Origin of the sequence: Streptomyces sp. NPDC060031 (assembly GCF_042736805.1) — a bacterium.
In the GTDB taxonomy this organism is placed as follows: Bacteria; Actinomycetota; Actinomycetes; order Streptomycetales; family Streptomycetaceae; genus Streptomyces.
Map to the genome: position 1 here is coordinate 1 of NZ_JBHWVM010000014.1, position 112,293 is coordinate 112,293.

Consider the following 112,293-nt stretch of genomic DNA (forward strand, 5'->3'; position numbering starts at 1 on the left):
CGGTCCAGATGGTCCAGGCGGGCCAGCCGGTAGCGGGTGAGGACGCGGTGCACGGTCGAGGGCGCCAGGCCCAGGAGGTGGGCGATGCGGGCCGGTCCCCAGCGGCGTGAGAGGCGGACTTTGATGATCCTGCGTTCGGTGCGGTTCGGGGTCCGGCGCGGGCTGCGGTGCGGGCGGGACGAGTGGTCGCTCATACCGGCCTCACCCCGCTCCCGGTAGCGGTCGGCCCACCGCTGGGCCGTGGTCGGGGACACCTGGAAGCGTTCGGCGGCCCGCCGCAGCGGCCAGCCGTCCTCGACCACGCAGCGGGCCAGGCGCAGCCGTCCGGTCTCGGTCAGGGGTGCATTACGGTGGGGCATGAGGGCCTTTCGGTCGGTGTAGACGTCGCAATCCACACCGAACCCGGAAGGCCCTCACCCGTTCAAGACTCCTCAGCCGAGACCTCGATCACCCGTCCACAACCTCCCGGGGCAATACAGCTAGACCGGCGAGGGCGAGGGCTCCGATGTTTCACGTGAAACAGGGAGGGATGTTTCACGTGAAACAGTGCCGTCCGGGCGGCTTTGGGCGAGGGCGAAGCCGCGGTTGGTCTCGGTCTGTCGGCGATAGGCCTCGGGGAGTTCGGGCAGGGACAGGAGCTGGTCGCAGGCCCGCAGCGAGGTGTCCATGTCGCCTACCCAGTACGCGGTGATGGAGTGCTCGAAGAGCAACCCCCACTGGTACACCCAGGGCTGGACGAAGAGGAGGTCATCCGGTGCCGATCGATCGAGGACGGCCCCGGTGATCGCGTGCGCGGTGTGGTTGCGGCCCAACACTCGCAACCGGGAAGCCAGTTCGTAGCAGGCCTCCAAGCGGCTGGGCCGGAACTCCCAGGCGCGCGACAGCGCGTCCATGGCGGCCGGCCAGTCGCCCGAGTCGCCGTGCAGCACGCCTACTTGGAGCAGGGCGTAGTACACCTCCTCTTCCCAGCCGCCCATGGCCGCGCGGTGTTCGTAGAGCCGGATCGCGCCCGCGGTGTCACCCATGTCGCGCAGTGTCTGGGCGAGGTAGAAGACGGTACGGGCGTTCGACGGGTCGCGCTGGAACTCGGCGCTGAGCAGGCGGGCGTCGCGCTCGAACTTGTCGTGCCGGGAGCCGCCGTCGGCGTAGTCCTCGATGACGAGCGCGTCGAGGTTCTCCTGCACGCCCGGACGCTGGTCGTTCTCGTCACGGCGGTCGCAGGTGAGGTACTCATGGGTGACGCCCTCGTATCGCCAGGGGAGGTCGGCGCGCACCAGCCGCTTGATCCGGTACTCGGTGGAGCCCTCGTGGCGCAGCATGTACGAGTCCGAGGTGAGCGGGGGCAGCGGGCCGGTGCGGCGCAGGACGAGGTCGGCGTCGAGGAGCAGCAGGTAGTCGGCCTTCCCGCGGGCGTGGCTGATGTTGAGGCTCCGGTTGTGCCCGAAGTCGGTCCACGGCTCCTCGTGGAGCTCGCCGGGGATCCCGCGCAGGGCGTTGCGGATCAGGTCTTGGGTGCCGTCGGTGGAACCGGTGTCGGAGATGACCCAGGTGTCGATGAGGTCCCGTACGGATTCGAGACAGCGCTCGATCACGGCGGACTCGTTCTTCACGATCATGCAGAGGCAAATGGAGGGCTTCACGGCCGCCGACCCTAGGCAGGAGCCGGGCCCGGGCGGGGGCGGCACGCCGGTGCCCCGCCCCGGGTGGATGTGTCGCACGCGCCCATGTGGCGGTGCGGGGTTCCGCCGATCCGCTGACCTATGGGCGAGCCAGTGCGTTTATCGGGACACAGCTGATCAGGATGACCCGCGGAGTCCGGCTTTCAGTCCGGACTTCGGAGAACCATTCGATCCCGGTTTGTGCGAGGAGCGGTAAATGAGTTCTGAAGACAGGTCCCGACTGCTGGGTCCGTTGCCCCGACGGGCCCGCTGGCTGGCCGGAGGCACGGTCGCCTCCGTGGCGCTGGTGCTGGCGACCATCGCGGCCCCCGCCGTCGCGACTGCGACGGCCGGAGCCCCCGGAGCCGGGGACCGCTGCCAGGCGTCGCGTCACGACGACGATGACGACCCGGACAAGGCGCGGGCGCAGGTCGGCAATCCGCCGCGCGAGAAGTGCAAGGAGGGCCCGAGGGGGCCCCGGGGCCGCACGGGTGCGACCGGCGCCACGGGCCCGACGGGTCCGACGGGTGCCACGGGCACCGGCCTGACGGGTCCGACGGGCCCGACGGGTCCGGGCACCGGCGTGACGGGCCCGACGGGTCCGACGGGTGCCGCGGGCATCGACGGTCTGACGGGTCCGACCGGGCCGACCGGAGCCACGGGCACCGGCCTGACGGGCCCGACGGGTCCGACCGGCGCCACGGGTACTCAGGGCGCCAGCGGCCAGTGCTTCGACGTGGATGCCATCAGGCCTGCCGCCGCCCGTGAGGTCAAGGCGGTGCTCTCCGACACCATCACCTACGCGGGCATCCGCGACCTGACGGGGCCGGGGGCGCCCACTCCGTGGCGCTGGTACGACCTGACCGACACCGGGGACACCTACCCCACGGACGCCTGCGCCGTCTCGGTCTCCTCCCAGGGCAACCTCGTCAACGTCGAGGTGCTGACCACTGCGGGCGAGATCTACGAGACCCAGTGCACCATCAACCCCGGCACTCCGGACAGCCTCACCTGCAACGAGGTGTGGACCGCGGCGGCCCCCCAGCCCGCCGCGGGTGCCAATGGTCTGGCCCGGTTCACCAACAAGAAGCTGACCAAGGAGGACATGAACCTGCGGCCGCACGAGATCAACTAGCGTGCTGACGCCCACCGTCACTCCGGCTCGTGATCCGGGCCGCCGAAGTCCGGGCTCGTGAAGTCCGGAGACGTGTAACCGGGACGGGGGCCCTGCGCAGGGGCCCCCGGGCTGGTGAAGTCGGGCCGGGTGTATCCCAGGTTGGGGATGCGCCCGGCTTCCGGCGTACGGGGGGTCGGATACGCCCCACCAGAGGTCGGATCGGCCAGCGCATCGCGCAGGAACGGCATGATGCCGCGCTCCAGCAGCGCGTGGCGCCAGGCCTCCCGGGCCCGCGAGACCTCGTCGGGAATCGCCTCGGTCTCGTCCGCCGCCACCTCCGTCGAGCTGTTGCGGACCGCCGTCACCAGCAGCCCGATCACCGCGAAGAGCAGCGCGGCCACGGTGAGGCCGCCGAAGAGCCAACCCGCCGTCAGCATGGTGTCGGCGAAGGCCGGCTCGGGCTCGATCATCTTCAGGATGTAGCCCACCAGCAGGAAGATCAGCATGGCGGTGCCCGCCAGGACCGGCGCGAGGACCGCGACCACGGCGCTGACGCCCGCGCCCCCGCCGGTGCCCTGACCGGCGTACTCGTCGCCCGCCGGGGTCGGGCCGGACAAGGCCTCGCCGCGCCGTTCCCCCCGTATCTTCACGTAGTGGTCGTACTCGCCGGCCGCGGCCGCGGTCAGCAGGGCGCTGGCCGCCATGGCCATGGTGCGCAGCTGTTCGGCGTTCAGCCGTTCGCCGAGGGTGGCGAGCTCGGGCCGTTCGTCCGCTGTGCGCAGCGCCTCGTCGAGGAGCCGATCGAACTCCGGTCGGTCTTCGGTCAGCAGGTGCGGAGCGCTGGTCATGTGCATCCCCCGATGCTCCGTACAAGCCGGTTTGCCCGCGTAGACCCGGGCACCGGCACAAACGGAGGAGAGCCTGCTACGGATAGAGCGATGGTAGAGCGCCCACGCCACACGTTGACAGGGGCTTTCCGGAAATACCCCGCTCGGGGAATCCTCAGTCGTTCAACGGAAGTTGCACCACGAGCAGCTTGCCGGCCATGGTCACTCCACCGTCCATCGCGATGGCCAGGCCTTCCGCGTAGACGTGCGGGCCGTCGACGGCCTCGGGGCCGCGGGACTCGTCGCCGTCCTCCGCGCCCACCTCACCCAGCAGGTACGGGATGGGGCTGTGGCCGTGCACGACGCGGCTGCCGCCGTAGGTGCCGAGCAGTTCGCGTACGGCCTGAGGGCCGGTCTCCTCGTCGCGGAAGGCGAACCGCTTGGTGAACTTGCGGAAGAGGTCCCAGGTGATGTCGGCGTCGTTGCGGTTGAGCAGCTCGTGGATGGTGTCGTTGACGTCCTCGATGGAGTCGCCGTAGTCGAGGTACGCGGTCGTGTCGGAGTGGAGGAGCAGGTGGTCCTCCTCCAGGACGGCCGCGTCCAGCCGTGACATCCACTGCAGGTGGACGTCCTGCAGGCGCTCCATGTCGGTGCGCTGGCCGCCGTTGAGGAGCCAGGCGGCCTGGAAGGTGGCGGTGCCGGCGCCCGAGTTGACGGGTGTGTCGCCGAACCGCTTGGCGCCGATGAGCAGGAGTTCGTGGTTGCCCATGAGGGCCTTGCAGTAGCCGCCGGCGGCCGCGGCCTCGGCCGACAGCCGCATGACCAGGTCGATGACGCCGATGCCGTCGGGGCCGCGGTCGGTGAAGTCCCCGAGGAACCAGAGCCGGGCGTTGCCCGCGGACCAGCGGCGCTCGGCGTCGATGAGGCCCTGGGCGTGCAGCTCGGTGACGAGCTCGTCCAGGTAGCCGTGGACGTCGCCGACCACGTAGAGCGGCCCGGGGCCCGCGGTGGAGTTCTCTTGGGGGACGTACTGGACCTGGACGGTGTCCCCGGGGCCGCCGCGCCCGATGATCGGCAGGTCGCGCTGCGTCGGGGTGTAGCCCTCGGGGTCGTCCTCCTCGGGCGCCTGGCTCATGGCGAGCACGGGTACGCGTACGGGAGGCGCCGCGGCCGCGGGTACGGCCCCGTAGCCGGACTGGGCGGGCACCGGCGGCACGCGCTCGCCGTAGTACGCGGGGTACTCGCCGTACACGGGGGTTTCGCCGGAAACCCCGGCGGATACGGCGTACGGGGCGGGTTCGGTGACCGGAACCCGGAAGTCCCGCAGCGTCTCCGTCCGCATCGCGGGTCCCTGACCGGCCCCCTGAGTCATCGACCCCTCCACCACCGTCGCGCTGCCGTACACCTGCGGACCCTCCTGACCTCCGGGGCGGAGGGTCCGTGATGTCGTGCGCCCATCATAGGAATGCAGCTCGCGCTCTGTGACGCACCAGGGGTGGTGAATCCTGGCCGGCGCTGTTCCTTCCTACCGCTTTCTCCCGATATGGGCGTTGCTGAAATCCTGGGCGGGGCCGACGGCCCCGCCCAGGGGGCGGTGTGGCGGTCAGTCCTTCGCCGGCGAGCGGGGCGGGCTGACGGTCGTACGGGGCTGCCTGCGCTGCGAGGACGTACGGACGATGAGCTCGGTCGGGACCACCTGTTCGACGGGACGACCGGTGTCGACTCCCTCGATGGCGTCGATGAGCAGCTGGACCACGGCGGTGCCGATGCGGCGCGGTTTGAGGGAAAGGGTGGTGATGGGCGGTTCGGTGTTGGCGTACACGGTGGACTCGCTGCAGCAGACGAGCAGCAGGTCCTCGGGGACGCGCAGGCCGTAGCGCCGGGCGGCCGCGAGGAGGTCGGTGCCGTTGGGGTCGAAGAGCCCGTAGACGGCGTCGGGCCGGTCGGGTCGGGCGAGCAGCCGATCGGCGGCGACGGCGCCCGCGCACGGGTCGTGGGCGGGGTAGGACTCGTAGACGGGGTCCTGGCCCACGCGCTCGCACCAGCTGAGGTAGGCGGTGGTGGAGAGCCGGGTGTAGGTGTCGGTGGTGGTCCCGGTCAGCAGCCCGATCCGGCGGGCGCCGGCCGCGGCGAGGTGGTCGAGCAGGTTGAGTACGGCGGCCTCGTGGTCGTTGTCGACCCAGGCGGTGACGGGGAGGGAGCCGGCCGGGCGGCCGTCGGAGACCACGGGAAGGCCTTGGCGGACCAGTTCGGTGACGACCGGATCGTGGTCGGAGGGGTCGATGACGACGGTGCCGTCGAGGGCCACGTTGGACCAGACGTCGTGTCGGGAGGTGGCTGGGAGGATGACGAGGGCGTACCCGCGGGCGAGCGCCGCGGAGGTGGCGGCCCTGGCCATCTCGGCGAAGTACGCGAATTCGGTGAAGGTGAAAGGTTCATCCCCGTACGTCGTCACGGTCAGGCCGATGAGGCCCGACTTGCCGGTACGGAGGGTGCGGGCCGCGGCGGACGGGCGGTAGCCCAGCCGATCGGCGACCTCGCGAACGTGGCGGCGGGTGGCGTCCGGCAGCCGCCCCTTGCCATTGAGCGCGTCGGAGACGGTCGTGATCGAGACGCCCGCCGCAGCGGCCACGTCCCTGATGCCGGCCCGGCCCTGTCGGCCGGCGGCCCGCCGGGTGGTCTCGGTCCGGCTCACCTGATGCTTCCCTGCTGCTGTCATGGCGAGCCGATAGTAGGGCTCGGTGGGGTGGGTGGTCCGGATGCATATGCAGTCATTGACAGGCACGTTTCTGCATGGTTCGCCACCCCCAATGACCTTGGAAATGAAGCCTTTTAGTCGCCGGGAGTGAGCGGGGAGCTTGTCGGCGGGTCCGGGCATGCCAAAACGGTGCGGTCTCGGGCCGGTCTCAACTCACCTGCACGAGGGACGCGCGCCACGGCGCAGGCCACCGGCGCACGCATATATGCGTGCGCTCCCCCCATATTCCAGGCGCTCCCATTCTCGGGAGGGCGGAATCCTCATAAGGTGAGAAGCATTGAGGCGACGGCGACGTCGTACGGGATGGTCGAGGAGGACTTGTAGTGAGCGAGAAGAGCCCGAAGCTGCGCGCCGCACTGGACGGCATCCGCACGTACAAGCCGGGGAAGCCCGCGGCTGCGGGCGGGGCCGCCGCGTACAAGTTGTCCTCGAATGAGAACCCGTACCCGCCGCTCCCGGGGGTGCTGGAGAGCGTGGTCGCCGCGGCCGGGAACTTCAACCGCTACCCCGACATGGCGTGCACCGGCCTGGTGGCGGAGCTCGCCGACCGCTTCGGCGTGCCGGTCGAGCACATCTCCACCGGCACCGGTTCGGTGGGCGTGGCCCAGTCGCTGATCCAGGCGACGGCCGGCCCTGGCGACGAGGTCATGTACGCCTGGCGGTCCTTTGAGGCTTATCCGATCATCACGCAGATTTCGGGTGCGACGCCCGTCGAGGTCCCGCTCACGGCGGGCGACGTGCACGACCTGGACGCCATGGCCGCCGCGATCACGGACCGGACCCGGCTGATCTTCGTCTGCAATCCCAACAACCCCACCGGCACCGTCCTGCGCCGGGCCGAGCTGGAGCGGTTCCTGGACCGGGTGCCGTCGGACGTGCTCGTGGTGCTGGACGAGGCGTACCGCGAGTTCATCCGCGACACCGAGGTTCCGGACGGCATCGAGCTCTACCGCAGCCGCCCGAACGTCGCCGTGCTGCGTACCTTCTCCAAGGCGTACGGGCTGGCCGGCCTGCGCGTCGGCTTCGCGGTGGCGCACGAGCCGGTGGCTTCGGCGCTGCGCAAGACGGCGGTGCCCTTCGGCGTCAGCCAGCTCGCCCAGGACGCGGCGGTCGCCTCGCTGCGTGCCGAGGACGAGCTGATGGGCCGGGTCGGCGCGCTGGTGGGGGAGCGCGAGCGGGTGTACACGACGCTGCTGGCCCAGGGGTGGACGGTGGTCCCCGAGACGCAGGCGAACTTCGTGTGGATGCGGCTGGGGGAGCGGACCGCGGAGTTCGCGCAGGCCTGCGAGAAGGCCGGTGTGGTGGTCCGGCCCTTCGCGGGCGAGGGCCTGCGGGTCACGATCGGTGAGTCCGAGGCGAACGACGTCTTCCTGCACACGGCAGGGGCGTTCTTCAAGGAGCTGTAGCACCGCTCCGGTAGAGCTGTAGTGCTGCTCCGGTGGGACGGCGTGCCGCGTGCGGTTACGCCAGTTCCACGCGGACGGGGTCGCCGTCGAACGAGCCGAGCACATTGCACGGGCTCGCCAGGCGGCTCTCGCCGCCGCGCGAGATCGGCGTCGGGCCGTAGGGCAGCGCGAGTGCGTCGCCCTCGGTCCAGAACGCGACGGTGCCCGGCTCGACCACCTGGAGGGCGTCCGGCTCCAGTGCCACGCAGATGCCGGTGTCGAAGTAGACCTCTTCGCCCCAGGTGTGGGCGGAGGCCGAGATCGGAAGCGCCTCGGTCAGGGCCTTGGCGGTCGGGGTCTCGTCGAGGGTTGCGGTGAGCTGGCCCGAGGGCCAGGAGATTCGTATCTGCATGCCCCGAATTCAACAATCTGTTGAAAATATTGGCTAGGGGGACCCCCCTCGAACCTCCCGAAGGCGGTAGGACATAATGCTTGTGAATGTGAACGCGTTCACAAGCGTGTCCTGCTTCGCCCCGTCTTGAGTGGGACACAACAGGCAGACTGCCGCATTGACCACGGCGACCAGAAGGAGACCGACGACGTGGACGTAGCGTTGGCGCCAGAGACACTGGCGCGATGGCAGTTCGGCATTACGACCGTCTACCACTTCCTTTTCGTCCCCTTGACGATCTCGCTCGCCGCGCTCACGGCCGGCCTGCAGACCGCGTGGGTGCGCACCGAGAACGAGAAGTACCTCAGGGCCACGAAGTTCTGGGGCAAGCTTTTCTTGATCAATATCGCGATGGGTGTCGTCACCGGCATCGTCCAGGAGTTCCAGTTCGGCATGAACTGGTCCGACTACTCGCGGTTCGTCGGTGACATCTTCGGGGCGCCGCTGGCCTTCGAGGCGCTGATCGCCTTCTTCTTCGAGTCGACCTTCATCGGGCTGTGGATCTTCGGCTGGGACAAACTGCCGAAGAAGATCCACCTGGCCTGCATCTGGATGGTCTCGATCGGCACCATCCTCTCCTCGTACTTCATCCTCGCGGCCAATTCCTGGATGCAGCACCCGGTCGGCTACCGGATCAACGAGGAGCGGGGCCGGGCCGAGCTCACCGACTTCTGGCTGGTGCTCACCCAGGACACCGCGCTGATGCAGTTCTTCCACACCATGACGGCGGCCTTCCTGGTCGGCGGCGCGTTCATGGTCGGTATCGCCGCCTACCACCTGGCGCGCAAGAAGCACGTCCCCGTGATGCGAACCTCGCTGCGCCTCGGCCTGGTCGTCATGATCATCGCCGGTATGGGCACGGCGCTCAGCGGGGACCTGCTCGGCAAGGTGATGTTCAAGCAGCAGCCCATGAAGATGGCGGCCGCGGAAGCGCTGTGGGACGGCGAGGCGCCCGCGCCCTTCTCGATCTTCGCCTACGGAGACGTGGACAAGGGCCACAACAAGGTCGCGATAGAGGTCCCCGGCCTGCTGTCCTTCCTGGCCAACAATGACTTCACCTCCTTCGTCCCCGGCATCAACGACATCAACGAGGCCGAGCAGCAGAAGTACGGCCCCGGCGACTACCGGCCCAACATCGCCGTCGCCTACTGGAGCTTCCGCTGGATGATCGGCTTCGGCATGGCCTCCGTCGCCGTCGGAGCACTGGGTCTGTGGCTGACCCGCAAGCGGTTCATGCTGCCACCGGGGCTACGGACCGGGGAGGACGAGGTCCCGCATCTGGTGCTCTTCAAGAAGGCCCTGAGCCCGAAGTTCGCCAACCTGTACTGGATCGTCGCGCTCTGGACGATGGGCTTCCCGCTCATCGCCAACTCCTGGGGCTGGATCTTCACCGAGATGGGCCGCCAGCCGTGGGTGGTCTACGGGGTCCTGCGCACCAGGGACGCGGTTTCGCCCGGCGTCTCCCAGGGCGAGGTGCTCACCTCGATGATCGGCTTCACGCTCCTCTACGCCGTACTCGCGGTCATCGAGGTCAGGCTGCTCGTGAAGTACGTCAAGGCCGGCCCGCCCGAGCTCACGGAGGACGACCTCAACCCGCCCACCAAGATCGGCGGGGACGACAAGAACCCCGACCGGCCGATGGCCTTCTCGTACTGAGGCGAAGGAGACCACACCATGCAACTCCATGACGTCTGGTTCGTGCTCATCGCCGTCCTGTGGACCGGCTACTTCTTCCTGGAGGGCTTCGACTTCGGAGTCGGCGTACTGACCAAGCTGCTCGCCCGGGGCCGCACCGAGAAGCGGGTGCTGATCAACACGATCGGGCCCGTGTGGGACGGCAACGAGGTCTGGCTGCTTTCAGCGGCCGGTGCGACCTTCGCCGCCTTCCCCGAGTGGTACGCCACCCTCTTCTCAGGGTTCTACCTGCCGCTGCTGCTCATCCTGGTCTGCCTGATCATCCGGGGCGTCGCCTTCGAGTACCGGCACAAGCGGCCCGAGGACAAGTGGCAGACCAACTGGGAACACGCCATCTTCTGGACCTCGCTGATCCCCGCGTTCATGTGGGGCGTGGCCTTCGCCAACATCGTGCGCGGCGTGAAGATCGACGAGCACAAGGAGTACGTCGGCACCGTCCTCGACCTGATCAACGTCTACTCGGTCCTCGGCGGTCTGGTCACCCTCAGCCTGTTCACCTTCCACGGCGCGGTCTTCACCTCGCTCAAGACGGTCGGTGACATCCGGCACCGGTCGCGGAAGCTCGCGGCCCGGCTGGGCGTCGTCACCGCCGTCCTGGCGCTCGTCTTCCTGATCTGGACCCAGGCCTCCCGAGGCGACGGCAAGAGCCTGATCGCGATGGCCGTCGCGGTGCTGGCGCTGGCCGGGGCGCTCGGCTTCAATCTGGCGGGCCGCGAGGGCTGGTCGTTCGCACTGTCCGGGGTCGCCATCGCGGCGACCGTCGCGATGCTCTTCCTGACGCTCTTCCCGAACGTCATGCCGTCCTCGCTGAACGATGCCTGGAACCTCACGGTCACCAACGCCTCGTCCAGCCCGTACACCCTGAAGATCATGACCTGGCTCGCGGTGGTGGTCACCCCGCTCATCCTGCTCTACCAGGGCTGGACGTACTGGGTGTTCCGCAAGCGGATCGGGACGCAGCACATCGCCGATGCGCACTGACGCCTCCTGACCCTCCTGTCTGACCCTTTCTTGGGGGATGTTTCACGTGAAACCGATCGACCCGCGCCTGCTTCGGTACGCCCGCTCCACCCGCCTCTTCCTGGGGGCGGTGGTGGCCCTGGGCCTTGCCGGGGCGGGGCTGGTCGTCGGTCAGGCGGTGCTCATCGCCGAGATCGTGGTCGGTGCCTTCGAGCAGGACCTGGACGGGGCGGCGCTCCGGACGCCGCTGCTGCTGCTCGCGGCGGTGGCTCTGGGGCGCGGCCTCGTCGCCTGGCTGACGGAGCTGGCCGCGCACCGGGCCAGCGCGGCCGTCAAGTCGGAGCTCCGAGGCCGGCTGCTGGAACGGGCAGCGGACCTCGGGCCCGGATGGCTGAGCGGGCAGCGGACCGGGTCGCTGGTGGCGCTGGCCACCCGGGGGGTGGACGCGCTCGACGACTACTTCTCCCGCTACCTGCCCCAGCTGGGGCTCGCGGTGGTCGTACCGGTGGCGGTCCTGGCCCGGATCGTCACCGAGGACTGGGTGTCGGCGGCCATCATCGTGGTCACCCTGCCGCTGATCCCCCTGTTCATGGCGCTGATCGGGATGGCCACCCAGTCCCGCATGGACCGCCAGTGGCGCCTCCTGTCGCGGCTGTCGGGCCACTTCCTCGACGTGGTCGCCGGACTGCCGACGCTCAAGGTGTTCGGGCGGGCCAAGGCCCAGGCGGAGTCGATCCGCAAGATCACCGATGACTACCGGCGGGCGACGATGCGGACGCTGCGCATCGCCTTCCTGTCGTCTTTCGCCCTGGAGCTGCTGGCAACCCTGTCGGTCGCGCTGGTGGCCGTGACCATCGGAATGCGGCTGGTCCACGGGGACTTGGACCTGTACACCGGTCTCGTCATCCTGATCCTGGCGCCGGAGGCCTACCTGCCGCTGCGGCAGGTAGGCGCTCAGTACCACGCGGCGGCGGAGGGGCTGTCCGCCGCCGAGGAGATCTTCGAGGTCTTGGAGACCCCCGTCCCGCAGGCGCACGGCACGGTCACCGTGCCGGAGGCCGGAGCGGGCCTGCGCATCGAGCTGGACGGGGTGGCCGTGCGTTACCCGCGTCGCGACGAGGACTCGCCCGCTCCGGTCTCGCTCGTCGTGGAACCCGGAGAGTGCGTCGCCCTCACCGGGCCGAGCGGGGCGGGAAAATCCACGCTGCTCCAGGTGCTGCTGGGGTTCGTCACGCCGACGGCGGGCCGGGTGCGGGTCGGTGGAGTGGACCTGGCCGAGCTGTCGCCGGAGCAGTGGCGGGAGCGGATCGCCTGGGTGCCTCAGCGGCCTCACCTGTTCGCGGGCACGATCGCGGAGAACGTACGGCTGGCGCGGCCGGACGCCTCCATGGACGCGGTGGCCGCGGCCCTGCGGGACGCCGGGGCACGGGAGTTTGTGGACGCGCTGCCGCGGGGCGCCGACACCCTGCTGGGCGAGGGCGGGTCGGGCCTGTCCGCCGGACAGCGCCAACGCCTCGCGCTGGCACGGGCCTTCCTCGCGGACCGGCCGGTGCTCCTGCTGGACGAGCCGACGGCCGCACTCGACGGGGAGACCGAAGCCGCGGTGGTGGAGGCGGTACGCCGGCTCGCGGTGGGCCGGACCGTACTGCTGGTGGTGCACCGGCCGGCGCTCCTGGCCGTCGCTGACCGGGTGGTCCCGGTGGGAGCGGGCCCGGAAGGGGCCGGACGGGCGGAGGCGTCGCCCGTACCGGACCCGCGGCACGGCTCCGTGGCGGGCGCGCCCCGGTCCCCCGTGGTGAGGGATCCCGGCGAGTGGATCCTGGGGGCCGCGCGCGAGCAGGCCGAGAGGGCCGCCGGACGCGACTCGGGCGGGGCCGACCCGCTCGGCCGGGTCAGGGCTGTTGCCCGGGCCTGGCAGGGGCGGTTCAGGCTGGGGCTGTTGTTCGGGGCGCTCGCCGTCGGGTGCAGTGTCGGACTTATGGCCGTCTCCGGTTGGCTGATCTCGCGGGCCTCGGAGCAGCCGCCCGTGCTCTACCTGATGGTGGCCGTCACCGCGACGCGGGCGTTCGGCCTGGGCCGGGCCGTCTTCCGGTACGCGGAGCGGCTGGTGTCGCACGATGCGGTGCTGCGGATGCTCGCCGACCTGCGGGTCTCCGTGTACCGGCGGCTGGAGCGCATCGCCCCGGCCGGGCTGCGCGAGCAGCGGCGCGGGGATCTGCTGACCCGCCTGGTGGCCGACGCGGACGCCCTGCAGGACTACTGGCTGCGCTGGCTGCTGCCGGTCGGCACCGCGGTGCTCGTCGGAGCCGGATCGGTAGCTTTCACCGCCTGGCTGCTGCCCGAAGCCGGGGCCGCGCTCGCCCTGGGACTGCTCGTTGCCGGAGTCGTGGTGCCGCTCGTCAGCGGGGTCTGCGCACGGCGCGCGGAGCGGCGGCTCGCTCCCGCCCGGGGCGAGCTCGCCACCCGAGTGGCCGATCTGCTCACCGGGACCGCTGAACTGACCGTCGCCGGTGCGCTCGGCGGGCGCAAGGACGCCGCCCGGGAGAGCGACCGGACGCTGACCGCGATCGCCGCCCGCGGGGCAGCCGCCACCGGGCTCGGCAGCGGGCTGTCGGCCCTGGTGTGCGGGCTCACCGTGGTGGCCGCGGCCGCCGTAGCCGCCGACGCGGTGCACGACGGGCGGCTGTCCGGGGTGGCCATGGCCGTCGCCGTGCTGACCCCGCTCGCCGCCTTTGAGGCCGTCAACGGGCTTCCGCTGGCCGTCCAGTACCGACAGCGGGTGCGCCGCAGCGCCGAGCGGGTCTACGAGGTCATCGACGCACCGGTGCCGGTCATCGAGCCGGACCGCCCGCGCGAGGCGCCCGTTTCGCCGTTCCCGCTGAAACTGACCGGGCTCGCCACCCGCCACCACGGTCAGGAGCGCGACGCGCTGCGCGGGCTGGACCTGACCCTGGAGGCCGGCCGCCGGATCGCGGTCGTCGGCCCCTCGGGCGCCGGCAAGACCACGCTGGCTCAGGTCCTGCTGAGGTTCCTGGACCCGCACGAAGGCTCGTACACCCTCGGCGGGATCGACGCGCGCACGCTCGACGGCGACGCCGTACGCCGCTTCGTGGGGCTGTGCGCCCAGGACGCGCACATCTTCGACAGCTCGGTCCGGGAGAACCTGCGCCTCGCCCGCACCGGGGCGAGTGAGGAGGAACTGCGCGAGGCGCTCGCGGCCGCCCGGCTGCTGGACTGGGCCGACGCCCTCCCGGACGGCCTGGACACCCTGGTCGGCGAGCACGGGGAGCGGATCTCCGGCGGTCAGCGCCAACGGCTGGCCCTGGCCCGGGCGCTGCTCGCGGACTTCCCGGTCCTCGTCCTGGACGAGCCGGCCGAGCACCTGGACCTGGCGACCGCGGACGCCTTGACGGCGGACCTGCTGGCCGCGACCGAGGGCCGGACCACCGTGCTGATCACGCACCGGCTGGCAGGCCTGGAGGCGGTCGACGAGGTACTCGTGCTGGATGGCGGAGAGGTCGTACAGCACGGGCCGTACGCGGAGCTGGCCTCCGTCGAGGGCCCGCTGCGGCGGCTGCTGGAGCGGGAGAGGGCGGCGGACGGCACCCTGGCCGAGATTCACAGGGCTCGACTTTCCTCAACAAATAGGACTAACTAGTCTCAAGGGCATGTCAGCGCAGGAGTCGCACGCGTCGCAGGGGTCGCCGGAGTCGCCGGGTTCGGCACCGGACGTACCGGATGTGCCGGATGCCCAGGACCCGCTGGAGGCCGCCACCGCGGCCACCAGAAGTCTGCAGGGACTGTCCACCGAGCTCACCGCCCGAGTGCCGCAACTGCTGGAGGCGATGCGCTCGGTCGGCACCGGTCTCGAGCTGCACTCCACCTTGGACCGCATCTGCGAGACCGCGGCCGAGCTCGCGGACGCCCGCTATGCGGCGATCGGCGTCGTGGACACCGAGGGCCGCGGGCTTTCGGACTTCGTCACGCACGGGATCACCGAAGAGGCGGCCCGGAGGATCGGGCACCGCCCGGACGGGAAGCGGGGCCTGCTCGGCGCGCTGATCTCGCACCCCGACACCGTCCACCTCGCCGATCTGACGAAGGATCCGCGCTCGGCCGGCTTCCCGGCGCACCACCCGCCCATGCGTACGTTCCTCGGCGTTCCGATCCGCGTCCAGGGGGAGATCTTCGGCAATCTGTACCTCGCCGAGAAGAACGGCGGCCGCGAGTTCAACGACTACGACGTCCACATGGTCCGGGTGCTGGCCACCGAGGCCGGCATCGCCATCGGCAACGCCCGCCTCTACGAGGCCGCCACCCAGCGCGAACGGTGGATCGACGGCTCGGTGGCCGTCACCACCGCCCTGCTCTCGGGCGGGGATGCGGACGATGCCCTCGCAGTCGTCGCCGAACAGGCCCGCCACCTCGCCGATTCGGCCGCCGGGATCGTCATGCTGCCCGCCGAGGAGGGCGGGATGGAGATCGTCGCCGTCTCCGCCGACAACGCGGCCACCTCGCTCGGGGTGGTGATTCCCGCCGAGAGCCCGGTGGTGGCCAAGCTGCTGGAGGGCGAAGCGGTCTTCGTGGACGACGCCTCCGGCGATCCGCGCATGATCAGCCGGCTGACCAGCCAGTACGGGGCCTGCATGATGCTCCCGCTGCACAGCGGAGGGAGGGTGCTGGGCGCGCTGGTCACGCCCCGGGCGCGGGGCGAGCGGCCCTTCAGCGAGGCGGAGCGGACCCTGGCCACGCAGTTCGCCTCTCAGGCGGCGCTCGCGCTGATGATGGCCGAGGCGCAGCGCGACCGGGAGCGGCTGGCCGTCTTCGAGGACCGCGACCGGATCGCCCGCGACCTGCACGACCTGGTCATCCAGCGGCTGTTCGCCACCGGGATGATGCTGGAGGGCGCCCAGCGCCGGTCCATCGTCCCGGAGGTCCGCGACGGGGTCGGCAAGGCCGTCGATGAGCTGGACGTGACGATCCAGGAGATCCGCACCGCGATCTTCGCACTCCAACAGGGACCGGCGGAGGCCCCCTCGGGGCTGCGCACCCGGGTACTGCGAGAGATCAACATGGCCGCCGTGCCCCTGGGCTTCAAGCCCGCGCACCGCTTCCTCGGCCCGATCGACGCGGTCGTCGGCGAACTGGTGGGCAAGAACCTCATCGCCGCTCTGCGCGAGGCCCTGTCGAACACCTTCCGGCACGCGGACGCGTCGCGGATCGAGGTGGTCCTCGACTCCACCATCACGCTGGCCGATGGACGGCCCGGGGTGCGGCTGGAGGTTTCCGACGACGGGGTGGGCATCCCCGAGGGCGGGCGGCGCAGCGGGCTGCGCAATCTGCGCCGACGGGCCGAGTCGCTGGGCGGCGCCAGCTCCTACGGCCCGGGCCTCGGCGAGGACGGCGGCGGGACCACCCTGGTCTGGGAGGCTCCGCTCTAGAGGCTCTGCTCCATGCGCCGAGCTCCAGGGGCCCGCTCGCTCCAGGCGTGTCCGGCCCGCTACAGCTCGGACTCCGCGCGGGCGGCGTGGTCCGCCAGGATCTGCTCGATGACGACGGCGACCCCGTCCTCGTTGTTGGCGACGGTCCGGCCGGACGCGGCCGCGATGACGTCCGGGTGGGCATTGGCCATCGCGTACGAGGTCCCTGCCCAGACCAGCATTTCGATGTCGTTCGGCATGTCCCCGAAGGCGACCACCTCCGCGGGGGAGATGCCGCGCTCGTCGCAACACAGCGCCAGGGTGCTGGCCTTGGACACGTCCAGCCCGCTGATCTCCAGCAGGGCGGTGGGGCTGGACCGGGTGATCGAGGCGTACGCGCCCGCAGCGGAGCGGGCCAGGGTCAGGAACTCGTCCGGGGCCAGCTCGGCGTGGTGCGCGAGTAGCTTGAGCACGGGGGCGCAGTCCTCGTCCGTGTCCTCGCCGAGAAGCTTCTCGGCGGTGGCGACATTCGCGCCGGGGTCCTGGAAGAAGGGCGGGTAGGCCGGCTCGTAGTTGATCCCGGTGGTCAGCTCGACCGCGAAGGAAGTGCCGGGGGCAGCCGCCCGCAGGGCCTCCGCCACCTTGAGCGCGGTGCTCCGGGGCAGGGCCCTGACCTCAACGAACTTTGGGCCTGCGTGGAGATCGACCACAGCGGCACCGTTCGCGCAGATCGCCAGGCCGTGGCCATGGACATGGTCGCTGACCACGCCCATCCAGCGGGCCGGACGGCCGGTGACGAAGAAGACCTCGATGCCGGCCGCCTCGGCGGCGGCGAGCGCGTCGATCGTGCGCTGCGAGACGGATTTGTCGTCGCGCAGCAGGGTGCCGTCAAGATCGGTGGCGATGAGCCGGGGCGTGGGGGTTGGCCCGTCCGGGCACTGAGGAGCCGAGGTCACGGCTCCATCTTCACCCATCGGACTCGGCCGCCGGGCCACTGGCGCTCGCGCTCCCCGGCCCGTGGTCATGTTTCACGTGAAACAAGTGACCGCCCGGCCATGTTTCACGTGAAACACTCGATTGCATGAGTCTGCGTCTGAGCACTGTGATCCTTCCCGTACGCGCGTGGCACGAGGGAGGTCGCGACCAATGGCTGCGGGCCGAGCGGCTCGGGTTCCACACCGCCTACACATACGACCACCTGTCTTGGCGGACCTTCCGTGACGGTCCGTGGTTCGGTGCGGTGCCCACCCTGACCGCCGCGGCCGCCGTCACCGAGCGGCTGCGTCTGGGCACTCTCGTCACCTCGCCGAACTTCCGGCACCCGGTGACCCTCGCCAAGGACCTCATCAGCCTGGACGACATCTCCGGCGGACGCGTGACTCTCGGCATCGGCGCGGGCGGCAACGGCTTCGACGCGACGGCCCTGGGCCAGGAGCCGTGGACCCCGCGTGAGCGCGCCGACCGCTTCGCCGAGTTCGTTCCGCTGCTGGACCGGCTGCTGACCGAGGGTGCGGTAACCCAGCAGGGCACCTTCTACTCCGCCGACGAGGCCCGCAACATCCCCGGCTGCGTGCAGCGCCCGCGCCTGCCCTTCGCGGTCGCCGCGAACGGGCCGCGCGGTCTCAAGCTCGCCGCCGCGCACGGCCAGGCCTGGGTGACCACCGGTGACCCGAAGCTGTTCGAGGAGGGTACGCCCGAGCAGTCGCTGGAGGCCCTGCGCGGCCAGCTCGCCAAGCTCGACAAGGCGTTCGCGGAGATCGGGCGGGCGTCCGAGCCCATGGAGAAGATCCTCCTCACCGGCTTCACGCCGGAGCGCAACACGATGCTGGAGTCCGTGGACGCGTTCGTCGACTTCGCCGGCCGCCACCGCGAGCTCGGCTTCACCGAGCTGGTGATCCACGCGCCCATCCCGGACTCCGACTTCGCCGCCGACGAGCGGGTCTTCGAGCAGATCGCCACCGAGGCACTCGCGCAGTTGGGCTGAGTCCCCGCCCACTCCGACTCCGACTCCGAGTCCGGATCCGGCTCGGAGTCCCACCCCGGCCCCGCCATCGCTGGACAGCGGGGCCGGCGCAGGTGGCTCAGGCCATCAGGCTCTTCGTGATCCGCTCCGCGTTCGGCAGCAGCCACTCCGGCGTCGCCGCGCCCTCGGGCAGCGCCCGGAGCTCGTCGGCCAGCGCGGACATCCGGGCGGCGCCCACTTCCGGACGGCCCAGCTCCCGCTCGGTCCAGGCGGCGTAGCTCAGGCACTGGAACCGGTCCTGCAGATGGTCAGCGCCCAGTTCCCCGTAGACCCCGGCCGCCCGGTCCCACAGGCGGACCTCCTCCAGCCGTAGCGCCTCGATCTGCGCTTCGTCCAGGAGCACGAGGCCGTCCGAGCCGGTGCGGTTCTCGCCGTCCTCGTCCTCGTCCTCGTCGTCCTCGTCCTCCTGGGCGCTGACCCGCCGGTCGAGCACCTGAGCCAGCTGGTGCCAGGTCTGGGCGAGTTCGGACCGCAGCTCCGGGGCCCCGGAATCCGTGGCCAGCGCGGCCTCCAGTATTGCCACCGCCTCGTCCATCCGGCTCCGCGCCTGCTCCACACCCGCGTCGGTGAGCGCCTCGCGCAGGCCCAGCCAGGCCAGCGAGCGCAGGATCCGTGCCTCCGCGACGGGTACCCCGCCCGTCTCCCGGTGCAGCTCCAGGGCACGCTCGTACGCGGCGACGGCCTCCGGCGCCAGGCCTGCCGCCGAGAGCTGGTCGGCGGCCGCCTGGGCGAGCGAGGCGTGCGGACGCTGGTCCTCCCAGCCCTTGGCCACCTCGGCCGCCAGCAGGTACTGCTCGGCCGCCGGCCGCGGTTCCCTCAGCTCGCGCAGCAGATCGCCCAGGAACTCCCGGGTGGATACGGCCTGTCCCTCGCCGTGCTCCAGCAGGTCCGGCAGGGTCGACTGGAGCACCTCCGCCGCGTCTGCGGGGCGGTCTTCCCGTGCGTAGGCCCGGGCCAGCAGAAGCCGGGCCTGGGCCCCGCCGTCGGCGGTGAGGCCGGCCTGGTCGAACCAGTGCGCCCCGGTCAGGGCGTGCGCGGCCGCCTCCCCCGCCGTCTCCCCCGCCGCATCGGGGCGCCGCAGCAGGATGTCGGCCAGGGTGAGCCGTACGACGCCCTGCGTCTCGGCGTCGGTCACCTCCTCGGCGTGCTCCAACGCGGAGCGCGCCGCAGCCTCGGCCTCTTCGGCGCGGCCCAGCGAGATCAGCACGCCGGCCCGAAGGACCAGCGGGTCGACGGCCTCCCACGGCCGGCCCGCCGAGACCGACCGGGCGGCAGCCGCGGACAGCAGCGTCACGGCCCCGTCGGGATCGCCCTGAGACAGGGCCAGGCGGCCCAGCGTCTCCTCGGCCTCCGCGACCACGTCCGGCAGCGTCTCCTCGTAGGCCGCGACGAAAGCGGTGAGCTCGGCGGCGAGCTCACCGTGCCCGTCGCCACGCCCAGCGGCGTCGCCGTGGCTGTGCTGCCCGACACCGTGGCCGGCCCCGCCCTCGTGGGCAGCCTGGACCGAGCGCAGGTACGACTCCACGCGGATCGTGGTCAGTTCGGCGAGTGCGATCCGTCGGCCGCGCAGCGGCTCGGTCGGCTCCAAGGCCTCCGCGGACCGCAGGGCCGTCGTGAGGAGCGCCCGGATCTCCCCCGGCGCACCGGCGGCCTGTGCGGCCGCGGTCGCCAGCCGCAGCTCGGCCAGGACCGCCCGCTCCGCCCGATCCAGCGCGCGGTACCGGTCCCGGACCTCCGCCAGCAGTCCGGCCGCGTCGGCGGCCCCGCTCCGGGCGGCGGACAGTGCCCGGTGGTCCGCCACGTCCGCCAGCAGCAGGGGCTCCGCCTCCTGTCCGTCCAGTCCCGCGGCGACCTCGGCCCACAGCGCGTCCGCGGCCGGATGCCCCTGGTCGCGGGCCTGCCGGGCCCGCTCCACCAGGTCGGCGAAGCCGGTGGCCGACGCGGCGCCCGCCACGGGGACCGGAGCCGGGGCGGGCGCCGGGATCCCGGTCGGCCGGGGCAGCGCCGAGCTGCGCACCCCGAGCGGCAGTGCGTCGAGCAGCGGAGCCTGCTCGACGCGGGTGAGGAGCTTGCCGGACGTACGGGTGGTGCCGTTGCGCGCGTCGAAGCGCCGGGCGATGCGCAGGGCTTCGGCGTGCAGGATCCCGTACAGCTCGTCGACCGTCCGAGGGGCCCCCTCGTACGGTACGGAGAGGTCCGCGCCGTGCCCGAGCAGGCTCAGCCGGCGCAGCAGGACCAGGACGCCGCCGTAGAACTCCATCTGGGACTCGACGTCCGGGAGGGGACCCAGGAGGGCGGTGTGCTCGGCGAGGATCTCCAGGCCGCGGGGTTCGTTGCCGGTCAGGGCGCAGAACTCGATGTGCTCGCCGATGGAGCGCAGGAGGCTCTCCGTGCCGCGCGTCATGCGGTAGCCGCGCAGGTGGTGGGCGCGGGCCTCGTCGGCGCGCCCGAGGCGGACGAGGGGGAGCAGCGAGCGGGCGAGCACCCTGTGCGGTTCCTCGCGGCAGGTCTGCCGGCCCGCGAGGACCGGCTCCCAGATCTCGATCGCCTTCGCGTCCTCGCCCTTGCTCGTCCAGAACCAGCCCTGGGTGTGGGTCTCGCAGGCGTGGCAGTCGCTCATCCGGTCGCGCTCGGCGGCCCGCCAGCGGTTGATGGCCCGCTCGGCCCGCTCGTCGTCACCGATGGCGTTCGCGAGGTAGAACTCGGCCTGGCGGACGGCGCGCTCGCTGTATCCGGCGAGCCGGTAGCGCCGTTCCATGTCGTCGAGCCAGCCGGTGACGGACGCGAGGGGGATCTCGGGGGACTCGACGATCCGGCCGGACACCCACTTGAACCGCCAGAACAGGGAGGAGGCGTCCCCGTCGCCGAAGGCGCCCGGATCGCGGTCGTACTCCTGGAGCAGCCGGGCGAACGGGATCACCATCCGGGTCCGCTCGGCGCTGTACTCGTAGGCGTCGATCTGGGTGATCAGCGCGCGGCGGAACACCTCCCGGTCACCGCAGACCTCGGCGGCCGCGGTCAGCGCCTCGGCCTGCGCGTTGCGTGCGGCGCCGTAGGGCAGCCCGCGGTTCTCGTACAGCGCCTGCCGGATCTCTTCGGCCGTCATGGTGCTCACTGGTCGTCCTTCCGGGAGTCGGCGGAGTGGGTCGCCCATTCCAGGAGCCCGAGGAAGGCGCGGTTGAGCAGGGTGGAGTCGGCGGGGCGCAGCGGCCGCTGGGACATCAGCAGGGCCTGGCCGTAGAGCGATTCGACGGCGGTGCCGGTCAGCGCGGCGTCGGGGAGGGCGGCGATCCGGCGGATCAGCGGGTTGTTGTGGTTCAGGACGAGCCGGGCGCGCGGAGCGGAGCCGCGCAGCGCGCCGAGGATGCCGCTCCACAGGGAGTCGGCGCTGTCCAGGGCGGCGGTCCGGTCGCGTTCCTGCCGGGCCTGGCGGTCGTCGAGGTAGAGCGCGGGGACGGACACGGGCTGGAAGGCGCGCAGCGCCACGTCGCAGCCCTGGGCCTCCAGACGGGTGCGTGCGGTGGACAGGAAGGAGGCGAGAGCCAGTTCGGCGGCGGCCGGGACCGGGTCGAGGCGCTCGGTGACGGCTCCGGCGTCCAGTTCGGCGACCTTGAGCTCGGGCCGTACGGCGGGCAGCAGGGCCAGCAGGTCCGCGTCGTAGGTGTAGCCGGCGTTGATGACGCCGAGGCCGTGGGCCGCGGCGATCGGGGCGATCTGGCGGAACTCTTCGACGGTGCGGGTGAAGTGGATCTCGGGGTGGGCGGCCGCGAACTCCTCCAGGCTCATCGAGCCGTCACTGGTCTCGAACGGCAGCCACGGCAGCATGAGGCCGAACAGCTCCGCGTCGTGCCGGGCCAGGGACTTCACGCCGAGGTGGTGGACGCTCAGGAACGCGGCCAGACGCTCCGGTTCGCTCGCCGCGAGCTCGGCGAGCCAGGCCCGGACACGCGCTCCGAGGGCCTCGCGCACGGCGGCCAGGGTCTCGTCGTCGTACAGGTTCTCGCGGGAGGCGGTGGGGCGCAGCGTGTCGGTGTCGAGGACGGCGCGGACGAAGAAGGCCCAGTCCGGCAGCAGGTTGTCGGCCTTGTCGGTGAGCAGCATCCCCTTGAGGTGGACGCGGTGGCCGGCCCGGTGGGCGGGGCTGGTCGGCTCGGGCAGGACGTACGCGACTCCGCGCACTCCGGCGACGGGCAGGTCGAGGTCGATGCTGTCGAGCGGGGAGAAGCCGAAGAGCTGGTCGCAGTGCCCGGCGAGTGCGACGCGGCGGGCCGCGGGCGTGGGGAAGGGCCGGTCCCACACGGGGGGCCGGTCGGTGATCCGGCGCGGCTCGCCGCCGGAGCCGTCGTCGAAGGTGATGTCGTACGAGAGCAGGGAGCCGTAGTCGCGGGCGAGCTGCTCGACCTTGGCGGGCTCGGCCCACTCCTCGGCGCCCGGGCGGGCTTGGAGGGTGACGGTGGTGCCGGGCTCCGTGCGGGCCTCGGGGGGCAGTTCGCGGACGGTGTAGGAGCCGTCGTCCGTGGCCAGCCATTCGACGGGCGCGGCCTCGGGGTCGCGGGCGGAGCGGGTGACGACGCGGATCTGGCGGGCCACGACGAAGCAGGCGAGCAGGCCGATGCCGAACTGGCCGAGGAATTCCTGGCGCGTGGTCTCCAGGCCGTGCTCGCCGCCGCGCTTGGAGCTGCGGCCGATGGTGGCGAGGAGGGAGTGGGCCTCGGCGGCGGTCAGGCCGATGCCGCTGTCCTCGATGGTCACGGTCCCGGAGGTGGCCGACAGCCGGATGTGTACCCGGGCCTCGGGGTCGAGGGCGTGGCGGGCGGTGACGGCGTCGACGGCGTTCTGCAGGAGCTCGCGGACGTAGACGCGCGGGCTGGAGTACAGGTGGTGGGAGAGCAGGTCGACCAGGCCGCGCAGATCGACCTGGAAGGTGTTGGCCGTTGCCTCGGGTGTGGACGTCATGAGGCGTCACCTCGTTTGTTCGCGTGGGTGGTTCGGCGATCGCGAGGTCCCCCCTCACGTATCCCGGAGTGGGGATCAGAGTAGGGCGATGATCCGACAATCCCTGAGGGAATTCCTGTGCCTTGTGCCGTGCACCTTGTTCTCGTCAGGGTTCTTGTCAGGGTTCTCGTCAGGGGAAACGCAGGAATCGCGGCGGTACCGCGTCCGCCAGCCACACCCCGTTGGCGCTGACCCAAAAGACGTGTCCGGCGGCGCGCATCGCCCCCGCGTCCACGCTGATCACGATCGGCCGCCCGCGCCGGGCGCCGACTCGGGTGGCGGTCTCCCGGTCGGGGGACAGGTGTACGTGGTGGCGGGCCATCGGACGCAGGCCCTCGGCGCGGATCGCGTCCAGGGCGGCGGCCGTCGTGCCGTGGTAGAGGTACGCGGGCGGCTCGGCCTCCGGCAGGTCCAGGTCCACCGCGACGGTGTGCCCCTGGCTGGCCCGGATCCGGGTGCCCCGTACGGCGAACCGCTGCTTGTCGTTGGCGGCCACGACGTGGTCGAGCTCGGCGCGGCTGAAGGGGAATCCGTGGGCCGCGGCCGCGCTCAGCAGCTCGTCGATCTCCACCCAGCCCTGTGGGTCGAGCACCAGTCCGATGCGATCCGGCTGGTGCCGCAGGTGTTTCGAGACGTATTTCGACACCTTCACGGTGCGTCTGTCATCCATGTGCCCAGCGTGCCCGGTCCGTAGGGCTTCCGGCAGGGATTTTCCGGGGGGCTACAGGGGGCTACAGGGGGCGCCAAGGGTCGACAGGGGGCGGACACCCGCGGTGGACGCCCTCTATCGCGTTTCCGAGATACGGAATACATTTTCCGCTGTCGCTTCTTTCAGGGGGAAAGCCATGACATCCCACGCGTCTCTGCCACGCCGCGCGGCCGTCGAGCTCATCGGCACCGCCGGCCTGCTCGTGGTGGTGATCGGATCCGGGATAAAAGCGGCCGAGGTGAGCCGCGACACGGGCGTCGCCCTCCTCGCCAACTCGCTCGTCACCGCCCTGGGTCTCGGGCTGATCATCACCCTCTTCGGGCCTCTCTCCGGTGCCCACCTCAACCCGGTGGTCACCCTCACCGCCTGGTGGGGCCGGTGCACCGGCGGCGAAGGCCTCGCGGGCCGGGACGCCCTCGTCTACGCCGCCGCGCAGACCGCCGGGGCCATCGGCGGGGCGGTCCTCGCGGAAACCATGTTCGGCCGTACCCCGGGCACCTTCTCCACCCAGGTCCGCGACGGGGGCCACCTGCTCGTCGGCGAGGTGGTCGCGACCGCCGGACTCGTCCTCGTCATCCAGGGCCTCGGCCGCATCGGGCGTCCGAAGCTCATCCCGTCGGCGGTCGCCGCGTACATCGCCGCCGCGATCTGGTTCACGTCCTCCGGCTCCTTCGCCAACCCGGCCGGCACCATCGGACGCGCCTTCAGTGACTCCTTCACGGGCATCGCCCCGGAGTCGCTGCCCGGTTTCGTCGCCGCGCAGCTGCTCGGCGGGGTCCTGGGCCTGGCCCTGGCGGCCTTGGTCTACGGCCGCGCCCAGCGGGCGGTGACCGTCGTCGCCCCCGGCGTGGGCAGCCTGGAACAGGTGGCTGAAAAACACCCCACCGACCCGGCTTACGAGGCCGTCGTCTGAGCTTCCGGGCCGAGTTCCCCACAGATCCACGGGAGTTGTCCACAGTCGTCCACAGCCCTTTGGGCCGGTTTCGGCGACAAAAGCGGGATCCGCCCTGTGGACTACTGATCGACTGCTACCGGCCGCCGCCGCGGCGTGCCAGATCGTTCATCGTCCGGGCCTGCAGTTCCCGCTCCGTCGCGGCCCGGACGAACTCCGCCACGTGGTCCGCGCCCACCAGGTCCTGCACCGCCCGTACTGTCTCGGCCGGCAGCGCCACCGGAGCGGGTCCCGTCGGCTGCGGGGAGGCGGCCGCCCCCAAGTGCCGCTGCAGGTGCCGGGTCGCGAACAGCCGCATCGCCCGCGCCAGCTCCGCGTCCACCGTCTGCTGAGCCAGCGGCCGCAGCCTGCGCACCATCGTCGCCGCCTCGGCCGCGTCCGCGTCGGTGGGCGGCACCGGCCCGAGGTAGCGGGCGAAGACGTGCTCGGTGGTGAACTCCAGGAAGCGCGAGGCGATGTGCTCCACCTGTCCGCGCAGCTCCCGCAGGTGACCGGTGATCGCCGACAACGGAACCCCGGCCGCGTACAGCTCGGCGGCCACCGCCAGCTCCTGCGGCGACGGCACCAGGAACTGGTCGGGGCGGCCCGGGATCCGCTCCAGGACCCCCAGCTCGCACGCCTGGTCCACGGCGGCGTCGTCGGGCTCGCCGCCGAACCGGGAGTTCAGCTCGTCCCGGCTGATCCGGGCCGCCTCCTCGTCGGTCCACGGCCCGTGCACCTCGGCGACCAGCCCCAGGACCCCGCCCAGCCCCCGCCCCGCGTCCCAGGCCTCCAGCAACTCCTTGATGGAGGCCAGGGTGTAGCCGCGGTCCAGCAGGTCGGCGATCTGGCGCAGCCGCGCCAGATGCGTGTCCCGGTAGACATTGGACCGGCCCCGCCGCTCAGGCTTGGGCAGCAGACCACGGTCCTGGTACGCCCGGATCGTGCGTACGGTCGCACCGCTGTGGTGCGCCAGATCCTCGATCCGGTACTCGGCTACTGCCTGATCGGACAATCCCGGCTCCCTACGACATGGCGGCTCGGCCGACCGCGCCCGCGGCGGCCCGGGCGGCAGGTGAAGCCGCAAGGTACTCGACCGCCCTGCGCAGCGAGCCCTCCTGCGAGGGATGGTACGACCGCCGCAAGTAGCGGGGTATGGCCGTGCCGAGCTCTCTCCACGTCGGCAGCAGTCCCCTGGCCACGGCCCGGTTGTGCGAGCGCAGCGAATAGCGCAGCCGCCCGCGCAGTCGCGGATCGTGACGCATGAGGTACGAGGCCCCCCACACCCACAGCCAGCCGAGCACCGGGGCGACCACGACCATGCCCTCCACGCGCCGGGCGTACCGGGGCAGCCCGGCTCCCCCGCAGTGCTGGTACATGTCGAAGGCGACGGAGCGGTGCTCCACCTCCTCCGCCCCGTGCCAGCGCAGCAGGTCCAGCATGATCTCGTCCGCGCCGGCCCGGTCGAGCGCCTCCGCACGCAGCACCCAGTCCCCGAGGACGGCCGTGAACTGCTCGATCGCGGCGATCAGCGAGAGCCGGAAGCGCAGCCACTCCTGCGCGGTGACCGGCGCCCCGAAGGGCGGGCTCTCCCCCAGCAGCTTCTCGAAGAGGAAGTCCACGTGCCTCGTGTACGCCTCGGTCGGCAGGTCCTGCTCCGCGAGGTGGTCCAGTACGTACGCGTGCTGCACGCTGTGCGTGGCCTCTTGGCCCATGAACCCCTTCACGTCCCGCCGCAGCCCCGGGTCGGTGACCAGCGGCAGGGCCTCCTTGAAGACCTTCACGAACCACCGCTCGCCGGCGGGCAGCAGCAGGTGCAGCACATTGATGACGTGGGTGGCGGTGGGCTCGTCCGGTATCCAGTGCAGGGGCGTGGTCTTCCAGTCGAAGGCCACCCGGCGCGGGCTGATCGCGTACGAGGCCCCCTGCGGCCCCGACGCAGGCTCCTGACCGGCCCGGCTCACAGCCGGGGCTCCAGCTTCGCGAAGGCCCGCAGCGTGCGCGGGGCGAAGCGGGACATCCACAGGGCGCCCTTGGACTCGGGGGTCACCGGCACCACGGCCTCATTGCGCACGACGGCCCTCAGGATCGCGTCGGCGACCTTCTCCGGCGGGAAGTTGCGCAGCCCGTAGAGCCGCGAGGAGCGCTCCTGGCGGCGCTTCTCCTCGGCCGCGTCCACCCCGGCGAACCGGGAGGTGGCGGTGATGTTGGTGTTGACGATGCCCGGGCAGATCGCCGAGACCCCGATCGACTTCGAGGCGAGCTCGGCCCGCAGGCACTCGCTCAGCATCAGCACCGCCGCCTTGGAAGTGCTGTACGCGGGCAGGGACTTGGACGGCAGATAGGCCGCGGCGGACGCGGTGTTGACGATGTGTCCGCCCTGGCCGCGATCGGCCATCTGCGCACCGAAGATCCGGCAGCCGTGGATCACGCCCCACAGGTTCACGTCGAGGACCTTCTTCCAGTCCTCGGAGCTGGTCTCCAGGAACGGGCCCGACAGGCCGATCCCCGCGTTGTTGACCAGCACGTCCACGATCCCGTGCTCGGCCGCGACCTTCGCCGCGAGCTCCTCCATCGCCTGCTCGTCGCTCACGTCCACGCACTCGCCCCAGGCCTCGGGGGCGCCGACGAGGCGGGCCATGTCGGCCGTGCGCACCGCACCCTCGGCGTCCCGGTCCACGCACACCACGCGGGCCCCGGCCTCGGCGAACGCGAAGGCGGTGGCCCGGCCGATGCCGCTGGCCGCGCCGGTGACCAGGACCAGCTGGCCGCCGAACCGGTCGGCGTACTTCCCCGGAGCCTTGAGTTCCGGCGCCCGCGTGGCCGGCTCCTCCCGCGCGGTGACGAACTCGGTGATCCACGCGGCCAGCTGGTCGGGCCGGGTCCGGGGCACCCAGTGCTTGGCCGGCAGGGTGCGGCGTACCAGGTCCGGGGCCCACACGTCGAGGTCGTCGTAGAGCCGCTCGGAGAGGAAGGCGTCCCCGGTCGGGGTGATCAGCTGGACCGGTACGTGCGCGTACGCGTCGGCGCGCGGCCGGCGCAGGCGCGGCCGGATGTTGTCCCGGTAGAGCCAGGCGCCGTGCGCCGCGTCCGAGGGCAGCGAGTCCGTCGGGTAGGAGCCGGCCGGAACCTTCTCGATCCGCTGGAGGATCCCCGGCCACCGCTTGCCCAGCGGCCCGCGCCAGGCGAGCTCGGGCAGCACGGGCGTGTGGAGCATGTACACGTACCAGGACTTGGCGCCCTGGCCGAGCAACTGCGCGGCCCGGCGCGGGGTCGGCCGCGCAATCCGCTTCTTGATCCAGTGCCCGAAGTGGTCGAGGGAAGGCCCCGACATGGAGGTGAAGGACGCGATCCGGCCCTCGGTGCGGCCGACCGTCGCGAACTCCCAGCCCTGTACGGAGCCCCAGTCGTGGCCGACCAGATGTACCGGCCGGTCCGGGCTGACCGCGTCCGCCACCGCCAGGAAGTCGTCGGTCAGCTTCTCCAGGGTGAAACCTCCGCGCAGCGGCTGCGGGGCCGTGGAACGGCCGTGGCCGCGCACGTCGTAGAGCACCACGTGGAAGTGCGCGGCCAGCCGCTCGGCGACCTCCGACCAGACCTCCTTGCTGTCGGGGTAGCCGTGCACCAGCACCACGGTCGGCCGGTCCGCCTCGCCGAGCTCGACGACGCACAGCTCGACCCCGCCGCTGCTCACCCGGCGCTCGCGCGCCCCCGCGATTCCCGTCCCGCTCATGCCGTCTGCTCCTCAGCCCAGCGCCGCACGTGCGGCAGATCGTCGTCCAGCCAGAACGCGCTCTCCTCGGGGTCCCGGGAGTCGGTGACGACCAGGATCTCCTCGAACTTCGCGCCGGTGCCCCGGAAGCCCAGGTGCGGTTCCACCGCCCACAGGCCGGGCTGCGGGGGGTGGTCGGAGAAGCGGTACGGACTCCACAGCGGGGACCAGCCCTCGCGGTGCCCGTGCAGGGCGTCGGCGGCCAGCCCCTTCAGGGCCTGCGTGCCGAATCCGAACGCCGTCGGAGACCAGCGCCGCTCCTTGACCCGGTCTATCTTGTGCGCGATCACCCCGAAGGGGTAGGCGCGGTGCCGGTTCGCGTACCCCTGGCGGGTCATGAGCCGCTCGACGTCCTCGTAGATGTCGCGCAGCGAGCGCCGCTCGCGCACCTGCTCCAGGATCAGCTCGCGGTGCGCCTTGAGGTCGGCGAGCAGCCGGTCGTGCACCGGATCGAGGCCGAGGCAGCCCGAGTACCCGATGTCGGCGGTGTAGCCCTTGTAGACCGGTGCCATGTCGAGGATGAACGGCATCCCCGGCTCCAGCGCGCGGTTCGTCGGGAAGAACTGCAGGGGGATCTTGAAGTTCACGAAGGCGGTGCGGTCCCCGAACCACGCGAACGGCATGTGGAACCAGTCGCGGACCCCGCGCTCGCGCAGCCATTCGCGCTGCATCCGCGCGGCCTCGCGCTCGGTCACCCCCGGCCGCAGCTGACCCGCGACGGCCTCCGCGCACGCGTAGGAGAGGCGCTGTACTTCCTTGAAGCCGCTCAGTTCGGCGGAGAGTCGCGCGGTGCGTTGCTTGGTGTCCCCAGCCATACCAGCCCGTCCATCCCTACTAGCCGTACGCGCCCGTAACTTGACACTGATGAATGTGACAATGACCGGAGATCACGTCAAGGCCCGTGCACAGACCTGTGGACAAACTTCTCCGCGTCAGCCTTTCGTCAGGGTGTGTAGTCCTGAAGGCGTAGACCGGATCCGGCTCCAGGTCTGACGATCCGCTCCTCGAGCGCCACTAACGTCGGACTCGTGACTGTCATCGCGACCGAAAGCCTGAGCAAGCGGTACCCCCGAGTGACCGCCCTCGACCGGCTCTCCCTGGACATCGGGCCCGGCGTAACCGGCCTCGTGGGTGCCAACGGAGCCGGTAAGTCCACGCTGATCAAGATTCTGCTAGGGCTGTCCCCCGCCACCGAGGGCACCGCCGCCGTGCTCGGACTCGACGTCGCCACGCACGGCAGCGCCATCCGTGAGCGCGTCGGCTACATGCCCGAACACGACTGCCTGCCGCCCGACGTCTCGGCCACCGAGTTCGTCGTGCACATGGCGCGCATGTCCGGGCTCCCGCCGACCGCCGCCCGTGAGCGGACCGCCGACACCCTGCGCCACGTGGGGCTGTACGAGGAGCGGTACCGCCCCATCGGCGGCTATTCCACCGGCATGAAGCAGCGCGTCAAGCTCGCCCAGGCGCTCGTCCACGACCCCCAGCTGGTGCTGCTCGACGAGCCCACCAACGGCCTGGACCCGGTCGGCCGAGACGAGATGCTGGGTCTGATCCGCCGCATCCACACGGACTTCGGCATCTCGGTGCTGGTCACCTCCCACCTGCTCGGCGAGTTGGAGCGGACCTGCGACCACGTCGTGGTCGTCGACGGCGGCAAGCTGCTGCGCTCCAGCTCCACCAGCGACTTCACCCAGACCACCGCGACCCTCGCGGTCGAGGTCACCGACTCCGACACCCACCCGGACGGCACCTCCGCCCTGCGCAAGGCGCTCACCGAGGCGGGCATCACCCTGCACGCCGGCGAGGAGCAGGGCCTGCCCGGGGCCGGCCACATCCTCCTCGTCGAGGCCACCGGCGAGCAGACGTACGACACCGTCCGCGACACCGTCGCCGACCTGGGTCTCGGCCTGGTCCGCATGGAGCAGCGCCGCCACCACATCGCGGAGGTCTTCCGCGACAACGACCAGTCCGTCCAGCGGAAGGGAGCCGGTTCCGATGGCGCCTGACACCTCGACCCAGATCCACAACATCGGGTACCGGTCCTACGACGGCCTGCGGCTGGGCCGCGCCTACGCCCGCAAGTCGCTGTTCTCGCAGTCCCTGCGCGGGGCCTACGGACTCGGCCGCTCCGCCAAGTCCAAGGTGCTGCCGATGATCCTCTTCGCGGTGATGTGCGTTCCCGCGCTGATCCTCGTCGCGGTGGCCATCGCGGTACCCACCTACAGTGACCTGCCGATCAAGTACACGACGTACGCCCTGACCACCCAGGTGATCATCGGCCTCTTCCTCGCGTCCCAGGCGCCCCAGTCGGTCTCCCGGGACCTGCGCTTCAAGACGGTGCCGCTCTACTTCTCGCGGCCCATCGAGCGCGTCGACTACGTCGTGGCGAAGTTCGCGGCGATGGCATCGGCCCTCTTCATCCTCACCGCCACCCCGCTGCTGATCATGTACATCGGCGCGCTGCTGGCGAAGTTCGACTTCGGTGACCAGACCAAGGGATTCGGGCAGGGACTGGTGTCGGTACTTCTGCTGTCGCTGCTCTTCTCCGGCCTCGGCCTGGTCATGGCGGCGCTCACCCCGCGCCGCGGCTTCGGCGTCGCCGCGATCATCGCCGTGCTGCTGATCCCCTACGGCGCCGTCACCGCCGTCCAGGGCATCGCCTACAACACCGGGTCCACCGGCGCGATCGACTGGATGGGCCTGTTCTCCCCGATCACCCTGATCGACGGCTTCCAGACCGCCCTCCTCGGCGCGACCTCCGCCTTCCCCGGCGGCACGGGCCCCTCGGCCGCCACCGGTGTGGTCTACCTGCTCGTCATCCTCGGCCTCATCGCCGGCTCCTACGCCGCCCTGATGGCCCGCTACCGGAAGGCCGGGCTGTGACCATCATCGACATCGACCACGCCTCGCGCTGGTTCGGCAACGTCGTCGCCGTCAACGACGTCACCATGCGCATCGGACCCGGCGTCACCGGGCTCCTCGGCCCCAACGGCGCAGGCAAGTCCACACTCATCAACATGATGGGTGGCTTCCTCGCCCCCTCCACCGGCACCGTCACCCTCGACGGGACGCAGATCTGGCGCAACGAGCAGGTCTACAAGCAGATCGGCGTCGTGCCCGAGCGCGAGGCCATGTACGACTTCCTCACCGGCCGGGAGTTCGTCGTCGCCAACGCCGAACTCCACGGCCTCGACGACGCGGCCGCCCAGCGGGCCCTGGCCACCGTCGAGATGGAGTACGCCCAGGACCGCAAGATCTCGACGTACTCCAAGGGCATGCGCCAGCGCGTGAAGATGGCCTCCGCCCTCGTCCACGACCCGTCCGTGCTCCTGCTCGACGAGCCCTTCAACGGCATGGACCCGCGCCAGCGCATGCAGCTCATGGAGCTGCTGCGGCGCATGGGCGACGAGGGCCGCACCGTCCTGTTCTCCTCCCACATCCTGGAGGAGGTCGAGCAGCTGGCCTCCCACATCGAGGTGGTCGTCGCCGGCCGGCACGCGGCCTCCGGCGACTACCGCAAGATCCGCCGCCTGATGACGGACCGCCCGCACCGCTACCTGGTCCGCTCCTCCGACGACCGGGCACTCGCCGCGGCCCTGATCGCCGACCCGTCCACGGCCGGCATCGAAGTCGACCTGAAGGAAGGCGTCCTGCGGATCCAGGCCGTCGATTTCGGGCGCTTCACCGAGCTGCTGCCGCGGGTCGCCCGCGCGCAGGGCATCCGGCTGCTGACGGTCTCGCCTTCCGACGAGTCCCTCGAGTCGGTCTTCTCCTACCTCGTCGCGGCCTGAAGGAGCTGGCAACCATGTACAACCCCACCGTCGCCCGGCTCACCTACCGGGCCCTGCTCGGCCGCCGCCGCGCGTTGATCCTCTGCGCGCTGCCCGTCCTGCTGATCGTCATCTCCGTCGCCGTCCGCGCCTTCACCGGCCTGGACGACAAGGTCGCGGCCGACCTCCTCGGCGGCTTCGCCCTCGCCACCATGGTCCCGTTGATCGGCGTGATCGCCGGTACCGGAGCCATCGGCCCGGAGATCGACGACGGCTCGATCGTCTACCTGCTCTCCAAGCCGGTGAAGCGCCCGACGATCATCATGACCAAGCTGATCGTCGCGATCGCCATCACGATGGCCTTCTCCGCCATCCCCACGCTGATCGCCGGCTTCATCCTCAACGGCAACGGCCAGCAGATCGCCGTGGCCTACGCCGTCGCCGCGGTCGTCGCCTCCATCGCCTACAGCGCGCTCTTCCTGCTGCTGGGCACCGTCAGCCGGCACGCCGTCGTCTTCGGTCTGGTCTACGCCCTGATCTGGGAGTCGCTCTTCGGCAGCCTCGTCAACGGCGCCAAGACCCTCAGCGTCCAGCAGTGGGCCCTCACCCTCGCGGAGAAGATCGCCGGCGAGGGGTACGTGGACGCCAGCGTCGGCCTGCCCACCGCCGTGGTCCTGCTCGTCACGGTCACCGTCGGCGCCACCGTCTACGCCGGCCAGAAGCTGCGCCGCCTCACGCTGGCGGGCGAGGAGTAGGACCCCGCCGCACCCCCTTCCCACGCCCTGCCCCGCCCGGCCCACCCGGCCAGGCGGGGCACAGTCGCGCACGTCATCATCAGTGCATGATGGAGCCCCCCGAGCCCGAGCCGTCCAGGCCCGTGCGGTCCTGGATACGGTCCACGCCCGGCACGCACATCTGGCTGCTGATCATCGCCATCACCAGCATCGTCGTCGTGATCGCACCCGACCACCTCGAAAGCGTCCTGCTCCACCGCAACAGCAGCAACATCCACGAACTCGCCAAACACCCCCTCCGGACCCTGCTCTCCAGCGCCTTCTGGATCGAGAACCCGGCCTCGCTCGCCCTCTACGCCGTGCTCTTCGAGCTCTTCCACGCCCCCGTCGAACGCTGGCTCGGCACGCTGCGCTGGCTCCTGATCGTGGCCACCGCCCACATCACGGCCACCTTGATCAGCCAGAAGATGGTCCTGATGGCCATCCAGGACCACCGCGCCCCGCGCAGCATGGTCCACGTCGTCGACATCGGAGTCAGCTACGGACTCGCCGCCGCCGTAGGCGTCCTGACCTACCGGCTCCCCGGCCCGTGGAGATGGTTCTACCTCGCCGGAGCCGTTGCCTTCTTCGGGCTCCCGCTCGTCACCGGCGGTACCTTCACCGACCTCGGCCACGCCATCTCGCTCGCCGTCGGTCTGCTCGCCTGGCCGCTCACCCGGCATCCGCACCCGCACGGGCGCCCCGCTCGTGTTTCACGTGAAACATAGCCGCGGCCACCGCGCGGAAAATCGCTGGTACGGGGATTGCGTGCGGGGCAGAGTGGGTGGTGCGGGGAGCAACAAAAGGTCCGGGGCAGCCACTTCGAGCGCGCCTTGCGGCGCGGGCTGCCCCGGACCTCTCGTACGTTTCGCGTGCTAGGCGGAGCCCAGCAGACGCTCCAGCACCACCGCGATGCCGTCCTCCTCGTTGGAGGTCGTCACCTCGTCGGCCACCGCCTTCAGCTCCGGGTGGGCATTGGCCATCGCCACCCCGTGCGCGGCCCAGCCGAACATCGGGATGTCATTGGGCATGTCGCCGAAGGCGATCGTCTCCGCCGCCTTCACTCCCAACCGGCGCGCGGCCAGCGAGAGTCCGGTCGCCTTGGTCAGCCCCAGCGGCAGGATCTCCACGATGCCGGGACCGGCCATCACGATGTCCACCAGGCTGCCCACGGTCTCCCGGGCCACCTTGACCAGAGCGTCGTCGTCCAGGGTCGGGTGCTGGATGTACAGCTTGTTCAGCGGAGCCGTCCACACCGCGGCGGTGTCGTCCAGGTATATGGCCGGAAGGCCCTCCTGCACCTGGTATCCGGGCCCGAACAGGACCTCGCCGTCCACCCCGTCCCGGCTGGCGGCCAGGGCGAGCGGGCCCACCTCGGCCTCCAGCTTCGACAGCGCCAGACCGGCGAGCTGCCGGTCCAGCGTCACCGAGGTCAGCAGCCGGTGCGCGCCCGCGTCGTAGACCTGCGCACCCTGCCCGCAGACAGCGATCCCCTTGTAGCCGAGGTCGTCGAGGACGTGCCGGGTCCAGGGCACGGCACGTCCGGTGACGATGATGTGCGCCGCACCCGCCGCGGTGGCCGCGACGAGAGCCTCACGGGTGCGTTCGGAGACGGTGTCGTCGCCACGCAGCAGCGTGCCGTCGAGATCGGTCGCGACGAGCTTGTACGGGAACGGGGCCGGGCTCACTTGGTGATCGGCTCCAGGAATTCGCGGCCGCCCAGGTACGGGCGGAGCACGGGGGGAACGCGGACGGTGCCGTCGGCCTGCTGGTGGTTCTCCAGGATGGCGACGATGGTGCGCGGGACGGCGCACAGCGTGCCGTTCAGCGTCGACAGCGGCTGGGTCTTCTTGCCGTCGCGGTAGCGGATCGACAGGCGGCGGGCCTGGAATCCGTCGCAGTTCGACGCGGAGGTCAGTTCGCGGTACTTGCCCTGGGTGGGGATCCAGGCCTCGCAGTCGAACTTGCGCGAGGCGGAGGAGCCCAGGTCACCGGTGGCGACGTCGATCACCTGGAACGGCAGCTCCAGGCTGGTCAGCCACTGCTTCTCCCAGTCCAGGAGGCGCTTGTGCTCGGCCTCGGCCTCCTCCGGCGCGACGTACGAGAACATCTCGACCTTGTCGAACTGGTGGACGCGGAAGATGCCGCGGGTGTCCTTGCCGTACGTACCGGCCTCGCGGCGGAAGCACGGCGAGAAGCCGGCGTACCGCAGCGGGAGCTTGTCCACGTCGATGATCTCGTCCATGTGGTACGCGGCGAGCGGAACCTCGGAGGTGCCGACCAGGTAATAGTCGTCCTTCTCCAGGTGGTACACGTTCTCCGCGGCCTGGCCGAGGAAGCCGGTGCCCTCCATGGCGCGCGGGCGGACCAGCGCCGGGGTCAGCATCGGGATGAATCCGGCCTCGGTGGCCTGCGCGATCGCCGCGTTGACCAGCGCCAGCTCCAGCAGCGCGCCCACACCGGTGAGGTAGTAGAAGCGCGAGCCCGACACCTTGGCGCCGCGCTCGACGTCGATGGCGCCGAGCGACTCGCCGAGCTCCAAGTGGTCCTTGGGCTCGAAGCCCTCGGCGCCGAAGTCGCGGATGGTGCCGTGCGTCTCCAGGACGGTGAAGTCCTCCTCGCCGCCGACGGGCACGTCCTCGTGAACGATGTTGCCCAGCTGGAGCAGGAGCTGCTTGGCAGCCTCGTCGGCTTCGTTCTGCTCGGCCTCGGCGGCCTTGACGTCCTGCTTGAGCTGGTCGGCCTTCTTCAGCAGCTCGGCCCGCTCCTCCGGAGAGGCCTTCGGGATCAGCTTGCCGAGCGTCTTCTGCTCATTGCGCAGTTCGTCGAAGCGCATGCCGGAGGACCTGCGGCGCTCGTCGGCGGAGAGCAGCGCGTCGACGAGGCCGACGTCCTCTCCACGGGCGCGCTGCGAGGCGCGGACACGGTCAGGGTCATCACGGAGCAGCCGGAGGTCAATCACTCCTCCAGGCTACCGGGCGGGGCTTCCTGGGATCACACCGATATCACGCTGCGTGCCACTATGTCCCAATTGCGGCAAATCGAAAACGTCTCGCAGACGGCTGGGGGCTGCCGTTCCGGGAAGGCCGATAAAAGCGGCCCCATTCCCCGAAAAGCGGGCATGGCGTCAGGGATCGGGCACCCCCTGAGCAGGACTGGAGAGCCGGTCTTGTCCACAGGAATTCCCGGCGGGGGCATCTTATCCACAGGCTGTGCGCCGGATCTGTGGACACGGAAATAGATCCATCCCGCCCAGGGGGCGGCCAGGGTCAATCAGCGTTCAAACCACCCTCACACACTCATTCGGGTGGGAATGACTCGCCCCAAAGAGTTGATCGGCGATACAGAGGTGACGCCGTTCACCTCCCGCTCCCCAGCGCGAAACCCGGCCCCCCGGCCGATATGTCGACCTTGTCGCGCGACTCTGTCGACTTGTCCCCAGGCGCGACCCTCGGCCTGTGGATAACTCTGTGGACAGTGGACGGATCCCTACGCGCGGCCGTCGAGGCAGCGTGTCAGCCAGTCGGAGGCGGCCGTGAAGTCGCCGTCGGAGGTGCCCGGCCGCGGCGCGCGGACGTCACCCCGGGCGACACCGGCGCGCGGGTACGAGCCGAGGAAGCGCACCTGGGGACAAGTGCGCTTCAGACCCATGAGGGCCTCGCTGACCCGGCGGTCCGAGATGTGCCCCTCGGCGTCGACGGCGAAGCAGTAGTTGCCGATGCCCTCACCCGTGGGCCGGGACTGGATCAGCATCAGGTTCACCCCGCGTACGGCGAACTCCTGGAGCAGCTCCAGCAGGGCACCGGGGTGGTCGTCGCCGAGCCACAGCACCACGGAGGTCTTGTCTGCGCCGGTCGGTGCGGCCGGCCGGGCCGGGCGCCCGACGAGCACGAAGCGGGTCTCGGCGTTCTCCGCGTCGTGGATCTCGGTCACCAGCGGGACGAGCCCGTAGGTGGCCGCGGCGAACTCGCCCGCGAAGGCGGCGTCGAACCTGCCCTCCTGCACCAGCCGGGCTCCGTCCGCGTTGGAGGCGGCCGACTCCCACACCGCGTCGGGCAGGTTCGCCCGCAGCCAGTTGCGGACCTGTGGCTGCGCGACCGGGTGCCCGGTGACGGTCTTGACGTCCGACAGCTTCGTCCCGGGCCGCACCAGCAGCGCGAACGCGATCGGGAGCAGCACCTCGCGGTAGATCATCAGCGGTTCACCGGAGGCGAGCTCGTCGAGGGTGGCGGTGACCCCGCCCTCCACCGAGTTCTCGATCGGCACCAGCGCGGCCGCGGCTTCGCCGTTGCGTACGGCGTCCAGGGCGGCCGGGACCGACACCATCGGGACGAGCTCCCGGGTCGCGGCTTCCGGGAGTGTGCGGAGGGCGGCTTCGGTGAACGTGCCCTCGGGGCCGAGATAGGTGAAGCGAGTGGCCGACATGTGATCAGCCTAATGCCGGGGTACCGGCCGCCGCGGGGCCGTTCATCCTTCGAGCAGCCGCTGCCCCACGTACTCCCCGGCGCGTGCGCCGGGCGGCACGGCGTACAGGCCGCTGGACTCGTGCCGGATGAACTCCGACAGCGCATCGCCCCGGTCGAGCTTGCGCTGGACGGGGACGAAGCCCCGCAGCGGGTCGGCCTGCCAGCAGATGAAGAGGAGCCCCGCGTCGGGGGCGCCGTCCGGGGCGATCCCGTCGTGGAAGGAGAAGGGCCGTCGGAGCATGGCGGCCCCGCCGTTCTGTGCCGGGGCCGCGATCCGGGCGTGCGCGTTGGACGGGATGACCGGCTTGCCGTCGGAGCCGATCTTGTCGAGGCCCATCGCGGTGGTCTCGCTGCCGCCGGTCAGCGGGGCGCCGGTGGCCTTGGTCCGGCCGATGACCTGCTCCTGCTGGGCAAGGGTCTGCTGCTCCCAGCTGTCGAGGAGCATGCGGATACGGCGTACGACGGCGTACGAGCCCCCGGCCATCCACGCGTGCTCGGCGGGTCCGGGGCCGGCGCCCTGCACGAAGATCCGCTTGTCGAAGTCGGGGTCGGCGGGCTTGGGATTGCCCGTGCCGTCGATCTGGCCCATCAGGTTGCGGGCGGTCATGGGGGCCGCGGTGGCGCCGGGGGACCGGTTGAAGCCGTTCATCGACCAGCGCGGGCGCGCGGCATCCCCGGCGTCCTTCTGCAGGGCCCGCAGTGCGTGGAACGCGACGAGCCCGTCGTTGGCGCCGATCTGGACCCACAGGTCGCCGTTGCTGCGCTGGGCGTCGAGCCGGTCCGAGGAGAAGTCCGGCAGCGGGTCGAGGGCCGTGGGGCGGCGGGCGGCGAGGCCGGTGCGCTCGAAGAAGGAGTGCCCGAAGCCGAAGGTGACGGTGAGGGACGAGGGCCCGGCGTCGAGGGCGATGCCGGTGTCGGAGGTGGGCGCGGTCTCTCCCGCCATGAGCCGGCGGGCGGTATCGGACCAGCGGCGCATCAGGGCGGCGGCCTCGGTGCGCCCGGCGCCCGGCGCCAGGTCGAAGGCGAGGACGTGGCCCTTGGCCTGGAGGGGGGTGGTGATGCCGGGCTGGTGGTCTGCGTGGAACGCGACCTGGGTCGCGCCGAGGGAGCCGAGGCTCCCGGCGGCGCCCGGGGTGCCCGTCCCGGATTCCGCGACGGCGGCGTGGACGAGGGCGCCGCCGGTGGCGCCGAGTGCCAGCCCGGCGGCGCCCGCGGCGCCGACGGTGCCCAGCAGACGGCGGCGGGAGATCTCGATGTCGGGGGTGCTCTCGGTCACGCTGGTCAGCCGATCTTCACGTTCTTCTGCACGGTCGTCTGGTCGATGTCGGAGGTACGGACGGTCACGTCGATCCGCCAGTCGCCAGCCAGCGGCAACTGGACGCCTGACGCACTCCAGTGCCCGGGCGCGGCGTGTTCGGGCACGACCGGCAGGGGACCGATGTCCTTGGTCGGGAGGGTGAAGGAGACCTTCACCTCGGGGAGGTCGAGGGGCTTGCCGTCGGGGGTGTCGGCCCACACGTGGAGGCTGTTGGCCCCGACGCGGCCCGGGTCGAGCTCGACCCGGACGGAGCCCTTGCCGTTCTGGCCACCCGTGTCGAAGGGCAGAGTGACCTTGATGGCCCGGTTGGGTACGGCGGTGGCGTTGGAACCCCGCCCGGCCTCCAACTCCGCGGCCCGGCCGGGTTCGGTACTGGTGAGGATGGTGGTGACGGCCAGCAGGACGACGGCCACACCCGCCTCGGCGAGGACGGAGCGGCGCAGGCCGGCGCGGTCCGGATCGGCGTCGCGCGCCTGCTTCTCGCGCGCGTTGTCCTGGGCGGCCTGCTGTCGGGCGAGCTGCGCGGCCCGCTTGGGATCGCCCCCGCCCGCACCGGTGCCGCCGACGCCGACCGGCTGTGTTTCACGTGAAACATCGCGCTGCGCGACGACCTTGGCGGTCTTGGCCGCCTTGGTCCCCTTGGCTGCCTCCACGGCGGGGGCCTCGGCGAGCCGCCCGGTCCAGGTGCGGGAGAGGTAGGCGACGGAGAGGAGTACGGCGACCAGGCCGACCTTGACGAGCAGGAGCTGCCCGTACCCCGTACCGGTGAGGGCGGACCAGGTTCCGATCTGGCGCCAGGCCTGGTAGGTCCCGGTCGCGGCGAGGACGATCACGCTGGTGAAAGCGACGGCGGAGAAGCGCCGGATGGCCTCGCGCTCGATCCCGGGGGCCTTGTGCAGGGCGACGAGCAGCGCCGTGAGTCCGCCGAGCCAGGTGGCGACGGCCAGCAGGTGAAGGATGTCGACGGGCATGGCGATACCCGGCTGGATGCCGGTGGAGGCGTGCTCGGACAGGGCCCAGGTGGCGGCGATGCCGCCCGCGACGACGGTCCCGCCGATGGCGAGGCCGAAGACGAGGTCGCTGTCGGCCTTGGTGTCCTCAGCGCTCCTGTCGGCCTGCTGCCGCCGCGCGTAGGCGCCGAACAGGACGGCGATGAAGAGCGCGGCGGCGCCGAGCAGGAGCAGCCGGGAGACGAGCGAGGCGCCGGACTTGGTCTCCAGGACGGCCTTGAGCCCGTCGAGGTCGAAGGCGTCGGCGAACTTCCCGGACCCCGTGTACGGGTTGCGCAGCATCAGCATCGCGAGGGTGGCGACGGTGAGGGTGACCCAGGCCCGTACGACCAGCCGCTGCAGCGACCGCTCGGCGGCGCCCCGGCGCCAGCACACCAGGATGAACGCCGCTCCGCCGACGAGGACGGCGAAGCCGGCGTACGCGGCGTACCGCGCGATGTCGTAGGCGATGGCGACGGGTCCGTCCCCCGCGGTCTGCGCGGGCAGGCTCACGGCGGTGGCGGAGGGGGCGCCGATGGAGAAGGTGAAGGCACCGGCGACGGGATGGCTGTCGGCGGAGACGGCCTGCCAGGCCACGGTGTAGGTGCCGTTGGGCAGGCCGGTGTGCAGGGCGGTGCCGTAGCGGATGGTGGATCCGCTGCACATGTCGCGCAGTTCGCCGGTGTCGATGCGCTTGCCCTGGGGGTCCAGGACGCGGATGGAGTCGTTACCCATGGCGACCTGCTCCGAGAAGGAGAGGGTGACCTGGGCGGGGGCCGTGGCGACCACCGCCCCGTCCTTGGGGTCGCTCGCGGTGAGTGCGGCGTGCGCCGAGGCCGGGGTGGCCACGGCGAACAGGGTTGCCAGCAGGGCTGCGAGGACCAGCGTGAGCCGCGGCAGGAGTGCCGTGGCGTGGACGCGGGCCGCGGATGGGGCGGTGGCCGTCATGGCGTGTCAGTCCCTCGGTCCGTCAGTGGGCGGTGCCGTCGGTGGATGTCGGCGTCTGGGCGTTGTACGTCCGCTCCTTGACGTCCAGCTCGACCTTCACGGGGGCGGTCTTCTCGAAGCGGAGCTCGACGGTGACCTTGTCGCCGACCTTCGGGGTGCTCTTGAGCCCCATGAACATGACGTGGCTGCCGCCGCGCTCCAGCCTCAGCTCGCCGTTGGCAGGCACGTCCATGGACTGGACCTGCTGCATCTTCTGGTCCTTGGTCTCGTGGATCTGCAGATCGTCGGAGAGCGTGCTGGTGACGCCGGTGAGCTTGTCGGCCGTCTTGGAGTCGTTCTTGATGACCATGAACGCGCCGGCCATCTTGTCGTTGACCGGCTGGGGCATGAAGGCGCCGCTGACCGAGAGCTTCGGCTTGCCGCCGGAGTCCCCGCCGTCCGAGGAACAGCCGGACATGGCGAGCGCTGCCGTCAGGGAGAGGGCGGCGGCGAGGGTGCGGGTGGTGCGGGCGTTCACGGGTTCTCTCCCTTGACGATCTTCGGCAGGTCCTTGGTGTAGTCATCGACGGTGGTGCCCTCGCCGTAGAGGACGTAGCCCTCGTCCGTCTTGGGCGAGAACGCGATGACCTGGGCGCCGTGCATGGAGACGACGCCGCCGTCGGCCTCCTTCTTGGCGGCCTCGATACCGATGCCGAGCTTGCGTGCGGCGGCCTGGATGGTGGCGAAGTCCCCGGTCAGTCCGACGAAGGACGGGTCCTGGGCCTTGAGCCACGAGCCGAGGGATTCGGGAGTGTCCCGGTCGGGGTCGGTGGTGACGAAGACGACCTGGAGCTTGTCCTGGTCGGCCTTCGGGAGCGCCTTCTTGGCGACGGCGATGTTGCTCATCGTCAGCGGGCAGACATCGGGGCAGTTGGTGTAGCCGAAATAGATGAGCGTCGGCCTGCCCTTGGTCTGCTCGCGCAGGTTCCACGGCTTGCCGGTGGTGTCGGTGAGGACCAGTTCCGGCTTGTCGAACGGGCGGTCGAGCAGGGTTGCGGAGCCGGCCTTGGCCTGGCCTCCGCTGATCTGCTTGACCGAGTTGGCCGGAGCCGGCTCACCGCCGCAGGCGGTGAGGGTGAGGGCGGCCGCTGCCACGAGGGCGGCGACCGTCACACGTGTGGTGCGCATGAAGAGATGTCCCTGGGATCGGGGTTGGTACGGACGGTCCGCGGGCGCCGCGATCGGGCGGGCCTGCGGGCGTGCGGGCGTGGCAGGTCAGGAGGCGCGGCGGCGCGAGGCGACGCCGAAGGCCACACCGGCGAGGCCGACGACGATCCCGGTGATGCCGAGGGCACGCGCGGTCGTGTCGGAACCGCTCTCGGCGGCCTCGTCGTGACCCTTGTCGGCGTTCTTGGCACCGTCGTCGTTCTTGGCACCGTCGTCGTTCTTGGCACCGTCGTCGTGGTGGTCGCCGCCCGTGGCGGGCGCGGCGGTCAGCTTCAGGACGGGCGCCGGGTTCTGCGGCTCCGCGGCGCCCGGCTTGGTCTCCTCGATCCAGCGGACGACCTCGTTGTTGTCGTAGGTCTGGATCGCCTTGAAGACCATCTGGTCGACGTTGTCGGGCAGCTTGCCGATGGAGAGCGGGAACTGCTGGAACTTGCCGGGCTCGATCTTGCCGCCGGACCAGGTCACCTTGGTGACGGCCTCGTTGATCTGCTTGCCGTGCACGGTGAGCGGCTTGTCGAGCTTGCTCTTCTCGACCGTCACGGTCCAGCCGGGAACGTCCTGCGGCATGACGGACGAGAGCGGCTGGTCAGCCGGGAAGTTGACCTCCAGCTGCGTGGTCGACGCGTTGTCGCGCTCGTTGGGGACCTTGAAGTTGATCGTCGCGTAGCCGCCCTTGGTGGCCTCGCCGGGCTGCACGCCGACGTGGGCGAAGGCGGTGCCGGAGAGGAGGAGGACGGAGCCGGCGGCGATGGCGGCGGCGATGGAGACGCGAGAGGTCTTCATGGCAGAAACACTCCACGGAAGCAGTGGTGACGGGAGGCTCCGCGCACACGGCGCGCGCGGAGTTCGCGGCACCGGTGCTCCCGTCGTGTGTCCCGGGGAGTCGAGGGTGCCGCGTCAGGCTGCGAGGGCGAGCGCCACGGGCGGCCCGCGCCTGATGACCGTGTGCTGGAGCGCCTCCCGGCCGGTGTGGGCGGCGGGGCCGGCCGCGGTCCGCGAGGCCCGCGGGGCACGGGCGGGCGTACCCGCGAGCCCGGCGCCGAGCGCCCGTACGTATGCCAGCGCGGCGCGCAGCGGACGTACCGGATCGGCTTCGGCGGAGAGCCGGGACAGCTCCACGAGGCGGAAGAGCGCGGCGTCGCCGCGTCCCATCAGCCAGCCGGCCGCGAGCGCTGCCAGCAGGTGGCCGAGCAGCATGGCCGGGCTGAACAGACCGGTAGCGGGCTGCGCCGCGGCCTCCGCCATGTGGGCGTGGGCCAAGTGCCCCTGTGCCTGGGCCTGCGCGGCCAGGGTGGCCGGGTCCAGGCCGGCGGTCTCCAGGATCTGCCGGGCGTCGGCCGGACTGAGCGGTACGGAATTGCCCCCGCACACCAGTTGGGCCGCCAGCGCCGCGAGCGAGGTGTCGGCCGGAGACGCCGAGGCGGAGGCCGCCGCGCCGTGCTGGCCGAGGCCGAACACCGCGTGCAGCCCGAGCTGTCCGGCCGCGAGCCCGGCGGCGATGCCGGGCAGCGAGCGACGGCGTCCCGCGAGCGGGGCCGCGACCGCGAAGACGGCGAGGAAGCCGATGCCGAGGGCCCACCAGGGCACGGTGGCGCAGGATGCCAAAGCGTGCCCGGCCGCGGACAGCACGACACAGACCGCGGTGAACACCGCGGCCCGGATCAGTCGGAGGCCGGCTCCGGCCTGCGTCGCGTGGGGGGCAGTCATGGCCGGGCCATCATCGCACTGCGCTTAGGCGCTTCATACGGCAGGTTCCGGAAGGCGCCTCGGATTCCGCTCCACGGCCGCTCCAGGCAGGAGGGCGGCGAGCGGCGGCCCAGCCGTCCCGCCCGCCCCATACCGCCGCATACACCGCCACTCGGGAGCGCCGCATCGGCCGAATGAGGGCTGCGAGCGCCGCCGGGGGCTTACCCCCCGCCACGGGCGGCAATAGGTAACCGTATGAGCATCTGGTGGTCTCTCCACTTGAGGCGCGAAGCAGCGAGCGTGCCGCTGGCCAGGCGGCTGCTGCTCGGGACGATGGAGACCGCAGGGGTGGACCCTGACATCTCCTTCGACCTGTCGGTGGCGCTGAGCGAGGCGTGCGCGAACGCGGTGGAGCACGGGGGTCCGGCGACCGACGGCGGGCGGGACGGCACGGAAGCCGGTCAGGAGGCCTGCGCGGCGTACCGCGTGACGGCGTACCTGGACGGGGACTGCTGCCGGATCGAGGTGACCGACTCGGGTCCCGGCTTCCCGCCCGATTCGGCCGCGGCCGACACGAGAGCCGGGGGCGGACCCGGGCAGGCCGGTCCCCCGGGGCATCCGGAGACATCGCGGGAGCACGGCCGGGGCCTGTGGCTGATCGCGGAGCTCGCGGACCACGTGCGGTTCCGCAACCGGCCGGGCAGCGGCGCGGTGGTCAGCTTCGACAAGATCCTCAAGTGGCGCGAGGGAGCGCTGCTGAAGGTCTCTTAGTACGCCGATGGGCGGGACCCCGCAAGGGATCCCGCCCATCGGCGTTGCGCTCGGGCGCAGTCGGCCGGGCGCAGTCGGTCGGGCGCGGGTCGGTCAGCCCTTCAGGCGCGCCATCCACGCCTCGACTTCGACCGAGGTGCGCGGCAGCCCGGCCGACATGTTCCGGTTGCCGTCTTCGGTGACCAGGATGTCGTCCTCGATCCGGACGCCGACGCCGCGGTACTCCTCGGGCACGGTCAGGTCGTCGGCCTGGAAGTACAGCCCGGGCTCGACGGTCAGACACATGCCCGGCTCCAGCGTGCCGTCGACGTACGCCTCGGTGCGCGCGGCGGCGCAGTCGTGGACGTCCATGCCGAGCATGTGCCCGGTGCCGTGCAGGGTCCAGCGGCGCTGGAGTCCGAGCTCCAGGACGCGCTCGACCGGACCTTCCAGCAGGCCCCACTCGACGAGCTTCTCGGCCAGCACGTGCTGGGAGGCGTCGTGGAAGTCGCGGAACTTCGCGCCCGGCTTGACGGCGGCAATGCCGGCTTCCTGGGACTCGTACACGGCGTCGTAGATCTTGCGCTGGATGTCGGTGTACGTGCCGTTGATCGGCAGCGTGCGCGTGACGTCGGCGGTGTAGAGGGAGTGGGTCTCCACACCGGCGTCGAGCAGCAGCAGGTCGCCGGAGCGGACGTCGCCGTCGTTGCGGACCCAGTGCAGCGTGCAGGCGTGCGGGCCGGCGGCGCAGATGGAGCCGTAGCCGACGTCGTTGCCCTCGACGCGGGCGCGCAGGAAGAAGGTGCCCTCGATGTAGCGCTCGGAGGTGGCCTCCGCCTTGTCGAGGACCTTCACGACGTCCTCGAAGCCGCGGACGGTGGAGTCGACGGCCTTCTGCAGCTCGCCGATCTCGAACTCGTCCTTCACGGCGCGGGCCTCGGAGAGGTAGACGCGCAGTTCCTCGTCGCGCTCGGCGGTGACCTTGTCGGTCAGGGCCTTCTCGATGAGGGCGTCGTGGCCGCGCACGGCGCGGACCGGGCCGGTGGCCTCGGTGAGCGCCTCGGGCAGCTCGCGGACGTCCTTGGCGGGGATGCCCAGGAGCTGCTCGGCCTCGGTGAGCGAGTGGCGCCGGCCGACCCACAGCTCGCCCTGGCCGGACAGCCAGAACTCGCCGTTCTCCCGGTTGGAGCGGGGCAGCAGGTAGACGGTGGCCGTGTGACCGGTGGAGCCCGCGGGCTCCAGGACCAGGACGCCGTTCTCGGTCTGGTCGCCGGTGAGGTACGCGTACTCGGTGGACGCGCGGTAGGGGTACTCGGTGTCGTTCGAGCGGGTCTTCAGCCGGCCCGCGGGGACGACGAGGCGCTCGCCGGGGAAGCGCGCGGACAGCGCGGCGCGGCGGTCGGCGGTGTGCGCGGCCTGGGCGATCGGCTCCAGCCCGTGCAGCTCCGTGTCGGCCCAGCCGGTGCGCATGCTCTCGGCGAGTTCGTCGCTGACGCCCGGATACAGCCCGTTCTTGCGCTGCTTGTGCGTCTTCTTGGGCTGCTCTTCTTCCGGGGTCTCCGGGGTGAGCTCGTCAGCCACGTCTTCTCCTCAGCTGCTACGACATGCAAGGACCGGGTACGGACCTCATCCATCGTATGTGTGAGCGGAAGGCACCGGAGCGCGATGTGACAAATCAGTCAAAACGGGCGGCAAGCAGAACGATGTCCTCCTCGGCGTCAGTTCCGGTCCCGGTCCCGGTCCCGGCGTCCACCTCCCCTTCGGGCAGCACGGTCCGCAGGATGTGCTCGCACAGGGCGGCCGGATCCTCGCGGACACCGCGGGGCGCTCCCGCGGCCGCGGCGTGCAGCCGCGCGTAGGCCCGGTCCATCGGGTCCCCGGTACGCCGCAACAGGCCGTCCGTGTACAGCAGCACCGTTTCTCCCGGCGCCGGCTCGACCTCCACGCTCGGGGCCTCCCAGCACGACAGCATCCCCAGCGGCGCGGAGAGCGTGGTCTCCACGTACTCGGTGCGCCGCTCGCCGATCAGCAGCGGCGGGGTGTGTCCGGCCCCGGCCAGGATGACCTTCCGCTGCGCGGGCTCGCAGTAGGCGAAGAGCGCGGTCGCCGAGCGCGCCGGCTCGGTCAGCCGCATCAGCAGTTCCAGGTCGGACAGGACCGCGACCGGATCCTCGCCCTCCATGACGGCGTACGCCCGCAGCGACGCCCGCAGCCGGCCCATCGCGGCGACGGCGCTCGGTCCGGATCCGGTGACGGAGCCGACGGCCAGCCCCAGCGCGCCCTCGGGCAGCGGCAGTGCGTCGTACCAGTCGCCGCCGCCGCGCGGGCCGGTGTGGTGGCGGGCGGCGAGCTGGACCCCGGTGACCCGGGGCAGCCGGCTGGGCAGCAGTTCCTCGGCGACGGTGGCCAGGCGCGAGCGGGAGCGCTCGACCTCCAGCATCCGGGCCAGGTGCTCGCCGGCGTGCCGTACGTACAGCCCGGCCAGGTCGCGCTGGCGGTCGCCGGGCTCGGCCTGCTCGTCGTAGAGCCAGACGGCCGCGCCGAGCCGCCCGGTCGCTTCGGCGGTCAGCGGCAGGGCGTAGCTCGCGGCGTAGCCGAGGCGGGCGGCGACCTCGCGGTGGCGCGGGTCCACGGGGCTTCCGTGGCCCCCCGCCCCCGGGGCCGCGCCCGGTTCGGGAAACACCTCGGAGCCGCCCTGCGCGTCGGGCAGCCCGTCGAGGATGCGGCCGTACGAGGTGGCGCTGCGCGGCACGGTCTCGATGTGACCGAGGTCGGCGCGGCCGAGCCCCAGGCCGATCGTCGTACTGGGACCGAGGCCGTCGGAGGGCTCCAGGACGACCAGGCCGCGGCGGGCGCCGACGAGGGCGGCTCCGGCGCGCAGGAACTCCTGGAGCGAGGAGGCGAGGTCACTGGCGCGGGCGAGGCGTTCGGTGAGTTCGTGGAGCGTGGTGAGATCGGAGACCATGCCCGCCAGCCGGTCCTGGATGAGCGTGCTCGCGGCCGGTGCCGGTGCCGGTGCCGGTGCCGGTGCCGGAGCCGGTGCCGGCGCCGGAGCGGGCGCCGGAGCGGGCGCGGTGCGTGCGGGCACGGGCGCCGCAGTGTGCGGGGACGTGGTGACCGCTGGATCGATTCCAGCCACTTTCGGCAGATGCGGGGCGCTCATGGCGTCCGCCTTTCCAGCTGGTGCGATTCGCCATATAGCATCGCAAACCCCCAGATCGTGCTGCGCCGCTATCAATGAATCCACATCTACACGCAGACGAGGAGCGATGTCCAGCATTGCCCAGGTGGGAATCCTGGTGTCTGTGGGACGACAACTCACTGTCCGGCCAAGGCTAGAACTTGGCCGGAAAAAGCCGGAAGCAGACGGTTTTTGCGGTCGACTGGGCGGGCTCCTGAGTGGGCCCGGGTACGTAATCGGTGGTGCCCGGGGACAGTTGGCGCAGCCCGGCACCCTTCCGGCACCCGCCGGGCACCTGCCGGGAACCGCCCGGCGCGGCCCGTCGTCCTAGGCGGCGGCAGCCGGTCTCGGCGCCCTTGCGGGTCGCGTACGGCCCGCGCCGGACGTTCCATGGACCCGTAAGAAACTGCACGAACCGTGTGAACCTGCTTCAGGCGGACAGTGACGCGAAACGTGTACGTGTGGTGAAACACCGCTCACATGGTGTGATGTGGCCCTCGGCGTTCAACGGAAAGGAACGAGCGCTCATGCGCGAGATCCTCGGAAGGCGTCTCCAGCGGCTCCGTAATCGCTTGCAATCCCTGCGCCCCGCCCCGCGGCAGAGCGATCCGTCCGCTCTCCCCCTCCTCGACGCGGCGCTGACCTGCGCCACCGCCTGGCAGTGGCCCGTGCTGCCGGGCGTCGGACGCTCCGGCACCGACAGCGCGCGGTGCGCCTGCCCCGACCCCGACTGCGTCGTGCCCGGCGCGCACCCCTTCGACCCCGGGCTGCTCGCGGCCACCACCGACCCCCGGATGGTGGCCTGGTGGTGGACCAACCGGCCCACCGCCTCCGTGCTGCTGGCCACCGGCGGGGCCGCGCCGTGCGCGGTCAGCCTGCCCGCCGCCGCGGCCGCCCACGCCGTCGTGCGCCTGGACGCGCAGGGCATGCGGCTCGGGCCGATCGTGGCGACCCCGACCCGGTGGTCGCTGCTGGTGGCGCCGTACTCCCTGGAACGCCTCGGCGAACTCCTCTACGCCAAGGACCACGTGCCCTCCTCGCTGCGCTTCCACGGCGAGGGCGGCTACCTGTTGCTGCCACCCTCCACCGCGTCCGGCGGCGGCCACGTGCGCTGGGAGCGGGAGCCCGCGGAGGCCGGCGGCATCTGGCTGCCGGAGGTCGAGGCGGTCGTGGACGCCCTGGTCGAGGCGAGCACCGGGGCCTCCGGCGGCGGCAGCCGACTGGCGTACTGACGCTCGCGTACTGACGTACGGAGCACGGCCGGATCACTCGTACGGGTGTCAGCAGGACGAGTTTCCAAGGGAATTGGGCGCGGGGATCTCCGTGCCCCATTCCCGCGTCGCTATCTTCGGCGAATGAATCTCCGCTTGATCGGTATCGGCGCCGGTGTGCTGATCATCTTGTCGCTCCCGCTCGCCGGGGCGATCGCCGGACCGGATTTCGCCGGTCAGGACGACGGGAAAGGCGGCGGGGTGCTGTCTGTCCTCGGTCTCGCCGACTCTTCCTCCGGGCGGTCCTCTTCCGGCCGGTCCTCTTCCAACCAGCCCGGTACGTCGGCACCCGCGGCCGCGCCGGCCCGACCGGGTCCGCCCGAGCAGCCGCGTACGGATTCCCGGTGCGGTCCCGAACTGTCCTCCCCGCAGGGAGTGGAGGCGCAGACCTGCGTCCTGGTCGGCGAGGGCCAGACCTGGGGGCGCAGTTATTACCGCAACACGAGCGGGCGCGCCCTCGCCGCGGTGCTGACGGTCATGGGGCCGGCGGGGCGCACGGTGCAGATCCGCTGTGCCCTCGGTGCGGGCGACGAGCCGGGGCTGTGCGAGACGCCGAAGGAGGCCTCGGTCGGGGCGCCCGACGGATACTCGGCCGTAGCGGAGTTTGCAGTTCCGGATGATGAAGGGGCACTGCTGCTGCGGTCCGGGAGCAACTCACCGGCACCGGGCGATGGTTGAGCACCGCCGGAAATGGAAGGGCCCGGTCGCTGGCGACGGGGGATGCACCAGCGACCGGGCTACAAGAACGGTAACAAGAGATCGCCTGTTCGCAAATTCGATCTCTGATATTCAGACACCGATTTGCAGGCGATTAGCGGGAGTTGTGACTCCGGTCACCGGACCCGCGGGTGGGCGCCCGTCAGCTGAGCGTCACCTGGCGGTTGGTGAGTCCGCCGCGAGCCCGGCGCTCCTCCGTGGTCAGCGGGGTGTCCGTGGCCAGGGCGGTGGCCAGCCGCTCCGCGAACTCCGCGGCCGGCTTCTCCACGTCGTCGGCCGTGACCCCGGTGGGCAGGTCCCAGACGGGGACCATCAGCCCGTGCGCGCGGAAGGAACCGACGAGCTTGGTGCCCTCGCCGAGCGAGGACGTCCCGGCCGCGTGCAGCCGAGCGAGGGCGTCGAGCAGCTTCTCCTCGGGGTGCGGCATGACCCAGCGCAGGTGGTTCTTCTCCGGAGTCTCGCACCAGTACGCGGCGTCCACGCCCGCGAGCTTGACGGTCGGGATGGCGGCCGCGTTGGCGCGCTCCAGCGAGGCGGCGATCTCCGGGGAGGCGCTCTGGGCACCCTCCGCGTCCGGAATCCAGAATTCGAACCCGCTGTGCACAACCGGCTCGAAAACGCCGTCCGCGTCGAGGAGATCCTGAAGTCGCGGACCCTCGGCGGGGACCCGGCGGGCGGCGACGGGGTTGCCCGGCTCCGTGGCGAGGGCGCGCTCCAGGGTGTCGGCCATGTCGCGGCCGAGGTCCCCGGTGGTCGAGTCGTTCTGGAGGCCGAGCAGGACCGAGCCGTCCTCGCGGCGCAGCGCCGGCCACGCCATCGGCAGCACGGTCACCAGCGAGACGGAGGGGACGCCCTCGGGCAGGCCGCCCTTGAGGGTGAGCGGGACGGTGGCCGCGGGCACGAGCTCGCGCAGCGCCACCCAGTCGCACTCGCCCGGCAGGCCCTCGAAGGGGCGCCGCACGTGCTCGGTGACGGCGTGTGCCGCGGCTGCGCCGTGGCAGGCCTTGTAGCGGCGCCCGGATCCGCAGGGGCAGGGCTCGCGAGCGCCCACCACAGGGATCTCCCCGTTGTTGAGCTGCGGCTTTGCAGTCTTCGCTGCGGGGCGCTTCTTGGCCATCGTGGGTGTCTCCCGGTTGCGGCGGTACGGCGGGTGTCTGGGCGCGAGCCTAGCCGTTCGTACCGCCGGAACCGGGTGGGGTGCGGCCGGGAGCACGGTCGGCGTGCGCTCCCGGACGGCCGCTTGTGTACGGATGACCGGTACTGCTCGATATTGCTCGGATGTGCTCAGGAATCGAGCCGGATGCCTTCAGGAATCGAGTTCGTCGAAGGCCGTGCTGAAGTCGATCGCCGGGGGTGCAACGCGCGTAGCGAAATCCTCGTGCCGGGGCCCACAGGCAACGACCACCCACACGGTGACCTCACCCGCCGCTCCGTCCCGGACACCCCAGTCCTGGGCCAGGGCGCTGATGATGTTCAGCCCCCGACCGCCGCGCGCGGTGACCGAGGGCGTGGCCGGAACCGGGCGGGTGGGTCCGCCCCCGTCCGTGACCTCGACCGTCAGCCGCCCCGCCTTGTCGACGCGCCATGAGGCGCGTATCTCTCCGTCCCCGATCTCCCGCGCGCCCAGCGGTCTGCCGTGTCGGCAGGCATTGCTGAGCAGTTCGGAAAGGATCAGAACGGCGTCGTCAACGACCGATTCGGACACCCCGCTGATACGCAATTGTTCGCGCATCCGGTGTCTCGCCTCGCCCACGCCCGCAGGACCATGGCGTACGTCCATGCACGACGACGTGGGCACTTCCTGTGCCACCACCAACGCCACCCCCGGAACCTCCTTAGCCCCACGCATGGTCTGGATGCCCCAATGGCCTGGACCGGAAACCGCCGAGGTGGAGCCCCCTGACGCATTCATGACGAACGAACGCGGAGCGGATGCGCCGGTGCACACCCCGTCACGTCCGGGGCCTGTGTGACGGGTGCGCAAATCGGGACGTCAGCGTCCCAGCTGTGACAGAACCTGCCGCGGCCTGTTCGTGATGATCGCCTCTACACCCAGATCAGCGCAGAGCTGAACGTCTTCTGGCTCGTTCACGGTCCACACGTGCACGGAGTGACCCGCGGCCTGGAGCTTGCGGATGAAGCCGGGGTGGCCGCGCACGATCCGCATGCCCGGCCCCGCGATCCGCACCCCGGCCGGCAGCCGTCCGTCGCGCATCCGAGGCGAGATGAACTGCATCAGGTACACGGTCGGGATCGTCGGCGCGGCCGCCCGCACCCGGTGCAGGGAGCGCGCGGAGAAGCTCATCACGCGGATGGGGTGCGGGCCCTCGGCGGGCGGGGCGTCCAGGCCGAAGCGCTTGAGGAGGAAGAGCAGCCGTTCCTCCACCTGTCCGGCCCAGCGGGTCGGGTGCTTCGTCTCGATAGCCAGCTGCACCGGGCGTCCGGCGTCCGCCACCAGCTCCAGCAGCCGCTCCAGGGTGAGCACGGAGGTGCGCTCGGGGTCGGCGTCCCAGTCCGGGGACTCCTCGCGGTCCTTCCAGGAGCCGAAGTCGAGGGCGGCGAGATCGGCGAGCTCCAGGGCGGAGACGGCGCCGCGGCCGTTGGAGGTGCGGTTCACCCGGCGGTCGTGGACCAGCACCAGATGGCCGTCGGCCGTCAGCCGGATGTCGCATTCGAGGGCGTCTGCCCCGTCCTCGATGGCCTTGCGGTACGCGGCCAGGGTGTGTTCGGGGGCATCCTCCGAGGCGCCGCGGTGGGCGACGACCTGGATGGGGCGCGGCGTTGCGTGGGTCACCGGGTCATGGTGCCACCGAGAGGGGCTCCGGCGCCGCGCGCGGGCCTGTACGCGCTCCTGCGGATGCGTCCGAAATATCGGAGATAAAGGATGGGGGGAGATGCACAGGTCCGGCTTACAGTGCTCTGACGGGTCATGGGAAAGGCTTTGCCCTGGAACTTGTGCGGCATGTCGAACGTTCAGCCGGACCGATATCGCCAGATTCATCTGAAGCCGTGTGTGACGAGGAGAGAGCGCTGTGAGCACCGAGAACGAGGGCACCGCGGCCCCTACGCCCCCCGCGGCCCCGCCCGCACCCCCGGTGGCCGCTCCCGCCCCCGAGATGCCCGCGGTCACGCCGATCGCCGGGCCGCCGGTGCCCGCGCCGGTCGAGCCGCCGACCGCTGCTCCGGCTGCCGCGCCGGCCGCGCACCATGCTCCGGCTGCGCCCGTCGCCGCCGAGCACGTCACCCAGCAGCTCCCGCCGACGCCCGCGCCCGGTACCGAGCCGACGCAGCAGATCCCGCCCGCCCCGGCGTACGGCCACCCCGCCGAGCCGGCCGCGCACGGAGCGGGCGGCTGGCCGCCCCCGCCGCCCACGGTTCCCGCGTACGGGGCCGGCGGTGGCCAGGGCGGCGGAGGGTGGGGCGTGCCCCTGAGCACCGACGGCACCCCGCAGCCCAAGCCGAGGGGCAAGGGCGGCCTGGTCGCGAGCGTGCTCGTGGCGGCCCTCCTCGCGGGCGGCGTCGGCGGCGGTGTCGGCTACTGGGCCGCCGACCGCAGCAGCAACGGCTCCGGGTCGACCACGATCAGCGCCAGCACCCCCAAGGAGATCAAGCGCGAGGCCGGCTCGATCGCGGGCCTGGCCGCCGCCGCACTGCCCAGCGTGGTCACCATCGAGGCCTCGGCCGGTGACGGCGAGGGCGGCACCGGTACCGGCTTCGTCTACGACCAGCAGGGCCACATCCTCACGAACAACCACGTGGTGGCCTCCGCCGCCAACGGCGGCAAGCTCACCGCGACCTTCTCCGACGGCAAGAGGTACGAGGCCGAGGTCGTCGGCAAGGCGCAGGGCTACGACGTCGCCGTCATCAAGCTGAAGAACCCGCCGACCGGTCTCAAGCCGCTGCCGCTCGGGGACTCCGAGAAGGTGGCCGTCGGCGACGCGACCATCGCGATCGGTGCGCCCTTCGGCCTGTCCAACACGGTCACGACCGGCATCGTCAGTGCCAAGAACCGCCCGGTGGCCTCCGGCGACGGCTCCGGCGGCAAGAACTCGTACATGAGCGCGCTCCAGACGGACGCCTCGATCAACCCGGGCAACTCCGGCGGTCCGCTCCTCGACGGACGCGGCGCGGTGATCGGCATCAACTCCGCCATCCAGTCGGCCGGCAACGGCGGCTTCGGCGGCGGCCAGGCCGGCTCGATCGGCCTCGGCTTCGCCATCCCGATCAACCAGGCGAAGAACGTCGCCGAGCAGCTGATCAAGACCGGCAAGCCGGTCTACCCGGTCATCTCGGTCTCCGTGGACCTCCAGTCCAAGGCCGAGGGCGCCAAGGTCTCCGAGAGCGGCGCGGCCGCCAACGAGCTGGTCGACCCCAACGGCCCGGCCGGCAAGGCGGGCCTCAAGCCCGGCGACATCATCACCGAGTTCGGCGGCAGGCCGGTCGACAGCGGCCCGACCCTGATCAGCATGATCTGGACGTACAAGCCCGGCGACACGGTGAAGCTCACCTACCTGCGCGGCGGCAAGCCGACCACCGTGGACATCACGCTCGGCTCGCGGGTCGGCGACAAGTAGGACCCGGTGGCTTGATGGACAGGGGCCGTGGGCGGGATTCCGCCTACGGCCCCTCCCAACGTCCGCTTATGCTTCACAGGTGTTCGATTCGCGGCACATCCGGACTTTCCACGAGGTGGTCGCCTCCGGGTCCTACTCGGCGGCCGCACGCGTCCTGGGGTACACCCAGCCCGCCATCACCCAGCAGATGAAGGCGCTCGAACGCGCCGTCGGGACCCCGCTGTTCACCCGTATCGGCCGCACGATGCAACTCACCGAGGCCGGCCGGTCCCTGGCCCGGCACGCCGAGAGCATCCTCGGCAGCCTCTCGGCCGCCGAGGCCCAGCTCAAGGCCTACGCCCGGCTGCGCACCGGCCGGGTCCGGCTCTGCGGCTTCCCCAGTGTCAACGCCACGCTCGTCCCGGAAGCCCTGAGCGATCTGACCAAGGACCACCCGGGCATCCAGGTGGAACTGCTGGAGGGGGAGCCCCCGGATTCGCTGCGCCGGCTGGAGCGCGGGCAGTGCGACATCACCCTGGCCTTCACCTATCCCGGGCTGCACGAGGAGATCCCGGACGAGGTCGCCGAGGTCAAACTGCTGGAGGACCAGCTGACGGTGCTGCTCCCGACCGGGCATCCGCTGGCCCGGCGCCGGGCCGTGAACCTCGCCGACCTCGCCGAGGAGCGGTGGATCGCGGGCTGTCCGCGCTGCCGGGCGAACCTGCTGCACGAGTGCGCGGAGCTGGGCTTCGTCCCCGACATCCGCTTCGCCACCGATGACAACCTGGTGGTGCAGAGCCTGGTCGCGCAGGGTTTGGGCGTGGCCATGATGCCCGCGCTGGTGCTGCCCTCGCTCTCGCTGAGCCGGGTGTGCGGCCGGGCGCTCCAGCCCGCACCCCGCCGGCACATCGCCGCGTACGTGTACCGGGACCATCTGCGGATACCGGCGACGGCCGTGGTGCTGGACGCACTGAAACGGGTGGCGGCGAACCGGGTCGGCTGCTGAGCGGCTGCTGATCGACTACCGGCCAACATATAAGCAGGGCTTGGGAATTCCGGTCGAAACTGTCGTTGGACGTGATGGATCGGCGGCAGGAAGCTGCCGCTATGACCACCACCACGCCAGCCTGTACGACCGCGAGGATGGCCGCCCTCGTCAGTGAGATCCGCACGGTCGTGGACCGGGGGCTGGCCCCCGATCTGACCGCCTACCTGGTCGGTGAGCGCCTCGCGCCGCATCTGGGCGCGCCCGACCTCCTGTCGGAGGCACAGCGGGAAGGTGATCCGGACCACTACCGGCAGCACATCCTGCACGCCGAGTCGGACGGCAGCTTCTCGGTGGTCGCCCTGGTGTGGATGCCCGGCCAGGAGACCTGCATCCACGACCACGTCTCCTGGTGCGTGGCCGGGGTCCACCAGGGCCAGGAGAGCGAACGGCGCTACCGGCTCGCGCCCGGTGCGGGTCCGGCGCTCCTGGTTCCCACCGAGGACGTGGTCAACGCCCAGGGCGAGGTCTGCGGATTCGCCCCGCCCGGGGACATCCACAAGGTGCGCAACTCCTGTAGCTCCAAGGCCATATCGGTCCACGTCTACGGAGCCGACGTCGCCAGGCTCGGCACGAGCATCCGCCGGGTGTACACGCAGCCCGTCGACAGCAGCGCGTGATGGCCCTCCTCAACCGCCCGCAGGGCACGCCGATCCGCGATGTTTCACGTGAAACAGTGGCCCAGTGGCCCGGGTTGGCGCTGGCTGCCGCCGGTGTCCTCGCAGCATGGTGCGTGCACCGGCTGGTCCCGGCCGTGCCGATGCTGACGGCGTCGGTGGTGCTGGGCATCACCGTGGCCCATGTCCCGCGCCTACGGGTCTTCGTACGGGGAACCGCGCGCCCGGGGCTCTCGCTGGCCGGCCGGCGGCTGATGCGGATCGGCATCGTCCTGCTGGGTCTCGCGCTGGGCCTGGACCAGGTGCTCCGGCTGGGCTGGGCCACGGTGGCGATGGTGGCGGCGGTGGTCGCGGCGACCTTCTTCGGCACCCTGTGGCTGGGCCGCAGGCTCGGACTCCCGGGGGACCAGCCGCTGTTGATCGCCACGGGGTACTCGATCTGCGGGGCCTCGGCCATCGGCGCGGTGAGCGAGGTGTCCGGGAGCGACGAGGAGGACGTGGCCTCCTCGGTGGCCCTGGTCACCCTGTGCGGGACGCTCGCCATCGCGGTGCTCCCTTTGCTGCAGGGCCCGTTGGGTCTCTCGGACCCGGCCTTCGGGCGGTGGGTGGGCGCCAGCGTCCACGACGTCGGCCAGGTGGTGGCCACCGCCCAGACCGCCGGCCCGGGGGCGCTCGGCGAGGCGGTGCTGGTCAAGCTGATGAGGGTGGCGCTGCTGGCCCCGCTGGTGGCGGCGGTGGCCTTCTCGGTACGGGCCCGCCGGCGCGGGGTGCGGACGGCCTCGGGGCGCCGTCCGGCTCCGGTGCCGCTGTTCGTGGCCGGTTTCCTGGCGGCGGCCGCGGTGCGCGCGACCGGGGTACTGCCCGACGCGGCGCTGCAGTGGGCGCACACCGCCCAGGAGGTACTGCTCGGGGCGGCGCTGTTCGGCCTCGGGAGTGCCGTGCACCTGCCCACCCTGGCCCGGACCGGCGGCCGCGCGGCGGCACTGGGGCTCGGGGCGTGGGTGGTGGTGGCCGGGGTGTCCTACGCCGGCGTGCTGCTGACCGTATGACGGTGGGACGGCGTGACGGCGTGACGGCGGGGAGTTGGCCAAATGCTGGCCTGAACCGACCGAACGTTCCGACCGGCTCCTGACATCTCTGCCCGCGCGTGCCACTCTGCTGCCGATCCGCACCGACAGCTCTTCACCCCCACCCTGCCCGGGTCCGACGGGACCGGGGCCGGCAGAAGGAGTCATGCGTGAATCGTCATCGCACGGCAGCATCGGTCTTACTGGCGGCGGGCGCCCTGATCGCGGGCGCCCTGACGGCGGCCGGCCCTGCGGCGGCCGCCCCCTCGTCCGACACCCCGGCGTCGTTCAAGCAGCAGCACACCCAGGGGTTCTGGACCGCCGAGCGGATGCGCGGCGCCACCCCGCTCGATGTGACGGCGGCCCCGGGCGCCCTGCGTACGACAGCCCCGGCGACGGTGGCGAGCCCCACCAGGATCCCGCCGACCGCGGCATCGTCGGCATCGGCGGGGGGCTCGGCTGCCGCGGCCCCCACGGCGTTCCCCCAGGCGGGCGGCGCCTGGACGGGCGGCGGGGCGGTGGTGAAGACCTCCGGCCGGGTCTTCTTCACCATGGGTGACAGGACGGCGTCCTGCTCAGGCGACTCCATCACCAGCGCCAACGGCAGCACGGTGATCACCGCCGGGCACTGCGTGAAGTACCAGGGCGCCTGGCACACCAACTGGGTCTTCGTCCCGGCCTACAACAACGGCAACGCGCCCTACGGCCAGTGGTCGGCCACCAAGACCCTCGCCACCGACCAGTGGGCCGCGAGCGAGGACATGAACATGGACGTCGGCCTCGCCGTCGTCGCCCCGCTGAACGGCCAGAAGCTCAGCCAGGTCGTCGGCGCGCAGGGCATCGTCTTCAACGGCGGCTACAGCAAGAAGATGTACTCCTTCGGCTTCCCCGCGGCGGCGCCCTACGACGGCACCAAGCTGGTCTACTGCAGCGGCAACAGCGGCAAGGACTTCCTGCTGACCAAGGACCACGGCCTGGGCTGCAACATGACCGGCGGCTCCAGCGGCGGCCCCTGGTTCCAGGACTTCAACGAGGCGACGGGCCTGGGCAGCCAGGTCTCGGTGAACAGCTTCGGCTACAACTTCCTGCCGAACCGCATGTTCGGCCCGTACTTCGGCAACGAGGCGAAGGCGGCGTACGACAAGGCGCAGACCTCCTGACCCCGGCCCGGCGGGGCGGCGTACGCACGCTGCCCCGCCAGACCCCCGCCCACCCCCGCAGCCCGGTACTCTGTACCGGCCAGGTGGGTTGCCCGAGCGGCCTAAGGGAACGGTCTTGAAAACCGTCGTGGCGCGAGTCACCGTGGGTTCAAATCCCACACCCACCGCCACAGGCCGGCGCATGTGCGCGCCGACAGGAAGGGGCGTCCCGGAACAGGGGCGCCCCTTCGTCGTCTGTATCGCGAGAAGGGATCCACGATGGTGCGCATCGTCCTCGTCCAGGGAGACATCACCGCCGAGGCGGCGGACGCGGTGGTCAATGCCGCGAACTCCTCGTTGCTCGGGGGCGGGGGAGTCGACGGGGCCATCCACCGCCGCGGCGGACCGGAGATCCTCGCCGCCTGCGAGGACCTGCGCCGCTCCCACTACGGCAAGGGCCTGCCGACGGGCCGGGCCGTCGCCACCACGGCCGGGCGGCTGCCCGCCGAGCACGTGATCCACACCGTCGGGCCGGTCTGGTCCCGGGACGAGGACCGCTCGGAGCTGCTGGCCTCCTGCTACCGCGAATCCCTCCGGGTGGCGGACGGCTTGGGGGCTCGCACGGTCGCGTTCCCGGCCATCTCCACGGGGATCTACGGGTGGCCCATGGACGACGGGGCCCGGATCGCGGTGGAGACCGTACGGGAGGCCCGTACCCGGGTGGAGGAAGTGCGGTTCGTGCTCTTCGATGCGAAGGCGTACACGGCTTTCGAGGCCGTACTGGGGGGCTCTGGAGGGGCGCTTTAGGCCCTTTGAGTGGTGTTTGTCGGAAGATCGGCGCGCGGTGTGGGGGCGGTGCGGTTGCGGTCGCATCATGACGAATGTATTCAGATCCGCCCGTCGGAACATCGCGAAACGAGGGACCCGTCATGGCTCACCGCAGCACCGTCACGTCGATCTGGACCGCCGTCCTCGCCGCACTCGTGGCCCTCTTCGCCGCCCTCGGCTTCGGCGCCAAGGCCGCTCCGGCCGCCGCCTCCTCCCTCGGCGCCGTGGCCACCCCCGCCGTTCCCGCCGTGCGCCGGCCGGCCGTCGTGGCCCGGCAGACCTGGCGGGCGATGATGCGAGGCGGTTCGCTCCCGCCCACCATCAAGCAGCGCATCCGCGCCGAGGCCCACGGCAAGACCCCGTCCGTCCGCCGCTCGACCATCGCAGCCGCCCTCGCCGCCGCGTCCGACCGTGCCCGTACGGCCGCGGTCACCTCCGTCATCGGTGCCCGGCCCGCCGCCCGCCAGGAGATGGCGCTCGCCGCGTAGGCCCGTAACCCGCAGGTCATGGCTCGTCATTGGTAGTCCGCAGTCCGCAGTCCGCAGTTCACGGTTAGCAGTTCGTGGTTCGTGGTTCGTGGTCGGCAGTACGTACGAACGCAGCAGCAGGCGCTGGAGCCCGGTCGGTCGCGACCGAGGATCGCGCCGCGAGGGTGCCCCGAGACCGAGGCACGGACGGATCACCCCGGTGGACGTCGGGGGCGCGCAGGGGGCGCGAAGCTTGGCATTGCAGGGCCGCAGGACCGGGAGACGGTGGGGTTCCCGGACGACGCGGCTCTTTTCGGCATGTCCGGGGCGGGCCGGTTTGGAGAAACGGTTCACCGGGTGTGGGGCAGGGGTTGTACCCGGTGCAGGAGTGCTGTCCTGGGGCGCACGAGGCGCGTCATCGCCGCCGTCGCCGCTCTCCCCCTCGCCGTGGCCCTGTCGGGCGGGGTGGCGTCGGCCGACAACGGCGCCCTCGCGAACGACGGATCGAATGCGAGCGTCGCCAGCATCATCGGCAGCGGCGTGGGTGGCGGCAACACCGGCAACTCCTCCACGTCGCAGCAGGTCGCCACCGGCTCCGGCGCGTCGAACCAGAGCAACGTCGCGCAGGTCAACGGCTCGGCCTTCACGCCGATCCAGCAGCACAACGCCAGCCTGGCGGTGAACTTCCACCCCTGGTGGTAGGCGCGGTTTGATCCGCTCCCAGAGCTGAGGGGCGCCTGTGCGACCGGACCGGCTGGGGTCCGGTAGTGCGGGCGCCCTCGCGCGTCCCGCCCTTGACATCCACAGGGAATCTGACGGACAGTCAGGTCCACTTGACGATGTGATGCCGGGAGGCCAGCGCCGTGCACCTCGCCCCGACCGAAGGCCAGTTGCGGCTGCGCGCCGAACTGCGGGAGTACTTCCAGGATCTGCTGCCGGACGGGGTGCCCGAGGACCCGGTCGCACAGCGCGCCCTGCTGCGCCGCATCGGCGCCGACGGACTGCTCGGCCTCGGCTGGCCCGTCGAGTACGGCGGCCAAGGCCGCGGACCCGACGAGCAGTTCGTGTTCTTCGACGAGGCCTACCGGGCCGGCGCGCCCGTCTCGATGGTCACCCTCAACACCGTCGGCCCGACGCTCATGAAGTACGGGACGCGGGAGCAGAAGGACTACTTCCTCCCCCGGATCCTCAAGGGCGAGATCGTCTTCGCCATCGGCTACTCGGAGCCCGAGGCCGGTACCGACCTCGCCTCGCTGCGCACCCGCGCCGTCCGCGAGGGCGGGCCCGAAGGCGACTGGGTCATCGACGGGCAGAAGATCTTCACCTCCAACGCCCAGAACGCCGACTGGATCTGGCTCGCCTGCCGGACCGATCCCGAGGCCCCCAAGCACAAGGGCATATCCATCGTCCTGGTGCCCACCGACGCCCCCGGCTTCGCCTGGACCCCGATCGACACCGTCGGCGGGCTCACCACCACGGCCACGTACTACGACTCCATCCGCGTGCCCGCCGGCAACCTCGTCGGCCCCGAGCACGGCGGATGGGGACTGATCACCAACCAGCTCAACCACGAGCGCGTCGCCCTCGCCGCCATCGGCATGCAGGCCGAGGACTTCTTCGCCCACGCCCTGCGCCACGCCCGCACCCCCGGTCCGGCCGCCGGCGAGCGCCCCGCCGACCGGCCCTGGGTGCAGGCCCGGCTGGCCGAGGCGCACGCCCGCCTCGCAGCCGTACGCCTCCTCAACTGGCGCCTCGTCCAGGACGTGGGCGGGGGCAGCCTCGCCCCGGGCGACGCGAGCGGCGTGAAGTTCCTGGGGACCGAATCCACCGTCGAGGTGTACCGGATCTGCCAGGAGGTGGTCGGCGAGGAGGCCCTCGTACGGGGGCCCGACGCCTTCGCGGGCGGCGAGCTGGAGCGGATGAACCGGGCCGCGCAGATCAACACCTTCGGTGGCGGGGTCAGCGAGGTCCAGCGGGAGATCGTCGCCATGATGCGGCTCGGCATGAAGGGGAGGAAGCGATGACCGACCAGGCCGCGCAGGAATCGGACGCCGATGAGGCCGCCCGGTTCCACGAGCTGCTCAAGGCCTTCGAGGGTCGGCCCGCCGCCACCGCCGGCCAGGGCAAGGACCCGGTCAACGAGCCGATGATCCGCCACTGGTGCGAGGCGATGGGTGATGCCAACCCGGCCTACACCGGGCCGGACGCCATCGCCCCGCCCACCATGCTCCAGGCCTGGACGATGGGCGGACTCTCCGGCCACACCGACCGCTCCTCCGCCTACGAGGACCTCTTCGCCCTCCTCGACGGCGCCGGCTACACCTCCGTGGTCGCCACCGACTGCGAGCAGGAGTACCTGCGCCCGCTGCGCCCGGGCGACGCCGTCACCTTCGACGCCGTCATCGAGTCCGTGTCGGCCCGCAAGACGACCAAACTGGGCACCGGCCACTTCGTGACCACCCGCATGGACGTCCACGCGGCCGGCGAACTCGCCGGGACCCACCGCTTCCGGATCCTGAAGTACACGCCCGCGGCCAAGCGGGCCGCGAAACCCGCGCCCCGGCGCCCCCGTCCGGTGATCAACCGCGACAACCAGGGCTTCTGGGACGGGGTCCGGGACCACAAACTGCTGATCCAGCGCTGCACCGACTGCGCGACCCTCCGCTTCCCCTGGCTGCCCGGCTGCAATGCCTGCGCATCCCTGGCCTGGGAGACCGTGGAGGCGAGCGGCGCGGGCACGGTCTTCAGCTACGTCGTCATGCACCACCCGCCCTTCCCGGCCTTCGACCCTCCCTACGCGGTCGCCCTGGTCGAGCTCGCCGAGGGCGTCCGGATGGTCACCAACATCACCGGAGTCCCGTACGACAAGGTCCGCATCGGGCTCCCCGTACAGCTGGAGTTCCTGCGCGTGGACGAGGAACTGGAACTGCCCGTCTTCCGGGGAAGTGAGGGCTGATGGACTTCCACCCCACCGAGGAGCAGGCCGCCGCGGCCGGTCTCGCCGCCCGGATCTTCGGCGACCTGGCCACCCACGAACGCCTCGCCGCCGCCGGCACCGGCAGCGACGCCGAACTGTGGAAGGCCCTCACCGCGGCCGGCCTGACCGCCGCCGTCGAGGAGGTCGGGCTGCTCGGCCTGGTGCTGCTGCTGGAGGAGCAGGGGCGCACCACCGCGCAGGTCCCGTACGCCGCCACCTGCGCCTACGGCGTTCTCGCAGTGGCCCGGCACGGCAGCGCCGAGCAGCGCGCCCGCCTGCTCCCCGCCCTCGGCACGGGCGAGGCGGTCGCCACCGGAGCCTTCCCGGAGCGCGGCCGCATCACCGCCGAGGCCGGCCGGCTCACCGGGACCGCCCCGGCCGTTCCCTGGCTGCGCGAGGCCACCCACGTACTGGTCCCGGACACGGACCGGGCGCTGTGGCTTGTCCGCACCGACGCCCCCGGCGTGCGGATCTCGGCGGTCGACACCACCGCGCCCTGGGCGGCCGGGCGGCTCACCCTGACGGGCGCCGAGGCCGAGCGGATCGGCGCCGACCGGACCGGCGCCGGGGAGGCCTACGCGGACACCCTCGCCGTCGCGCGCACCGCCTTCGCCGGACTCCAGGCGGGCGTCTGCGCGGGCTCGCTCGCCCGCGCCGTGGAGTACACCTCCACCCGCGAGCAGTTCGGCCGGCCGCTCTCCACCAATCAGGGGGTCATGCTGCGCGCGGCGGACGCGTACATGGACACCGAGGCGATCCGGGTCACGACGTACGAGGCGGCCTGGCGCATCGACGAGGGCCTCGCGGCGCACGAGCACGCGCTCACGGCGGCCTGGTGGGCCTCCGAGGCGGGCAAACGGGTCGTGCACGCCGGCCAGCACCTGCACGGAGGGATGGGCGCCGATCTGGACCACCCCGTGCACCGGCACTTCCTGTGGGGGCGCCAGCTCGACGCGTACCTGGGCTGCGGCAGCGAGCTGCTGGCCGAACTGGGCGCCGTACTGGCGCAGGAGGGCTGAGCGATGAGAGTCGGCGACACGCTGCCGCCACTGGAGGTCCCGATCACCCGCACCCTGATCGTCGCGGGCGCGATCGCCTCCCGCGACTACCAGGACGTGCACCACGACGCGGAACTCGCGCGGGAGAAGGGCTCCCCGGACATCTTCATGAACATCCTGACCACCAACGGCCTGGTCGGCCGGTACATCACCGACCGGCTCGGCCCGTACGCCGTCCTGCGCAAGGTCGCCATCCGCCTGGGCGCCCCCAACCATCCGGGCGACACCATGACCCTCACCGGCACGGTCACCGCCCGCGAAGGGGACACCGCCGAGATACGCGTCGTCGGCGCCAACGGCCGCGGCCCCCACGTCACCGGCACCGTGACCGTCACCCTGGGAGCCGAGGCATGAGCGTCCGCATCCGGGACGACCTGGGCGGCCGCGCCGCCATCGCCGGCATCGGCGCGACGGAATTCTCCAAGGACTCCGGCCGCAGCGAGCTCACGCTCGCGGTGGAGGCCGTGCACGCGGCCCTCGACGACGCCGGGCTCACGCCGGACGACGTGGACGGCCTGGTCACCTTCACCATGGACACCAGCCCAGAGATCACCGTGGCCCAGGCCGCCGGCATCGGGGACCTCTCCTTCTTCTCGCGCATCCACTACGGAGGCGGCGCGGCCTGCGCCACCGTCCAGCAGGCCGCCCTCGCCGTCGCCAGCGGGGTCGCGGAGGTCGTTGTCTGCTACCGCGCCTTCAACGAGCGCTCGGGCCGCCGTTTCGGATCCGGTGTCCAGCAGCGCGAGCCCTCGGCGGAAGGCGCGGCGCTCGGCTGGTCGCTGCCGTGGGGGCTGCTCACCCCGGCTTCCTGGGTCGCGATGACCGCTCAGCGCTACCTGCACACCTACAACCTGACCCCGGAGGCCTTCGGCCACGTCGCGGTCACCGACCGGCGGCACGCCGCGAACAACCCCGCCGCCTACTTCCACGGCAAGCCGATCACCCTCGCCGACCACGCCGCCTCGCGCTGGATCGTGGAGCCGCTGCGGCTGCTGGACTGCTGCCAGGAGACCGACGGCGGCCAGGCCATCGTCGTCACCACCACCGAGCGGGCCCGGGACCTGCGACAGGCCCCCGCCGTGATCACCGCGGCCGCCCAGGGCGCCGGCCGCCGCCAGGAGGGCATGACCTCCTTCTACCGCGACGACCTCACCGGCCTGCCGGAGATGGACGTGGTCGCCCGCCAGCTGTGGCGGACCAGCGGCCTGCGGCCCTCGGACATCGACGTCGGCATCCTCTACGACCACTTCACCCCCTTCGTCCTGATGCAGCTGGAGGAGTTCGGCTTCTGCAAGCCGGGTGAGGCCGCCGATTTCGTGGCCGCGGGCGCGCTGCCGCTCAACACGCACGGCGGCCAGCTCGGGGAGGCGTACCTGCACGGCATGAACGGCATCGCCGAGGCCGTCCGCCAACTGCGCGGCAGCTCCGTCAACCAGGTCGCGGGCGCAGAGCACGCACTTGTCACGGCCGGTACGGGGGTGCCGACCTCCGGCCTGATCCTGGGCGCGGACGCCTGACCCGGAGGATCTCGAACCCCCGCCTCCTCCACCTTCAGGAGGTGGGGTTTGCCCTACTCCTACAACCTGAGACGGACATGGCTTCGGCACTTGCGGCCGATCCCAGGACGGGCGGCCGCTCCTAGCGTGGAGGGATGACCACGCCTGTGTGCACGCTCGCCTCGAACCCGACGCCGTACCCGTCGTTCTCGGCGTACGTACGGACCCGCGGCACGGTCCTGATGCGCACCGCGCGCTCCCTCACCGCCAACCCGTGCGATGCCGAGGACCTCCTCCAGACGGCCCTCGCCAAGACCTACGTCGCCTGGGACCGCATCGAGGACCACCGTGCCCTGGACGGCTACGTCCGGCGGGCCCTGGTCAACACCCGCACCTCCCAGTGGCGCAAGCGCAAGGTCGACGAGTTCGCCTGCGACGAGCTCCCGGAGAGCGAGGCGCCGCCGTCCGCCGACCCCGCGGAGTCGCAGGCCCTGCGCGACGCCATGTGGCGCGCGGTGACCCGGCTGCCCGACCGGCAGCGCGCGATGGTCGTCCTGCGCTACTACGAGGACCTGAGCGAGGCCCAGACCGCGGAACTGCTCGGGGTCTCGATCGGCACGGTCAAGAGCGCCGTGTCCCGCGCGATGGTCAAGCTCCGCGAGGACCCGGAACTCACCCTCGTCCGCTGAACCTTCCGCCCGTCAGGCGATGTTTCACGTGAAACATGCACGGCTGTTTTGTACCCCCGGGTAGTGACATGCCGACCGGTACGTGCGCAGAATCGGCAGCATCCGTAGCCGCCGCAGCGCCGCAGCGCTCACCGGGAGGACGCTTTGCTGAGCACCATGCAGGACGTACCGCTTCTCGTCACCCGAATCCTCCAGCACGGGATGACGATCCACGGGAAGTCCCAGGTCACGACCTGGACCGGGGAGGCCGAGCCGCACCGCCGCAGCTTCGCCGAGATCGGTACCCGCGCCACCCGACTCGCGAACGCCCTGCGCGACGACCTCGGGGTCCAGCGGGGCGACCGCGTCGCGACCCTGATGTGGAACAACGCCGAGCACGTCGAGGCGTACTTCGCGATCCCCTCCATGGGCGCCGTTCTGCACACCCTCAACCTGCGGCTGCCCGCCGAGCAGCTCGTCTTCATCGTCAACCACGCCGTCGACCGGGTCGTGCTGGTCAACGGCACCCTGCTGCCCCTGCTCGCGCCGCTGCTGCCGCACCTGCCGACCATCGAGCACGTCGTGGTCGCGGGCATCGGCGACCGCTCCGCGCTCGACGGCCTCGACGTGCGCGTGCACGAGTACGAGGACCTCCTCACAGGCCGCCCCGACACCTACGACTGGCCCGAGCTGGACGAGCGCGAGGCCGCGGCCATGTGTTACACCTCCGGCACGACCGGGGATCCCAAGGGCGTCATCTACTCCCACCGCTCGATCTACTTGCACTCCATGCAGGTCAACATGGCCGAGTCGATGGGGCTGAACGACCGCGACACCACCCTCGTGGTCGTCCCGCAGTTCCACGTCAACGCCTGGGGCCTGCCGCACGCCACCTTCATGACCGGCATCAACATGCTGATGCCGGACCGCTTCCTGCAGCCCGGCCCGCTCGCCGAGATGATCGAGCGCGAGAAGCCCTCCCACGCCGCGGCCGTCCCCACCATCTGGCAGGGGCTGCTGGCCGAGGTCAGCGCCAACCCGCGCGACCTCACCTCGATGAAGCAGGTCACCATCGGCGGCTCGGCCTGCCCGCCCTCCCTGATGGAGGCCTACGACAAGCTCGGCGTCCGCCTCTGCCACGCCTGGGGCATGACCGAGACCTCCCCGCTCGGCACCATGGCGCACCCGCCCGCCGGGCTGAGCGCCGAGGAGGAGTGGCCGTACCGCATCACCCAGGGCCGCTTCCCCGCGGGCGTCGAGGCCCGCCTGGTCGGCCCCGGCGGCGACTCCCTGCCCTGGGACGGCGAGTCGGCGGGCGAGCTGGAGGTACGCGGCAACTGGATCGCGGGCGCCTACTACGGCGGCGCGGCCGGGGAGCCGCTGCGCCCCGAGGACAAGTTCAGCGCCGACGGCTGGCTCAAGACCGGCGACGTCGGCGTCATAAGCGCCGACGGCTACCTCACCCTCACCGACCGGGCCAAGGACGTCATCAAGTCCGGCGGCGAGTGGATCTCCAGCGTGGAGCTGGAGAACGCGCTCATGGCCCACCCGGAGGTCGCCGAGGCGGCGGTCGTCGCCGTCCCCGACGAGAAGTGGGGCGAGCGCCCGCTGGCCACCGTCGTCCTCAAGCAGGGCGCGACCGTGGACTACGCGGGGCTGCGCGCCTTCCTCGCCCGGTCCATCGCCAAGTGGCAGCTGCCGGAGCGCTGGACGATCATCGAGGCCGTGCCGAAGACGAGCGTCGGCAAGTTCGACAAGAAGGTGATCCGCAAGCAGTACGCGGACGGGGCGCTGGACGTCACCCACCTGGACTGACCGGCGGCTCAGGCGCGGCAGGCGGCGTTCAGCCCTTCGGCGCCGTTCAGCCCTTCGTGAGCCATGGCCGCAGCAGCTTGCTGACGGCGGGCATGGCCACGTAGGTCATCAGGGTGCTGAAGACGACGGCGAAGGCGGCCGTCCGCACCACGAAATGAAGATCCACCAGGTACGGCCCGAGTACCGCGTTGCCCGCCAGCGAGATCGGGAAGATGGCCAGCCCCGAGCTGATCGCCATCTTCCACCGCGGCGGCGCGGGCCGGGTCGTACCCGGCTTGGCGAACCAGGTCTCCATGCCGTGCAGTTCGCGCCGGGCTATCTCGCTGTGGTGGTGGCCCTGGCAGTTGGCGAAGAACGCGGCCCGCTCGGCGGAGTCCTGCCACCGCTGGAACGCCGCCTGGTTGCGGAAGCGGTGCACCAGGAACCACGGCGCGCCCTTCGCGGCGGGCCGGAACAGCCCGTAGCCCAGGTGGTCCGGGAACGTCGCGGCGGTCTCCAGGATCCCGCGCGCCCAGGTCTCGAAGGCGTCCTCGTAGCCCGGCTCCACCTGCCGGGCGATCAGGAGGCTGACCTCGCCGTTGTCGGCGGGAACGGTCTGCTCGGTCGTGTCGATGATGGCCATCGGGCCAGGATTACTAGTTGGTGCCGATCTTGGCCAGCAGGTCCACGATGCGGCCCTGCACCTCTTCGGTGGTGGCCCTCTCGGCGAGGAAGAGCACGCTCTCGCCCGAGGCCAGCCGCGGCAGTTCGGCGGGGTCGATGCCGGTGGCCGTGTAGACGACCAGCGGAGTGCGGTTCAGCTGCCCGTTGGCACGCAGCCAGTCGACGATCCCCGCCCGGCGGCGGCGCACCTGCATCAGGTCCATCACCACCAGGTTGGGCCGCATCCGCGTCGCCAGCTCCACGGCATCGGTGTCGGCGCCGGCCCGGGCGACCTGGAGGCCGCGCCGCTCAAGGGCGGCCGTCAGCGCGGTGGCGATCTCGTCGTGCTCCTCGATCAGCAGCACCCGCGAGGGGTGTTGCTCGCTGTCGCGCGGCGCGAGCGCCTTGAGCAGGACGGCCGGATCGGCTCCGTACGCGGCTTCGCGCGTGGCGTGCCCCAGCCCGGCCGTGACCAGGACGGGGACCTCCGCGGCCACCGCGGCCTGACGCAGGGACTGCAGCGCGGTCCGGGTGATCGGCCCGGTCAGCGGGTCCACGAACAGGGCGGCGGGGAACGCGGCGATCTGCGCGTCCACCTCCTCGCGGGAGTGCACGATCACCGGACGGTAGCCGCGGTCGCTGAGCGCCTGCTGGGTCTGCACGTCGGGCGCGGGCCACACCAGGAGCCGGCGCGGGTTGTCCAGCGGCTCCGGAGGCAGCTCGTCGTCCACCGGACGCGGCGCGGGCCGGTTGACGACCTCCACGGCGCCACCGGGGCCGTCCAGCGGCTCGGGACCCTCGTCGGAGCCCGCCTCGGGGGCTCCTATGGCGAAGGCACGGCCCTGGGGCACGGGTTCCGAGAGCCGGCGCCGACGGCCGGAGCCGTTGGCGTCGACCGAGATGCCCTGGCCCAGGGTGCCGAGGGCGTGCACGCTGATCGGCTGTGCGCCCTCCGCCGGGGTGTTCTGCGGCTGCCGGGCCCCGGGGACGGCGACCTTCCCGGAGGCGGCGTCCTCCTCGGGGGCGGTACGGGCCGCCGGAACCGGCCAGGCCGGGGTCGGGGGCAGCGCACGCCGCCGCCCGGTCGGGTGTACGGGCTCCTCCTCGCCCTCGGCCGGCTGCCCGGCGGGGGCGTCGGGCTCGGCAGCGGGCGAGCCCAGTACCCGCCGCGCACGCCGCCCGCCCGGGGCTTCGGCGTCGACTTCGGCGTCGGCCTCGGCGGCCGTCTGCTGCGGGCCCGCGGGAGCCGGCGTCGGCCCCGCGGGCAGCGCGAAGCCGCCCTCGGGGGCGATCGGCCGCTGCGCGGGCGTCGGGGGCGTGGCGGGGGCGGGCGCCGGGCCGAGCCCGGCCGCCGGCACCGGACCGCCGGGCTGCGCGGGCCCCGAGGCACCCAGGGCCCGCCGCCGTGCGGCGGGATGCTCGGTCACCGGCACGGAGGGCACCGGGGGTACGGGAGGCAACGCGGGCATGGCGGTGCCCTGCGGCGGCACGGGCTGCCCGGGACCGCCTTGGCCGCCGGGACCGCCCGGGCCGCCGGGACCGCCCGGGCCGTTCGGGTCGCCTTCACCGTTCGGGCCGCCCTCGCCGGGGCCGCGCCCGCTGCCGTCACCGTCGCGTCCGCGCCGGCGGCCGGTACCCAGGCCCGCCGGGTTCACCGGGGACTGCGCCAGCTCCGCGGGCCCGGTCGGCTCGGAACCGCCCGGCCCGCCCTCACCGGCCCGGCGCCGTCCGGAGGGGAGCGCCAGCGCGCCCCCGCCGTCGGCCGGCCGGCCCGCTGCCTTGGCCTCCTCGGCCTCGTCGTCCAGGAACGCGTCGACCCCGCGCCGGGCCCGCCTGCCGCCGGAGATCTGGGCGCCCGCCTCGGCCGCGGGCTCCTTCGCGGGCTCCGGCTCCGGCTCGGGCACGGTCACCGTCCCGGCCCCGGCACCGAGGGGCAGCTCCAGCACGTACGCCCCGCCGGGCGCGCCCGGCACCTCCACCGTCTGCAGCACCCCGCCGTGCGCCGCCACGATGCCCCGCACGATCGGCTCGTGGACGGGGTTCCCGCCCTCGTACGGCCCGCGCACCTCGATCCGTACGACCTCACCGCGCTGCGCGGCGGCGACCACGATCGTCGAGTCGCCGTAGCCGCTGCCCTGGGCGGTCTTGCCGGTGGCGTCCACCCCGGCCACATCGGCGACCAGGTGCGCGAGGGCGGTGGCGATCCGATCCGCGTCGATCTCCGCCTCGATGGTCGGCGCGTGCACGGCGAACTGCGCACGGCCGGGCCCGATCAGGTCCACCGCGCCGTCGACACCGGCCGCGACGACACCGTCGATCAGGACCTTCTTCTTGGCCAGCTTCTCGCTGCCCGCGTCCAGGCGCTGGAAACCGAGCACGTTGTCCACCAGCGTGGTCATCCGGGAGTAGCCGGCGGCCAGATGGTGCAGCAGCTGGTTGGCCTCCGGCCACAGCTGTCCCGCGTCGTCGGCGGCCAGCGTGGCCAGCTCCCCGCGCAGCTCCTCCAGCGGTCCGCGCAGGGACTCGCCGAGGACGGCCAGCAACTGCGCGTGCCGCGCGGCCAGGGCGTCGTACCGCCGCCGGTCGGTGAAGGTCATGACGGCGCCGACGAGCTGCTCCCCCTCCCGTACGGGCGAGGTGGTCAGGTCCACGGCGACCGGCTGGCCGGCCTTGTTCCACAGCACCTGCCCGCGGACCCGGTGCTTGCGGCCGCTGCGCAGGGTGTCGGCGAGCGGGGACTCCTCGTAGGGGAACGGCGAACCATCGGCCTTCGAGTGCTGGATCAGCCCGTGCAGCTCGCGGTTGCCGAGGTCGGTCGCGCGGTAGCCGAGGATCTGGGCGGCGGCCGGATTGACCAGCACCACCCGGCCGTCGGTGTCCGTGCCGACGACACCCTCGGCGGCGGCCCGCAGGATCATCTCGGTCTGGCGCTGGGAGCGGGCCAGCTCGGCCTCGGTGTCCAGGGTCTGCGAGAGGTCCCGTACGACGAGCATCAGCAGCTCGTCGCCGGTGTATCCCGGCTGCGGCTCGCGGTAGGCGTCACGGCCGTCGAGATGGGCGGCCGTGACCTCCACGGGGAACTCGCTGCCGTCGGTCCGGCGGGCGACCATCCGCTTGGGCCGGGCCCGGCCGCCCTCGTCCTCGCCGGGGCGGCGCATGGAACCGGGGATCAGCTTGGAGTCGAACTCGGGCAGCAGGTCGAGCACGCCGCGGCCGACGAGCCCCGTGCCGGGGCTCTCCATGGCCTCGAGGGCGATCGAATTCGCGTTGACGACAGTGCCGTTGGCATTGACGAGCAACAGCGCGTCCGGAAGAGCGTCGAGTATTGCTGCGAGGCGAGCAGCGCCTCGGGATGGCCTGCTGCTCACGACGAGCTTCCTCCCTGACCACAACTACCGGCATGTCACGGGAGGAGTCTAAGGGCACTGCCCCGCGGCGGGGTGGCGGATGTCCGGCGTAAAACGCACATCCCACGCATCCTCCCAGGTCAGGAACGCCCACGCGGAAGCACAGGTTCCAGGTCGTTCCAGCGCTTGATCTCGCATCCGTTGTGACGGCGGAACGTGGAGTCCACCTTGTGGCCTTGCCACGTTCCGGTGACGCGGGCGGTGGCGGGGCCGCCGTCCTGCATGGAACACATCTGCGGTGTGGAGGCGGGGGCGAAGGGGTCCTTGCCCTCCTTCGCGAACTCGTCGAGGCGCGCGCACGCTTCCTCGCGCTGGGGGTGGTTCCCGCCGACCGGGTCGCACTGCAGTTGGTGCTCGCCGTCGGCCAGGGGGTTGCCGGTTTCGGAAACGAAGATGGTGAGCCGGTCCGGGGGCGCCAACAGCTGCCCCAGTGGGGGGAGCGGCAGCGGCCCCGCCGCCGCGGCGGCCAGGGCGGAGGTGACGGCGAAAGCGGCGAGACGCAGCATGGGGCACTCCAGGTCGTCCGTACGTCGTACGCCTCACCAACGACGGGGCCGCACCGACGTTGCGTACGGAGTGGGGTTAAGCCTTTGCTCTGTGGGCCGCCGTCCTTGTACCGTGGGAGCGGATTGGTGACCGGCCCCAGGGCTGTGTCATCATCTGCACGCACCTTCGTACGCGAGGGTGTGCTGGAGGCGTCGCCTAGTCCGGTCTATGGCGCCGCACTGCTAATGCGGTTTGGGGCTTACCCCCCATCGAGGGTTCAAATCCCTCCGCCTCCGCACTTCACGAAGCCCCGGTCCTTGCGGACCGGGGCTTCGGTGCTTTCCGGGGCGGTGCAATCGCGGGCTCAACCTCGGGCGCGCGCCTTGGGCGCGAGCCCAACTGGATGATCTTCTTCCGGGCCGTTTCCGCAGGTCAGGCTGGGTCCGGCTAATGGATTTCGCGTCCCGGCGAGGTCCATGTATTGTTGTTCTCGCAAGGCCAACGGGGCGAAAAACCCCGGCCAGCCAAGCACTCGTAGCTTAACGGATAGAGCATCTGACTACGGATCAGAAGGTTGCAGGTTCGAATCCTGCCGAGTGCACAGCCCAAGAGGCCCCCCGGTTCACCGGGGGGCCTCTTGCGTTGTCCTCCTCAGGAGTGAGTCCTGGCTCCGGGGAGCTACGGGGTCGGATCGCTCTGCCGGGGGACGCCGGAGCGCTGGGGGTCCGCCTAACGTTGCGGGTAGATCGTTTCGGACCTGTACGACGGGGGCTCTCATGGGACTGTTCGGAAATGCGCACACGGTGGATCCGGTGTCGGCGCAGCGCGAGTACGCGCGGCTGCTGGGGCACGGGGAGCAGGTGCACGCCGCGTATCTGCTGATCCGCGACACGATCCTGTTCACCGACCGGCGGCTGGTGCTCGTCGACAAGCAGGGGCTCACCGGCAAGAAGGTCGAGTACCACTCGATCCCGTACCGCAGCATCACGCACTTCTCGGTGGAGACCGCCGGCCACTTCGACCTCGACGCCGAGCTGAAGATATGGGTGTCGGGCACCGCCGCGCCGATAGAGAAGACCTTCACCAAGGGGGTCAACATCTACGAGGTGCAGGCGATCCTGACGCAGTTCGTCGCTCGGTAGCCAGGTCGTCCATCATTCGCGCCTCCCCGGGCGCATTTCCGAATTTTGTTCGGTGTGATGGTGGGATTGCAGGATCAGGTACCGTCTACGCAAACAGGGCAGGCGTGTGGGAGGAAGATCGCGTGGACGACATCGACCGGGCGCTCGTGCTGCTCCTTCAGCAGGACGCGAGCCAGTCGTACGCCGCCCTCGGCACCGCCGTGGGGCTCTCCGCGGGGGCCACCCACGAGCGGGTGCGCAAACTGCGCGAGCGCGGGGTCATCCGGCGCACCACGGTCGAGGTGGACCCGGCCGCCGTCGGCAGCGGGGTGCTGGCCTACGTGATGGTGGACTCCAACGCCTGGATGGGTGACTCCCGGGCCGCCTTCGAGGCGATCTCCGAGATCCAGGAGGCGCACGTCATCGCCGGGAACGCCTCCCTCCTGGTCAAGGTCCGCACGGCCGGCACCGAGCAGCTCCAGGACGTGCTGCGCCGCCTGTACGCGATCGACGGCGTCAGCGGCACCCACGCCACGGTCGTCCTGGAGACCTTCTTCGAGCGACCGCTGCCGCTGTGACCTGGTGGTGCACCGGGCTCCGGTGGACCGACGGCCGCCCCGCCATCGGCTGGTACGGGCAGGGCCGCGGCGAGCGCGAGAGTCTGCTCGGGTACGGGCAGCGCCTGGCCTTCGCCGCGCGCGGGGAGCGGCGGTGTCTGGGCGTGCGGCGGGCCGGGAAACGGACCGTGTGCCCGACGGGCGCCACCGTCCCGGCCCGGGCCGGCAATGCCCAGTGCCCCGAATGCGCGCGCCTGGACCGGTCGTTCTCGGTGGCGGCCGACACCAACGCCGCGGATCCGCGCACCTACCGGGTGTACCTGGCGTGGTTCGGGCCCGGCATGGTCAAGGTCGGCATCACCGCCGAGGAGCGCGGATCCGCCCGGCTGCTGGAGCAGGGTGCGGTGAGCTGGACCTGGCTGGGGCGCGGGCCGCTGATGGCGACCCGGCGTACGGAGGAGTTGCTGCGGGCCGCGCTCGGGGTGCCGGACCGGATCGCCTACGCCCGCAAGCGAGCCGTACGAGGGCACTTGCCGGCGGCGGCAGAGCGGGCCGGGGAGGTCGCCGAACTGCATGCGCGGGCGGCCGCGCTGCCCGGGTGGCCGGAGTCGCTGGAGCGGCTGGCCTGCGAAGCCGTCGACCACGCCGGGCCGTTCGGGCTGGCCGGGATTCCCGCACCCGTCCGGGTGGTCACCGAACTCGCCGCGGGCGGCTCGGTGGCGGGGCTGCTGGCGGGCGCCGCCGGGCCGGATCTGCACTTCGCCGACGGGCTCGTGCTGGACACCCGGCTGCTGGGCGGCTGGGAGCTGGCCGCCGCCGGGGGCGCGGCCACGGACGTGCCGTGTGCGGCCATCGCGCCGACGGCGCCCGAGGTCGGCCAGGACGGGCTGTTCTGACCCCTGCTTCCCGACGGTCTTCCCAGGTCAAAACTTGGATCCCTTTGGCCTCGCGGGCCGCTTTGCGGTGGACATGCCCTGGTCGCGCCGCCGAGGGTGGTGGGCATGAACATTCAGCCCGTACCGGCGTTCGAACCGCCGTACCTGATGGCCGTTTTCAGCAATGTCCGCACTCCCGACGAGAGCGGCTATCCCGAGACCCACCTGCGGATGGACGAGGTCGTCCGCGAGAACCCCGGCTTCCTCGGATACGAGTCCGCGCGCACCCCCGGCGGGCTCGGCATCACCGTCGCCTACTTCCGGGACCAGGAGTCCCTCACGGCGTGGCGCGAGGACCTCGAGCACCAGGCGGCCATGAAGCACGGCCGGGCTCACTGGTACGAGAGCTACACCCTGCACGTCGCGACCGTCGAGCGGAGCCACGGCTTTGTCCGCGACGACGGCTGACGTGGTCCGGGCCTTCCGGGAGCGGCTCGGGCTGCCCGGACTGGTCGACGTACACACCCACTTCATGCCCGAGCGGGTCCTGGACAAGGTGTGGGACTACTTCGACGGTTTCGGCCCGCTGACCGGCGTCGAGTGGCCCATCACCTACCGGCACGAGGAGGAGCAGCGGGTCGCGCTGCTGCGGGAGTTCGGGGTCCGCGCCTTCACCGCCATGCTCTACCCGCACAAGCCCGTGATGGCCGCCTGGCTCAATTCCTGGGCCACGGAATTCGCCGCCCGGACCCCCGACTGCCTGCACACCGCGACCTTCTTCCCGGAGGAGGGCGTGACGGCGTACGTCCGGCAGGCCGTCGAGGCGGGGGCCCGCGTCTTCAAGGCGCACGTCCAGGTCGGCGGGTACGACCCGAACGACGACCGCCTCGACCCGGTGTGGGGGCTGCTCGCCGAGGCCGGGATCCCGATCGTGATCCACTGCGGCTCCGGGCCCGTCCCGGGCAAGCACACCGGACCCGAGCCGATCGCCCGGCTGCTGGCCCGCCACCCGGGGCTGGCGCTGATCGTCGCGCACATGGGCATGCCCGAGTACGCCGACTTCCTCGACCTCGCCGACCGGTACCCAGGGGTCCGCCTGGACACCACCATGGCCTTCACCGACTTCTCGGAGCGGCTCGGCGGTTTCCCGCCGGGCGACCTCGGCCGGCTCGCGGACCTCGGCGACCGGATCCTGCTCGGCACCGACTTCCCGAACATCCCCTACCCGTACGAGCACCAACTCGTCGCCCTCGAACGGCTCGGTCTCGGCGACGCCTGGCTGCGCGCGGTCTGCCACGACAACGCCGCCCGCCTCTTCCGCTTGTCCTGATCAGGAGCCCGCCTGGCCAGGAGCCCGTCCGGACAGGGGCCGGGTTTCTCAGGAAATTCACAGGAAGCGACAAGAGCGCTCTCAGAGGCGGCGGTCAGCTTGGTCGCATGACTGCGACGACCACCTCCCATGCGTCCACGTCCACCAGCAACCCCACGGCACTCGTGCGGCCCGACGGGGGCCCGTGCCGGGTGCTCGTCGTGGACGACGAGGCCGCGCTCTCCGAACTGCTCTCCATGGCCCTGCGCTACGAGGGCTGCGAGGTCCGCACCGCCGGTGACGGTGCGGGCGCGGTGCGGGCGGCCCGGGAGTTCCGGCCGGACGTCGTGGTCCTCGACATCATGCTCCCGGACATGGACGGACTGGCCGTCCTCGGGCAGCTGCGCCGGGAGATCCCGCAGGTCCCGGTGCTGTTCCTGACCGCCAAGGACTCGGTCGAAGACCGGATCGCCGGCCTGACGGCGGGCGGCGACGACTACGTCACCAAGCCGTTCAGCCTGGAGGAGGTCGTGGCCCGGCTGCGCGGCCTGGTCCGGCGTTCGGGCGCGGCGCAGGCCGCGCGCGGCGGCTCGGTGCTGGAGGTCGGAGACCTGCGGCTCGACGAGGACAGCCACGAGGTGACCCGGGGCGGTCAGGAGATCCACCTGACCGCCACCGAGTTCGAGCTGCTGCGCTACCTGATGCGCAACCCGCGCCGGGTGCTGAGCAAGGCGCAGATCCTGGACCGGGTGTGGTCGTACGACTTCGGCGGCCAGGCCAATGTGGTCGAGCTGTACATCTCGTACCTGCGGCGCAAGCTGGAGAGCGGCCCCGGACGCCCGCCGATGATCCACACCCGGCGGGGCGCCGGCTACCTGATCAAGCCGTCCGAACAGTGATCGCGCGGCTCCCGCGGCGGCGCCCGTCATCCCGGCCCCCCAAGGCCCGTCCCGGGCTGCGGCTGCGCCGCAACTGGTCGCTGCGGACCCGGCTCGTCGTCTCGGCGGTCACCCTGATCGCCGTGGTGGGCGCGGCCATCGGCGCCGTCACCACCCTCGCCCTCCGCTCCTACCTCGTCGACCAGCTCGACGATCAGCTGCGTTCGTCCGTGGAGATGGCCACCCGGGGCCCAGGGGCCGGGAAGGCCGCCCGCGACGCCAGCGTCGGCTTCGTGGTGGCCCCCGGGACCCCGCTGGGCACCGTCGGGGTGCGGCTCGGCCCCGACGGCAAGGTGATCGGGGCGGCGCGCAGCGCCTCCGTCGAAGATCCCTCGCTCGACCACCGCCAGCCCCTCACGGAAGCCCAGAGGGCAGCTCTCACCAAGATCGCGCGGGAGTTCGCCCGCGGCGCGTCCGGCCCCGGCGCGTCCGGACCTGCCGCAGCCGACCCCGGCACGGTCGCGCCGTGGCCGTCGGACCCGGTCGAGGTGGACCTGCCCGGCCTCGGCGGCTACCGGGTGGTCACCGCCTCCGACGGCAGCCTCGTCGTCGGCTTTCCCCTCAGCGGGGTCGACTCCATCGTCCACCGCCTGGTCGCGGTCGAGGTCTGCGTCACCCTCGCCGGACTGATCGCCGCCTCCCTCGCCGGACAGGCCCTGGTCGGGGTCGCCCTGCGCCCGCTGCGCCGGGTCGCCTCCACCGCCACCCGGGTGTCCGAACTGCCCCTGCACAGCGGCGAGCCCGCCCTCCACGAGCGGGTCCCGGACGCCGAGGCCGACCCCCGTACCGAAGTCGGACAGGTCGGCGCCGCCATCAACCGGATGCTGGGCCACGTCTCCTCCGCCCTCACGGCCCGGCAGCAGAGCGAGATGCGGGTCCGGCAGTTCGTCGCCGACGCCAGCCACGAGCTGCGCACGCCCCTGGCCTCCATCCGTGGCTACGCCGAACTGACCCGCCGGGGACGGGAGGAGCCCGGCCCCGACACCCGGCACGCACTGGGCCGGATCGAGTCCGAGGCCACCCGGATGACCGGCCTGGTGGAAGACCTGCTGCTGCTGGCCCGACTCGACGCCGGACGGCCACTGTCCACGGCCGGCACCGACCTCGCCCCGCTCGTCGTGGACGCCGTCAGCGATGCCCGCGCCGCCGGGCCCGCTCACCACTGGCGCCTGGAACTGCCCGACGAGCCCGCGCCCGTACGCGCCGACCCGGCCCGGATCCAGCAGGTGCTGGTCAACCTGCTCGCCAACGCCCGCACCCACACCCCGCCCGGCACCACCGTCACGGCGCGTGTTTCACGTGAAACATCCGCCATCCGGCTCCGGATCGAGGACGACGGGCCGGGTATCCCGCCCGATCTGCTGCCCCACGTCTTCGAGCGCTTCGCCCGCGGCGACGCCTCCCGCTCCCGGTCGGCGGGCTCCACCGGCCTCGGTCTGGCCATCGTGCAGGCCGTGGTCTCGGCGCACGGCGGGCGGGTCGACGTACGCAGCGAGCCCGGCCGGACACGATTCGAGGTCATGCTGCCGATCGCACCCGAGGGCGGCTCCGCGGACTCACAGACGGGCCACAGGCGCACCACACAGCGGTGACAGCCCGCCCGGCGAGGGTCGGAGCATGACAACCGACACCTCTTCCGGCGCCCTTCCGGCGCGGGCGCACCTCGCGCCCGCGCCCGGCGAACCGGTCCTCGATGTGGTGATCCCGGTCTTCAACGAGGAGAAGGACCTCGGCCCGTGCGTGCGTCGGCTGCACGACCACCTCACCCACACCTTCCCGTACCCCTTCCGCATCACCATCGCCGACAACGCGAGCACCGACCGCACCCCCGAGGTCGCCGCCGGGCTCGCCGCCGCCGTCGTCGGGGTACGCAGCACCCGGCTGGAGGAGAAGGGCCGCGGGCGCGCCCTGCGCACCGTGTGGGCCCGCTCGGACGCGCCGGTTCTCGCGTACATGGACGTGGACCTGTCCACTGACCTCAACGCCCTGCTGCCGCTGGTCGCCCCGCTGATCTCCGGCCACTCAGACCTCGCCATCGGCACCCGGCTCGCCCGCTCCTCCCGTGTGGTCCGCGGAGCGAAGCGGGAGTTCATCTCCCGCGCCTACAACCTGCTGCTGCGCTCCTCCCTCTCCGCCCGGTTCAGCGACGCGCAGTGCGGGTTCAAGGCCATCCGGCGCGACGTGGCCGAGCGGTTGCTGCCGCTCGTGGAGGACTCCGGCTGGTTCTTCGACACCGAGCTGCTGGTGCTCGCCGAGCGCGCCGGGCTGCGGATCCACGAGGTGCCGGTCGACTGGGTGGACGACCCCGACTCCACCGTCCACATCGCGCGTACCGCCGCCGAGGACCTCAAGGGGGTCTGGCGGGTGGGCCGGGCACTGGCCGTCGGGGCGCTCCCGCTCGACCGGCTCGCCCGCCCCTTCGGCGACGACCCGCGCGACCGCACCGCGCTGCCCGGGGTGCCGCGGGGGCTGGCCCGCCAGCTCCTCGGCTTCTGCGCCGTCGGAGTGCTCTCCACCCTGCTCTACCTGCTGCTGTACACCGTCTTCCGCGGGGCGGCCGGGTCACAGCTCGCCAACGCTGCCGCCCTGCTGCTCTCCGCGGTGGCCAACACGGCTGCCAACCGCCGGCTCACCTTCGGCGTGCGGGGCCGGGACCGGGCCGTGCGCCACCAGGCCCAAGGGCTCGTGGTGTTCGCCATCGGGCTGGTGCTGACGAGCGGTTCGCTCGCCGCGCTGGGGGCCGCCTCCGACCGGCCGGCCCACGGCACCGAACTGGCCGTCCTGATCACCGCCAACCTCGCCGCCACCGTGCTGCGCTTCCTGCTCTTCCGCGCCTGGGTCTTCCCCGAGCGGCGCGGCACCTACGTGAAGGACGACATCCGATGACCACGGCAGCACTGCCGCTCTTCCCGCCCGCACCGCCGGTCGCGGCGCAGGCCGCCCCCGCGCGTCCGCGTTGGGAACGCCCGGCGCTCGCCGGGCTCCTGTTCGCCACTGCCGTCCTGCTGCTGTGGGACCTGGGCGCCTCCGGCTACGCCAACTCCTTCTACTCCGCCGCCGTCCAGGCCGGCAGTGAGAGCTGGAAGGCCTTCTTCTTCGGCTCCTCCGACGCCGGGAACTCCATCACGGTCGACAAGCCCCCGGCCGCCCTGTGGCCGATGATGCTGTCGGTCCGGCTGTTCGGGCTCGGCGCCTGGCAGATCCTCGTCCCGCAGGCCCTGATGGGCGTCGGCACCACCGCGGTGCTCTACGCGGCCGTCCGCCGCCAGTTCGGACCGGCGGCCGGGCTGATCAGTGGCGCCGCCTTCGCGCTCACACCCGTGGCCGCGCTGATGTTCCGCTTCAACAACCCCGACGCGCTGCTGACCCTGCTGATGACCGTCACCGTGTACTGCGTGCTGCGGGCCCTCGACGGCGCGCACACCCGGTGGCTCGTCTGGGCCGGTGTCGCGGTCGGCTTCGCCTTCCTGACCAAGACCCTCCAGGCCTTCGTCATCCTGCCGCCGCTCGCCCTCCTGTACGCCGTCTGCGCGCCGACCCGGCTGCGCAGGCGGCTCGGACAGCTACTGCTCTCCGGGCTCGCCATGGTGGTCGCCGGTGGATGGTGGGTGGCCATCGTGGAACTCTGGCCCGCGGACTCGCGCCCGTACATCGGCGGTTCGCAGACCAACTCCTTCCTGGAACTGACCCTCGGCTACAACGGGCTCGGCCGGATCAACGGCAACGAGACCGGCAGCGTCGGCGGCGGAAGCCGCGGTGGCGGCGGTGGCGGTGGCGGTGGCGGCGGCGGCGGTTGGGGAGAGACCGGCATCGATCGGTTGTTCTCGGCCAATATCGGCGGCCAGATCTCCTGGCTGATGCCGGCGGCACTGGTCCTGCTCGTCGCCGGGCTGGTCGTCACGTGGCGGGCCCGGCGGGCCACCGACTCCCTGGAGAGCATGGCCCGCGCGGCCTTCCTGGCCTGGGGCGGCTCGCTGCTGATCACCTGGCTCGTCTTCAGCTACATGCAGGGCATCTTCCACGAGTACTACACCGTGGCCCTGGCGCCCTTCGTGGCCGCGCTCGTCGGCATGGGCATCGCCGTCCTGTGGGAGGAGCGCGGCGGCCGGACCGCCGCGCTCACGCTGTCCGGCACCCTCGTCCTGACGGCCGTCTGGTCCTACGTCCTGCTCGGCCGCGCCACGGGCTATCTCCCGTGGCTGCGCTGGGCGGTCCTGGTGGCCGGAGTGCTCGGCGCGGCCGCGCTGCCGTTCGCGGTCCGGGCCGGGCGCCGGATGGTGCCGATCGTGGCCGGGCTGGGGCTGGCGGCCGCGCTGGCGGGCCCGTTCGCGTACTGCCTGACCACCGTGAGCACCGGGCACGCCGGATCCATCGTGACCGCCGGACCGGCGGTGGCGGGTGGCCGGGGCGGCCCGGGCGGGGCGGGGATGCGCTTCTTCCTCCGCGGCGAACAGCCCCAGGGAGTCCCGGGTGGTACCGGCGGTCCCGGCGGTGCCCGGCAGAACGGCCCCGGCGGGGGCATGACCCCGCCGCAGGGTGCGCCCCGGGGCGGCACCGGCGGGCCGAACGGCCAAGGCGGCCAGGGCGCAGGCGGTTCCGAGCGGGTCGGCGGTCCGGGGGGCGGCGGTCCCGGCGGCCTGCTGGGCGGTACGAAGGCGAGCGCCGAGGCCACGGCCGCACTGCGCGCCGACGCGGACAAGTACACCTGGGCGGCGGCCGCCGTCGGCTCGCAGAACGCGGCGAGCTACCAGCTCGCGTCGGGCGCGCCCGTGATGCCGATCGGCGGCTTCAACGGCAGCGACCCCTCCCCGACCCTGGCGCAGTTCCAGGCGTACGTGAAGGCGGGGAAGATCCACTGGTTCCTCGGCCAGAGCGGCGCGGAGGGCGCGGGCCAGGGCGGCGGCCAGGGCGGAGAGCCTGCGGGGATGATCCGCGTCGGCGGCCCCGGCGGGGGCACCAGCAGCGCGATCGAGACCTGGGTCAAGGCCACCTACAAGGCGACCACGATCGGCGGAGCCACCTTCTACGACCTGACGGCTCCGGTGGCCGGAACGTCCTGATCCGGCTCTGATCCGGCTCTGATCCGGCCACAATCCAAGGGGCACCCCCTAGCATCAAGAGGGCGGACCGGGCATTCCGGGCTGATCCACCTGGCGTGAGGAGGGTGCCTCATGGTGACCGTGGCCGATTCCGGCAAGACCCGGACCAGCGTGTGGCTGACCGCCAGGCCCGCCGCACCGGCCAGACGCCGGAGCGAGGCCCCGTCCGGGCTCGACCGGGAGCGGATCACCGCCGCCACCGTGCGGCTGCTCGACGCCGAGGGGCTGGCCCGCTTCTCGATGCGGCGCCTCGCCGCCGGGCTCGGGGTGACCGCGATGTCCCTGTACTGGTACGTGGACACCAAGCACGACCTGCTGGAACTCGCCCTGGACCGGGCCCTGGGCGAGCTCACCCTGACGGCCGGGGCACCCGAGAGGGGCTGGCCCGGCCGGCTGCGGGCGCTGGCCCGTGGCTACCGCGGACTGGTGGCGAAGCACCCGTGGGTGGCTCCGCTCACCGCCGCGTACCCGAACATCGGCCCGCACGCGCGGGCCTTCGACGCCGCCCTGCAGCGGCTGCTGGACGCCACCGGCCTGGCGGACGCCGCCCGGACCGGCGCCCACTTGGCCGTCTCGCAGTTCCTGCACGGCTGCGGGGGCACGGTCCGGCGGGCGCCCGAAGGGGACTTCGGCCTCGCGCTCGACGTCCTGATCGCGGGCATCGAGGCGAAGGCCGCCCGCGGTCAGGCCTGAGCAGCCGCGGGCGACTCGGCCGAAGCCGACTGCGAGGCCGAACCCGAACCCGAACCCGAACCCGAGGCCGAACCCGAGGCCGTCGGCGCGTGGGCCGCCGGGTTCGACTTCAGCGCGACCTCCTTGATGAACACCACCAGCACCAGCGCGAGCAGCGCGGTCGGAGCGGCGTACAGGAAGACGTCGCCGACACCGTGCCCGTACGCGGACTCGATGACCGTGCGGAACGGCGCGGGCAGCTTGTCGAGGTCGGGGATCCCGCCCCCGGCGGTGCCGCCGTGCCCCATCGCCGCCGCCTTCGGGCCGAGCGCGGCCAGCCCGTCCTGGACGTAGTGCGTGACCCGGTTGGCCATGACCGCACCGAGCGCCGAGACGCCCACCGCGCCGCCGAGCGAGCGGAAGAAGGTGACGACCGAGCTGGCCGCGCCCAGGTCCTCGGGGGCCACCTGGTTCTGGGTGGCGAGGACGAGGTTCTGCATCATCATGCCGAGACCGAGGCCGGTCAGCACCATGTAGATCGCGATGTGCCAGTACGGGGTGTCGTAGCGCAGGGTGCCCAGGAGCCCCAGGCCGGCGGTCAGGAGCACTCCGCCGGAGACGAGCCAGGCCTTCCACTTGCCGGTCTTGGTGATCACCTGACCGGAAACGGTGGAGGAGACGAAGAGGCCGCCGATCATCGGAATCGTGAGGATTCCGGACATCGTCGGGGACTCGCCCCGGGCCAACTGGAAGAACTGGCTGAAAAACACCGTGCCCGAGAACATCGCGATGCCGACGAACAGCGAGGCCGCCGAGGCGAGGCTGATGGTCTTGTTGCGGAACAGCCGCAGCGGGATGATCGGGTCGCTCGCGCGGGACTCGACGTAGACGAAGAGCAGTCCGAGCGCGACGGCGCCGCCGGTCATCGCCAGCGAGGTCCAGGAGATCCAGTCGTACGAGTCGCCGGCCTGTGTGACCCAGATCAGCAGCAGCGACACGGCGCCGCTGATCAGGAAGGCGCCCAGCCAGTCGACCTTGACGTCACGCCGCACCACTGGGAGGTGCAGGGTCCGCTGGAGCACGATCAGCGCGATGATCGCGAAGGGCACGCCGACGTAGAAGCACCAGCGCCAGCCGAGCCACTCGGTGTCGGTGATGACGCCGCCGAGCAGCGGGCCGCCGACGGTGGCGACGGCGAAGACCGCGCCGAGGTAGCCGCTGTACCGGCCGCGCTCGCGCGGGGAGATCATCGCGGCCATCACGATCTGGGCGAGGGCGGACAGGCCGCCGACGCCGATGCCCTGGACCACGCGGCAGGCGATGAGCATGCCGGTGTTCTGGGACATGCCCGCGACCACCGAGCCGAGGACGTAGATCACCAGGGATATCTGGACCAGCAGCTTCTTGCTGAAGAGGTCGGACAGCTTGCCCCACAGCGGGGTCGCCGCCGTCATCGAGAGGAGGGCCGCCGTGACCACCCAGGTGTACGAGGACTGGGTGCCGCCGAGGTCGCCGATGATCTGGGGCAGGGCGTTGGAGACGATCGTGGACGACAGGATCGCCACGAACATGCCGAGCATCAGCCCGGACAGTGCCTTCATGATCTGGGCGTGGGTCATGGCAGTGCCGTCGGACGTGGTCTCCGGCCGGGCGCCTCCCCGCACACCGGTCGGTGTGTTCGTAGCCATGTGTTTCCTTTGTCTAGAAGCTCGATCGGAGTCGGGCCAGCAGGGTGGTGAGTACGTCGATGTCCTGCGCGGACCAGTCGGCCAGCGCCTTTTCCAGCGCGCCGTTGTAGCGGTCGCCGAGGTCGGCGAGGAGCGCCCGGCCGGCCGGGGTGAGCCGCAGGATGCGGCAGCGGCCGTCGCCGGGGTCGGTCTCGCGGACGATCCAGCCGCGCTCGGCCACGTGGGCGACGTGGCGGCTGGTCACCGAGATGTCGACGGCCATGAACGCGGTCAGGCGGCTGAGGCGCATCTCGCCGTGGCGGTCGAGCAGGGTCAGGACCACGGCCGCGCCGGACGGGCAGTCGGGGGGCAGGATGCGGGCCAGGTCACGGTTGACCGAGCCGATCCCGGTGAGCTGGCGGGCCAGTTCCGCGTAGCGGGTGGCCGTCGTCGTGGTGTGCGCGGGCACCGGCGGCCCCTCCCCTCAGCTTGTTGCTTGGGGCAACCATATAAGCGGATGGTTGTTACAGGCAAATGAATCGGGGGGTGGGGCGGTAAAGGAATCGGAAAACCGGCTAGGGTCCTGCGCATGGCTGCGAACCACAACTCACAGGCCCCCGAGGGTGACTACGACCCCGCGGGCAGCACTCAGATGTTCCGGGCGTTCGTCGAGGAGCCCGAGGCCCCGGCAGTGCCGACGGTGCCCGGGTCCCGGATGCAGCAGCGCGGACAGCGGAAGTCCGGCTCGAAGACGGGCATGTGGCTGGGGGTGGCGATCGCCCTGGTGATCGTCGCCGGCGCCGCGGCCTGGCTGGCGCTCGGCTGACGCCGGGCCGGGGCTCGGCCGGTGCTCGGGGCTCGGCCGGTGCTCGGGGCTCGGCCGCCGGGGCGGTTGCGCCCAAGGGTCCGGGGCCCGGCCCCCGGGCTCAGCTCCAGGTGGCCGTGACCTTCCGGGTCTCCACGTGCATGCCGAGCGGGACGCGCCAGGACTCCACGCACACCGCGTAGGTCTGCGCCCTGGTGGCGCCGCCCGCGATCGGGCCGGGCAGGGGCTGGGCCGTCGTGATGGTGGCCCAGTCGACCCCGAGGGCGCCGATGATGTGCGTCGCGAAGCTGACGGTTCCGGAACGCGCCGCCGTGCTGCCGGTGTTGGTGAACGACACCGTCACCCGCTCGCACCAGCGGTCGGCCGCCGGAGCGCGCGTCGGCGTGCTCAGCGACAGCTTCGCGGGAGTGGCCGGGGGCGTGGTGCCGGGCCGGGTGGACGGGCCCGTCTGTCCGCCGGGGCTCGTCGGCGCGCCGGGGGTGCCGGGCGCGGTGGTGGTCGGCCCGGCCCCGGGGGCGGTGCCGGGGCGGTCCGCGGAGCCGCCGGGGGTGGTGGACGTGGCTCCGCCCTGGGCGGAGCCGCCGGTGGGCCGGGACTGCGGAGTCGTGGCCGACGTACTGCTGGAAACGCTGGATCCGCCCGTCGCGGGCGAGGCGCCGAGCGGCTGGAACTCGACCCGGCCCTGCGGGGCGACATTCTCCCCCGGACCCCGCTCGGGCCCCGCGGCCGCGGCGCCCACGGCCACGTAGCCGTCCGGCGGCGGACCGCCGCAGCCGCTCAGGGCGGCGGCAGCCGTGGCGCACAGGGTCAGGAGGGCGGCCGCCCGGGATGCCTTTCGCATTCCGGCAGTTTTACTGACGGGCCGTCAATTGAGAAGCCTCAGTGCGCGGTTACTCGCCGATCAGGCCCACGCGGAGCTGCGCGAGCGTGCGGGTGAGCAGCCGGGAGACGTGCATCTGGGAGATGCCGACCTCCTCGCCGATCTGCGACTGCGTCATGTTCGCGAAGAACCGGAGCATGATGATCTGCCGTTCCCGGGGCGGGAGTTTGGCCAGCAGCGGCTTCAGGGATTCGCGGTACTCGACCCCTTCGAGCGCGGTGTCCTCGTACCCGAGGCGGTCCGCGAGCGAGCCCTCGCCGCCCTCGTCCTCGGGGGAGGGCGAGTCGAGCGAGGAGGCGGTGTAGGCGTTGCCCACGGCGAGGCCGTCGACGACGTCCTCCTCGGAGACCCCGAGCACGGCGGCGAGCTCCGGCACGGTCGGCGAGCGGTCCAGCTTCTGGGCGAGCTCGTCACTGGCCTTGGTGAGGGCGAGGCGCAGCTCCTGGAGGCGCCGCGGGACGCGGACGGACCAGGAGGTGTCCCGGAAGAACCGTTTGATCTCACCCACGACCGTGGGCATCGCGAACGTCGGGAACTCCACGCCGCGTTCGCAGTCGAACCGGTCGATGGCCTTGATCAGGCCGATGGTGCCGACCTGGACGATGTCCTCCATCGGCTCGTTGCGGCTGCGGAAGCGGGCCGCGGCGTACCGCACGAGGGGCAGGTTCAGCTCGATCAGGGTGTCGCGTACGTACACCCGGTCGGGGCTGTCCGCGTCCAGGGCCGCGAGGCGCTGGAAGAGGGAGCGGGAGAGGGTGCGGGTGTCGATGGCTTCCGAGCGGTCAGACGCTGGCCGTGCTGCCGGCGTCGCGCTCTTGACGAGCGTGAGCACCTTGGAGCTGCCCTGGTCTACGGACATGCCACCCCCTTGAGGTCGCGGACGGTCGCGTACGGCGCGCCCGTCGGAGGAACGCAGCCTCCACCTGAATACCGGAGGCGGGGCTGCGGCAAACGCGGTTCCAGCAGAATGTCACATGTCGGCAACACGCTGTAGCGCCAAGTCGACATATATCTCCAGCGACAGAACAGGCGACAGAACAGGTCAGAAGGGGTTCAGCCCGTTCTGTCGGGAAACGTATGAATGATCTCCACTCGTTCCGGTTACGCCTCGATCCTGTTTGCGGATCTCAACCGGGCGAAGCTGCGGGCCAGCAGCCGGGAGACGTGCATCTGCGAGACACCGAGTTCGGCGCTGATCTGCGACTGGGTCAGGTTGTTGTAGTACCGCAGGAGCAGGATCCGCTGTTCGCGCTCGGGCAGTTGTACGAGGAGGTGCCGTACGAGGTCGCGGTGCTCGACCCCGGCGAGCTCGGGGTCCTCGTACCCGAGGCGGTCCAGCAGGCCGGGGAGCCCGTCGCCCTCCTGGGCGGCCTCGAGCGAGGTTGCGTGGTAGCTCCGGCCGGCCTCGATGCACGAGAGGACCTCGTCCTCGGTGATCCGCAGGCGTTCGGCGATCTCCGGGGTGGTCGGGGTGCGCCCGTGGAGGGTGGTGAGGTCCTCGGTGGCCGCGTTGACCTGAACCCACAGCTCGTGGAGGCGGCGCGGGACGTGAACGGTGCGGACGTTGTCGCGGAAGTATCGTTTGATCTCGCCGACCACGGTGGGCATCGCGAAGGTCGGGAACTGCACGCCGCGCTCGGGATCGAAGCGGTCGATGGCGTTGATCAGGCCGATGGTGCCGACCTGGACCACGTCCTCCATCGGCTCGTTGCGGCTGCGGAAGCGGGCGGCCGCGTACCGCACGAGCGGGAGGTTCGCCTCGATGAGGGCCCCGCGCACCCGGGTGTGCTCGCTGGTGCCCGGCTCCAGGTTCTTCAGCTGCCCGAACAGGACCTGGGTGAGGGCCCGGGTGTCCGCGCCCCGGCTCGGCGGTCTCGGGGCGACCGGGGGGCCTTCGGCGGGCTCCGGGGCGGGCGCTGCGACAGTCTCCGCGGCGACCTCCGGGGTGGTCTCCGGGGTGGTCTCCTGGGCGGGAGCTTGGGCAGGCGCTTGGGCGGGCCCCTGGCGGAGGTCCTGCTGGGGCGGCACCTGGGAGTCGTGGGGACCGTGAGGGGCGTGGTTCTCCTGTGGCGGGTCCTGCTGGGTGTCCTGCTGGGGTGGCACCTGAGGTGCAGTACTGGCCGGCACTGTCACGCCACCCCTTCAAGTCGTCAACCCATCCGTCAAAAGCGGTCATAGCATCACAAGAGATGTGCACTGTGTGCAAGCACCGTATATCGCCGTGTTGAGGGCAAGTTGGGCATATCGGGGTATCGCGCCCTGGGGGTGGGAATGCAAAAGCCCCCCACCCGTCGGAGTGGGGGGCCGGAGAGTCCGGAAACCGCTTCAGCGTACGGGTCAGCGCACCAGTTCGGTCATGAACTCGCCGATGCCGTTGGCGGCATCCGAAATACCTTGGAAGCCTATTTGCACCATATCGGCGGCTTTGACGGGTTGAGTGATGATGACGAAGAGAACGAACACGACGAGGGCGCCCGTGATGATCTTCTTGGTGTCCACGTGCGGCGTCGGCCTCCCCAACCGGTCCTGCAAAGTCGGGTGAGTCTAACCGGTCATGTTTGAACCTTCACCTGTCCTTTAAGGACCAATGACCCGGCGCTCCGGGTCCTTTGCCGGTGCGTGCGCGGTCCGGGGAGGCGCAGGATTGGTGGTGCGCCCACCGGTTCTGGCAGGAAATCGGTGGGTGAGGGACAGGACCTCACTGCGGGGTCCGAGCCGCAAGCTTCCCCCCCTGACTGCGGCTCGGACTGGCAGGTTTTGTTCCCATCGGGGGAAGTGGCTTGTCCCCCCGATGCCACTTCCCCCGTCCCCACCGTCGAAGGTCCCGACCCCCTGGTCGGGGCCTTCGGCGTGTTCCGGGTCCTGTCGGGCCCGTGGAAGATCCCGTCAGAGGTTCGGCTATCCGATGCCGCCGGCCAGGTCGGTGAGGGGCTGTACGGGTGCGATCACGGGGGCCAACTGGTTCGGCAGTTCCATCAGCTGGTTGAGCTGGTTGAGGCCGCCGCTGAGCTGTCCGCCGATCTCCTGGACGGAGGCCGGCTGGGCGCCCGCGGGCGTTCCCGGCGCCGACGGCAGGTCCGGAAGGGTGAGCGGGGAGATCGGCGCGGCCGAGGCGGCCGGTGCGGCGAGGCCCGCGGCGGCCCCCGCGAGGGCGATGGCGGCGAGCATGCGCTGGGTCTTGGTCATGCCGTGACAACGGCCGAGGAGGCGGCCGGTCACGCGCGTGTCCCCTGGAGGGCCCCCGAAGGGCAGACGTGCGGGAACGCCGAGAGCCCCGACCCTTGCGGGGCGGGGCTCTCGGTTCAGAGCGGTAGCGGTGGGATTTGAACCCACGGATAGCTTGCACCATCACACGCTTTCGAGGCGTGCTCCTTCGGCCGCTCGGACACGCTACCGAGAGAGAGCTTAGCCCAAGGACCGCCCTGCGCTGAAATCCGTATCCGGGCGAAGGTGCCGGCGGCCTCAGAGGTCGCGGAAGAAGTCCGTCAGCTGGCGCGCGCACTCCTGCTCGAGGACGCCGCGGATCACCTCGGGACGGTGGTTGAGCCGGCGGTCGCGTACGAGGTCCCACAGCGACCCGGCCGCGCCCGCCTTCTCGTCGCCCGCGCCGAAGACGACCCGGGCCACCCGCGACTGCACGAGCGCGCCCGCGCACATCACGCACGGCTCCAGGGTCACCACGAGGGTGCACCCCGGAAGCCGCCATTCCCCGAGCTTGGCGGCCGCCCGGCGCAACGCCAGTACCTCGGCGTGCGCCGTGGGGTCGCCGGTCGCCTCCCGTTCGTTGTACCCGGTGGAGAGGAGTTCCCCTGCCGGGCCGAGCACGACGGCGCCGACCGGCACGTCGCCGGCCGCCGCCGCCCGGGCGGCCTCCTGGAGCGCCAGGCGCATGGAGTCCCGCCACGGGTCCCGTACGGGATCGGGGTGCTGCGTGTCGGTCACTAGCGGACGGCCTCCAGGACCTCGGTGGCGCCGAGCGAATCGACGATCTCCGAGAGCGCCTCCCCGTCCAGGGTCATCAGTTGCTTGTGGCTCACTCCGAGGTCGTCGAGGAGCCGGGGGTCGCCGAGCGGACCGGCCGGCACCGGCTCGGCGCCGGCCGCGACCTCCTCGTCCTCGGCGTCGTCTTCGTCGTCGGTGAACGAGGCGATGGGGTCGGCCTCGCCGTCCTCGGTGCCGTCGAGGTCCAGTTCGTCGAGTTCGTCGTCCTCCTCGTCGCTGCCCAGCAGTTCGTCGGTCAGCATCGAGCCGTAGGAGCTGCGGGAGGCCGCGGAGGCGTTGGAGACGAAGTACCGCGGGTCCTCCTCGCCGTCCACGCGGACGACGCCGAACCAGGCGTCCTCCTGTTCGATGAGGGCGACCACCGTGTCGTCGTCGACAGCGGCGGCGCGGGCGAGATCGATCAGATCACTCAGAGACTCGACATCGTCGAGTTCCATGTCGCTCGCTTCCCACCCGTCTTCGGTGCGCGCGAGCAGTGCGGCGAAATACACCGTGACTCTCCCACTGGTCGTAGGCGTGCCGGTTGGAGGTCCCCCCGGCCGGAGGTTGGGGGGTGGAACGGCTGCCGTGCTCGCCGTTTCGTGCCCCGCCCAATCGGCATCGTGGCAGAAACAGCGGCTTTGCGAGAGGTCTTCCGCGCTTGCGTCGTGCCGCGCCGTGCGCTCCGCGGGTTGTACGGGGGCTGCCCGGGGTGCCGCAGGACGCCGGTGATCCGCCCCGTGCGGCGGCCGTGTCGGGCCCGTCCGGTGCCCGGCGTGGCGGGCGCCGGGGATCCGTCCGCGCGGCGGCCGTGTCGCGTCCGTCCGGTGCCCGGCGGTCCGGGGCGGCGAGCCGCTTCACCGCTCCGGCGTGGCGGGCCGGTCACCAGCGGAAGGTGCGCATCCGCATTTGCTGGCGCATGCGGGCCGCGCGGGCGCGCCGGGGCTGGACCCGGTCGCGCAGCTCCCGGGCCTCCATCAGGTCGCGCAGGAACTGGGCGCGGCGCGCTCTGCGCTGCGCCGCGGTCTCCGGCGTCTCGTACTGGTCGCTCTGTTCACTCGGCTGCGTGTCGGGCATCGGCCACCACCCCAGGCTGGTCCGGTCGTCCTCCTCCGCCGGCGCGAAGCAGACCCCCTCCCCCCACCTTCCCCCGGACGGCCCGATTGATGCCACCCCCGAGCAGGTCAGAGGCCTTCTTCGGGCTGCGAGGGCTGCGAGGGCTGCTCGGGTCGCGCGGGCATCGTCGGTACGACGGCCACCGGGCCGTGCGCGTGCTGGAGCAGCGCGTGCGCCACCGAGCCGATCATCAGCGACCGGACGTGGCGGCGCGGGTGGTGGCGGCCCACCACGACCAGCGCCGCCGACCGGGACGCGGAGACCAGCCGACCCGCCGCGTCCCCGGGCACGGCCGCCTGCTCCACGGGCACGTCCGGGTAGCGGGCGCGAAGCGGGGCCAGCCGATCGGTCTGGGAGCGCAGCATCTCCCGTTCGGCCGGTACGCCGTCGTCCCCGGCGTCGGCCAGGCCCTCGGGGGGGACCACGACGAAGGGGGCGTCGACGACCATCGTGGGGGCGGGCGGGATCGCGTACGCGGAGAGCACCTGGACGGTGGTCCCCCGGGCGGCCGCCTCCGCGAACGCGAAGTCCAGTACGTCGTCGGGCGTCTCCGAGGCGTGCAGCCCGAGCACCACCCGCCCGGCCGAGGCGTCGGCGGCGGCCCCCGCGCTGCGCGCCTCGTGCGGGACGACCACCACCGGGCAGGCGGCGCTCGTGGCCACCGCCCTGCTGTTCGATCCGAGCAGCAGGGCGGCGAAACCGCCGCGGCCCCGGGAACCCATCACGAGCATCCGCGCGTCGGAGGCGAGGGCCCGCAGCGCCTCGGGGACGGAGCCCTCCAGCGATTCGTAGGCCACCTCGGCCGCCAGCTCGGGCGCGTCGGCGAGGAGGGTCCGGACGTGGTCGGTCACGGGGTCGGTGAACTCCTGCGGCTGGGAGGAGTCCTGCAGCGCGGAGCGGCGCGCCGCGTACAACTGGGAGCTGTCGGGCAGCACATGGGCGACGAGCAGCCCCGTGCGGTGCCGGAGCGCCGCGGCCCTTGCCCACTCCAGGGCCTTGAGGCTGTGTTCGGATCCGTCGACGGCCGCGACCACCTGTCGGTTGCTCATCAACCCAGCCTGCTGGGCGCCCGGGCGGGTCGCATCTCCGGGGCTTTCCGGGCGTGCCCGCCCCTTCGGGCACGAAGGGGCGGGCACAGCGCGTAGCCTTTTGGGTGTCGGTCGCGTGTTTGCGGCCGTTTTTGCAGGTAGCGGGGTCGCTGGTCGCAGGTCGAAACCCGGCAGCTGAGTCTTGGAGGATGTTGTGCGTTTGCAGGTCGTCGATCACCCCTTGGTGGCGCACAAACTCACCACGCTGCGCGACAAGCGCACCGACTCCCCCACTTTCCGGCGCCTCGCCGACGAGCTGGTGACGCTGCTCGCGTACGAGGCCACCCGGGACGTGCGCACGGAGCAGGCCGACATCATGACCCCGGTCGGTCCGACCACCGGCGTCAAGCTCTCCCACCCGCGCCCGCTGGTCGTGCCGATCCTGCGCGCCGGTCTCGGCATGCTGGACGGCATGGTGCGGCTGCTGCCGACCGCCGAGGTGGGCTTCCTGGGCATGGTCCGCAACGAGGAGACCCTGGAGGCCTCCACGTACGCGACGCGCATGCCGGAGGACCTCTCGGGCCGCCAGGTCTACGTCGTGGACCCGATGCTCGCCACCGGCGGCACGCTGGTCGCGGCCATCCAGGAGCTGATCAAGCGCGGCGCGGACGACGTGACCGCCGTGGTGCTGCTGGCCGCGCCCGAGGGCGTCGAGGTCATGGAGCGCGAACTGGCGGGCACGCCGGTGACGGTGGTGACGGCCGCCGTGGACGAGCGGCTCAACGAGCACGGCTACATCGTGCCGGGCCTGGGCGACGCGGGCGACCGGATGTACGGCTCGGCGGAGTAGTCCACTAGTCCTCCGGCCGGCCCCGGCCCAGCTCCCGGCTCAGCACTTCTTGGCGGGCGCGGGGTTGGGGTTGGCCAACAGGGCCAGCGCCTTGTCCGCCTCCTCCTTCGTCGTGAGTTCCTTGAAGGCGTCGCCGAGGATCAGGTCGATGTCCGCGGTCTCGCGGGCATCGGTCTGGTGCGTGGCTCCGGCCAGGTTGACGCCGACCACGGAGAAGGCGGTCTGGTCGGTCTTGGGCGAGCCGACCAGTATCCCGGCGGCCGGGACCTTCTTGTCGAAGTCGGCGGGGGCGTTGCCGACCTGGCCGATGGTGAACCCGCGCTTCTTGAGCTCGTCGCCGACGGCCTTGGCCAGGCCCGCACGCGGGGTCGCGTTGTAGACGTTGACCGTGATCTGGCCGGGCTGGGGGAGTGCGACGGCCGGTTTGCCGGAGGCGGCGGGCCCGGGACCCGCGCCGGAGCCGGGTTTGGGCGTCGGGGTGGCGCAGTCCTTGGCCGCCGAGGCGTTCCGTTTGCCGTCGCCATCGCGGAACACGCCGATGAGCTGCACGGCCCCGTAACCGAGAAGCGCGAGCCCGAGAAGCGATCCGAGCAGGGCGAGGACGATCCTGCGGCGGCGTCGGGGGCGCGCCATGCGGGGGTAAGCCGCTCCCGTGACGCGGTACTTTCCGCCCATGCCGGGGGGAGTGAGCATGCTCATGAGCGCAGCGTAATGCCGCCTCGTCCCGATGCCCACTGAAATCATCTGTTCATAGGGCAAGCCTGACCCGAAAGGCGCAACCGGGACGCAACCGGCGCCCACCGGCCCGGCGTCAGGCCGCGGTCTGCCGGACGCCGGCCCGGTGTCTGCCCGGCGCCGGCCCGGCGGCGCCGACCGGTGTCGTCGGGGTGTCAGCCCAGTTCGAGGACGCGCGCGTGCAGTACCTGGCGCTGCTGCAGGGCCGCGCGGACGGCGCGGTGCAGCCCGTCCTCCAGGTACAGGTCGCCCTGCCACTTGACGACGTGGGCGAAGAGGTCGCCGTAGAAGGTGGAGTCCTCGGCGAGCAGCGTCTCGAGGTCCAGCTGGCCCTTGGTCGTCACCAGCTGGTCGAGCCGGACCGGGCGCGGCGCGACGTCCGCCCACTGCCGGGTGGTTTCCCTGCCGTGGTCGGGGTACGGCCGCCCGTTTCCGATGCGCTTGAAGATCACACGGAAAGCCTACCGGGCCGGTGCCTGCGGGCGCAGCCTCGCGATGTTGGTGCAAAAGTGTCAAACAGCGCCAATTCGGGAGTGATATATGAGCGAGAGCACCGACCCGGCCGGGCAGATCGCCGCCGGTTACGCCTTTACCGGACCCGCGCTCGACCTCGGGGCCCTGCTCTGGGACGGGGCCTGTCTGCCGGACCGGCAGATCCGCATTCCGCTGTCGATGCTCAACCGGCACGGGCTGGTCGCCGGCGCCACCGGCACCGGCAAGACCAAGACCCTCCAGCTCATCGCCGAGCAGCTGTCGCACCACGGCGTCCCGGTGTTCCTCGCGGACATCAAGGGCGATGTCTCGGGGATCTCGGCGCCGGGCACGGCCAACGCGAAGACCGAGGAGCGGGCCGAGGACGTCGCCCAGGAATGGCAGCCCGCCGGATATCCCGCCGAGTTCTATTCGCTGGGCGGGATCGGGCCGGGCATTCCGCTGCGCGCCACCGTCACGAGTTTCGGGCCCGTGCTGATGTCGAAGGTGCTCCAGCTCAACCAGACGCAGGAGCAGTCCCTCGGCCTGATCTTCCACTACGCCGATTCCAAGGGCCTGGAGCTGATCGACCTCAAGGACCTGCGGGCGGTGGTCGCCTTCCTCGTTTCCGACAAGGGGAAAGCCGAGCTCAAGGGCATCGGCGGACTGTCCACGGTGACCGCCGGGGTGATCCTGCGGGCGCTGACCGCCTTCGAACAGCAGGGCGCCGCCGAATTCTTCGGGGAGCCGGAGTTCGACACCGGCGAATTCCTCCGAACGGCCGCGGACGGGCGCGGAACGGTCTCCGTACTGGAGCTGCCGGCCGTCCAGGACAAACCGCAGCTCTTCTCCACCTTCCTCATGTGGCTGCTGGCCGACCTCTACACCGACCTGCCCGAAGTCGGTGATCTGGACCGGCCCAAGCTCGTCTTCTTCTTCGACGAGGCGCACCTGCTCTTCAACGGCGCGTCGAAGGCCTTCCTGGATGCCATCACACAGACCGTCCGGCTGATCCGGTCCAAGGGCATCGGCGTCTTCTTCGTCACGCAGACCCCGAAGGACGTACCGGGGGACGTGCTGGCGCAGCTCGGCAACCGGGTGCAGCACGCACTGCGCGCCTTCACCCCGGACGACGCCAAGGCGCTCAAGGCCACCGTGAAGACCTTCCCGAACTCCGGTTACGACCTGGAGGAGCTGCTCACCCAGCTGGGCACCGGCGAGGCGGTGATCACGGTGCTCAGCGAGAACGGCGCGCCGACGCCGGTGGCAGCGACCCGGCTGCGCGCGCCGCAGTCGCTGATGGGGCCGATCGACGCCGCCGCCCTGGAGCAGGCGGTGAAGGGCTCGCTGCTGTACTCGCGCTACGCGGAGCCGGTCGACCGGGAGTCGGCGTACGAGAAGATCAGCGCCGAACAGGCGGCAGCGGAGGCCGAGGCGGAGGCGGCAGCGGCCGCGGCGGCGGCCGAGAAGCAGGCCAAGGAGGCGCAGAAGGCGGCCCGCAGCGCGCCGAAGCCGGACCCCTCGCTGGCACAGCAGGTGGTGGGGAGCGGGCTGTTCCGCTCGCTGGCGCGCTCGGTCGGGACCCAGCTGGGACGGGAGATCTCGCGGTCGATCTTCGGGACGGCGCGCCGGCGCAGGTGACGTGGGGTCCCGCAGGAGCGACCCCCTGATTGCGGCAACCGGGTGACGCCCCACCGGCGGTCGCTGACAGACTCGGCGCATGCGGACCGAACTCACCGACACCACGTCCAGCAAGGTCAACCGGGCCCTGCTCGAAGCACGCCGGGCCATCGGCAGCCCCACCATGGGGCTCGTACTGAACCTCGTCGTGGTCACCGACGAGGAGAACGCCTATGACGCCGTCCGTGCGGCCTCCGAGACCTCGCGCGAGCACCCCTGCCGCGTCATCGCGGTGATCAAGCGCAGCGCGCGGGGCCCGCTGAAGCTGCGCCGGTCCCGCCTCGACGCGGAGCTGCGCGTCGGCTCGGACGCCGGGACCGGGGAGATCGTGCTCCTGCGCCTGCACGGGGCGCTGGCCGAGCAGGCCGGCTCCGTGGTGCTCCCGCTGCTGGTGCCGGACGCGCCGGTGGTGGCCTGGTGGCCGGCGGACGCCCCCGCCGACCCGGCGCGGGACCAGCTCGGCGCGCTCGCGCAGCGCCGGATCACGGACGCCGAGGCGGCTCCCGACCCGGTCGCGATCCTCGACACGCGGGCCGCGGCCTACGCCCCCGGCGACACCGACCTCGCCTGGACCCGGCTCACGCCGTGGCGCTCGCTGCTGGCCGCCGCCCTGGACCAGAAGCCGCTCCCGGTGACGGGTGCGGCGGTCGAGAGCGAGCCCGGCAACGCCAGCACCGAGCTGCTGGCGCGCTGGCTGGAGGACCGGCTCGGGGTGAGCGTGGCCCGGGTGGCCACGGACGGGCCGGTCATCACGCGGGTCCGGCTGGACACCACGGGCGGGGAGATACGGGTGGACCGCCCGGACGGGGTCCTGGCCACCCTGGTCCTGCCCGGGAGCCCCGACCGCAAGGTGGCCCTGAAGATCCGCACCAGCGCCGAGCTGATCGCGGAGGAGCTGCGCAGGCTCGACGCCGACGAGGTCTACGCCTCGGCGCTGCGCAGCCGCCCGGCCCAGGCCTCGCTCTCCGCGTAGTGGTTGTCGTAGGTGGGCTGGCTGTCGATGATGTCCTGCACGGTGGCCTCGCCCGCGCGCACCCGGCCCAGCAGGCGGTAGTAGTCGAAGCGGGCCATGCCGGGAGTGAACCCGACGAGCACCTCGGCAGTGCTGTCGGCGGCCGGGGCGAAGGCGTGCTTCACGCCGGGCGGGACGGCGAGGAAGTCGCCCTTGGCCAGGGTGTGTATCTCGTCCCCCACGAGGACGTCGAGGCGCCCTTCGGTGACGTGGAAGAACTCGGTCGCCTTGGTGTGGAAGTGCACGGGGGCGCCGGCCGCGCCCGCCTCGAAGGTCGCGGTGTTGCAGGTGAGCTCGGCGGTGTCGGTGAGCAGCGTGATCAGGCTGCCGGGGCCGTCGGAGATGGTTTCGGCCGTGGCCGCGCGGGTCAGGTTCACAGTCGTTTCCGTCATGTGAATGATCTTATGGGGAGGGTCTGACAATCGCCCGGCATACGAGACGGCCCGTCAACTCGGTTCCTACGAGGAGCCCTTCGCCTTGGCGGCGGCCTTCAGCTCCTGTTTGTGTGCCCGGACCTTGGCCAGCGACTCGGGGCCGGTGATGTCCGCCGCCGAGCGGTAGACGTTCGCCGCGCCGTAGCCCCCGGCGGCCTCGCGCCAGCCCGTGGGGCGGACGCCGAACCGCTTTCCCAGCAGGGCCAGGAAGATCTGTGCCTTCTGCTCGCCGAAGCCGGGCAGCGCCTTCAGCCGCGCCAGCAGCTCGGCCCCGCTGCCGGCGTCCGCCCAGAGCGCCGCCGCGTCCCCGCCGTAGTGCTCCACCAGGTACGCGCACAGCTGCTGGATCCGCTTCGCCATGGAACCGGGGTAGCGGTGCACGGCCGGCTTCTGCGAGAGCAGCGCCGCGAAGGCCTCCGGGTCGTACGCGGCGATGGCGTGGGCGTCCAGGTCGTCCGCGCCGAGCCGCCCGGCGATCGTGTAGGGCCCCGAGAACGCCCACTCCATCGGTACCTGCTGGTCGAGCAGCATCCCGACGAGCGCGGCGAGCGGGCTGCGGCCGAGGAGCTCGTCGGCCTCCGGCTGCTGGGCCAGCCGGATGGTGATGTCCTTGTCCATGGCTCCAGCGTCCCGCGCGGCGGCGCTCCCCGCGCGGTCGGCGCACCGCGCACCTAGCGTGAGAACGGCACGTACGAGACGTACGACGGGCATGCGCACACGACACGGGAGTCGATCGACCATGGCTGAGTTCAAGGAAGGCGCGCCCTGCTGGGTGGACGCGATGTTCTCCGACGTGGAGGGCGCCAAGAGGTTCTACGGCGATGTGCTGGGCTGGACCTTCGGCGAGGCGTCCAGCGAGTTCGGCAACTACACGCAGGCCTACTCCGACGGCAAGGCCGTCGCGGCCGTCGTCCCGCCGATGCCGGGGGGCGAGGCACCCTCGCAGTGGTGTCTGTACTTCGCCTCGCCCGACGCGGCGGCCACGGGCGAGAAGGTCAAGTCCGCGGGCGGCGAGCTGCTGATGGAGCCGATGCAGGTGGGCAGCTTCGGCACGATGCTGATCGCGAAGGAGCCGAGCGGCGCCGTCTTCGGCGTCTGGCAGCCGGGCGAGCACAAGGGCTTCGAGAAGATGGGCGAGCCGGGCTCGTACGCGTGGGCGGAGGTCTTCACCCGGGAGCCCGGCAAGGCGGACGGCTTCCTGTCGAAGGTCTTCCCGTACGGCGCCCAGCAGATGGGGGCCGGCGACGACCCCGAGACGGCCGGCATGGACTTCAAGGTCTTCAGCCTGGGCGGCAAGGACAACCCGGTGCTGGGACGGATGACGATGGGCGACGAGTTCCCGCCGCAGATCCCCTCCTACATCCAGGTCTACTTCTCGGTCCCGAACTGCGACGAGGCCGTGGCCAAGACCAAGTCGCTGGGCGGCAAGCTGCACTTCGGCCCGATGGACAGCCCGTTCGGCCGCTTCGCGGCGGTCACGGACCCGCAGGGAGCGGCCTTCGCCGTGATCGACATGTCGACGACGGTCGGCGAGATGCCGAAGATGGCGGACGCGTGACGGGCATGGGCCTGAGCATCCGCAACCAGCTCGCCGGCACCGTCACCGCGGTCACCGCCGGCGAGGCCATGGCGGCGGTCAAGGTCCGGCTGGACGGCGGGCAGGACATCACCGCAGCCATCACCACGGACGCCGTCGAGGCCCTCGGGATCGCTGCGGGCTCCTCCGTGAAGGCGCTGGTCAAGGCCACCGACGTGGCCCTCGCCACCGGCCCCGCCGAGGGCCTGTCCATCCGCAATCAGATCGCCGGCACGGTCGTCGGCGTCGCCACCGGCGGCGCCATGGCGTCCGTCAAGATCGACGTGGACGGCGGCGGGCTCACCGCCGCCGTCACCAAGGACGCGGTCGAAGAGCTCGGCCTGGCCGCCGGGTCCTCCGTCGTCGCGCTGATCAAGTCGACCGAGATCTCGCTCGCCACCGCCTGAGCCGCGGCCCGGGTCAGAGACCCGGCGCCGGCGGTGACAGCGCGCCGGACCACACATGTCGTGAGCACGCACAAGGCCCCGGCCGGTTGCCCGGCCGGGGCCTCGTCGTGTTGCGACGGGGTCAGTTCGCGAGCGGGTGACCGTTCGGCGGGGTCTTCGCGGCCGGCGCGGCGGCGGTGACCGCGTACGCGCCGGGCAGGTAGCCCGGCGAGCGGGTGCCGACGGTGTAGCCCGGGCCGTCGACCACCACGTCGTAAGTGCCGGGCGCGACGCCGAAGGTGGAGAGCCGCACGGTGAGCGAGGTGCCGTCGGCGCTGACCGACACGGGCTCGATCATCCGGTACGCGGACGCGGGGGTGCCGTTGGAGGCGAGCGTGACCTCCGTGCCGAGGGTCAGGTTCGTGCCGTGCAGGACCACCTGCGTCGTGCTCTCGGCGGCGCTGGTCGCCGGGGAGAGCGAGTCGGCGTCGGCCGGCTGCGGACGGGTGGTGCATCCCTCCTGGCAGACTCCCTGCATGCTGTAGGTGAGCGGGGTGGGCGCCGTGTAGCCGCTCAGCAGCATGAGGTAGTCGCCCTCCACGGCAGTGGAGTAGGTGGCGCAGGAGAACTTGAAGTCACCCACGCTGTGGCTGCACTGGACCGAGTAGTCGGTCGTGCCCGCGAAGGCGGTATGGCTCAGCAGGCTCACCAACGGAGTCTCGGTGGGGCTGTTGTCGGCGCCGTACACGTTGAATCGCTGGTTCGGCTTCATGGCGGCGATCGCGCAATACGCAGTCGCGGTCTCGGTCAGCGTGCCGCTCCTCACGGGGAAACCGTCAGTCGAGAAGCGGTTCTTGGTGCACTCCGGCGCCCAGCCGGCCGCGGTACCGACTCGCCAGGTGTCGATGTGCGCCACGATGGGAGTGCTGCCGTCGTAACCGGAGGCCACAGCGAAGACCAGGTACCCCGTCGAGCCTGTGACGAGGCAGGAGGGGCCCCATTGCCAGCAGACGACCTTGCCGGTGGCGTCAGCCACCATCAGCTGGGCTCCGGTGCGGTAGGAGGCCCCCGGGGTCCGTACGGAGAGCCACAGCTTGTCCGTGGCCGCCGTCTTGAACTGCAGGCAGGTGCTGTCCAGCGCGGAGTTGAAGGTGTAGCCGGTGGACGCTCCGCCGACGGTCAGCGACTTCGGCGCGGGGCACTTCGCGGTCGGCGAGATGTCCCGGCGCACCAGGCGGTAGCTGTCGATACGGCCGGTGCCGATGAGCAGCGCCGGGTAGGCGGGGCCGGTCTGGAACACGCAGGCGGTCGTGGTGCTGCCGATCGTGCTGCACACCTGGTCGCCGGCGCCGTCGTAGATCTGCACCGAGGCGTTGACCCGGTTGGTGGCGTTCGTGTAGTCGATCATCTCCGCGGTCGAGTGCTTGTCGGCCGCGAGGGCCAGGCACGCGACCTGCTTGTCGGCGGTGAGATCCACCTTCGTGCCCGTGGAGGGCCCGAAGCCGGTGCGGTTCCAGGTGGTGCAGCCGCTGACGTCACCGGTGCCGTGGATGGTCATCCGGTAGGCGCCCGAGGCGGGTCCGGAGAGCACCGCGCGGAAGGGGGCGGTGCCCGTCAGCTTGCAGACGGAGACGTTGGAGGTGGCCCGGCACTGCTGGACGCCCTTGGCGTCGTAGACCGTGGTGACCGGGTCCGCGCCGCCGTCCGCGGGCGGGTTGTCGAGGAAGTACAGCCCCTTGCCGGTGGCCGTCGGGAGCGTCCGGCACAGCCGCTGGGAGGCGCCCGTGAAGGTGCCCCGCGCCGGGCCGGAGGCGAAGCCGTCGTCCCGCGCGTCCGTGCAGCCGGTGGCCTGGTTCGTGGCGTGGAACCAGATGCCGTACGGGTCCACGGTGGTGTTGTTGCTGTCGCGCGCCCAGGTGTAGTCCCCGGCGGCGAGCGTGCACGGCACGTCGGGCGCCGGCGGGCACGCCTCGGCGCCGCCCACCTGGTAGAGCTTCCCGGAGATCCACGACGAGGCCTCGGTCGGGCCGAACGCGAAGGGCCCGGCGGTCGCCACGCGCAGGATGCGGCAGCGCGTCGCGGACGAGGCGGCCGGGACCGTGCCGTACGCCTGCACCGTGACGACGGGGCAGCCGCCGGGGTAGGACAGGCGGGCGACGGTGAAGCCGTAGGCCACGCTCCGCCCGTAGTCCTGGTTGACCAGCAGGGTGAACGGGGCGGTGCCCGTCAGCTTGCAGTCGAAGTCCTGTGAGCCGTTGCTCCGGGTGGAGCACGTCTGCTTGCCGGTGGCGTCGTAGACCGTGCCGTACACCTCGTACGAGGTCAGGTGCGCGCGCAGGACGGCTCCGGCGGCCAGCGGCAGGCGGAAGCAGTCGCCCGCGGAACCGGCGGCCACGGTGGCGGCGAAGGCCTTCGGCGCCCCGAGGGCGGCCTCCGCCCCGGTCACGGTGGTGCAGGAGGTGGCGGACAGCAGCGCCTTGTACGAGACGGAGAACCCGCTGCCCACCGAACCGCCGGCGAGCTCAAGGGTGTACGTCCCGGGCTTGCTCGTCGGGCAGCGCGTCTCCCCGTACGAGCCCAGCGGGGCGCAGGCGACCGCGGAGCCGTCCGGCGCCTTCAGGTTCGGGTACTCGATCCCGCCGCTCGTGGAGACGGCCTGGATGAAGACCAGGTCGGTCGCCGCGGTGAGGGCGAGGGTGAATGTGACGCCGCCCGCCGGGCGTGCGGCGCAGGTGTGGACCGTGTCCGGCGCGAGGGCTCCCGAGCAGGTGTCGGCCGCGCTGATCCGGCCGATCTCCCGGCCGGCCGCGGCGCGCTCCGCCGCGGGTTCCGGACGCTTCTCCTCGGGCTTCGCGGGCGCGGCTTTCGGCGCGGGCGAGGGCGTCGCGGGCGCGGCCTGCGGCGCGGCTTCCGCGGCGGGCGCGCCGGCCCGGGTCTCGTCCTTCGGCGCCACCGCGGCGGCGGCCGCGCCGACCGGTCCCACGAGCGCGGCCAGGACGGCGATGATCAGTGCGACGAGCGCGGTGACGCCTCTCGGTGTGTGCGTGCGTCTCCCCCGACACCGTTCGTCGCTGAACTTGTGCAGCATGCGTTCCCCCCAGAAACTCAACTGCCCTGCATAGGGCAGGCGGAGTTTAGCCAGGCCTCCGCGGCCTCCTTCCGAGGGGTGCCGTCAGGGCCCGCCATCCGGCTCGCCGGACGGCCCGCCGGATGGCGCGCCGCCCGTTTCCGGGCGAGCGTGGAGGCGTGGTCACAGCGGTGCGGTCCGGCGCCCCGTCCCGGCCTGAGGAGGGCGGTCGGGCCGCCTTCGCGCGCCACCTCGGCCCGAACTGGTACGCCTCGGTGATGGGCACCGCCATCGTCGCCAACGCCGGCGCCGGTCTGCCGCTGTCCTTCCCGGGCCTGCGTACGGTCTGCTCGCTCTTCTGGGCGCTGTCCGCGGTGATGCTCGCCGTACTGCTCACCGCCCGCGCGGCGCACTGGAGACACCACGGCGACCAGGCCCGCGCCCATCTGCTCGACCCGGCCGTGGCCCCGTTCTACGGATGCCTCGCCATGGCCCTGCTGGCGGTCGGCGGCGGCACGATGCTCGTCGGCAAGGACTGGATCGGCCTGCGCGCGGCCGTCGCCGTGGACGCGGTGCTGTTCACGGCCGGTACGGTCATCGGTCTGGCGTCCGCGGTCGCGATCCCGTACCTGATGGCCGTCGGGCACGGCCTGCGGCCCGGCAACGCCTCACCCGTCTGGCTGCTGCCGATCGTCGCTCCCCTGGTCTCCGCGGCGCTCGGCCCCCTGCTGTTGCCGCACCTGCCGGCCGGGCAGTGGCAGGAGGCGCTGCTGCTCGGCTGCTACGGCATGTTCGGGCTGAGCATGATGGCGACGTTCGTGATGCTGCCCGTCGTCTTCGCGCGGCTGCTGACGGGACCGCGGCTTCCGCTGTTCCTGGTGCCGACGCTGTTCCTCGTGCTCGGGCCGCTGGGCCAGTCCGTGACCGCCGTCAACCAGTTCGCCGACGTCGCGCCCCACGTGGTGCGGGCCCCGTACGACCAGGGGTTCGGGATGCTCGCCGTGCTCTACGGCGTCCCGGTGACGGGATTCGCGCTGCTGTGGCTCGTCCTCGCGAGCGCGGCCGTCGTACGCGCATGGCGGCAGGGGATGCGCTTCGCGATGACGTGGTGGGCCTTCACCTTCCCCGTCGGCACCTGCGTGACGGGCACGGAGGGGCTCGCCCGGCACACGGGACTGCACGCCTTCGCGTGGCTGACCGTCGCCCTGTACGCGTTCCTGCTCGCGGCGTGGGCCGTGACGGCCGGCTTCACCCTGCGCGGCCTCCTGCGCGGGACACTGCTGCCCCGCTCGGGGGCCCGGCCCTGACGGAGCCGCGGCGCGTTCCCGGCCGGGCGACCCCGGCCGGGAATCCGGCGTCTGCCTACGCCTTACGCCTCATGCCCTACGCGCTCGCCGCCAGCGCTTCGCGCGTGGCCAGCAACTCGTAGACCGTCTCGAGGACCGGCGCGGCCTTGCCCGCCCGCTCGGCGAGGCGGACCGCGGCCCCGGTCCAGGCCTCCAGCTCCGACGGCCGGCCCGCGAGGATGTCCCGCTGCAGCGAGGAGGTGGCGTCCGGCGACTGCCGGTCCATGATCCCGATCGCCGTGTCCACGGCATCTCCCGGCAGGGCGATCCCCAGCTCGACGCCGGTCTCGTAGATCTCCCGCATGCCCGCGATCAGCATCCGCCGGGTGCCCGCGCGCGACCTGAGCTCGCCGATGGTCGCCCCACCGGTGGCGGCTCCCAGACTGCCGACCGGCGCCACCAGGAGGAACTTCGCCCACAGGTCGGCCCAGATGTCGCTCGGCTCCATCACCGTCACCGTGGCGGCACTGAGCACCTCGCGCAGTCGTAGCACCCGCTCGGACACGCTGCCGTCCCACTCGGCGAAGCCCAGCGCACCGGGCGGCCCCACGCGCCGCGCCTCGCCCGGATCGGTCGGAAGGGCGACGACCCTGGCCATGCCGGGAAGCACCCGCTCGCGGCCGATACCGGCTGCCACCTGCTCGGGAGCTTCCACCCCGTTCTGCACGGTGATCACGGCGGTGCCCTCGCCGACCATCGGGGACAGCGTGTCGATGGCCTCCGGCAACTGCTGGGTCTTCACGCACAGCAGGACGAAATCGACCTCGCCGATGTCCCGCGGGTCGTCCGACGCCCGCACCTGCGGCACGGTCCAGTCACTCGTGCCGTCGGTGATGCGCACCCCGTCCCGCTTGAGCGCGGCGAGGTTCTCGCCGCGCGTCAGGAACCGCACGTCGCACCCCGCGACGGCGAGCCGGCCGCCGAGACAGCGGCCCACCCCGCCGACGCCCACCACGGCGATGCTCGCGCCGTCGGCTGTCCCCGTGGTCGTCATCGCGGCACCCGCTTTCCGGTTCGGACGGGAAGGGCATCGAGCCCCCGGCTGAGCGAGCTGTCGGAGAGCCAGGCGATCTCCTGCGGAGCCACCGCGAGTTCCAACTGCGGCAGTCGGCGCAGCAGCGTGGTGAAAGCGATCTCGCCCTGGAGCCGGCCCAGCGGGGCGCCCACGCAGAAGTGGGGACCGTGACCGAAGGCCAGATGGTGGTTGGGCGACCGGGTGACGTCGAAACGCTCCGGGTCGTCGTACGCCTGGGGATCGTGGCCCGCGCTGGACAGGGAGAGATGCACGAAGCTCCCCTTGGGGATGGCCACGTCCCCCAGCCGCATGTCCTGCGCCGCGATGCGCAGCGAGGCCCAGGAGGCCGAGCCCTCGTAGCGCAGGATCTCCTCGACCGCCGAGGGGACCAGCTCGGGGCGCGCGCGGAGCATGGCGAGCTGCTCGGGATGGCAGAGCAGCAGGGCCGTCCCGTTCCCGAGCATGTTGGCAACCGTCTTGTGTCCCGCGATGAGCAGCAGGAGGATCGTCGAGAACAGCTCCCGTTCGCTGAAGACGCCCTCGTCCCGGCCCCGGATGAGCTCGCTCAGCAGGTCCTCCCGCAGGTCCTTGCGACGCTCGGCCACCAGCTCGGTGAAGTAGTCGGTGAACGCTTCGGTCGCCGCCTTCAGCTCCGTCTCCGAGTGCTGGAACGGATCCTGGCTGAGGACGTAGCCCCACTCCAGGAACAGCGGCCGGTCCTCGACCGGTATCCCCAGGTACTCGCAGATCACGGTGAGCGGCAGGGGCAGGGCGAAGGCGGTCAGCAGGTCGATCTCACCGGACTCCGGAAAGGCGTCGATGAGATCGTCGACTATTTCCTGGATGCGCGGGCGGAGGCCGGCGATCCTGCCGGGCAGGAACGCCCGGCTGATGGGCTTGCGCAGCCGGGTGTGGTGTTCGGGCGGGTCGGCGAACCCCAGGTTGCGGACCATGAGGAGACTGTCGGCCGCTTTGTCCCGGTACCGGGGAGGAAGGTTCTCGACCTGCTTGGACAGGCGCAAGTCGCCGAAGGCCTCCTCGACCTCCTTGTGCCCGAGGACCGCGTACGCCTCGGCGCCCGGGGGATAGTCGATCCGATGGACCGGACACTTGGACCTGAACTCCGCGGTCGCGGCGTGCGGGGACGGTCCGGGGTCGGTGAAGAATTCCGAAGGCAAGGTATCCGTATCCGTATCCGTATCCGTATCCGACATCACGACTCCTGGGAATTCGCCGTTCCGCTGCCGCCCGCCACCGCAGGGACGATCCAGATCACGTCCTGATCCTCCACCTTGGTTTCGAGGCCGTCGAAGGTTCGGATGTCGGTGTCGTTCCGGTAGACGTTGACGTAGCGCTTCACGGACCCTTCCCGGTCCATGATCCGCTCGAGGACGCCGGGATAGTCCCGGTCAATACCGTGAAGCACGTCCCTGATGCTGTCCCCCGCACCCGGTATTTGGCGCCGGCCGCCGGTCAGTGCGTGGAAGACGGCAGGAAGCTTGATGGTCACGACGCTTTGCGCTGTATCGGACATGTCTTACTCCTTCGTTGGTTCCCTTTGAACTCGCGTCACTCGGACGGCAATTCCACGCGGAATTCATCGCAGACCTCGGACGGAATCCGTATGTCGAGCTGTCGACAGCTCTCCGGCTCCGGACCGGGCCGCCAGCCCGCCACCCGGTGCGCCAGACCACCGCTGTCAGCGTGCACGTACCAAATGACATTCACCGGCCAGCAGGACTGACCGAAGAGGTACTCGTCCATCCGCGTCGGAACTTCACTGAGCTGCTGGAACCGCTCGTTCGGCGGGCCGATCTCGTGCCAGTTCGGATGCGAATGTATGGAGCCCATCAGCTCCAGGCCGTTCGCGGCCTGCTGCTGGATCGCCCGGAGCACACCCTTCTCGTCGGACCAGAAACCTCGACCCGGATTCCGGTACACGTCGCCGAAACGAGGCGCGATGGCCGTTTCGAACTCGGCGATGACGCTCTCGTCGCTGTCACGGACATTCGGCACGAATTCGATGTCGCGGATGGTGATCCCGGTGTCGTCCGCCTGCCCGAACAGCAGACCGGAAGCGCGCGGCAGATGGCTGGGTACGCCGTCGGAATCACGGCTGTCCAGACACTTTTGATACTCCTCCACGGCATATCCGAGGAAACGCCTGGCAGGTTCTGGTTCGAATCGGGCGAGCAGCGGCAGATCGCCGAACAGCTCCGTGTCGTCCACGGCGGTGGCCATCAGAGTCCCTCCTCCGGCTTCTTCCCGGCCGAGGCCAGGGTTCCCCCGAGCAGGGCTGCGCCCAGGGGCCAGGTACGCATGTGCAGCGGCAAGGTCACGCAGTGGTCCCCGATGCGCAGGAGCAGGCCCTTTTCCACCAGGTCCGCCGCGGCGGCGGCGTACTGCGGATCCCGGGACAGCCCGGCCCACGGGCATCCCGCCAGGCCTTGGCGGAAGACGTCCATCGTGGCGGGATCGTCGAGGACGATCCGCCGGCAGGATTCGGGCCGGTTGTCGACGACCGACAGGAAATTCGGACCCTTGCGGAAGTACAGGAGCCCGAAATCCTCGGAGGACCGCCACGCGCTGGCGGCCACGGCTTCTTTCCCCGCCACCACGGTCCGGTCGGGGGCGGGCAGATGATCGAGCCGACGGATCAGGTCGCGCTGTCCCGGGTCCAGGACCAGCGACCAGGAGACCGGGACGCCGATCGAGGCGCATTCGCGGATCAACGCGATGATCCGCACGATCGACGCGGCGGGGAGCGCCGCGAAGTCGGCGCTCTGCGCCAGCCGTACCCCGGCGACCGACATGCGGGGCAGCAGCGCCGCCAGTTCGGTGACCGCGGGAAGTGCCGCCCCGTCGGATCCGAGGGTCAGCGTCGCGGACGCGGGCCGATCACCGGTCGGCGGGCGCTCCGTATCCGAAGCCCGTTCCCTGAGTTCAGCGATGTCCATGAGTACGCTCATCGCGACGCAAACACCTCCCTGCCATTGACCAGCTTCCGCCGGTACGGGTCGACCTCGAGCGCGACGCTCACGTAGCGGCCCTCCTCCTCGAACGCCAGGCCGCGGTCGACGAAGTAACGGAGCATCTCCTCGACCTCGCCCTCCCCGGCCGCGAACCCGGCGGAGGCCAGGCGTCGGCGTACTCCCTCCTGGCCGGCGCCCTGGAACATGCCCAGGTACACGTTGCTCTGGCGGTCGTCCAACTCGATCACTTCCTCCGGCCAGCTGGCTCGGCGGTCTTCGATGACGACCCGGTCCCGGTCGTCGATCCAGTAGGAGAGGCTGCTCTGGTCGTACGCCGCGGCCCATTCGTCGACCGCCTGCTTCAGTTCGTCCTCGACGGGGCCCACGATTCCCTCGTCGGTCGTGTCGAAGAGGTAGACGAAGTCGTAGAGCTGATCCCTCGGCACCTCGTAGATGAAGTCGTAGATTTCGGCGGGACGGCGGAACATGAACCCGTTGGTCGGCTCCTCGAAGTACGGACTGAACCGCTCCAACGCGATGCGCCAAGCCCCGGTCGGCGGCTGGAGGTGCTCGAGCGTGGTGAACCTCTTGAGCAGTCCGCGGTAGTCCTCCTCGGTCTCACCGGGAAATCCGTAAAGGATGTTCCAGGTGACGTTGAGGCCGAGGTCCTCCGAATCGCGCAGGAGCCGCACGTTGTGCGCGCCGCTGACGCCCTTGTCCATGAGGCGCAGCACATGGGAGCTCAGGCCCTCGATGCCGGGCTGCACGTAGAGCACGTTCGCTTCGCGCAGGCTCTTCAACTGGTCACGCGTCAGGTTGGACTTGATCTCGTAGTGGATCCGCAGATCGAGGTCCAGGGCGGCCAGCTCCGGTATGACCGTGCCGAAGTACTTCATGTCGAGGATGTTGTCCACCATGACCAGATCGAGGATCTGGTAGCGCTCGACGAGATCCTGGACTTCCCGGGCGATGCGTTCGGGGGCCTTGCTCCGGAAATCGATGTTCGATCCGTTCAGGCCGCAGAACGTGCATTGATGGCGGTCGCCCCACCAACACCCGCGGGAGGTCTCCATGACCAGCATCGGACGGACGTGGTCCTGGACGGGTGAACTCTTGAGCGCCCGGAAGTAGCTGTCGTAGTCGGGCGCGGGCACCGCGGCGAACGGCAGCGCCGCCGCGGCGGGCGGATTCGCCACCGTCCGGCCCTCTTCGTCACGCCAGCTGAGCCCCGGCACGTCGGCGAAACCCTTGCCTTTGGCGATGCGGTTCAGCAGCGCGGGCAGCGCGCGCTCGCCCTCCCCACTGATCACGAAGTCGAGCTGCTCGAAGTTGCGGTGCAGGGCGGGGCCTTGCGGCCCGTCGCAGTTGGCGCCGCCGATCAGCGTCCGGATGCCCGGTGCGATCCTCTTCAGCTCCTTGGCCAGGGCGAGGGACGGCACGTTCTGCATGAAGGTGCTCGTGAAGCCCACGACGTCCGGGGGATCCGCGGCGATCTCGGCCGCGAGGTTCCGGATGAATTCCCGGGAGTGCTTCTGCATCTCGACGGGAACCTGCGGCTCTATGCCGCGCTTCTGGAGGAACTCGGAGAACTCGTCGACCCGATGTCCGTCGACGTCGTACAGCGCCGAAGTGAACACCCAGTCGCCCACGCCGTGGAAGACCTGGACCGCGACCTCACCGTAGTGCTCCGCCGTGATGTAGCCGTCGCTCTCGCGCATCAGGTGTTCGGCCCACGGGATGTTGGCGTACAGCTCGTCGACTTCCCAGCCGGCGGCTTGTCTGCGGACGCACGGCCCCAGGATTCCGAGGGCGCTCGACGGCGTATCAAGCCCTTGCCATGGCATGGCGACCAAGAGGATTTTCATAGGATGCCTACCTCAAGAGGTCTGTCGACAGCAGAAGACGCGTAGGGTTTTGCTCGACCTCTGGCGTCCAGCGTCACCGACCTGCCTCGACGAACCACCGGGGACGGCTTGAGGTGGACTCGGGTTGCCGGTGAGGCCCGGTCGTCCCGGCGTGGACCGCCGCTCGTCCCGGATCCCCCGCTCCTCGTCCGGGATCCCCGCTCCTCGTCCCGGCGCCGACCCCGCCGCGCGGCCGCGCGGCCGCGCGCACACCAAAGAGGGGCGGCCCCGTGGGGACCGCCCCTCTCACACCCTCAGCACGCCGCCCGCTCCGGGCGTGGGAGGGTCAGTACTGGCTGTTCATGGCGGCACGCACCTCGGCGAGGGTGGTGTCCGCCGTGGCCCTGGCGCGCTCGTTGCCCTCGCGCAGCGTCCGGCGGAGGTAGCCGCGGTCCTGCGCGTACTCGGCCCGGCGGGCCCTGATCGGCGCCAGGTACTCATTGACCGCCTCGGTCGCGGTCTTCTTCAGCGCGGCGGCTCCCGCGGAGCCGATCTCGTCGGCCACTTGATGAGGGGTACGACCCTGGCAGAGGGCCGCCAGAAGAATGAGCGACGACACCTCGGGGCGCGCGGCAGGGTCGTAGGTGATGTGGCGCTCGCCGTCGGTCTTGGCCCCCTTCAGCAGGCGGGCGGTCTCGTCGGCGTCGGCGGCCAGGGCGATGGCGTTGCCCCGGCTCTTGCTCATCTTGGTGCCGTCCGTGCCGAGCAGCAGCGGTGCGCTCGACAACAGGGCATCGGGCCGGGGGAACACGGGGGTGCCGTTGCCGTAGCGGTCGTTGAAGCGGCGCGCGATGGTCCGGGTCAGTTCGAGGTGCGGGAGCTGGTCCTGACCGACCGGGACGAGGTTGGCCTTGCAGAAGAGGATGTCCGCGGCCTGGTGCACGGGGTAGGTGAGCATCAGGCCGCTCACGGCGGACTGGCGCGAGTGGGTGATCTCGTCCTTGACCGTGGGGTTGCGGTTGAGCTCCGAGACGGAGACCAGGCTGAGGAAGGGCAGCATCAGCTGGTTGAGGGCCGGGACGGCGCTGTGCGTGAAGATCGTGCTGCGGGCCGGGTCCACGCCGATGGCGAGGTAGTCCAGCACCAGCTCCTCGACGTGCCACGTCAGGTTGTCCGCCACGTCCCGGTCGGTGAGGACCTGGTAGTCCGGGATGATCACGAGCATTTCCACGCCGAGGTCCTGAAGACGTACGCGGTTGTGCAGCGTGCCGAAGTAGTGACCCAGGTGCAGCCGGCCGGTCGGGCGGTCGCCCGTCAACACCCGGAACTGCCCCGGATCCTTGAGGATCTGCTCCTCCAGCTCCGCGCTGCGGGCCTGCGCGGCGGACATCCCGAGCGTGTCGACGGCGGGACCCGAGGAAGAGACGTCGGGATCTGCCGTCCGGGACGCGGTGTTCATAAGTCTCCTGGTGGGTCGGTGGGGCCCTCAGAATTACATGTCACGTCGTCAACACTAAGGCGGCACAAGCCAGATGGGTGTCAAGGCTCCGGCGCGGCGCAAGGCCGCCGTTTCGATGCCGTACGGCGGCGCGGGCCGGGCCCCTCGCCGCCCACCGTGCGGGGCGCGCATCCGGAGAGCCGGCCCCGGAGGCGTGGCGCGGCGCCCTCGACGATCACCCGGAAGGACTCCCCGGCCGAGGACCACTGCCGGCGCCGGGCGCCCCACGGTGATCGGCGGGTGAAGATCTCCGGACTGCGGTCGGGGAACGCGAAGGGCCCCGCTGCAAGCAGCGGGGCCCTTCGACGTCGTGCCCGGTGAGGCACTGGCGGAGGATACGAGATTCGAACTCGTGAGGGGTTGCCCTCCACACGCTTTCCACATGTTCGTCGGGGGGTTCGGCGACGGTCGCGGGCGTCCCGGCCTGTGGCGAAGGTAGCGGCTACGGACTCGCCCTACGGTGCTGTACACCCGCGAATGAGACCAGGACCGAGACCAGCGTGGGCTTACTTGCCGGCCTCCGGGCCGTACCACTGCATGGCTTGGCCGGTGACAGCCGCGATGCACTCGAAATCGTGGTCGCGGTGCAGGAGAGTCAGCCCCTGCAGTTCCGCGGTGGCGGCAACGACGAGGTCCACCGCGCCCGCACTGCGGTGCTGCCCGCGCTGGGTCAGTAGCTCCTGGACCTGCCAGGCGCGGTCGTACGCCCGGTCGTCGACGGGCACCCAGCCGAACAGCAACCGCATGTCATCGATGCCGCGCGCGCGGTCTGCGGCGGATCGGGCACCGTAGAAGAACTCCAGCTCGGTGATCGGGCAGGTTGCGATGAGACCAGCCGCAGCCGCCTGATCCCAGCCGTACTGTTCGGCGTCGCCGTGCAGGAACCGTGCGAGTGCGCTGGTGTCGATCAGGAACTGTGCCGCGCTCACCGTCGGTAGTTCCTCTTGTCCTCGAAGAGGCCCAGGTCGAACGCGCCCTCTCCGGCGGTAGCCCGCAGCCGAGTGAGCGCGAGCGCGCGCCGGCGGTTCTCCAACACTTCGCGCAAGGCGGTGTTGACCGTCTCCTTCTTGGTGCTCGTCCCGAGCGCCTGAGCCACGTCGGCCAGCAGCTCGTCGTCAAGGTCGATCACTGTTCGACTCATCTGGACACCTCCCGTGATATCAGCTGACCCATAAAGTATATCCAGCATGGTGTCTACGGTGGAGCTCTTCCGAAGATCACAAAATGCGGCTTGCGAGCTGCTGACTTCGATCTTTGGTGTGGCGAGCATGGTGATGAACAGGGCGAGGAGGTG

At 71.5% G+C, this 112,293-nt stretch carries 104 protein-coding genes and 4 tRNA genes; 51 read left to right on the forward strand and 57 right to left on the reverse strand.

What is annotated here, in order from left to right:
• Positions 1-359 (reverse strand): helix-turn-helix domain-containing protein (locus ACFWB8_RS08745; RefSeq protein ID WP_385223773.1); only part of this gene is annotated, 359 nt, incomplete at its 3' end.
• A 120-nt stretch (positions 360-479) separates the two neighbouring features.
• On the reverse strand, positions 480-1,640 hold the full coding sequence (locus tag ACFWB8_RS08750; protein WP_377779096.1) for a glycosyltransferase: 1,161 nt from the start codon (positions 1,638-1,640) through the stop codon (positions 480-482).
• 235 nt (positions 1,641-1,875) lie between these two features.
• Here ACFWB8_RS08750 and ACFWB8_RS08755 point away from each other — a divergent pair, with 235 nt between their 5' ends.
• Positions 1,876-2,793 carry a hypothetical protein gene (locus ACFWB8_RS08755; RefSeq protein ID WP_385223774.1) on the forward strand — a complete coding sequence of 306 codons (918 nt, stop codon included), beginning with the start codon at positions 1,876-1,878 and terminating at the stop codon, positions 2,791-2,793.
• 17 nt (positions 2,794-2,810) lie between these two features.
• Here ACFWB8_RS08755 and ACFWB8_RS08760 read toward each other — a convergent pair whose 3' ends face one another.
• From ACFWB8_RS08760 to ACFWB8_RS08770, 3 genes are all read right to left on the reverse strand, one after another.
• Positions 2,811-3,629 carry a hypothetical protein gene (locus tag ACFWB8_RS08760; RefSeq protein ID WP_385223775.1) on the reverse strand — a complete coding sequence of 273 codons (819 nt, stop codon included), beginning with the start codon at positions 3,627-3,629 and terminating at the stop codon, positions 2,811-2,813.
• A gap of 148 nt (positions 3,630-3,777) precedes the next feature.
• The gene (locus tag ACFWB8_RS08765) at positions 3,778-4,989 is read right to left on the reverse strand and encodes a metallophosphoesterase (protein WP_385223865.1); all 1,212 of its coding nucleotides are present in this window, start codon (positions 4,987-4,989) and stop codon (positions 3,778-3,780) included.
• 216 nt (positions 4,990-5,205) lie between these two features.
• Positions 5,206-6,321 carry a LacI family DNA-binding transcriptional regulator gene (locus ACFWB8_RS08770; protein ID WP_133897508.1) on the reverse strand — a complete coding sequence of 372 codons (1,116 nt, stop codon included), beginning with the start codon at positions 6,319-6,321 and terminating at the stop codon, positions 5,206-5,208.
• 362 nt (positions 6,322-6,683) lie between these two features.
• On the opposite strand from ACFWB8_RS08770, the gene hisC reads away from it, so the two are divergent.
• On the forward strand, positions 6,684-7,766 hold the full coding sequence (hisC, locus tag ACFWB8_RS08775; protein ID WP_385223776.1) for a histidinol-phosphate transaminase: 1,083 nt from the start codon (positions 6,684-6,686) through the stop codon (positions 7,764-7,766).
• 55 nt (positions 7,767-7,821) lie between these two features.
• Here the strand turns inward: hisC and ACFWB8_RS08780 are convergent, their stop codons facing one another.
• The gene (locus ACFWB8_RS08780; protein WP_385223777.1) at positions 7,822-8,157 is read right to left on the reverse strand and encodes a cyclophilin-like fold protein; all 336 of its coding nucleotides are present in this window, start codon (positions 8,155-8,157) and stop codon (positions 7,822-7,824) included.
• A gap of 189 nt (positions 8,158-8,346) precedes the next feature.
• Here ACFWB8_RS08780 and ACFWB8_RS08785 point away from each other — a divergent pair, with 189 nt between their 5' ends.
• The 4 genes from ACFWB8_RS08785 to ACFWB8_RS08800 are packed head-to-tail and all read left to right on the forward strand — an operon-like array spanning position 8,347 to position 16,292.
• Complete coding sequence (locus tag ACFWB8_RS08785) at positions 8,347-9,852, forward strand: cytochrome ubiquinol oxidase subunit I (RefSeq protein ID WP_385223778.1); 1,506 nt, start codon at positions 8,347-8,349, stop codon at positions 9,850-9,852.
• Between the two features lie 18 nt (positions 9,853-9,870).
• On the forward strand, positions 9,871-10,872 hold the full coding sequence (gene cydB, locus ACFWB8_RS08790; RefSeq protein ID WP_385223779.1) for a cytochrome d ubiquinol oxidase subunit II: 1,002 nt from the start codon (positions 9,871-9,873) through the stop codon (positions 10,870-10,872).
• A gap of 46 nt (positions 10,873-10,918) precedes the next feature.
• Positions 10,919-14,509 (forward strand): thiol reductant ABC exporter subunit CydD, encoded by a 3,591-nt coding sequence (gene cydD / locus ACFWB8_RS08795; protein ID WP_385223780.1) that lies wholly within the window; start codon positions 10,919-10,921, stop codon positions 14,507-14,509.
• 10 nt (positions 14,510-14,519) lie between these two features.
• Positions 14,520-16,292 (forward strand): GAF domain-containing sensor histidine kinase, encoded by a 1,773-nt coding sequence (locus tag ACFWB8_RS08800; protein WP_385223781.1) that lies wholly within the window; start codon positions 14,520-14,522, stop codon positions 16,290-16,292.
• 59 nt (positions 16,293-16,351) lie between these two features.
• Here the strand turns inward: ACFWB8_RS08800 and ACFWB8_RS08805 are convergent, their stop codons facing one another.
• Positions 16,352-17,245, reverse strand: coding sequence for a Cof-type HAD-IIB family hydrolase (locus ACFWB8_RS08805; RefSeq protein WP_385223782.1), 894 nt, complete (start codon positions 17,243-17,245; stop codon positions 16,352-16,354).
• Positions 17,246-17,352: 107 nt separating this feature from the next.
• On the opposite strand from ACFWB8_RS08805, the gene ACFWB8_RS08810 reads away from it, so the two are divergent.
• Positions 17,353-18,255: an LLM class flavin-dependent oxidoreductase gene (locus tag ACFWB8_RS08810; protein ID WP_385223783.1), complete on the forward strand. Its 903-nt coding sequence runs from the start codon at positions 17,353-17,355 to the stop codon at positions 18,253-18,255.
• 97 nt (positions 18,256-18,352) lie between these two features.
• On the opposite strand, the gene ACFWB8_RS08815 is transcribed toward ACFWB8_RS08810, so the two are convergent.
• The 3 genes from ACFWB8_RS08815 to ACFWB8_RS08825 all read right to left on the reverse strand — a co-directional run bounded on the left by ACFWB8_RS08815 (position 18,353) and on the right by ACFWB8_RS08825 (position 23,959).
• A complete protein-coding gene (locus tag ACFWB8_RS08815; RefSeq protein ID WP_385223784.1) occupies positions 18,353-21,409 on the reverse strand; it encodes a tetratricopeptide repeat protein in 3,057 nt (1,018 codons plus the stop codon).
• On the reverse strand, positions 21,406-23,250 hold the full coding sequence (locus ACFWB8_RS08820) for an HSP90 family protein (protein ID WP_385223785.1): 1,845 nt from the start codon (positions 23,248-23,250) through the stop codon (positions 21,406-21,408). The genes ACFWB8_RS08815 and ACFWB8_RS08820 overlap by 4 nt, the downstream gene beginning before the upstream one ends.
• A 169-nt stretch (positions 23,251-23,419) precedes the next feature.
• Positions 23,420-23,959: an RNA 2'-phosphotransferase gene (locus ACFWB8_RS08825; protein WP_385223786.1), complete on the reverse strand. Its 540-nt coding sequence runs from the start codon at positions 23,957-23,959 to the stop codon at positions 23,420-23,422.
• Between the two features lie 175 nt (positions 23,960-24,134).
• On the opposite strand from ACFWB8_RS08825, the gene ACFWB8_RS08830 reads away from it, so the two are divergent.
• Positions 24,135-24,911, forward strand: coding sequence for an aquaporin (locus ACFWB8_RS08830; protein ID WP_385223787.1), 777 nt, complete (start codon positions 24,135-24,137; stop codon positions 24,909-24,911).
• Between the two features lie 115 nt (positions 24,912-25,026).
• Here ACFWB8_RS08830 and ACFWB8_RS08835 read toward each other — a convergent pair whose 3' ends face one another.
• The 4 genes from ACFWB8_RS08835 to ACFWB8_RS08850 are packed head-to-tail and all read right to left on the reverse strand — an operon-like array spanning position 25,027 to position 29,516.
• Positions 25,027-25,944, reverse strand: a complete 918-nt coding sequence (locus ACFWB8_RS08835) for a MerR family transcriptional regulator (protein ID WP_385223788.1) — start codon at positions 25,942-25,944, stop codon at positions 25,027-25,029.
• 10 nt (positions 25,945-25,954) lie between these two features.
• Complete coding sequence (locus ACFWB8_RS08840) at positions 25,955-26,893, reverse strand: metal-dependent hydrolase (RefSeq protein WP_385223789.1); 939 nt, start codon at positions 26,891-26,893, stop codon at positions 25,955-25,957.
• On the reverse strand, positions 26,890-28,662 hold the full coding sequence (locus ACFWB8_RS08845) for an SDR family oxidoreductase (protein WP_385223790.1): 1,773 nt from the start codon (positions 28,660-28,662) through the stop codon (positions 26,890-26,892). The genes ACFWB8_RS08840 and ACFWB8_RS08845 overlap by 4 nt, the downstream gene beginning before the upstream one ends.
• Positions 28,659-29,516, reverse strand: coding sequence for a M24 family metallopeptidase (locus tag ACFWB8_RS08850; RefSeq protein ID WP_385223791.1), 858 nt, complete (start codon positions 29,514-29,516; stop codon positions 28,659-28,661). Before ACFWB8_RS08850 ends, ACFWB8_RS08845 begins: the two co-directional genes overlap by 4 nt.
• A gap of 213 nt (positions 29,517-29,729) precedes the next feature.
• Between ACFWB8_RS08850 and ACFWB8_RS08855 the strand changes: the two genes are divergently transcribed.
• The 5 genes from ACFWB8_RS08855 (at position 29,730) to ACFWB8_RS08875 (ending at position 33,975) form a co-directional block, all read left to right on the forward strand.
• The gene (locus tag ACFWB8_RS08855) at positions 29,730-30,710 is read left to right on the forward strand and encodes an ABC transporter ATP-binding protein (RefSeq protein ID WP_385223792.1); all 981 of its coding nucleotides are present in this window, start codon (positions 29,730-29,732) and stop codon (positions 30,708-30,710) included.
• Positions 30,700-31,587, forward strand: coding sequence for an ABC transporter permease (locus tag ACFWB8_RS08860; RefSeq protein ID WP_385223793.1), 888 nt, complete (start codon positions 30,700-30,702; stop codon positions 31,585-31,587). The genes ACFWB8_RS08855 and ACFWB8_RS08860 overlap by 11 nt, the downstream gene beginning before the upstream one ends.
• Positions 31,584-32,495, forward strand: coding sequence for an ABC transporter ATP-binding protein (locus ACFWB8_RS08865; protein WP_385223794.1), 912 nt, complete (start codon positions 31,584-31,586; stop codon positions 32,493-32,495). The genes ACFWB8_RS08860 and ACFWB8_RS08865 overlap by 4 nt, the downstream gene beginning before the upstream one ends.
• A gap of 14 nt (positions 32,496-32,509) precedes the next feature.
• Positions 32,510-33,229 (forward strand): ABC transporter permease, encoded by a 720-nt coding sequence (locus ACFWB8_RS08870; protein ID WP_385223795.1) that lies wholly within the window; start codon positions 32,510-32,512, stop codon positions 33,227-33,229.
• An 86-nt stretch (positions 33,230-33,315) separates the two neighbouring features.
• Positions 33,316-33,975 (forward strand): rhomboid-like protein, encoded by a 660-nt coding sequence (locus tag ACFWB8_RS08875; RefSeq protein WP_385223796.1) that lies wholly within the window; start codon positions 33,316-33,318, stop codon positions 33,973-33,975.
• A 147-nt stretch (positions 33,976-34,122) separates the two neighbouring features.
• Here the strand turns inward: ACFWB8_RS08875 and ACFWB8_RS08880 are convergent, their stop codons facing one another.
• The 9 genes from ACFWB8_RS08880 to ACFWB8_RS08920 form a co-directional block, all read right to left on the reverse strand.
• A complete protein-coding gene (locus ACFWB8_RS08880) occupies positions 34,123-34,935 on the reverse strand; it encodes an HAD family hydrolase (RefSeq protein WP_385223797.1) in 813 nt (270 codons plus the stop codon).
• The gene (gene serS, locus ACFWB8_RS08885; protein ID WP_385223798.1) at positions 34,932-36,209 is read right to left on the reverse strand and encodes a serine--tRNA ligase; all 1,278 of its coding nucleotides are present in this window, start codon (positions 36,207-36,209) and stop codon (positions 34,932-34,934) included. The genes ACFWB8_RS08880 and serS overlap by 4 nt, the downstream gene beginning before the upstream one ends.
• A 527-nt stretch (positions 36,210-36,736) precedes the next feature.
• Entirely contained in the window at positions 36,737-37,672 is a 936-nt protein-coding gene (gene pheA, locus ACFWB8_RS08890; RefSeq protein WP_385223799.1) for a prephenate dehydratase, read from the reverse strand.
• A gap of 42 nt (positions 37,673-37,714) precedes the next feature.
• A complete protein-coding gene (efeB, locus tag ACFWB8_RS08895) occupies positions 37,715-38,998 on the reverse strand; it encodes an iron uptake transporter deferrochelatase/peroxidase subunit (RefSeq protein ID WP_385223866.1) in 1,284 nt (427 codons plus the stop codon).
• Positions 38,995-40,968, reverse strand: coding sequence for a copper resistance protein CopC (locus ACFWB8_RS08900; RefSeq protein ID WP_385223800.1), 1,974 nt, complete (start codon positions 40,966-40,968; stop codon positions 38,995-38,997). Before ACFWB8_RS08900 ends, efeB begins: the two co-directional genes overlap by 4 nt.
• 22 nt (positions 40,969-40,990) lie before the next feature.
• The gene (locus ACFWB8_RS08905; protein WP_385223801.1) at positions 40,991-41,485 is read right to left on the reverse strand and encodes a copper chaperone PCu(A)C; all 495 of its coding nucleotides are present in this window, start codon (positions 41,483-41,485) and stop codon (positions 40,991-40,993) included.
• Positions 41,482-42,135 (reverse strand): SCO family protein, encoded by a 654-nt coding sequence (locus ACFWB8_RS08910; protein ID WP_385223802.1) that lies wholly within the window; start codon positions 42,133-42,135, stop codon positions 41,482-41,484. Before ACFWB8_RS08910 ends, ACFWB8_RS08905 begins: the two co-directional genes overlap by 4 nt.
• 87 nt (positions 42,136-42,222) lie before the next feature.
• Positions 42,223-42,957 (reverse strand): YcnI family protein, encoded by a 735-nt coding sequence (locus ACFWB8_RS08915; RefSeq protein ID WP_385223803.1) that lies wholly within the window; start codon positions 42,955-42,957, stop codon positions 42,223-42,225.
• Positions 42,958-43,071: 114 nt separating this feature from the next.
• Positions 43,072-43,881: a hypothetical protein gene (locus ACFWB8_RS08920; RefSeq protein WP_385223804.1), complete on the reverse strand. Its 810-nt coding sequence runs from the start codon at positions 43,879-43,881 to the stop codon at positions 43,072-43,074.
• A 234-nt stretch (positions 43,882-44,115) separates the two neighbouring features.
• Between ACFWB8_RS08920 and ACFWB8_RS08925 the strand changes: the two genes are divergently transcribed.
• Positions 44,116-44,631 (forward strand): ATP-binding protein, encoded by a 516-nt coding sequence (locus ACFWB8_RS08925; protein WP_385223805.1) that lies wholly within the window; start codon positions 44,116-44,118, stop codon positions 44,629-44,631.
• A gap of 93 nt (positions 44,632-44,724) precedes the next feature.
• On the opposite strand, the gene ACFWB8_RS08930 is transcribed toward ACFWB8_RS08925, so the two are convergent.
• Together ACFWB8_RS08930 and ACFWB8_RS08935 are read right to left on the reverse strand one after the other, a co-directional pair.
• Complete coding sequence (locus ACFWB8_RS08930; protein ID WP_385223806.1) at positions 44,725-46,191, reverse strand: aminopeptidase P family protein; 1,467 nt, start codon at positions 46,189-46,191, stop codon at positions 44,725-44,727.
• Between the two features lie 94 nt (positions 46,192-46,285).
• Positions 46,286-47,890, reverse strand: a complete 1,605-nt coding sequence (locus ACFWB8_RS08935) for a PP2C family protein-serine/threonine phosphatase (protein WP_385223807.1) — start codon at positions 47,888-47,890, stop codon at positions 46,286-46,288.
• Positions 47,891-48,318: 428 nt separating this feature from the next.
• Between ACFWB8_RS08935 and ACFWB8_RS08940 the strand changes: the two genes are divergently transcribed.
• Together ACFWB8_RS08940 and ACFWB8_RS08945 are read left to right on the forward strand one after the other, a co-directional pair.
• Positions 48,319-49,023: a bifunctional DNA primase/polymerase gene (locus ACFWB8_RS08940; RefSeq protein ID WP_385223808.1), complete on the forward strand. Its 705-nt coding sequence runs from the start codon at positions 48,319-48,321 to the stop codon at positions 49,021-49,023.
• Positions 49,024-49,146: 123 nt separating this feature from the next.
• Positions 49,147-49,740, forward strand: coding sequence for a hypothetical protein (locus tag ACFWB8_RS08945; protein WP_385223809.1), 594 nt, complete (start codon positions 49,147-49,149; stop codon positions 49,738-49,740).
• Between the two features lie 181 nt (positions 49,741-49,921).
• Here the strand turns inward: ACFWB8_RS08945 and ACFWB8_RS08950 are convergent, their stop codons facing one another.
• The 3 genes from ACFWB8_RS08950 to ACFWB8_RS08960 form a co-directional block, all read right to left on the reverse strand.
• The gene (locus tag ACFWB8_RS08950) at positions 49,922-50,896 is read right to left on the reverse strand and encodes a DUF5926 family protein (RefSeq protein WP_385223810.1); all 975 of its coding nucleotides are present in this window, start codon (positions 50,894-50,896) and stop codon (positions 49,922-49,924) included.
• Between the two features lie 189 nt (positions 50,897-51,085).
• Positions 51,086-51,601: an ATP-binding protein gene (locus tag ACFWB8_RS08955; protein ID WP_385223811.1), complete on the reverse strand. Its 516-nt coding sequence runs from the start codon at positions 51,599-51,601 to the stop codon at positions 51,086-51,088.
• Between the two features lie 171 nt (positions 51,602-51,772).
• Positions 51,773-52,573: a glycerophosphodiester phosphodiesterase gene (locus ACFWB8_RS08960; protein WP_385223812.1), complete on the reverse strand. Its 801-nt coding sequence runs from the start codon at positions 52,571-52,573 to the stop codon at positions 51,773-51,775.
• Between the two features lie 238 nt (positions 52,574-52,811).
• On the opposite strand from ACFWB8_RS08960, the gene ACFWB8_RS08965 reads away from it, so the two are divergent.
• The 16 genes from ACFWB8_RS08965 to ACFWB8_RS09040 all read left to right on the forward strand — a co-directional run bounded on the left by ACFWB8_RS08965 (position 52,812) and on the right by ACFWB8_RS09040 (position 67,509).
• Entirely contained in the window at positions 52,812-54,353 is a 1,542-nt protein-coding gene (locus ACFWB8_RS08965; RefSeq protein WP_385223813.1) for a S1C family serine protease, read from the forward strand.
• A gap of 79 nt (positions 54,354-54,432) precedes the next feature.
• Positions 54,433-55,338, forward strand: coding sequence for a LysR family transcriptional regulator (locus tag ACFWB8_RS08970; RefSeq protein ID WP_385223814.1), 906 nt, complete (start codon positions 54,433-54,435; stop codon positions 55,336-55,338).
• A gap of 101 nt (positions 55,339-55,439) precedes the next feature.
• The gene (locus ACFWB8_RS08975) at positions 55,440-55,997 is read left to right on the forward strand and encodes a cysteine dioxygenase (protein WP_385223815.1); all 558 of its coding nucleotides are present in this window, start codon (positions 55,440-55,442) and stop codon (positions 55,995-55,997) included.
• On the forward strand, positions 55,997-57,043 hold the full coding sequence (locus tag ACFWB8_RS08980; protein WP_385223816.1) for a YeiH family protein: 1,047 nt from the start codon (positions 55,997-55,999) through the stop codon (positions 57,041-57,043). The genes ACFWB8_RS08975 and ACFWB8_RS08980 overlap by 1 nt, the downstream gene beginning before the upstream one ends.
• 188 nt (positions 57,044-57,231) lie before the next feature.
• Positions 57,232-58,221 carry a trypsin-like serine peptidase gene (locus ACFWB8_RS08985; RefSeq protein ID WP_385223817.1) on the forward strand — a complete coding sequence of 330 codons (990 nt, stop codon included), beginning with the start codon at positions 57,232-57,234 and terminating at the stop codon, positions 58,219-58,221.
• 82 nt (positions 58,222-58,303) lie between these two features.
• Positions 58,304-58,391: transfer RNA gene (locus tag ACFWB8_RS08990), tRNA-Ser, on the forward strand.
• An 88-nt stretch (positions 58,392-58,479) separates the two neighbouring features.
• On the forward strand, positions 58,480-59,007 hold the full coding sequence (locus ACFWB8_RS08995; RefSeq protein WP_385223818.1) for an O-acetyl-ADP-ribose deacetylase: 528 nt from the start codon (positions 58,480-58,482) through the stop codon (positions 59,005-59,007).
• Positions 59,008-59,129: 122 nt separating this feature from the next.
• Positions 59,130-59,516 carry a DUF6344 domain-containing protein gene (locus ACFWB8_RS09000; RefSeq protein WP_385223819.1) on the forward strand — a complete coding sequence of 129 codons (387 nt, stop codon included), beginning with the start codon at positions 59,130-59,132 and terminating at the stop codon, positions 59,514-59,516.
• Positions 59,517-59,891: 375 nt separating this feature from the next.
• Positions 59,892-60,197: a hypothetical protein gene (locus ACFWB8_RS09005; RefSeq protein ID WP_385223867.1), complete on the forward strand. Its 306-nt coding sequence runs from the start codon at positions 59,892-59,894 to the stop codon at positions 60,195-60,197.
• Between the two features lie 161 nt (positions 60,198-60,358).
• A complete protein-coding gene (locus ACFWB8_RS09010) occupies positions 60,359-61,519 on the forward strand; it encodes an acyl-CoA dehydrogenase family protein (RefSeq protein WP_385223820.1) in 1,161 nt (386 codons plus the stop codon).
• The gene (locus ACFWB8_RS09015) at positions 61,516-62,451 is read left to right on the forward strand and encodes a bifunctional MaoC family dehydratase N-terminal/OB-fold nucleic acid binding domain-containing protein (RefSeq protein WP_385223821.1); all 936 of its coding nucleotides are present in this window, start codon (positions 61,516-61,518) and stop codon (positions 62,449-62,451) included. The genes ACFWB8_RS09010 and ACFWB8_RS09015 overlap by 4 nt, the downstream gene beginning before the upstream one ends.
• Positions 62,451-63,491, forward strand: a complete 1,041-nt coding sequence (locus tag ACFWB8_RS09020) for an acyl-CoA dehydrogenase family protein (RefSeq protein WP_385223822.1) — start codon at positions 62,451-62,453, stop codon at positions 63,489-63,491. Before ACFWB8_RS09015 ends, ACFWB8_RS09020 begins: the two co-directional genes overlap by 1 nt.
• 3 nt (positions 63,492-63,494) lie before the next feature.
• Positions 63,495-63,884: a MaoC family dehydratase gene (locus ACFWB8_RS09025; RefSeq protein ID WP_385223823.1), complete on the forward strand. Its 390-nt coding sequence runs from the start codon at positions 63,495-63,497 to the stop codon at positions 63,882-63,884.
• The gene (locus ACFWB8_RS09030) at positions 63,881-65,047 is read left to right on the forward strand and encodes a lipid-transfer protein (RefSeq protein ID WP_385223824.1); all 1,167 of its coding nucleotides are present in this window, start codon (positions 63,881-63,883) and stop codon (positions 65,045-65,047) included. The genes ACFWB8_RS09025 and ACFWB8_RS09030 overlap by 4 nt, the downstream gene beginning before the upstream one ends.
• 134 nt (positions 65,048-65,181) lie before the next feature.
• Complete coding sequence (locus ACFWB8_RS09035; RefSeq protein ID WP_365924378.1) at positions 65,182-65,715, forward strand: SigE family RNA polymerase sigma factor; 534 nt, start codon at positions 65,182-65,184, stop codon at positions 65,713-65,715.
• Positions 65,716-65,859: 144 nt separating this feature from the next.
• Positions 65,860-67,509: a long-chain fatty acid--CoA ligase gene (locus ACFWB8_RS09040; protein ID WP_385223825.1), complete on the forward strand. Its 1,650-nt coding sequence runs from the start codon at positions 65,860-65,862 to the stop codon at positions 67,507-67,509.
• A gap of 46 nt (positions 67,510-67,555) precedes the next feature.
• Here ACFWB8_RS09040 and ACFWB8_RS09045 read toward each other — a convergent pair whose 3' ends face one another.
• From ACFWB8_RS09045 to ACFWB8_RS09055, 3 genes are all read right to left on the reverse strand, one after another.
• Positions 67,556-68,131: an antibiotic biosynthesis monooxygenase gene (locus ACFWB8_RS09045; protein WP_385223826.1), complete on the reverse strand. Its 576-nt coding sequence runs from the start codon at positions 68,129-68,131 to the stop codon at positions 67,556-67,558.
• A 13-nt stretch (positions 68,132-68,144) separates the two neighbouring features.
• On the reverse strand, positions 68,145-71,519 hold the full coding sequence (locus tag ACFWB8_RS09050) for a PAS domain-containing protein (protein ID WP_385223827.1): 3,375 nt from the start codon (positions 71,517-71,519) through the stop codon (positions 68,145-68,147).
• 119 nt (positions 71,520-71,638) lie between these two features.
• Positions 71,639-72,064, reverse strand: a complete 426-nt coding sequence (locus ACFWB8_RS09055) for an SSI family serine proteinase inhibitor (RefSeq protein WP_385223828.1) — start codon at positions 72,062-72,064, stop codon at positions 71,639-71,641.
• Positions 72,065-72,249: 185 nt separating this feature from the next.
• On the opposite strand from ACFWB8_RS09055, the gene ACFWB8_RS09060 reads away from it, so the two are divergent.
• The 12 genes from ACFWB8_RS09060 to ACFWB8_RS09115 all read left to right on the forward strand — a co-directional run bounded on the left by ACFWB8_RS09060 (position 72,250) and on the right by ACFWB8_RS09115 (position 82,636).
• Positions 72,250-72,340, forward strand: a tRNA-Ser gene (locus ACFWB8_RS09060).
• A gap of 232 nt (positions 72,341-72,572) precedes the next feature.
• Positions 72,573-72,645: transfer RNA gene (locus tag ACFWB8_RS09065), tRNA-Arg, on the forward strand.
• A gap of 175 nt (positions 72,646-72,820) precedes the next feature.
• A complete protein-coding gene (locus ACFWB8_RS09070) occupies positions 72,821-73,186 on the forward strand; it encodes a PH domain-containing protein (RefSeq protein WP_385223829.1) in 366 nt (121 codons plus the stop codon).
• 122 nt (positions 73,187-73,308) lie between these two features.
• Positions 73,309-73,743 carry an Lrp/AsnC family transcriptional regulator gene (locus ACFWB8_RS09075; RefSeq protein WP_385223830.1) on the forward strand — a complete coding sequence of 145 codons (435 nt, stop codon included), beginning with the start codon at positions 73,309-73,311 and terminating at the stop codon, positions 73,741-73,743.
• Positions 73,740-74,618 (forward strand): DUF2797 domain-containing protein, encoded by an 879-nt coding sequence (locus tag ACFWB8_RS09080; RefSeq protein ID WP_385223831.1) that lies wholly within the window; start codon positions 73,740-73,742, stop codon positions 74,616-74,618. Before ACFWB8_RS09075 ends, ACFWB8_RS09080 begins: the two co-directional genes overlap by 4 nt.
• A 105-nt stretch (positions 74,619-74,723) precedes the next feature.
• Complete coding sequence (locus tag ACFWB8_RS09085; RefSeq protein ID WP_385223832.1) at positions 74,724-75,065, forward strand: antibiotic biosynthesis monooxygenase family protein; 342 nt, start codon at positions 74,724-74,726, stop codon at positions 75,063-75,065.
• Positions 75,046-75,927 carry an amidohydrolase family protein gene (locus ACFWB8_RS09090; protein ID WP_385223833.1) on the forward strand — a complete coding sequence of 294 codons (882 nt, stop codon included), beginning with the start codon at positions 75,046-75,048 and terminating at the stop codon, positions 75,925-75,927. Before ACFWB8_RS09085 ends, ACFWB8_RS09090 begins: the two co-directional genes overlap by 20 nt.
• Before the next feature lie 107 nt (positions 75,928-76,034).
• Positions 76,035-76,805 carry a response regulator transcription factor gene (locus ACFWB8_RS09095; RefSeq protein ID WP_385223834.1) on the forward strand — a complete coding sequence of 257 codons (771 nt, stop codon included), beginning with the start codon at positions 76,035-76,037 and terminating at the stop codon, positions 76,803-76,805.
• Positions 76,806-76,867: 62 nt separating this feature from the next.
• Complete coding sequence (locus ACFWB8_RS09100) at positions 76,868-78,436, forward strand: sensor histidine kinase (RefSeq protein WP_385223868.1); 1,569 nt, start codon at positions 76,868-76,870, stop codon at positions 78,434-78,436.
• A gap of 25 nt (positions 78,437-78,461) precedes the next feature.
• Positions 78,462-79,730, forward strand: coding sequence for a glycosyltransferase (locus ACFWB8_RS09105; RefSeq protein WP_385223835.1), 1,269 nt, complete (start codon positions 78,462-78,464; stop codon positions 79,728-79,730).
• A complete protein-coding gene (locus tag ACFWB8_RS09110; protein ID WP_385223836.1) occupies positions 79,727-81,904 on the forward strand; it encodes an ArnT family glycosyltransferase in 2,178 nt (725 codons plus the stop codon). Before ACFWB8_RS09105 ends, ACFWB8_RS09110 begins: the two co-directional genes overlap by 4 nt.
• Before the next feature lie 111 nt (positions 81,905-82,015).
• Positions 82,016-82,636: a TetR/AcrR family transcriptional regulator gene (locus tag ACFWB8_RS09115; RefSeq protein ID WP_385223837.1), complete on the forward strand. Its 621-nt coding sequence runs from the start codon at positions 82,016-82,018 to the stop codon at positions 82,634-82,636.
• Here ACFWB8_RS09115 and ACFWB8_RS09120 read toward each other — a convergent pair.
• Both ACFWB8_RS09120 and ACFWB8_RS09125 read right to left on the reverse strand, forming a co-directional pair.
• Positions 82,627-84,303 carry an MDR family MFS transporter gene (locus ACFWB8_RS09120; protein WP_385223838.1) on the reverse strand — a complete coding sequence of 559 codons (1,677 nt, stop codon included), beginning with the start codon at positions 84,301-84,303 and terminating at the stop codon, positions 82,627-82,629. The two genes, ACFWB8_RS09115 and ACFWB8_RS09120, sit on opposite strands and share 10 nt — an antisense overlap.
• Before the next feature lie 13 nt (positions 84,304-84,316).
• Entirely contained in the window at positions 84,317-84,751 is a 435-nt protein-coding gene (locus tag ACFWB8_RS09125) for a MarR family winged helix-turn-helix transcriptional regulator (protein WP_385223839.1), read from the reverse strand.
• Positions 84,752-84,871: 120 nt separating this feature from the next.
• Between ACFWB8_RS09125 and ACFWB8_RS09130 the strand changes: the two genes are divergently transcribed.
• Complete coding sequence (locus tag ACFWB8_RS09130) at positions 84,872-85,108, forward strand: hypothetical protein (RefSeq protein ID WP_385223840.1); 237 nt, start codon at positions 84,872-84,874, stop codon at positions 85,106-85,108.
• Between the two features lie 100 nt (positions 85,109-85,208).
• Here the strand turns inward: ACFWB8_RS09130 and ACFWB8_RS09135 are convergent, their stop codons facing one another.
• The 10 genes from ACFWB8_RS09135 to ACFWB8_RS09180 all read right to left on the reverse strand — a co-directional run bounded on the left by ACFWB8_RS09135 (position 85,209) and on the right by ACFWB8_RS09180 (position 92,134).
• A complete protein-coding gene (locus ACFWB8_RS09135) occupies positions 85,209-85,949 on the reverse strand; it encodes a hypothetical protein (protein ID WP_385223841.1) in 741 nt (246 codons plus the stop codon).
• A 49-nt stretch (positions 85,950-85,998) separates the two neighbouring features.
• A complete protein-coding gene (locus tag ACFWB8_RS09140) occupies positions 85,999-86,847 on the reverse strand; it encodes an RNA polymerase sigma factor SigF (RefSeq protein ID WP_385223842.1) in 849 nt (282 codons plus the stop codon).
• 242 nt (positions 86,848-87,089) lie between these two features.
• On the reverse strand, positions 87,090-88,115 hold the full coding sequence (locus tag ACFWB8_RS09145; protein ID WP_385223843.1) for an RNA polymerase sigma factor SigF: 1,026 nt from the start codon (positions 88,113-88,115) through the stop codon (positions 87,090-87,092).
• A 210-nt stretch (positions 88,116-88,325) separates the two neighbouring features.
• Positions 88,326-88,487 (reverse strand): hypothetical protein, encoded by a 162-nt coding sequence (locus ACFWB8_RS09150; RefSeq protein WP_365924412.1) that lies wholly within the window; start codon positions 88,485-88,487, stop codon positions 88,326-88,328.
• 399 nt (positions 88,488-88,886) lie between these two features.
• The gene (locus tag ACFWB8_RS09155; RefSeq protein ID WP_385223844.1) at positions 88,887-89,207 is read right to left on the reverse strand and encodes a hypothetical protein; all 321 of its coding nucleotides are present in this window, start codon (positions 89,205-89,207) and stop codon (positions 88,887-88,889) included.
• Between the two features lie 89 nt (positions 89,208-89,296).
• A tRNA-Ser gene (locus ACFWB8_RS09160) sits at positions 89,297-89,383 on the reverse strand.
• A gap of 67 nt (positions 89,384-89,450) precedes the next feature.
• On the reverse strand, positions 89,451-89,879 hold the full coding sequence (gene tadA / locus ACFWB8_RS09165; protein WP_385223869.1) for a tRNA adenosine(34) deaminase TadA: 429 nt from the start codon (positions 89,877-89,879) through the stop codon (positions 89,451-89,453).
• Between the two features lie 50 nt (positions 89,880-89,929).
• Positions 89,930-90,481 (reverse strand): hypothetical protein, encoded by a 552-nt coding sequence (locus ACFWB8_RS09170; RefSeq protein ID WP_385223845.1) that lies wholly within the window; start codon positions 90,479-90,481, stop codon positions 89,930-89,932.
• A gap of 370 nt (positions 90,482-90,851) precedes the next feature.
• The gene (locus ACFWB8_RS09175; protein ID WP_385223846.1) at positions 90,852-91,046 is read right to left on the reverse strand and encodes a hypothetical protein; all 195 of its coding nucleotides are present in this window, start codon (positions 91,044-91,046) and stop codon (positions 90,852-90,854) included.
• A 107-nt stretch (positions 91,047-91,153) separates the two neighbouring features.
• Positions 91,154-92,134 (reverse strand): universal stress protein, encoded by a 981-nt coding sequence (locus tag ACFWB8_RS09180; protein WP_385223847.1) that lies wholly within the window; start codon positions 92,132-92,134, stop codon positions 91,154-91,156.
• Positions 92,135-92,327: 193 nt separating this feature from the next.
• Here ACFWB8_RS09180 and upp point away from each other — a divergent pair, with 193 nt between their 5' ends.
• Positions 92,328-92,963 (forward strand): uracil phosphoribosyltransferase, encoded by a 636-nt coding sequence (upp, locus tag ACFWB8_RS09185; RefSeq protein ID WP_385223848.1) that lies wholly within the window; start codon positions 92,328-92,330, stop codon positions 92,961-92,963.
• A 39-nt stretch (positions 92,964-93,002) separates the two neighbouring features.
• Here the strand turns inward: upp and ACFWB8_RS09190 are convergent, their stop codons facing one another.
• Both ACFWB8_RS09190 and ACFWB8_RS09195 read right to left on the reverse strand, forming a co-directional pair.
• Positions 93,003-93,662, reverse strand: coding sequence for a LytR C-terminal domain-containing protein (locus tag ACFWB8_RS09190; RefSeq protein WP_385223849.1), 660 nt, complete (start codon positions 93,660-93,662; stop codon positions 93,003-93,005).
• Positions 93,663-93,853: 191 nt separating this feature from the next.
• The gene (locus tag ACFWB8_RS09195; protein ID WP_099173160.1) at positions 93,854-94,150 is read right to left on the reverse strand and encodes a type II toxin-antitoxin system VapB family antitoxin; all 297 of its coding nucleotides are present in this window, start codon (positions 94,148-94,150) and stop codon (positions 93,854-93,856) included.
• Between the two features lie 88 nt (positions 94,151-94,238).
• On the opposite strand from ACFWB8_RS09195, the gene ACFWB8_RS09200 reads away from it, so the two are divergent.
• Together ACFWB8_RS09200 and opcA are read left to right on the forward strand one after the other, a co-directional pair.
• On the forward strand, positions 94,239-95,810 hold the full coding sequence (locus ACFWB8_RS09200; RefSeq protein WP_385223850.1) for a helicase HerA-like domain-containing protein: 1,572 nt from the start codon (positions 94,239-94,241) through the stop codon (positions 95,808-95,810).
• Between the two features lie 79 nt (positions 95,811-95,889).
• Entirely contained in the window at positions 95,890-96,822 is a 933-nt protein-coding gene (gene opcA, locus ACFWB8_RS09205) for a glucose-6-phosphate dehydrogenase assembly protein OpcA (RefSeq protein WP_385223851.1), read from the forward strand.
• Here opcA and ACFWB8_RS09210 read toward each other — a convergent pair.
• Both ACFWB8_RS09210 and ACFWB8_RS09215 read right to left on the reverse strand, forming a co-directional pair.
• Positions 96,771-97,253 carry a cupin domain-containing protein gene (locus ACFWB8_RS09210; protein ID WP_385223852.1) on the reverse strand — a complete coding sequence of 161 codons (483 nt, stop codon included), beginning with the start codon at positions 97,251-97,253 and terminating at the stop codon, positions 96,771-96,773. The genes opcA and ACFWB8_RS09210 overlap by 52 nt on opposite strands.
• A 66-nt stretch (positions 97,254-97,319) precedes the next feature.
• Positions 97,320-97,913 carry an HhH-GPD-type base excision DNA repair protein gene (locus ACFWB8_RS09215; protein ID WP_385223853.1) on the reverse strand — a complete coding sequence of 198 codons (594 nt, stop codon included), beginning with the start codon at positions 97,911-97,913 and terminating at the stop codon, positions 97,320-97,322.
• A 121-nt stretch (positions 97,914-98,034) separates the two neighbouring features.
• Here ACFWB8_RS09215 and ACFWB8_RS09220 point away from each other — a divergent pair, with 121 nt between their 5' ends.
• Both ACFWB8_RS09220 and ACFWB8_RS09225 read left to right on the forward strand, forming a co-directional pair.
• A complete protein-coding gene (locus ACFWB8_RS09220; RefSeq protein ID WP_385223854.1) occupies positions 98,035-98,853 on the forward strand; it encodes a VOC family protein in 819 nt (272 codons plus the stop codon).
• A 5-nt stretch (positions 98,854-98,858) separates the two neighbouring features.
• Positions 98,859-99,278: a molybdopterin-binding protein gene (locus ACFWB8_RS09225; protein WP_385223870.1), complete on the forward strand. Its 420-nt coding sequence runs from the start codon at positions 98,859-98,861 to the stop codon at positions 99,276-99,278.
• Positions 99,279-99,399: 121 nt separating this feature from the next.
• Here the strand turns inward: ACFWB8_RS09225 and ACFWB8_RS09230 are convergent, their stop codons facing one another.
• Positions 99,400-102,345 (reverse strand): hypothetical protein, encoded by a 2,946-nt coding sequence (locus ACFWB8_RS09230; RefSeq protein ID WP_385223855.1) that lies wholly within the window; start codon positions 102,343-102,345, stop codon positions 99,400-99,402.
• A gap of 158 nt (positions 102,346-102,503) precedes the next feature.
• On the opposite strand from ACFWB8_RS09230, the gene ACFWB8_RS09235 reads away from it, so the two are divergent.
• Positions 102,504-103,631 (forward strand): TDT family transporter, encoded by a 1,128-nt coding sequence (locus ACFWB8_RS09235; RefSeq protein ID WP_385223856.1) that lies wholly within the window; start codon positions 102,504-102,506, stop codon positions 103,629-103,631.
• A 76-nt stretch (positions 103,632-103,707) separates the two neighbouring features.
• Here ACFWB8_RS09235 and ACFWB8_RS09240 read toward each other — a convergent pair whose 3' ends face one another.
• From ACFWB8_RS09240 to ACFWB8_RS09280, 9 genes are all read right to left on the reverse strand, one after another.
• The gene (locus tag ACFWB8_RS09240; RefSeq protein ID WP_385223857.1) at positions 103,708-104,664 is read right to left on the reverse strand and encodes a 2-dehydropantoate 2-reductase; all 957 of its coding nucleotides are present in this window, start codon (positions 104,662-104,664) and stop codon (positions 103,708-103,710) included.
• Positions 104,661-105,863 carry a cytochrome P450 gene (locus tag ACFWB8_RS09245; protein ID WP_385223858.1) on the reverse strand — a complete coding sequence of 401 codons (1,203 nt, stop codon included), beginning with the start codon at positions 105,861-105,863 and terminating at the stop codon, positions 104,661-104,663. The genes ACFWB8_RS09240 and ACFWB8_RS09245 overlap by 4 nt, the downstream gene beginning before the upstream one ends.
• 35 nt (positions 105,864-105,898) lie before the next feature.
• The gene (locus ACFWB8_RS09250) at positions 105,899-106,219 is read right to left on the reverse strand and encodes a MoaD/ThiS family protein (RefSeq protein ID WP_385223859.1); all 321 of its coding nucleotides are present in this window, start codon (positions 106,217-106,219) and stop codon (positions 105,899-105,901) included.
• Positions 106,220-106,254: 35 nt separating this feature from the next.
• On the reverse strand, positions 106,255-106,926 hold the full coding sequence (locus tag ACFWB8_RS09255) for a hypothetical protein (protein ID WP_385223860.1): 672 nt from the start codon (positions 106,924-106,926) through the stop codon (positions 106,255-106,257).
• Positions 106,926-107,654 carry a DUF5825 family protein gene (locus ACFWB8_RS09260; RefSeq protein WP_385223861.1) on the reverse strand — a complete coding sequence of 243 codons (729 nt, stop codon included), beginning with the start codon at positions 107,652-107,654 and terminating at the stop codon, positions 106,926-106,928. The genes ACFWB8_RS09255 and ACFWB8_RS09260 overlap by 1 nt, the downstream gene beginning before the upstream one ends.
• On the reverse strand, positions 107,651-109,522 hold the full coding sequence (locus ACFWB8_RS09265; protein ID WP_385223862.1) for a RiPP maturation radical SAM C-methyltransferase: 1,872 nt from the start codon (positions 109,520-109,522) through the stop codon (positions 107,651-107,653). Before ACFWB8_RS09265 ends, ACFWB8_RS09260 begins: the two co-directional genes overlap by 4 nt.
• 325 nt (positions 109,523-109,847) lie before the next feature.
• Entirely contained in the window at positions 109,848-110,891 is a 1,044-nt protein-coding gene (trpS, locus tag ACFWB8_RS09270) for a tryptophan--tRNA ligase (RefSeq protein WP_385223871.1), read from the reverse strand.
• Between the two features lie 614 nt (positions 110,892-111,505).
• A complete protein-coding gene (locus tag ACFWB8_RS09275; RefSeq protein ID WP_385223863.1) occupies positions 111,506-111,928 on the reverse strand; it encodes a PIN domain nuclease in 423 nt (140 codons plus the stop codon).
• On the reverse strand, positions 111,925-112,140 hold the full coding sequence (locus ACFWB8_RS09280) for a type II toxin-antitoxin system VapB family antitoxin (protein WP_374778334.1): 216 nt from the start codon (positions 112,138-112,140) through the stop codon (positions 111,925-111,927). Before ACFWB8_RS09280 ends, ACFWB8_RS09275 begins: the two co-directional genes overlap by 4 nt.
• Positions 112,141-112,293: the final 153 nt, after the last annotated feature.

Bases quoted from the DNA above. Each gene is read 5' to 3' on its own strand.
- ACFWB8_RS08755 (WP_385223774.1), top strand. From the start codon at position 1,876: ATGAGTTCTGAAGACAGGTCCCGACTGCTGGGTCCGTTGCCCCGACGG.
- ACFWB8_RS08760 (WP_385223775.1), bottom strand. From the start codon at position 3,629: ATGCACATGACCAGCGCTCCGCACCTGCTGACCGAAGACCGACCGGAG.
- ACFWB8_RS08770 (WP_133897508.1), bottom strand. From the start codon at position 6,321: ATGACAGCAGCAGGGAAGCATCAGGTGAGCCGGACCGAGACCACCCGG.
- ACFWB8_RS08780 (WP_385223777.1), bottom strand. From the start codon at position 8,157: ATGCAGATACGAATCTCCTGGCCCTCGGGCCAGCTCACCGCAACCCTC.
- cydB (WP_385223779.1), top strand. From the start codon at position 9,871: ATGCAACTCCATGACGTCTGGTTCGTGCTCATCGCCGTCCTGTGGACC.
- ACFWB8_RS08800 (WP_385223781.1), top strand. From the start codon at position 14,520: ATGTCAGCGCAGGAGTCGCACGCGTCGCAGGGGTCGCCGGAGTCGCCG.
- ACFWB8_RS08805 (WP_385223782.1), bottom strand. From the start codon at position 17,245: ATGGGTGAAGATGGAGCCGTGACCTCGGCTCCTCAGTGCCCGGACGGG.
- ACFWB8_RS08810 (WP_385223783.1), top strand. From the start codon at position 17,353: ATGAGTCTGCGTCTGAGCACTGTGATCCTTCCCGTACGCGCGTGGCAC.
- ACFWB8_RS08820 (WP_385223785.1), bottom strand. From the start codon at position 23,250: ATGACGTCCACACCCGAGGCAACGGCCAACACCTTCCAGGTCGATCTG.
- ACFWB8_RS08825 (WP_385223786.1), bottom strand. From the start codon at position 23,959: ATGGATGACAGACGCACCGTGAAGGTGTCGAAATACGTCTCGAAACAC.
- ACFWB8_RS08830 (WP_385223787.1), top strand. From the start codon at position 24,135: ATGACATCCCACGCGTCTCTGCCACGCCGCGCGGCCGTCGAGCTCATC.
- ACFWB8_RS08845 (WP_385223790.1), bottom strand. From the start codon at position 28,662: ATGAGCGGGACGGGAATCGCGGGGGCGCGCGAGCGCCGGGTGAGCAGC.
- ACFWB8_RS08850 (WP_385223791.1), bottom strand. From the start codon at position 29,516: ATGGCTGGGGACACCAAGCAACGCACCGCGCGACTCTCCGCCGAACTG.
- ACFWB8_RS08860 (WP_385223793.1), top strand. From the start codon at position 30,700: ATGGCGCCTGACACCTCGACCCAGATCCACAACATCGGGTACCGGTCC.
- ACFWB8_RS08870 (WP_385223795.1), top strand. From the start codon at position 32,510: ATGTACAACCCCACCGTCGCCCGGCTCACCTACCGGGCCCTGCTCGGC.
- ACFWB8_RS08875 (WP_385223796.1), top strand. From the start codon at position 33,316: ATGATGGAGCCCCCCGAGCCCGAGCCGTCCAGGCCCGTGCGGTCCTGG.
- pheA (WP_385223799.1), bottom strand. From the start codon at position 37,672: ATGTCGGCCACTCGCTTCACCTATCTCGGCCCCGAGGGCACGTTCACC.
- ACFWB8_RS08900 (WP_385223800.1), bottom strand. From the start codon at position 40,968: ATGACGGCCACCGCCCCATCCGCGGCCCGCGTCCACGCCACGGCACTC.
- ACFWB8_RS08910 (WP_385223802.1), bottom strand. From the start codon at position 42,135: ATGCGCACCACACGTGTGACGGTCGCCGCCCTCGTGGCAGCGGCCGCC.
- ACFWB8_RS08915 (WP_385223803.1), bottom strand. From the start codon at position 42,957: ATGAAGACCTCTCGCGTCTCCATCGCCGCCGCCATCGCCGCCGGCTCC.
- ACFWB8_RS08920 (WP_385223804.1), bottom strand. From the start codon at position 43,881: ATGACTGCCCCCCACGCGACGCAGGCCGGAGCCGGCCTCCGACTGATC.
- ACFWB8_RS08925 (WP_385223805.1), top strand. From the start codon at position 44,116: ATGAGCATCTGGTGGTCTCTCCACTTGAGGCGCGAAGCAGCGAGCGTG.
- ACFWB8_RS08935 (WP_385223807.1), bottom strand. From the start codon at position 47,890: ATGCTGGACATCGCTCCTCGTCTGCGTGTAGATGTGGATTCATTGATA.
- ACFWB8_RS08940 (WP_385223808.1), top strand. From the start codon at position 48,319: ATGCGCGAGATCCTCGGAAGGCGTCTCCAGCGGCTCCGTAATCGCTTG.
- ACFWB8_RS08945 (WP_385223809.1), top strand. From the start codon at position 49,147: ATGAATCTCCGCTTGATCGGTATCGGCGCCGGTGTGCTGATCATCTTG.
- ACFWB8_RS08950 (WP_385223810.1), bottom strand. From the start codon at position 50,896: ATGGCCAAGAAGCGCCCCGCAGCGAAGACTGCAAAGCCGCAGCTCAAC.
- ACFWB8_RS08975 (WP_385223815.1), top strand. From the start codon at position 55,440: ATGACCACCACCACGCCAGCCTGTACGACCGCGAGGATGGCCGCCCTC.
- ACFWB8_RS08980 (WP_385223816.1), top strand. From the start codon at position 55,997: ATGGCCCTCCTCAACCGCCCGCAGGGCACGCCGATCCGCGATGTTTCA.
- ACFWB8_RS08995 (WP_385223818.1), top strand. From the start codon at position 58,480: ATGGTGCGCATCGTCCTCGTCCAGGGAGACATCACCGCCGAGGCGGCG.
- ACFWB8_RS09000 (WP_385223819.1), top strand. From the start codon at position 59,130: ATGGCTCACCGCAGCACCGTCACGTCGATCTGGACCGCCGTCCTCGCC.
- ACFWB8_RS09015 (WP_385223821.1), top strand. From the start codon at position 61,516: ATGACCGACCAGGCCGCGCAGGAATCGGACGCCGATGAGGCCGCCCGG.
- ACFWB8_RS09020 (WP_385223822.1), top strand. From the start codon at position 62,451: ATGGACTTCCACCCCACCGAGGAGCAGGCCGCCGCGGCCGGTCTCGCC.
- ACFWB8_RS09025 (WP_385223823.1), top strand. From the start codon at position 63,495: ATGAGAGTCGGCGACACGCTGCCGCCACTGGAGGTCCCGATCACCCGC.
- ACFWB8_RS09030 (WP_385223824.1), top strand. From the start codon at position 63,881: ATGAGCGTCCGCATCCGGGACGACCTGGGCGGCCGCGCCGCCATCGCC.
- ACFWB8_RS09035 (WP_365924378.1), top strand. From the start codon at position 65,182: ATGACCACGCCTGTGTGCACGCTCGCCTCGAACCCGACGCCGTACCCG.
- ACFWB8_RS09045 (WP_385223826.1), bottom strand. From the start codon at position 68,131: ATGGCCATCATCGACACGACCGAGCAGACCGTTCCCGCCGACAACGGC.
- ACFWB8_RS09055 (WP_385223828.1), bottom strand. From the start codon at position 72,064: ATGCTGCGTCTCGCCGCTTTCGCCGTCACCTCCGCCCTGGCCGCCGCG.
- ACFWB8_RS09070 (WP_385223829.1), top strand. From the start codon at position 72,821: ATGGGACTGTTCGGAAATGCGCACACGGTGGATCCGGTGTCGGCGCAG.
- ACFWB8_RS09085 (WP_385223832.1), top strand. From the start codon at position 74,724: ATGAACATTCAGCCCGTACCGGCGTTCGAACCGCCGTACCTGATGGCC.
- ACFWB8_RS09095 (WP_385223834.1), top strand. From the start codon at position 76,035: ATGACTGCGACGACCACCTCCCATGCGTCCACGTCCACCAGCAACCCC.
- ACFWB8_RS09105 (WP_385223835.1), top strand. From the start codon at position 78,462: ATGACAACCGACACCTCTTCCGGCGCCCTTCCGGCGCGGGCGCACCTC.
- ACFWB8_RS09110 (WP_385223836.1), top strand. From the start codon at position 79,727: ATGACCACGGCAGCACTGCCGCTCTTCCCGCCCGCACCGCCGGTCGCG.
- ACFWB8_RS09115 (WP_385223837.1), top strand. From the start codon at position 82,016: ATGGTGACCGTGGCCGATTCCGGCAAGACCCGGACCAGCGTGTGGCTG.
- ACFWB8_RS09120 (WP_385223838.1), bottom strand. From the start codon at position 84,303: ATGGCTACGAACACACCGACCGGTGTGCGGGGAGGCGCCCGGCCGGAG.
- ACFWB8_RS09130 (WP_385223840.1), top strand. From the start codon at position 84,872: ATGGCTGCGAACCACAACTCACAGGCCCCCGAGGGTGACTACGACCCC.
- ACFWB8_RS09135 (WP_385223841.1), bottom strand. From the start codon at position 85,949: ATGCGAAAGGCATCCCGGGCGGCCGCCCTCCTGACCCTGTGCGCCACG.
- ACFWB8_RS09140 (WP_385223842.1), bottom strand. From the start codon at position 86,847: ATGTCCGTAGACCAGGGCAGCTCCAAGGTGCTCACGCTCGTCAAGAGC.
- tadA (WP_385223869.1), bottom strand. From the start codon at position 89,879: ATGCGCCTGGCGCTCCAGGAGGCCGCCCGGGCGGCGGCGGCCGGCGAC.
- ACFWB8_RS09175 (WP_385223846.1), bottom strand. From the start codon at position 91,046: ATGCCCGACACGCAGCCGAGTGAACAGAGCGACCAGTACGAGACGCCG.
- ACFWB8_RS09180 (WP_385223847.1), bottom strand. From the start codon at position 92,134: ATGAGCAACCGACAGGTGGTCGCGGCCGTCGACGGATCCGAACACAGC.
- ACFWB8_RS09190 (WP_385223849.1), bottom strand. From the start codon at position 93,662: ATGAGCATGCTCACTCCCCCCGGCATGGGCGGAAAGTACCGCGTCACG.
- ACFWB8_RS09200 (WP_385223850.1), top strand. From the start codon at position 94,239: ATGAGCGAGAGCACCGACCCGGCCGGGCAGATCGCCGCCGGTTACGCC.
- opcA (WP_385223851.1), top strand. From the start codon at position 95,890: ATGCGGACCGAACTCACCGACACCACGTCCAGCAAGGTCAACCGGGCC.
- ACFWB8_RS09210 (WP_385223852.1), bottom strand. From the start codon at position 97,253: ATGACGGAAACGACTGTGAACCTGACCCGCGCGGCCACGGCCGAAACC.
- ACFWB8_RS09215 (WP_385223853.1), bottom strand. From the start codon at position 97,913: ATGGACAAGGACATCACCATCCGGCTGGCCCAGCAGCCGGAGGCCGAC.
- ACFWB8_RS09220 (WP_385223854.1), top strand. From the start codon at position 98,035: ATGGCTGAGTTCAAGGAAGGCGCGCCCTGCTGGGTGGACGCGATGTTC.
- ACFWB8_RS09225 (WP_385223870.1), top strand. From the start codon at position 98,859: ATGGGCCTGAGCATCCGCAACCAGCTCGCCGGCACCGTCACCGCGGTC.
- ACFWB8_RS09230 (WP_385223855.1), bottom strand. From the start codon at position 102,345: ATGCTGCACAAGTTCAGCGACGAACGGTGTCGGGGGAGACGCACGCAC.
- ACFWB8_RS09240 (WP_385223857.1), bottom strand. From the start codon at position 104,664: ATGACGACCACGGGGACAGCCGACGGCGCGAGCATCGCCGTGGTGGGC.
- ACFWB8_RS09250 (WP_385223859.1), bottom strand. From the start codon at position 106,219: ATGTCCGATACAGCGCAAAGCGTCGTGACCATCAAGCTTCCTGCCGTC.
- ACFWB8_RS09255 (WP_385223860.1), bottom strand. From the start codon at position 106,926: ATGGCCACCGCCGTGGACGACACGGAGCTGTTCGGCGATCTGCCGCTG.
- ACFWB8_RS09260 (WP_385223861.1), bottom strand. From the start codon at position 107,654: ATGAGCGTACTCATGGACATCGCTGAACTCAGGGAACGGGCTTCGGAT.
- ACFWB8_RS09265 (WP_385223862.1), bottom strand. From the start codon at position 109,522: ATGAAAATCCTCTTGGTCGCCATGCCATGGCAAGGGCTTGATACGCCG.
- trpS (WP_385223871.1), bottom strand. From the start codon at position 110,891: ATGTCCGCCGCGCAGGCCCGCAGCGCGGAGCTGGAGGAGCAGATCCTC.
- ACFWB8_RS09280 (WP_374778334.1), bottom strand. From the start codon at position 112,140: ATGAGTCGAACAGTGATCGACCTTGACGACGAGCTGCTGGCCGACGTG.